General features: G+C 68.7%; 73 protein-coding genes, 1 tRNA gene, 2 pseudogenes and 1 riboswitch (1 of these 77 running past the window's edge). Of the genes and pseudogenes, 23 read left to right on the top strand and 53 right to left on the bottom strand.

All coding sequences use genetic code 11. The features are described from left to right. Positions 1-510, top strand: the 3' portion of a protein-coding gene (locus tag NA8_RS06285; RefSeq protein ID WP_245663686.1) for an LLM class flavin-dependent oxidoreductase. 297 nt of this gene lie to the left of the window's left edge; the window shows 510 of its 807 coding nt (coding positions 298-807); the start codon falls outside the window, past its left edge; it ends in the stop codon at positions 508-510. A gap of 75 nt (positions 511-585) precedes the next feature. On the opposite strand, the gene NA8_RS06290 is transcribed toward NA8_RS06285, so the two are convergent. The 19 genes and pseudogenes from NA8_RS06290 to ftsH all read right to left on the bottom strand — a co-directional run bounded on the left by NA8_RS06290 (position 586) and on the right by ftsH (position 19,421). Then, entirely contained in the window at positions 586-3,141 is a 2,556-nt protein-coding gene (locus tag NA8_RS06290) for an ATP-dependent Clp protease ATP-binding subunit (protein ID WP_063049392.1), read from the bottom strand. Positions 3,142-3,430: 289 nt separating this feature from the next. After that, complete coding sequence (locus NA8_RS06295) at positions 3,431-4,348, bottom strand: esterase/lipase family protein (RefSeq protein ID WP_439957367.1); 918 nt, start codon at positions 4,346-4,348, stop codon at positions 3,431-3,433. A 113-nt stretch (positions 4,349-4,461) separates the two neighbouring features. Further along, complete coding sequence (locus NA8_RS06300) at positions 4,462-5,031, bottom strand: anthrone oxygenase family protein (RefSeq protein WP_063049394.1); 570 nt, start codon at positions 5,029-5,031, stop codon at positions 4,462-4,464. 131 nt (positions 5,032-5,162) lie between these two features. Then, on the bottom strand, positions 5,163-5,762 hold the full coding sequence (locus NA8_RS06305; RefSeq protein ID WP_439957368.1) for an FHA domain-containing protein: 600 nt from the start codon (positions 5,760-5,762) through the stop codon (positions 5,163-5,165). A 228-nt stretch (positions 5,763-5,990) separates the two neighbouring features. Then, positions 5,991-6,350 (bottom strand): histone-like nucleoid-structuring protein Lsr2, encoded by a 360-nt coding sequence (locus tag NA8_RS06310; RefSeq protein ID WP_040864538.1) that lies wholly within the window; start codon positions 6,348-6,350, stop codon positions 5,991-5,993. A gap of 115 nt (positions 6,351-6,465) precedes the next feature. Continuing rightward, on the bottom strand, positions 6,466-7,965 hold the full coding sequence (lysS, locus tag NA8_RS06315) for a lysine--tRNA ligase (protein ID WP_063049396.1): 1,500 nt from the start codon (positions 7,963-7,965) through the stop codon (positions 6,466-6,468). 260 nt (positions 7,966-8,225) lie between these two features. Further along, a complete protein-coding gene (locus NA8_RS06320) occupies positions 8,226-8,648 on the bottom strand; it encodes a rhodanese-like domain-containing protein (protein ID WP_063049464.1) in 423 nt (140 codons plus the stop codon). An 8-nt stretch (positions 8,649-8,656) separates the two neighbouring features. Beyond that, positions 8,657-9,253 carry a cysteine dioxygenase gene (locus NA8_RS06325; protein ID WP_084466562.1) on the bottom strand — a complete coding sequence of 199 codons (597 nt, stop codon included), beginning with the start codon at positions 9,251-9,253 and terminating at the stop codon, positions 8,657-8,659. Positions 9,254-9,439: 186 nt separating this feature from the next. Further along, positions 9,440-10,237: a type III pantothenate kinase gene (locus NA8_RS06330; RefSeq protein ID WP_040864536.1), complete on the bottom strand. Its 798-nt coding sequence runs from the start codon at positions 10,235-10,237 to the stop codon at positions 9,440-9,442. A gap of 17 nt (positions 10,238-10,254) precedes the next feature. Beyond that, positions 10,255-10,674 (bottom strand): aspartate 1-decarboxylase, encoded by a 420-nt coding sequence (gene panD, locus NA8_RS06335; RefSeq protein ID WP_040773236.1) that lies wholly within the window; start codon positions 10,672-10,674, stop codon positions 10,255-10,257. A 14-nt stretch (positions 10,675-10,688) separates the two neighbouring features. After that, on the bottom strand, positions 10,689-11,669 hold the full coding sequence (gene panC / locus NA8_RS06340; RefSeq protein ID WP_063049398.1) for a pantoate--beta-alanine ligase: 981 nt from the start codon (positions 11,667-11,669) through the stop codon (positions 10,689-10,691). Beyond that, on the bottom strand, positions 11,669-12,598 hold the full coding sequence (locus NA8_RS06345; RefSeq protein ID WP_063049399.1) for a Rossmann-like and DUF2520 domain-containing protein: 930 nt from the start codon (positions 12,596-12,598) through the stop codon (positions 11,669-11,671). Before NA8_RS06345 ends, panC begins: the two co-directional genes overlap by 1 nt. Positions 12,599-12,753: 155 nt before the next feature. Beyond that, a complete protein-coding gene (locus NA8_RS06350; protein ID WP_084466563.1) occupies positions 12,754-13,701 on the bottom strand; it encodes a DUF6779 domain-containing protein in 948 nt (315 codons plus the stop codon). Between the two features lie 69 nt (positions 13,702-13,770). After that, positions 13,771-14,241 (bottom strand): DUF3180 domain-containing protein, encoded by a 471-nt coding sequence (locus tag NA8_RS06355; RefSeq protein ID WP_063049465.1) that lies wholly within the window; start codon positions 14,239-14,241, stop codon positions 13,771-13,773. Positions 14,242-14,243: 2 nt separating this feature from the next. After that, positions 14,244-14,780, bottom strand: coding sequence for a 2-amino-4-hydroxy-6-hydroxymethyldihydropteridine diphosphokinase (folK, locus tag NA8_RS06360; RefSeq protein WP_063049401.1), 537 nt, complete (start codon positions 14,778-14,780; stop codon positions 14,244-14,246). Between the two features lie 58 nt (positions 14,781-14,838). Beyond that, positions 14,839-15,276, bottom strand: a complete 438-nt coding sequence (gene folB / locus NA8_RS06365; RefSeq protein WP_084466564.1) for a dihydroneopterin aldolase — start codon at positions 15,274-15,276, stop codon at positions 14,839-14,841. Further along, positions 15,273-16,129: pseudogene (gene folP, locus NA8_RS06370) on the bottom strand (dihydropteroate synthase). Before folP ends, folB begins: the two are co-directional and overlap by 4 nt. 143 nt (positions 16,130-16,272) lie before the next feature. Next, positions 16,273-16,884: a GTP cyclohydrolase I FolE gene (folE, locus tag NA8_RS06375; RefSeq protein ID WP_174550052.1), complete on the bottom strand. Its 612-nt coding sequence runs from the start codon at positions 16,882-16,884 to the stop codon at positions 16,273-16,275. Between the two features lie 149 nt (positions 16,885-17,033). Next, positions 17,034-19,421: an ATP-dependent zinc metalloprotease FtsH gene (gene ftsH, locus NA8_RS06380; protein WP_063049403.1), complete on the bottom strand. Its 2,388-nt coding sequence runs from the start codon at positions 19,419-19,421 to the stop codon at positions 17,034-17,036. A 359-nt stretch (positions 19,422-19,780) separates the two neighbouring features. Here ftsH and NA8_RS06385 point away from each other — a divergent pair, with 359 nt between their 5' ends. After that, the gene (locus NA8_RS06385; RefSeq protein WP_063049404.1) at positions 19,781-20,725 is read left to right on the top strand and encodes a hypothetical protein; all 945 of its coding nucleotides are present in this window, start codon (positions 19,781-19,783) and stop codon (positions 20,723-20,725) included. Here the strand turns inward: NA8_RS06385 and NA8_RS06390 are convergent. Further along, positions 20,705-21,541: a DUF1266 domain-containing protein gene (locus NA8_RS06390; protein WP_063049405.1), complete on the bottom strand. Its 837-nt coding sequence runs from the start codon at positions 21,539-21,541 to the stop codon at positions 20,705-20,707. The two genes, NA8_RS06385 and NA8_RS06390, sit on opposite strands and share 21 nt — an antisense overlap. Before the next feature lie 160 nt (positions 21,542-21,701). Here NA8_RS06390 and NA8_RS06395 point away from each other — a divergent pair, with 160 nt between their 5' ends. Then, a complete protein-coding gene (locus tag NA8_RS06395) occupies positions 21,702-21,968 on the top strand; it encodes a DUF2277 domain-containing protein (RefSeq protein ID WP_063049406.1) in 267 nt (88 codons plus the stop codon). 8 nt (positions 21,969-21,976) lie between these two features. Here NA8_RS06395 and NA8_RS06400 read toward each other — a convergent pair whose 3' ends face one another. Beyond that, positions 21,977-23,290 carry a PucR family transcriptional regulator gene (locus tag NA8_RS06400; RefSeq protein WP_063049407.1) on the bottom strand — a complete coding sequence of 438 codons (1,314 nt, stop codon included), beginning with the start codon at positions 23,288-23,290 and terminating at the stop codon, positions 21,977-21,979. A gap of 185 nt (positions 23,291-23,475) precedes the next feature. Here NA8_RS06400 and NA8_RS06405 point away from each other — a divergent pair, with 185 nt between their 5' ends. The 3 genes from NA8_RS06405 to NA8_RS06415 all read left to right on the top strand — a co-directional run bounded on the left by NA8_RS06405 (position 23,476) and on the right by NA8_RS06415 (position 27,223). Beyond that, positions 23,476-25,077: an aldehyde dehydrogenase family protein gene (locus tag NA8_RS06405; RefSeq protein ID WP_063049408.1), complete on the top strand. Its 1,602-nt coding sequence runs from the start codon at positions 23,476-23,478 to the stop codon at positions 25,075-25,077. Continuing rightward, a complete protein-coding gene (locus NA8_RS06410; RefSeq protein WP_063049409.1) occupies positions 25,074-25,907 on the top strand; it encodes an SDR family oxidoreductase in 834 nt (277 codons plus the stop codon). The genes NA8_RS06405 and NA8_RS06410 overlap by 4 nt, the downstream gene beginning before the upstream one ends. A 428-nt stretch (positions 25,908-26,335) precedes the next feature. Then, positions 26,336-27,223, top strand: a complete 888-nt coding sequence (locus NA8_RS06415) for a LysR family transcriptional regulator (RefSeq protein WP_063049410.1) — start codon at positions 26,336-26,338, stop codon at positions 27,221-27,223. Here NA8_RS06415 and NA8_RS06420 read toward each other — a convergent pair. Continuing rightward, a complete protein-coding gene (locus NA8_RS06420; RefSeq protein WP_084466574.1) occupies positions 27,213-28,706 on the bottom strand; it encodes an amidase family protein in 1,494 nt (497 codons plus the stop codon). The two genes, NA8_RS06415 and NA8_RS06420, sit on opposite strands and share 11 nt — an antisense overlap. 177 nt (positions 28,707-28,883) lie before the next feature. Here NA8_RS06420 and NA8_RS06425 point away from each other — a divergent pair, with 177 nt between their 5' ends. The 3 genes from NA8_RS06425 to NA8_RS06435 are packed head-to-tail and all read left to right on the top strand — an operon-like array spanning position 28,884 to position 34,935. Further along, complete coding sequence (locus NA8_RS06425) at positions 28,884-31,433, top strand: serine/threonine-protein kinase (protein WP_084466575.1); 2,550 nt, start codon at positions 28,884-28,886, stop codon at positions 31,431-31,433. Continuing rightward, positions 31,430-34,222: a serine/threonine-protein kinase gene (locus tag NA8_RS06430; protein ID WP_063049411.1), complete on the top strand. Its 2,793-nt coding sequence runs from the start codon at positions 31,430-31,432 to the stop codon at positions 34,220-34,222. The genes NA8_RS06425 and NA8_RS06430 overlap by 4 nt, the downstream gene beginning before the upstream one ends. Further along, a complete protein-coding gene (locus NA8_RS06435; protein WP_084466565.1) occupies positions 34,219-34,935 on the top strand; it encodes a cyclase family protein in 717 nt (238 codons plus the stop codon). The genes NA8_RS06430 and NA8_RS06435 overlap by 4 nt, the downstream gene beginning before the upstream one ends. Positions 34,936-34,938: 3 nt before the next feature. Here the strand turns inward: NA8_RS06435 and hpt are convergent, their stop codons facing one another. Genes hpt through dacB form a run of 4 tightly spaced genes read right to left on the bottom strand, consistent with a single transcriptional unit; the run spans position 34,939 to position 39,239 of the window. Continuing rightward, positions 34,939-35,493 carry a hypoxanthine phosphoribosyltransferase gene (gene hpt / locus NA8_RS06440; RefSeq protein ID WP_063049412.1) on the bottom strand — a complete coding sequence of 185 codons (555 nt, stop codon included), beginning with the start codon at positions 35,491-35,493 and terminating at the stop codon, positions 34,939-34,941. Position 35,494: 1 nt separating this feature from the next. Then, a complete protein-coding gene (gene tilS, locus NA8_RS06445) occupies positions 35,495-36,625 on the bottom strand; it encodes a tRNA lysidine(34) synthetase TilS (protein WP_084466566.1) in 1,131 nt (376 codons plus the stop codon). 48 nt (positions 36,626-36,673) lie between these two features. Beyond that, positions 36,674-37,786 carry a zinc-dependent metalloprotease gene (locus NA8_RS06450; RefSeq protein WP_084466567.1) on the bottom strand — a complete coding sequence of 371 codons (1,113 nt, stop codon included), beginning with the start codon at positions 37,784-37,786 and terminating at the stop codon, positions 36,674-36,676. Positions 37,787-37,799: 13 nt separating this feature from the next. Next, positions 37,800-39,239, bottom strand: a complete 1,440-nt coding sequence (gene dacB / locus NA8_RS06455; RefSeq protein WP_063049470.1) for a D-alanyl-D-alanine carboxypeptidase/D-alanyl-D-alanine endopeptidase — start codon at positions 39,237-39,239, stop codon at positions 37,800-37,802. Positions 39,240-39,456: 217 nt separating this feature from the next. Between dacB and NA8_RS06460 the strand changes: the two genes are divergently transcribed. Beyond that, a complete protein-coding gene (locus tag NA8_RS06460) occupies positions 39,457-39,948 on the top strand; it encodes an inorganic diphosphatase (protein ID WP_040864523.1) in 492 nt (163 codons plus the stop codon). Positions 39,949-40,072: 124 nt separating this feature from the next. Here the strand turns inward: NA8_RS06460 and NA8_RS06465 are convergent, their stop codons facing one another. Then, complete coding sequence (locus tag NA8_RS06465; RefSeq protein WP_063049413.1) at positions 40,073-40,315, bottom strand: hypothetical protein; 243 nt, start codon at positions 40,313-40,315, stop codon at positions 40,073-40,075. Between the two features lie 186 nt (positions 40,316-40,501). After that, entirely contained in the window at positions 40,502-41,323 is an 822-nt protein-coding gene (locus NA8_RS06470; protein ID WP_063049414.1) for a crotonase/enoyl-CoA hydratase family protein, read from the bottom strand. Positions 41,324-41,515: 192 nt separating this feature from the next. On the opposite strand from NA8_RS06470, the gene NA8_RS06475 reads away from it, so the two are divergent. The 3 genes from NA8_RS06475 (at position 41,516) to NA8_RS06485 (ending at position 43,025) form a co-directional block, all read left to right on the top strand. After that, complete coding sequence (locus tag NA8_RS06475) at positions 41,516-41,836, top strand: 2-oxo-4-hydroxy-4-carboxy-5-ureidoimidazoline decarboxylase (RefSeq protein ID WP_063049415.1); 321 nt, start codon at positions 41,516-41,518, stop codon at positions 41,834-41,836. A 54-nt stretch (positions 41,837-41,890) separates the two neighbouring features. Beyond that, a complete protein-coding gene (locus tag NA8_RS06480; RefSeq protein ID WP_063049416.1) occupies positions 41,891-42,367 on the top strand; it encodes a YbaK/EbsC family protein in 477 nt (158 codons plus the stop codon). Positions 42,368-42,473: 106 nt separating this feature from the next. Further along, the gene (locus NA8_RS06485) at positions 42,474-43,025 is read left to right on the top strand and encodes a flavin reductase family protein (protein WP_063049417.1); all 552 of its coding nucleotides are present in this window, start codon (positions 42,474-42,476) and stop codon (positions 43,023-43,025) included. A gap of 89 nt (positions 43,026-43,114) precedes the next feature. On the opposite strand, the gene NA8_RS06490 is transcribed toward NA8_RS06485, so the two are convergent. Continuing rightward, the gene (locus tag NA8_RS06490) at positions 43,115-43,483 is read right to left on the bottom strand and encodes a Uma2 family endonuclease (RefSeq protein ID WP_084466577.1); all 369 of its coding nucleotides are present in this window, start codon (positions 43,481-43,483) and stop codon (positions 43,115-43,117) included. Positions 43,484-43,572: 89 nt separating this feature from the next. Then, positions 43,573-44,892 (bottom strand): aminotransferase class V-fold PLP-dependent enzyme, encoded by a 1,320-nt coding sequence (locus NA8_RS06495; RefSeq protein ID WP_063049418.1) that lies wholly within the window; start codon positions 44,890-44,892, stop codon positions 43,573-43,575. A 47-nt stretch (positions 44,893-44,939) separates the two neighbouring features. Then, a riboswitch (SAM riboswitch) is annotated at positions 44,940-45,053 on the bottom strand. 675 nt (positions 45,054-45,728) lie between these two features. Here NA8_RS06495 and NA8_RS06500 point away from each other — a divergent pair. Further along, positions 45,729-49,640 carry a Pls/PosA family non-ribosomal peptide synthetase gene (locus NA8_RS06500; RefSeq protein ID WP_063049419.1) on the top strand — a complete coding sequence of 1,304 codons (3,912 nt, stop codon included), beginning with the start codon at positions 45,729-45,731 and terminating at the stop codon, positions 49,638-49,640. Then, the gene (locus NA8_RS06505) at positions 49,640-50,986 is read left to right on the top strand and encodes a M1 family metallopeptidase (RefSeq protein ID WP_063049471.1); all 1,347 of its coding nucleotides are present in this window, start codon (positions 49,640-49,642) and stop codon (positions 50,984-50,986) included. The genes NA8_RS06500 and NA8_RS06505 overlap by 1 nt, the downstream gene beginning before the upstream one ends. Here the strand turns inward: NA8_RS06505 and NA8_RS06510 are convergent, their stop codons facing one another. Then, positions 50,987-51,172: a hypothetical protein gene (locus tag NA8_RS06510; RefSeq protein ID WP_063049420.1), complete on the bottom strand. Its 186-nt coding sequence runs from the start codon at positions 51,170-51,172 to the stop codon at positions 50,987-50,989. 27 nt (positions 51,173-51,199) lie between these two features. Further along, positions 51,200-51,658: a DUF2752 domain-containing protein gene (locus NA8_RS06515; protein ID WP_063049421.1), complete on the bottom strand. Its 459-nt coding sequence runs from the start codon at positions 51,656-51,658 to the stop codon at positions 51,200-51,202. Positions 51,659-52,028: 370 nt separating this feature from the next. Between NA8_RS06515 and NA8_RS06520 the strand changes: the two genes are divergently transcribed. The 3 genes from NA8_RS06520 to NA8_RS06530 all read left to right on the top strand — a co-directional run bounded on the left by NA8_RS06520 (position 52,029) and on the right by NA8_RS06530 (position 54,385). Then, on the top strand, positions 52,029-53,081 hold the full coding sequence (locus NA8_RS06520) for an alpha/beta fold hydrolase (protein ID WP_063049472.1): 1,053 nt from the start codon (positions 52,029-52,031) through the stop codon (positions 53,079-53,081). Between the two features lie 292 nt (positions 53,082-53,373). Continuing rightward, on the top strand, positions 53,374-53,829 hold the full coding sequence (locus tag NA8_RS06525) for a hypothetical protein (RefSeq protein WP_063049422.1): 456 nt from the start codon (positions 53,374-53,376) through the stop codon (positions 53,827-53,829). A gap of 133 nt (positions 53,830-53,962) precedes the next feature. Beyond that, positions 53,963-54,385, top strand: coding sequence for a PPOX class F420-dependent oxidoreductase (locus NA8_RS06530; RefSeq protein WP_063049423.1), 423 nt, complete (start codon positions 53,963-53,965; stop codon positions 54,383-54,385). Positions 54,386-54,423: 38 nt separating this feature from the next. Here NA8_RS06530 and NA8_RS06535 read toward each other — a convergent pair whose 3' ends face one another. The 5 genes from NA8_RS06535 to NA8_RS06555 form a co-directional block, all read right to left on the bottom strand. Continuing rightward, on the bottom strand, positions 54,424-54,981 hold the full coding sequence (locus NA8_RS06535; protein ID WP_157106557.1) for a hypothetical protein: 558 nt from the start codon (positions 54,979-54,981) through the stop codon (positions 54,424-54,426). A 181-nt stretch (positions 54,982-55,162) separates the two neighbouring features. Next, on the bottom strand, positions 55,163-56,779 hold the full coding sequence (locus NA8_RS06540) for an MFS transporter (RefSeq protein ID WP_245663688.1): 1,617 nt from the start codon (positions 56,777-56,779) through the stop codon (positions 55,163-55,165). 359 nt (positions 56,780-57,138) lie between these two features. After that, positions 57,139-58,407: a PP2C family protein-serine/threonine phosphatase gene (locus NA8_RS06545; protein WP_063049425.1), complete on the bottom strand. Its 1,269-nt coding sequence runs from the start codon at positions 58,405-58,407 to the stop codon at positions 57,139-57,141. Continuing rightward, positions 58,404-59,213, bottom strand: a complete 810-nt coding sequence (locus tag NA8_RS06550) for an alpha/beta fold hydrolase (RefSeq protein WP_063049473.1) — start codon at positions 59,211-59,213, stop codon at positions 58,404-58,406. Before NA8_RS06550 ends, NA8_RS06545 begins: the two co-directional genes overlap by 4 nt. Positions 59,214-59,433: 220 nt before the next feature. Next, positions 59,434-59,937, bottom strand: coding sequence for an SPW repeat protein (locus NA8_RS06555; RefSeq protein ID WP_084466570.1), 504 nt, complete (start codon positions 59,935-59,937; stop codon positions 59,434-59,436). A gap of 145 nt (positions 59,938-60,082) precedes the next feature. On the opposite strand from NA8_RS06555, the gene NA8_RS06560 reads away from it, so the two are divergent. Further along, on the top strand, positions 60,083-60,529 hold the full coding sequence (locus NA8_RS06560) for a MarR family winged helix-turn-helix transcriptional regulator (RefSeq protein ID WP_063049474.1): 447 nt from the start codon (positions 60,083-60,085) through the stop codon (positions 60,527-60,529). An 84-nt stretch (positions 60,530-60,613) separates the two neighbouring features. On the opposite strand, the gene NA8_RS35875 is transcribed toward NA8_RS06560, so the two are convergent. From NA8_RS35875 to NA8_RS06575, 3 genes and pseudogenes are all read right to left on the bottom strand, one after another. Then, positions 60,614-60,838, bottom strand: coding sequence for a hypothetical protein (locus NA8_RS35875; protein WP_063049426.1), 225 nt, complete (start codon positions 60,836-60,838; stop codon positions 60,614-60,616). A gap of 8 nt (positions 60,839-60,846) precedes the next feature. Beyond that, positions 60,847-61,191: pseudogene (locus NA8_RS35880) on the bottom strand (sigma factor); the annotation flags it as partial. A gap of 122 nt (positions 61,192-61,313) precedes the next feature. After that, positions 61,314-62,504: an NAD(P)/FAD-dependent oxidoreductase gene (locus NA8_RS06575; RefSeq protein WP_063049428.1), complete on the bottom strand. Its 1,191-nt coding sequence runs from the start codon at positions 62,502-62,504 to the stop codon at positions 61,314-61,316. A gap of 253 nt (positions 62,505-62,757) precedes the next feature. Here NA8_RS06575 and NA8_RS06580 point away from each other — a divergent pair, with 253 nt between their 5' ends. Then, on the top strand, positions 62,758-63,150 hold the full coding sequence (locus NA8_RS06580) for an Rv0313 family protein (protein ID WP_063049475.1): 393 nt from the start codon (positions 62,758-62,760) through the stop codon (positions 63,148-63,150). A gap of 227 nt (positions 63,151-63,377) precedes the next feature. Here the strand turns inward: NA8_RS06580 and NA8_RS06585 are convergent. From NA8_RS06585 to NA8_RS06605, 5 genes are all read right to left on the bottom strand, one after another. Further along, positions 63,378-63,450, bottom strand: a tRNA-Thr gene (locus NA8_RS06585). 62 nt (positions 63,451-63,512) lie between these two features. Then, a complete protein-coding gene (locus NA8_RS06590; RefSeq protein WP_063049476.1) occupies positions 63,513-64,718 on the bottom strand; it encodes a DNA polymerase III subunit delta' in 1,206 nt (401 codons plus the stop codon). A gap of 473 nt (positions 64,719-65,191) precedes the next feature. Next, on the bottom strand, positions 65,192-65,698 hold the full coding sequence (locus NA8_RS06595) for a mycothiol transferase (RefSeq protein ID WP_063049429.1): 507 nt from the start codon (positions 65,696-65,698) through the stop codon (positions 65,192-65,194). Between the two features lie 37 nt (positions 65,699-65,735). Then, a complete protein-coding gene (gene topA / locus NA8_RS06600) occupies positions 65,736-68,582 on the bottom strand; it encodes a type I DNA topoisomerase (protein ID WP_439957371.1) in 2,847 nt (948 codons plus the stop codon). A gap of 374 nt (positions 68,583-68,956) precedes the next feature. Continuing rightward, positions 68,957-69,163, bottom strand: a complete 207-nt coding sequence (locus NA8_RS06605; RefSeq protein ID WP_011206895.1) for a cold-shock protein — start codon at positions 69,161-69,163, stop codon at positions 68,957-68,959. Between the two features lie 436 nt (positions 69,164-69,599). Here NA8_RS06605 and NA8_RS06610 point away from each other — a divergent pair, with 436 nt between their 5' ends. Further along, positions 69,600-71,984, top strand: a complete 2,385-nt coding sequence (locus tag NA8_RS06610) for a DEAD/DEAH box helicase (protein WP_063049430.1) — start codon at positions 69,600-69,602, stop codon at positions 71,982-71,984. Positions 71,985-72,272: 288 nt separating this feature from the next. Here NA8_RS06610 and NA8_RS06615 read toward each other — a convergent pair whose 3' ends face one another. The 7 genes from NA8_RS06615 to ssd all read right to left on the bottom strand — a co-directional run bounded on the left by NA8_RS06615 (position 72,273) and on the right by ssd (position 78,106). After that, the gene (locus NA8_RS06615; RefSeq protein WP_439957369.1) at positions 72,273-72,704 is read right to left on the bottom strand and encodes an Rv3654c family TadE-like protein; all 432 of its coding nucleotides are present in this window, start codon (positions 72,702-72,704) and stop codon (positions 72,273-72,275) included. Between the two features lie 375 nt (positions 72,705-73,079). Further along, a complete protein-coding gene (locus NA8_RS06620; protein ID WP_063049431.1) occupies positions 73,080-73,394 on the bottom strand; it encodes a TadE family type IV pilus minor pilin in 315 nt (104 codons plus the stop codon). A gap of 59 nt (positions 73,395-73,453) precedes the next feature. Continuing rightward, on the bottom strand, positions 73,454-73,639 hold the full coding sequence (locus NA8_RS06625) for a DUF4244 domain-containing protein (RefSeq protein ID WP_174550048.1): 186 nt from the start codon (positions 73,637-73,639) through the stop codon (positions 73,454-73,456). A gap of 456 nt (positions 73,640-74,095) precedes the next feature. Beyond that, entirely contained in the window at positions 74,096-74,719 is a 624-nt protein-coding gene (locus tag NA8_RS06630; RefSeq protein ID WP_063049433.1) for a type II secretion system F family protein, read from the bottom strand. A 291-nt stretch (positions 74,720-75,010) separates the two neighbouring features. Further along, positions 75,011-75,805, bottom strand: a complete 795-nt coding sequence (locus NA8_RS06635) for a type II secretion system F family protein (RefSeq protein ID WP_063049434.1) — start codon at positions 75,803-75,805, stop codon at positions 75,011-75,013. Then, positions 75,802-76,986 (bottom strand): TadA family conjugal transfer-associated ATPase, encoded by a 1,185-nt coding sequence (locus NA8_RS06640; RefSeq protein WP_063049479.1) that lies wholly within the window; start codon positions 76,984-76,986, stop codon positions 75,802-75,804. The genes NA8_RS06635 and NA8_RS06640 overlap by 4 nt, the downstream gene beginning before the upstream one ends. Positions 76,987-76,996: 10 nt before the next feature. Next, positions 76,997-78,106, bottom strand: coding sequence for a septum site-determining protein Ssd (ssd, locus tag NA8_RS06645; RefSeq protein ID WP_063049435.1), 1,110 nt, complete (start codon positions 78,104-78,106; stop codon positions 76,997-76,999). 476 nt (positions 78,107-78,582) lie between these two features. Between ssd and NA8_RS33515 the strand changes: the two genes are divergently transcribed. Beyond that, positions 78,583-78,756 carry a hypothetical protein gene (locus NA8_RS33515; protein ID WP_157106558.1) on the top strand — a complete coding sequence of 58 codons (174 nt, stop codon included), beginning with the start codon at positions 78,583-78,585 and terminating at the stop codon, positions 78,754-78,756. Positions 78,757-78,857: 101 nt separating this feature from the next. Next, on the top strand, positions 78,858-79,667 hold the full coding sequence (locus NA8_RS06650) for an HAD family hydrolase (RefSeq protein ID WP_063049436.1): 810 nt from the start codon (positions 78,858-78,860) through the stop codon (positions 79,665-79,667). A gap of 489 nt (positions 79,668-80,156) precedes the next feature. On the opposite strand, the gene NA8_RS06655 is transcribed toward NA8_RS06650, so the two are convergent. Continuing rightward, positions 80,157-80,788: Fic family protein (locus NA8_RS06655; protein ID WP_063049437.1), on the bottom strand; the 632-nt coding region annotated here is incomplete at its 5' end.

Consider the following 80,788-nt stretch of genomic DNA (forward strand, 5'->3'; position numbering starts at 1 on the left):
GCCGCCGCCGAGGCCCAGTGGCTGGGGGCGTCCTGGGGATCGGCCGCGCAACGCCGCGCCCACCTGGTCGCCACCATCGCCGCCGTACGCGCCGAGGTGGCCCCGGCCCCGCCGGTCGTGATCGCCGCCAATGGCCCCCGGATGCTGGCGACCGCGGCGAAATTCGCCGACCGCATTCTGCTCGCGGCGGGGCCCGCCGCCACGGAGGCGGAACTGGCCGACTTGGTCCACACGGCGCGGGAAGGCACCGACCGCATCCTGCGCTTCACTCATCAGCTGGTCGGCATCGGTCAGCGGCTGCCGATCTGGACCTCGAAGAAGCTCGGCATGACCGCGGAGGCGCTCGCGGACGCGGGTGCGGCGGGCGTGATCCCGGCGGACTCGTCGGCCGCCGCCGAGATGCTCGAGCGCCGCAGGGAGAAGTACGGCATCGATGAGGTGATCGTGCCCGGCGAACTCGCCGACGACTTCGCACCTGTCCTCGCCCGTTTCGGCGACCAGCGTTCCTGACCCGGCGTCACCACCGAAATACGAAAAAGCCCGTGCCCACCGCCATAAGGTGGGCACGGGCTTTTCGGTTACGACTTACTCGCCCGAGGCAGCCTCGGTGGAGCCCTCGGTCGCGCCGGTCAGCACGACTTCCGGCTTCTCTTCGGTCTGCGCCTTGGTCAGCTTCGCCTTACCGGAGAAGGTGAACTTGGCGTCCTCGCCGGAGCCCTCGCCGTTCCAGCCCTCGACGTCGACCGAGATGGTCTGGCCGGGGCCGATCTCGCCGAAGAGGATCTTCTCCGACAGCTGGTCCTCGATCTCGCGCTGAATGGTGCGGCGCAGCGGCCGGGCACCGAGCACGGGGTCGAAGCCACGCTTGGCCAGCAGGTTCTTGGCGTTCTCGGTGAGCTCGATCGCCATGTCCTTGTTCTTCAACTGCGTGGCGACACGGTTGATCATCAGGTCCACCATCTCGACGATCTGCTCGGTGGTGAGCTGGTGGAAGACGATCACGTCGTCGATGCGGTTGAGGAACTCGGGCCGGAAGTGCTTCTTCAGCTCGTCGTTGACCTTGAGCTTCATCCGCTCGTAGTTCGAGCCCTCGGCGTTGGACTGCGTGAAGCCCAGGCCGACCGCCTTCGAGATGTCGGACGTGCCGAGGTTCGAGGTGAAGATCAGCACCGTGTTCTTGAAGTCCACGGTCCGGCCTTGACCGTCGGTGAGGCGACCGTCTTCCAGGACCTGCAACAGGGTGTTGTAGATCTCCTGGTGGGCCTTCTCGATCTCGTCGAACAATACGACCGAGAACGGCTTGCGACGCACCTTCTCGGTGAGCTGGCCGCCCTCCTCGTAGCCGACGTATCCCGGAGGGGCGCCGAACAGCCGCGAAGCGGTGAAGCGGTCGTGGAACTCGCCCATGTCGATCTGGATGAGCGCGTCGTCGTCGCCGAACAGGAAGTTCGCCAGCGCCTTGGACAGCTCGGTCTTACCGACACCGGACGGGCCGGCGAAGATGAACGAACCGGACGGACGCTTCGGGTCCTTCAGGCCGGCCCGGGTGCGGCGGATGGCCTTGGAGACCGCCTTGACCGCGTCCTCCTGGCCGATGATCCGCTTGTGCAGCTCGTCCTCCATGCGGAGCAGACGGGTGGTCTCCTCCTCGGTGAGCTTGAACACCGGGATACCGGTCCAGTTCGCCAGCACCTCGGCGATCTGCTCGTCGTCGACCTCGGCCACGACGTCCAGATCACCCGAGCGCCACTGCTTCTCCCGCTCGGCCCGCTTGGCGACGAGCTGCTTCTCCTTGTCGCGCAGCCGCGCGGCCTTCTCGAAGTCCTGCGCGTCGATCGCGGACTCCTTCTCCCGGCGCGCCTCGGCGATCTTGTCGTCGAATTCGCGCAGGTCCGGCGGAGCGGTCATGCGACGGATGCGCATCCGCGCGCCCGCCTCGTCGATCAGGTCGATCGCCTTGTCCGGCAGGAACCGGTCGTTGATGTAGCGGTCGGCCAGGGTGGCCGCGGCCACCAGCGCGCCATCGGTGATGGAGACGCGGTGGTGCGCCTCGTAGCGGTCGCGCAGACCCTTGAGGATGTTGATGGTGTGCTCGACCGTCGGCTCGCCCACCTGCACCGGCTGGAACCGGCGCTCCAGGGCGGCGTCCTTCTCGATGTACTTGCGGTACTCGTCGAGAGTGGTCGCGCCGATGGTCTGCAGCTCGCCGCGAGCCAGCTTCGGCTTCAGGATCGAGGCCGCGTCGATGGCGCCCTCGGCGGCGCCCGCACCGACCAGCGTGTGCAGCTCGTCGATGAACAGGATGATGTCGCCGCGGGTGTTGATCTCCTTGAGCACCTTCTTCAGGCGCTCTTCGAAGTCACCGCGGTAGCGGCTGCCCGCGACCAAGGAGCCCAGGTCGAGGGTGTAGAGCTGCTTGTCCTTGAGCGTCTCGGGGACCTCGCCGTTGACGATGGCCTGCGCGAGCCCCTCGACGACGGCGGTCTTGCCGACGCCGGGCTCGCCGATCAGCACCGGGTTGTTCTTGGTGCGGCGGCTGAGCACCTGCATGACGCGCTCGATCTCCTTCGAGCGGCCGATGACCGGGTCGAGCTTGCCTTCGAGCGCGGCCTGGGTCAGGTTGCGACCGAACTGGTCGAGCACCAGCGAGGTGGACGGGGTGCCCGCCTCACCGCGCGAACCGGACTCCACCGGCTCCTTGCCCTGATACCCGGACAGCAACTGGATGACCTGCTGGCGCACACGATTGAGATCGGCGCCCAGCTTCACCAGCACCTGGGCCGCCACGCCCTCGCCCTCACGAATGAGGCCGAGCAGGATGTGCTCGGTGCCGATGTAGTTGTGACCGAGCTGCAGCGCTTCCCGAAGGCTCAGCTCCAGCACCTTCTTGGCGCGCGGGGTGAACGGGATGTGACCGGACGGGGCCTGCTGGCCCTGGCCGATGATCTCCTCCACCTGGCTGCGCACGCCTTCCAGCGAAATGCCGAGCGACTCCAGCGACTTGGCCGCGACGCCCTCACCCTCGTGAATCAGCCCCAGCAGGATGTGCTCGGTGCCGATGTAGTTGTGGTTGAGCATCCGGGCCTCTTCCTGGGCCAGGACAACGACACGCCTCGCGCGGTCGGTGAACCTCTCGAACATCGCTCCCTCACTCTCCTGCTCCGACATTCTGGCAACAGACGCCGCAGTGTGCTGTGTACAACAACCGTGGGCGTCAGCCTGCCATGAAGCCCGGGGGTTGCGGCCCCCGCCTCCACTCTAGTTGGCGGGGGATGCCACCGCCGCCGGTCCACCCTATTGCCGACCGGCGACAGCACGGTCATTCACTCACAACGTGGGCGCCGCGGGATTCGTTCCGGCCAGGTTTTGCCCTCAGCGAACAAACCGCCCGCCGACCGGATCTCCGCCGCACACGTCGGACCTCGGCTGCCTACCCCGTGTACGGGTCGACGACACCGCAGGGCACTGGGCGTTGATGCGCGGGATCGAGCGCGTTGAGCACGTAGGTCGCGGCCCTCCTGCTGCCCGCTATGCCCGTATGACCAGAGTAGTCCGTCGAGCACCCGTCCTGAACCACTATGTTCGTCACCCGGGGCCCGGTCACCAATCCGGAGGTGTACGGCACCACCAGCTCGTCCAGCACGGTCGCGATATTCGTGTAGGCCACGTCGGGGTGGTAGACGCCGTCCGCGTTGAGCGTGCGCACGAACTCCGACCCTTGCAGCACCTGGCGGCAGGCCATGCACGGCGAGCCCGCCACGGCGTCGAAGAGCGGGCCGAGGCCCAGCCGGGTGCCGAACTCGTTCAGGTCCGCCATGCCGCCCGCGTTGGAGCCGAGCCAGGGCGGGGCGAGCCCGACCATCTTGTCCACCTTGCCCGCGCCGCCGAGCCGCTTGACGTAGTAATTGCCGATGAAGTTGCCCTGGGAATGGCCGATCAGGTCGACCTTGCTCGCGCCGGTCGCGGTCCGTACCCGGTCCACGAAAGCGGCGAGCTGGGCCGAGCTCTGCTCGATCGGAAGCATGCCGCCGATGGCCGACGCGGGCCACGGCAGGTCGTAGGCGCCGAAAGTGGACGAGTACACGCAGTAACCCTCGTTGGCCAGCAACGGCGCATACACGCCCCAGTTCGTCTGTGCGCCACCACCCGTGCCGTGCACGAGAACCACGGGGTTCGGGTGCTCGGAGCCGGGCCGGCAGGACCAGTCGTTGGTGCCGGGCAGCGAACCGCCCGGGTGGGACAGCTCGGCGGGGATGCCCGCGAAGAAGTTGTAGTCGACCGGATATCGCTCCTGCGCGTGCGCCGCGCCCGCGGTGGCGCACACCGCTGTGAGCAGAACGAAGAGCAACGAAAAGCCTGGGACACGCCGCACGATAGCCTCCCGGTCCGGTCTCGTCTTCCGGGGAAGCTACCGCACGAAGTGGCCCAGACGGAGCAGATTCCGGCGGGTCGTTGCGGAATCTAACTCTGACCGAAGGCAGGCGCGACGTACTGGTCCGCGGCCACCCGACCCGGCGTCGCCGCCGCGGCCTTGCCCTGCTGAATGCCCGCGGCGAACAGCGCACCGCACAGCGCCAGGAAGGCCAGCGTGTGGAAGACGCCGCGCGCGATGTTCCACCGCACCCAGGCCGCTTCGAAATCGGCGCGCACCGCGGTGAGGTCGGCGATCGAGCCCGGGTCGCCCGCGGCGGCCAGCTGGTCGTTGAGCGGGACGTTCAACCCGGAGGTCACCCCGAAGGCGATCACGTTGAGCACCAGCGCGAGCACGATCCAGATCAGCGCGCTCCGGTGCTCCCGGCCCAGGTGCAGCGCCGCCGCCAGGACGGTGAATCCCACCGTGCCGAGGAACGCGATCATGAACCACGGATTGATGATCACCACGTTGATCTTCTGCATCACGTCGATCATGGCGCGATCGTCGGTGCGGGCCAGCGCGGGCATCACCGAATTGGCGTACGCGTAGAAAAGGCCCGCGATCAGGCCTGTCGCCAGCGTGGCGAGCACCAGTGCGGCGAGACGTGTGGCGGTCATGAGTTCCTCCTGCTCGGAAACCGGCCGGAGTGGTCGCTCCGGCCCGGGTACCTCCGAGTCAAGCCGCTACCGCCCGGACTCTCCATGGCCGAGAAGCTCGATGCGCTAAGCGAGCGTCTACGGTGAAGGTCTCACAGGTCCCGATCGGAAATGAGCCCACTCTGCATGGCCAGTCCCGCCAATCGCACCCGCTTCTGGTTCTGCGGCAGATCCTCCACCCCGAACTTGGCGAACAGCGCACGCAGGTGCGTCTTGATCGCGTCGACGCTGAGGAACAACTCCTCGGCGATCTGCTGATTGGAGGCGGGCGTGGCGAAACCCGCGCCGTGCTTGTACGGCCTGCACAGTGCGATCAGTACCGAGCGCTGCGTCTCGGTGAGCGACCGCGCCGTGGGTATCGAGCCGGTGGAGGTACGGGTGATGTCGTCGGAGACGCCGCCGAAGTCGTGAAACGACACCCGCGAGGTGCCGACCCGGATGACGTCCCCTGCCATCAGCCTGCGGCGGCCGACGAGCCGGTCCCCGTTGACGAAGGTGCCGTTGCGAGAGAGGCCGTCGTCCACGATGGTCCAGTGCGCACCCAGGTATTCGACCGCCGCGTGCAGCCGGGAGACCTCGGCGTCCCAGCTCAGGGCGAGATCGGCATGCGAGGACCGGCCGATGGTGACACGTCCGCGATCGGGCGTCAACGTGAACTCCTGCTGCCGACCGGCATCATCGGTGAACCGCAAGAATGATCCGACGAATCCTGTCACTGCGCCGATACCTCACCTCTCCATACCGCCAGTGACCGTCGCACGCTTCCATGGTGCCGCGTCCCGGTACCACGAGCAAGATCGATTCATCCGCCGGGACAGGCCACCGTGTGATCCGGTCTCGTTCCCATATCGAAGCCCTATCACAAACAAGACCGCCGCCCCGACGTCGCACGATTCGCCGGGACGGCGGCCGAAAAATAACTATCCCTTCGCGGCCTTGTTGTACGCGTCGGTGATGTCGGCGGAGATGCGGCCCCGTGCGGACACCTTGTGTCCATTCCGACGCGCCCACTCCCGAATTGCGGCGCTTTGTTCCCGATCGATGGACACCCGGCTCTTCGGAGTGCCCGCGGCGGCCGCGGCGGCCTTGACCCGGCGCCGGCCGCTCACCCGGCGCGCATTCGAAACCCACTCCTCCAAACCGTCGCGCAGCTTCGCCGCATTTGCCGACGACAGGTCGATCTCGTACGACACACCGTCGATCGCAAACTCGATGGTCTCGTCCGCGATGGACTCACCGTCGACATCGTCGATCAGGCTAACGGTGACCTTCTTTGCCATGAGATGAACGTCCTCTCGAAATCGTGCGACCCGCATACTAGGCCGATTACCCGAGGCAAGAATACCCCGAATTCCGGAAATTCCAACACGGAGTCGCTGCTTTGCAATCCAGTGGTCACCGGGTGACCGGACGCACAATTGGGAACAGTATCGTTTCTCGGATTCCCAATCCCGTGAGCGCCATCAACAACCGATCGATTCCCATACCCGTTCCGGTCGTCGGCGGCATGCCGTGCTCCATCGCCGCGAGGAAGTCCTCGTCCAGCACCATCGCCTCGTCGTCACCCTGCGCGGCGAGCCGCGCCTGATCGACGAACCGCTCGCGCTGGATCACCGGGTCGACCAACTCCGAATAGCCCGTGGCCAACTCGAAGCCGCGCACATAGAGATCCCACTTCTCCGTGACCCCTGCCCTACTACGATGCTGCCTGGTCAACGGGGATGTCTCCACCGGGAAGTCGCGCACGAAAGTCGGCGCGTACAGCTTGTCGCCATACTGGTGTTCCCAGAGTTCCTCGACGAGTTTCCCGTGGCCGTAGCCCTTGCCCTCCGGAATTTCCAGACCGACCCGATCCGCGAGTGCGCGCAATTCGGCGACCGACGTTTCCGGAGTCACCGGCACACCCAGCGCATCCGACAGCGAAGGGTACATCTCGACGACGGCCCACTCGCCGCGGAGATCGTATTCGGTGCCGTCGGCCAGGGTCACCACCTGCGTGCCGAACGCCTCCTGCGCCACTTCCTGCACCAATTCCCGGATCATCACCGCCGAGTCGTCATAGGTGCCGTATGCCTGGTATGTCTCCAGCATCGCGAACTCGGGGGAATGCGTGGAGTCCGCGCCCTCGTTCCGGAAGTTCCGGTTGACCTCGAAGACCCGCTCCAAACCGCCGACCACGCAGCGCTTCAGGAACAACTCGGGCGCGATGCGCAGGAACAGGTCCATGTCGAGGGCGTTGGAATGGGTGACGAACGGCCGGGCCGTGGCGCCGCCGTGCAGCGTCTGCAGCATCGGCGTCTCCACCTCCAGGAAGCCCCTGCGCTCCAGCGCGTTGCGCAGCGCGCGCACCACGGCGATGCGGGTACGGGCCATTTCCCTGGCCTCCGGACGCACGATCAGGTCGACATAACGCTGCCGGACCCGCGATTCCTCGTTCATCTCCTTGTGCGCCACCGGCAGCGGCCGCAGGGCCTTCGCCGCCATGAACCAGGAATCGGCCATGACGCTCAGTTCCCCGGTCCGCGACGAGATGACCTCACCGTGCACGAAAACGAAGTCACCGAGATCGACGTCGGTCTTCCAGGCGGCGAGGGCGTCCGCGCCGACCCCGTTCAGGCTGATCATCGCCTGCAGCTTGGTACCGTCGCCCTCCTGCAGTGTCGCGAAACACAACTTGCCGGTATTACGCAGGAATATGACGCGCCCGGCGACGCCCACCTGAAGCCCGGTGGCCGTGTCCGCGGCGAGGTCCGGATATGCGGCCCGAATTTCGGCCAGGGTATGCGTACGCGGCACGACGACGGGATAGGCCTCGCCACCGGCCGCGAGCAGCCGCTCCCGCTTCTCCCGGCGAATCCGTATCTGCTCCGGTGCATCGTCGGCGGCCGGTGACACGGCAGGCCGCGAATCCGATGTCGATGCGCTGGAAGATGCAGAGTTCGGGGTGCTCACATCGAACAACCCTAGCGTGCATCGGAAATCGTTATGCGGGCCGCCCGGACTCCGGCCCGGAGTAACGAAACGGTATCGATGCGACGCCCCGTCCGGGACGTCCGCACCGGCGTCGTACGGACGCGAAATAGCCGGTGCGCATCATGTGGTATGCGAAACTACCTGAGCGCCCGGCTATTTCGAGATGGAAGTGTCGGGGGGAATTATAGCGAGGCGAGCGCTTCGGCCTCGCGCGCGAAGTGCGGCGCCCCGACGGCGACGTGCAACAGACCGGCCGCCTTCAAGGCCTGATAGCCGCCCACCAGATCGGTCGCCCGGTGCAGCCCGAGTTGCTGCAGCGCGGCGGCGGCCAGGCTGGAGGTATATCCCTCGGAGCAGACGACGATCCATTCCACGTCGTGATCGGCGGCCAGCGCCAGCCGGGCGGAACTGGTGGGATCGAGCCGCCATTCCAGGACATTGCGCTCGATCACCAGCGCGCCGGGCAAGGTGCCCTCGCGTCCGCGTTGCGCCTGGGGCCGGATATCCACCAGAATGGCGCCGCGCTCGATGGCTTCCGGCAATTCGAAGGCGTAGATCCGGTCGAGGCCGGCCCGTGCGTTCTCGAGCATCTGATCGATGGTCAAACGGGTCATCACATATCACCTTCGGGCTGGTCGGTGAGGACGGTTCGGGTGCGCCGCAGGGTGCCGTGCCCGGTCACCTCGTAATACGACATCGCGCTGAGCGGCGGGGAATAGGCGTGCACGCTCAGCGTGGGATCGAGCGGACCGGCGGAATCGACGGCGGCCGGCGCCCGCATGACGTCGTGCACCCAGCCGATCGGGAACGCGGCCTGATCACCCGCCGCGAGCGTGCGGCGACGCAGTTCCGTTCCGTTCCAGCGATATTCGGTGAGCGCGCCGCTGAGCACGGTGAGCGCGCCGAGCGACCCGGCGTGATCGTGCAGCTCGGTCGACTTGCCCGGCGTCCAGCTGATCAGCCAGACGTCGACCTCGTCGTCAGTGAGCAGCCTGGTGGCCCAGCGCTCGTTTTCCGGCCATTTCCCCCCGGCAGGAAGCAAATGGTCGTATCGCCCGGCCAGCACGTCTTCGGCGCCCTCGTCGGTCAGCCGCAGCAGATCGGCCGGGCGCAGCCGGGTGGGCAGGGCGGGTGCCACCGAACGTTCCACCGGCGGGGTAGCCGACAGCGCGGTACGCGCGGAAGAAAGGGAAAGGACAGAAGAACGCATGAGCGAATCTCCAGGAGGAAGGTAACGGTCGAGGGCGGGAACTGAACTCAGCCTCGATCGGTCGAGGCACGTCAGCCTCGACAACACTCCTGGGTGCTCGCGTAGAAGGTCACGAGAGGGAGTTTAACAGCAGACGACGCGGTGTCGACAAGTGCCCGGCCTGCGACAAATCCGACACCGCGCACATCAGACACTCCCCTTGCGCCGCTGATTGCGTTCGTATACGAGCCGCAGACCGGTCAGCGTGAGGTGCGGATCGTGGTCGTCGATCGTTTCGGATTCCGGGACGATCAGCGGTGCGGTCGCCCCGGTCGCCACCACCGCGACGTCATCACCCGCGAACGCGTCGAACTCGTCGCGAATGCGATCGATCAGGCCGTCCACCAGCCCGGCGAAACCGAATACCGCGCCGGACTGCATGCATTCCATGCTGTTCTTCCCCAGCACCGAACGTGGCCTGGTCAACTCCGCCCGCCGCAGCGCACTGCGTTCCACCAGGGCCTCGGTGGAGATCTCCACACCGGGCGCGATGATCCCGCCCAGGAACTCGCCCTTCTTCGACACCAGGTCAACACAGATCGCCGTGCCGAAATCTACGACGATCGCGGGCGCGGAATAGCGCTGGTAAGCGGCCAGGCAATTGACGATGCGATCCGCGCCGACTTCTTTCGGATTGTCCACCAGCAGCGGAATCCCCGTGCGCACACCGGGTTCCACCAACACGTGCGGAACGTGGCCCCAGTATTGGCCGAGCATGCCGCGCAGTTCGCGCAGCACGGGCGGCACCGTGGAAAGCGCTGAGACGCCGATCACCTCGTCCAGTTGCGCGCCGACCAGCCCGCGCACCTGCATGGCGAATTCGTCGGCGGTCAGCAACGGATTGGTGTGCATTCGCCAGTGCCGCACCAGTTTCGAATGCTCTCCGGAACCGGAGAACAGGCCGAGTTCGATACTCGTGTTGCGGACATCGATGGTCAGCAGCATGTCCTGGTCGCCGCTCCTCAGACGAACGACAGCGAGCGGGGCGAGGTCAGGCCCGAGCCCTCCGGCGCGTGCGCCGGGTCCGAGCCGAGTTCGACCGGGCGGTTGCGCTCGTCGACGAACACGACCTTGGGGTCGTACTCGGCGATCTCCTGCTCGTTCAGCTGGCCGTAGGCGATCAGGATGACGAGGTCGCCCGGGTGCACCAGGTGAGCCGCGGCGCCGTTGATCCCGATCACCCCGGAACCCCGCTCACCGGCGATGACGTAGGTCTCCAGGCGGGCGCCGTTGTCGATGTCCACGATGCAGACCTGTTCGCCTTCCAGCAGGTCGGCGGCGTCGAGCAGGTCCTGGTCCACGGTCACCGAGCCGACGTAGTGCAAATCGGCGTGCGTCACGGTGGCACGGTGGATCTTCGACTTCATCATGGTGCGCAGCATTGCGTCGAACCTTTCTAGTTCGCGGGAGGAAGGACGGCGGGGTCTGACACCGCCGCGACAGGCTGGGAGGAGTTCGCGGCGGGCCGCGAACCGGCGACGGTGGGGTGGCCGTCGATCGGAGCGCCGAGCGTGACGGCGATGTTGTCGATCAGGCGGGTCGCGCCGACCCGGGCCGCGATCAGCAGCCTGGCGTTGCCGGTGGCCGGGGCGGGCCCCAGGGTGGCCGAACGCAGCTCCAGGTAGTCGACGTCCACCCCGGTCGCGGCGTCGAGCACCTGGTGGGCGGCCGCCAGAACCGCGTCGCCGCCCAGGCCGCCCGCGTGTTTACCCGCCGACAGAGCGGCCGACAGGGCCAGTGCGGCTTCGCGTTGCACGGGGTCGAGATAGCGGTTGCGCGAGGACAGAGCCAGTCCGTCGGGCTCACGGACGGTGACCACCGGGGTGATCTTCACGTCGAAATTCAGGTCGCGGACCAGCTGCCGGATCAGGGTGAGCTGCTGATAATCCTTCTCACCGAAGAACGCCTCGGTCGGCCGCGCGATCTGCAGCAGTTTGGCGACCACGGTGAGCATGCCCGCGAAGTGGGTCGGGCGGCTGGCCCCCTCCAGCTCCGCGCCGAGCGGACCGGGGTGCACCGTGGTGCGTGGGCCGTCCGGGTACATGTCGGACACGCTCGGCGCGAACACCAGCTCGACGCCCTCGGCGCGCAACAGCTCGACGTCGGCGTCCAGCGTGCGAGGGTATTTGTCCAGGTCCTCGTTCGCCCCGAACTGCAGGGGATTGACGAAGATCGACACGATGACGACCTGGTTGGCCCGCTTGGCCAGCCGAACGATCTCCAGGTGCCCCTCGTGCAGCGCGCCCATGGTCGGCACCAGCGCGACGGTGCGGCCGACGCCGCGCAGGGCCGCGGACACCGCCCCGAGTACCACGGGATCGTGGTGCACGGTCAGTACGCCGGGCCGGTAGGCACCGCGCAGTTTCGAGTCGAACATCAGCGTCCTTCCAGCAGCTGGATTACGGCGGGGGCGGTGCCCGCCCGCTCAGCGGTGCGCAACGACAGCGCGCGATAAGCCTCGGCCAGCCGGGAATCGACCGATGCCAGCGCGTCCAGGTGCGCGGCTACCGCGTCGGCGTCACCGCGGGCGACCGGGCCGGTCAGCGCGGACTGGCCGCGGCGCAACGCGTTGTCCAGCGCAGCCGACGCCAGCGGGGCGAGCAGACGCTCGGCCAGGCCGTTGGGCTGCTCGTCGACCAGTTGCTGCCCCATCAGGCCGGGGCCGGCCAGTGCGGCGCGCAACGCGGCCACCGCGTCCACGATCAGCGTGACCAGGTGATTGCTGCCGTGCGCGAGCGCGGCGTGGTACAGCGGCCGGTGCTGCTCCGGTACGCGAACCGGCTCGCCGCCCATCTCGATCACCAGCGACTGCGCGATGGCATAGCCGACCTCGTCGGCCGCGGTGATACCGAAGCACGCGTTGCCCAGCCGGGCCACGTCCTCGTCGTGGCCGGTGAAGGTCATCGCCGGGTGGATGGCCAGCGGAAGGGCGCCGATCTCGGCCAAGGGGGCGAGCACGCCGACGCCGTTCGCGCCGGAGGTGTGCGCCACGATGGTGCCCGGCCGGACGACCCCGGCGCCGGCCAGCCCACGGATCAGGCCGGGAAGCTCGGTGTCGGGCACGGCGAGCAGCAGCAGCTCACTGCGCGCGGCCACCTGCTCGATCGGCAGGATCTCCGAATCGGGCAGCCGGGTCCTGGCACGGCGCACCGAGGCGTCGGAGATCGCGCAGACGCCGAACACGACGTGTCCGGCCCGCTCGAGTGCGGCGCCCAATGCCGAGCCCACGCGTCCCGCCGAGACGATTCCCACCGTCAGGCGTGCGGGCGCGGGGTCGTAGCCCGAAGCAGCGTTGTCGGAATTCACGCTTCTCGAGGTCAACGTTGTCCTCTCGATGTCGTTCCAGTCCCGCCATGCGGGTACCGGACGGTACGCCAAGAGAATATCGGCAGGCGGTTCGCCGCCGCCACAAGGTGCCCGCGTGATCTAGGCCGCAGTGCGGGGACGCGGCCCGGCGCGGGTCACCGGCGTTCGCGCTCCTCGGACTGCAGGTTGGCCATGATCTCCGCGACCGACAGACGGCGCGACGGCGTCTCGTCGTCACTCTCGGCCCTGCGCCGCCTGCGCGCGCTCGGCGTTCCCATGGTGGGCGCGGACGCGGGCCGTGCGGGTGGTTCCTGGGTCGGCTGCGGGCGGATAGCGGGCCGGGTGGGCGGCTCGTCGCGCTGCTCGTCCGCGGTCTCGGTGAAGGCATCCGCCCAGCCGCGCGGCTCGGCGTGGCGTGCCTGCTCCGCGTCGGCCTGCTCGGCGTCGTCGTCGACGGAGACGACCGCGGTCTCGGCGGTGACCGGATCGTCGAAGGGGCTGGCGAAGACCGGCGGCTCGGGATGGTCGGGCTCGAAGATCGGCGTCATGCTGCTACGCGGTTGCTGGTCGGCGAACACCGACCACATCCCGGCATTCGCGGAGCTATTGTTCCCAGATTCGCTCCCAGAGCTGGTCAGCTCCTGGATCCGGGTCGCGTCGGCGCGCAATGCCGGGCGATCCGTCGGCAGATCGCCGTCGAACAGCCGCTGCAGGCTCTGCCGCAGCACGGTGAGCTCCGCCCGTAAGGCCGCGAGTTCGGCCGCGTCGGCGCCCACTTCCTCGCGTACCCGCGCCTCGACGCCGAGTTCGTACTCGCGCCGCGCGGTGACCTCCCGCTCCAGCTGCAACTCGTAGACGGTCTGCAGATCGCGGACCTTCGCCTTGTCGATCGTCGCCTCTTTGCGGTACTTCGTCGCAGCCAGAGCGCCGATTGCCGCGGCCCACAGCGCCGCGACCAGACCTACCCGTACGAACTCGACACTGTTACTGAAGATCAGGAAAACGCTGGCAACCAGACCGAGCAAGATCAAGACGCCGACGAATAATTTTCCCGCGTCGTCCCGCTGTCGACGGGAAGTGCTGCTACGGGAGGGTGAAACCATGCCAGCCAGGGTAGCCAATAGGTCGTGCCGAGCCCAGATTCCGTTTTGTGATTCGGTTCGGGACACTAGCTATGTAGTTGCCGCATCGTCGGTGGGATCCTCCGGCGCCCGGCAGCAGTACTCCAGCCAGAGGGCCGCAGCAACCAAAGCGACGCCCGCCAGCATCCCGACGATCGCACCGGGGCTGTCGGCGGCGGCCGCGCGCAGCGTGCCGCGCTGCGGGAGTACCCAGCACAAGAAGCCCAGCCAGATGCCCGCGGCGATCGAACCCACCTGCGCCGACGCCTTGGCCAACGCGACGGCGCGGGCCGCGGTGATCGGATGCAACTGGTGGCGGCCGTCGCCGATCTGGTGGTCGTTGACCCGCGCCCGGATGACGAAAGCGAGCACCGCTTCGATCGCGGCCACCGGGTACAGGGAGGCGCCCGCGAAAATGGAGATCGGCGGGAAGCTGTCATAGGCCACGCGGGTGGCGATCCACGCGACGAGCGCGGCGATCAGCACATTCGCCACGATGTCGAGGATTCGGGTCGGTTTCAGTTTCACGACGCCTCGCCCGTCAGCGAGAACTCCGTGCGGCGTACCCCGGCGCGTTCGGCCGGATCGAGCCGCGCCAGCAGGTCCGCCACCGCGTGCGGCGCGCCGTCGACCTCCAGCACCGCGTCCGGCGCCACGTCCAGCCACGGCACGAGCACGAAAGCGCGCCGGTGCGCCTGCGGGTGCGGCAGCAGCAGATCCGGGTCGGCGCTGCGGCACGCGACCGGCTGTCCGTCGCGCAGTTCGGCGCACCACACCACATCCACGTCGAGTGTGCGCGCGCCCCAGCGCACTTCGCGGGTTCGCCCCGCGGCCTGCTCCAGCTCCTGACCGCGACGCAGCCAGTCCGCGCAGCCGAAGGCCGGATCCTCCACCAGCACAGCGGCATTGAGGTAGTCCCCTTGCGGGACGCCACCCCAGGGCGCGGTGGCGTACACGGCCGAGGCGGCCAGCACACGGTGACCGAATCCGTCGAGGACGCTGCGCAGATGCGCGAGCCGGTCACCCAGATTCGAACCGATGGACAGCACGGCACGGGTCATCGGCGTGCCTCCGCGGCACCCGGCACGGTGAGAGTGGCCGCGCCGCAAGGTAGCTCGCTCATTCGGCGGGCTCCCCCCGGTGCCGGGAGGTGACCACCCGCACATCGGCGAAGGTGTGCGGGATCGGCGCGGACGGCTTGTGCACCACCACCTCGACCGACCTGATCCGCGGATCGGTCATCACGTCATCGGCGATCTCCGACACCACCGTTTCGATGAGATCGCGCGGCTCGCCCTGGACGATGCGCACCGCACGCTCGGCCAGCGCGCCGTAGTCCACGGTGGCGGCCAGATCGTCGGACGCGGCGGCCACCGCGAAATCCACCCACACCGTCAGGTCGACCACGAATTCCTGACCGTCGCGGCGCTCGTGCTCGAACACGCCGTGATGCCCGTAAGCGCGCAGGCCGCGCAATTCGATGCGGTCGGCGCCGCGCCGGATCACCGGATCACTCGGCGGCGCCTCGTGTTCGGCGTGGACGGGGGACCGGCTCATCGTCGAGCTCCTTGCGCACTGGGTCGGGCGGTGTCGTGCTGTGCGGCGCGCTGCCGTGCGGCATTCTGCCACGCGTCGGTGACCGTGATGGCGTCCAGCGAGGCGCGCACGTCGTGCACCCGCACGCCCCACGCGCCGTGCAGCGCGGCCAGCGCCGAGATGGTCGCGGTGGCCGTCTCCCGGCCGTCCGGCGGGCGCGGACCCGCCTCGTCGGCGAGCAGCGAACCGAGAAAACGCTTGCGCGACGCGCCGATCAGGACCGGCAGCCCGTGCGCGACCAATTCGGGCAGCGCGCCGAGCAGCGCCCAGTTGTGCTCGGAGTTCTTCGCGAAGCCAAGACCGGGGTCGAGGATCAACCGGGACGGGTCGACGCCCGCGGCCACGGCAAGGTCCGCCTGCGCGGTCAGTTCGGCGCGTACCTCCGCGACCACGTCGTCGTAGCGGTCCGCCGGTCCGGTGTGCCGGTAGTCGGCGCCCGCCCGCCAGTGCATGAGAATCCACGGGACCCGCGCGGACGCGACCACCCGCACCATGTCGGCGTCGGCACGGCCGCCGGAGACGTCGTTCACCACCGACACCCCGGCCTCGAGCGCCGCGGCGGCCACAGCGGCGCGCATGGTGTCCACGCTGGTCGGCACGCCCGCCGCGACCAGACCGCGGATGACCGCGCCACCCGCGCGGCCTCGGTCGCCGCGTCGATGCGGACCGCGCCCGGCCTGGTCGACTCGCCGCCGACGTCGATGATGTCCGCGCCCGCGGCGTGCAGCCGCACACCGTGGGCGATGGCCAATTCGGGATCGAGGTATCGGCCGCCGTCGGAGAACGAATCGCTGGTGACATTCACCACGCCCATCACGACGCAGGAGCGCCCGTCGCGGGCGAACCCGCGCAGCGGCGCGGGGCAACCCGCTTCGGTCCGGGCGGTGGCGGTGCCCTCTCTGGTCGTACCAGTCGCCGCGCGCCCTGCGCCGCTCGGTTCGGACACCGCGGGACCGCTCACTTCCGGAGGATCAGATCGAGCGCCTCGGCGCGCGAGGCGGCGTTGGACTGCAGCAGTCCGCGCACGGCGGAGGTGGTCGTACTCGCGCCCGGCTTGCGGATGCCGCGCATCGCCATGCACAAGTGCTCGGCCTCGATCACCACGATCGCACCGCGCGGGTCCAGTTTGCGCATCAGCGCGTCGGCGATCTGGCTGGTCAGCCGCTCCTGCACCTGCGGGCGCTTGGCGTACAGGTCGACCAGGCGGGCGAGTTTGGACAAGCCGGTCACCCGGCCGTGCGGGCCGGGGATGTAGCCGACGTGGGCGACACCGTGGAAGGACACGAGGTGGTGCTCGCAGGTGGAGTACATCGGGATGTCCCTGACCAGCACGAGTTCCTGATGACCCTCGTCGAACGTGGTGTTGAGCACCGAATCCGGTTCCACGTAGAGCCCGGCGAAGGTTTCCCGGTAGGCGCGCGCCACCCGGGCGGGCGTCTCGAGCAGGCCGGGCCGATCCGGGTCCTCGCCGACGGCGAGCAGCAATTCCCGTACCGCCGCTTCGGCCCGCGCCTGATCGAATGATCTGCCCGTTTCCAGTGCGACGGGGCCGGTCTCCGTCACGCCGATGTCGACACCGTTGTGTTCAGCACTGTCCGGTTCGGCGAGGATGTAACCACCGCCATGCTCGTTCGCCGACAATCGAGGACACCTCCAAACTCCCGGGGCGCCGGCAATTTCTCGGCACCCCCACGATGGACGAGCCTAATCGTCACTGCTCAGTGACGACCGTTCGGTCCATCCCAATCGCCGTTGTCGCCCTCACCGTTCGGATTGGTCCGGCGCGGCTCGTCATAGCCGCCGCGATCGCCGTACCCGTCCCGGTCGTAGCCACCTTCGGGGGCGCCCTGCGGACCCCATTGCTGGTAGCCGTGCCGCGGCTGCTGCGGCTCGCCCCAGCCCGGCTGACCCGGCTGCGGCTCGTCCCGCGGCGGCCAGCCGGGAGCCGACCATCCCGCCGGAGCGCCGTAGTCCGGCCGCGAACCGTGCGTACCCTGACGCGGATACGCCGGAGCGGGCGCCTGGGGCAGCGGGTAACCCGACGCGGGCGGGCGACCGTATTGCGGCGGAGCGCCGTAACCGCTCTCGTGCGGCGGGTAACCGTTGGCGGGCTGCGGCTCACGCTGCGCGGACGCGGCCACCGGCTCCGCGACCGGCTCCGGCGGCCACGACTCGCCGCGCTCGGCGGCCAGCTCACCCGGGGTCTTCACCGGGGGCTTGTCCGACGGGACGCGGTCGCCGAAATCATTGAACGCGGTGATGCGCGGGCGCTTCTGCACCGACGCGAGGATCTGCTCGAGATCCTTGCGGTGCAGGGTCTCCCGTTCCAGCAGCGCGATGGCCAGGTCGTCGAGCACATCGCGGTACTCGTTCAGGATCGCCCACGCCTCGGTGTGCGCGGCCTCGATCAGGTTGCGCACCTCCTCGTCGATCGCGCCCGCCACCTCGTGCGAGTAGTCCGAACCCATGCCCATCGAGCGGCCGAGGAAGGGATCGCCCTGCTCCTGGCCGTAACGGACGGCGCCGAGCCGGGAACTCATGCCGTACTCGGTGACCATCGCGCGGGCGATCTTGGTGGCCTGGTCGATATCGGAGGACGCGCCGGTGGTCGGCTCGTGGAACACCAGTTCCTCGGCCGCGCGGCCGCCCATCGCCATCACCAGGCGGGCGATCATCTCCGAGCGGGTCATCAGGCCCTTGTCGTCCTCGGGCACCGTCATGGCGTGGCCGCCGGTGCGGCCGCGGGCCAGGATGGTGACCTTGTAGACCGGCTCGATGTCCGGCATCGCCCAGGCGGCCAGGGTGTGGCCGCCCTCGTGGTAGGCGGTGATCTTCTTCTCGTGCTCGCTGATGATCCGGCTCTTGCGCCTGGGACCGCCGATCACGCGATCGACCGACTCCTCCAGCGATTCGCCGGTGATCACCGCGCCGTTCTCGCGGGCGGTGAGCAGGGCGGCCTCGTTGATCACATTGGCCAGGTCGGCGCCGGACATGCCGACGGTGCGCTTGGCCAGGCCGTCCAGGTCGGCGTCCGGGGAGATCGGCTTGCCCTGCGAGTGCACCCGCAGGATCGCGCGGCGGCCGGCGAGGTCGGGGTTGCCCACCGGGATCTGCCGGTCGAACCGGCCGGGACGCAGCAGCGCCGGGTCGAGGATGTCGGGGCGGTTGGTCGCGGCGATCAGGATGATGCCGGTGCGGTCGCCGAAGCCGTCCATCTCGACCAGCAGCTGGTTGAGGGTCTGCTCGCGTTCGTCGTGGCCGCCGCCGAGGCCCGCGCCGCGCTGGCGGCCGACCGCGTCGATCTCGTCGACGAAGATGATGCAGGGGCTGTTCTGCTTGGCCTGCTCGAACAGGTCGCGCACCCGGGAGGCGCCGACGCCGACGAACATCTCCACGAAGTCCGAACCGGAAATGGTGAAGAACGGCACACCGGCTTCGCCGGCGACGGCGCGGGCCAGCAGCGTCTTACCGGTGCCGGGCGGGCCGTAGAGCAGGACGCCCTTGGGGATCTTGGCGCCGAGCGCCTGGTAGCGGACGGGATTCTGCAGGAAGTCCTTGATCTCGTAGAGTTCCTCGACCGCCTCGTCGGCCCCGGCCACGTCGGCGAACGTGGTCTTGGGCATGTCCTTGGACAGCTGTTTGGCCTTCGACTTGCCGAAGCCCATCATGCCGCCGCGCCCGCCGCCCTGCATGCGGGCCATCACGAAGATGAACAGGCCGAGCAGGATGACCATCGGCAGCACGAACAGCAGGATCTGGGTGAACCAGCTCTCCTGCTTGACCACCGTGTTGTACGGGGCGCCGGAGTTCTTCACGGCAGAGAAGACCTGGGCGGAGGTCTCGCTGCCGCCCGGATACTTCGCGATGATCTTGTTCTGCCCGCCGGTGGCGTCGTTGCCGTCCTTCAGCTCGATGCGCAACTGCTGCTCGCGGTCATCGATCTGAATGTTCTGGACGTTGCTCTTGTTCTCGAGCTGGCTGAGGGCAACCGAGGTATCGACGCTCTTCCAGCCCCGCGTGTCGTTGCCGAAATAGCTGAACGCATAGATCACGAGCAGAATGCCCGAGACTATGGCCAGGGTGCGAAACACTGTCTTGCGGTTCATAGAGCGTCGGCCGGGGCGGCCAGTCCTTTCCGGTGTCTCCGGTTCTTGCCTAGCGATGAGTCTGGCGCGTCCGGTTCCGCGGGGGTTCGGATGCGGACAAGCCACGTTACCGCGTACGGTCTACTCGATACATCGCACAGTTCGGCTGCAGGTGCAGTTAACGAGGTAAACGCCCGGGGAACGACGGTGGTTCCCGATGTCTCCGGTCCGGCTTCCTCCAAGTGGCAACAATCATGGCATGTTCGGCCTATCGTGAGCGACGACACAACATCGCGGCGCGAGCGACGGGCACGTAGGCGGTAGCTCGCACACCACGAAGGCCCCGGGAGCGCCGCAGACCAGACACGAGCGCAGGGGGTATGGACATAGTCGAGTTACGGACACCCACAGCGATACTGCGTCACGGCCGCGGCAGGCTGATCGTCCTGCGACCCGGGTCCGACGGCGAGCGCGTGCTCGATGTCCCGGTCTCCGACCTGCTGAAGGTCCGGCTGAACCGGCGCGCGGACGACGCGGTCGTCATCGAGATCTATCTGCGTTACCCGACGCCCGTGCTCACCGGCGTGCCCGCGGACCGCACCCCGCTGCCGGTCCTGATCGCCGAGCACGACGTTCCGGCGGCCACCGAGATCGTCGACCGGATCAATACGCAGATCATGGCCACCCAGCGCATCGATGTCGCGGCGCCGGATCTGTGCCCGCCCGCGCCCACCTGGGGCCGCGGCGGTCCCCTCCGCGCGGACGTGGAGCGGGCGACGCGCAGGATGTCCCCGCGCCGCGAGGCGAAGCAGGCGATAGCGGCTCTGCATCGTTACGTGACGCCGGACGAGTACGTCCTGGAGACCGCGATCGCGGTCGCGCACCCGCCCGCGGGCAGCGGTTCCGGCCTGCTAGCCGCGACCACGGCGCGGCTGCTGTTCATCGCCATCGGCGACGGCCGTTACGCGCACGAACTCCCGATTCCCGTGGTGGTGTGGGCCAGGGTCACCGACACCCCCGCCGCGGGCCGCGGCGAGATCGGCCCCGGACGCGGCGCGACCGGTATCGAGGTGCACGACGGCAGCCGCACGCTGCATTTCTCGGGCGCCGATCGCGCCGACACCGAGCGGGTCACCTGCGCGGTGAACTTCGCGGTGCGCCGGGAATCCGCCGACGGCGCCGCGGGCTCCGCCGATCCCGGTGTGGCCCAGTTGTACTCGGAGTGGGAGCTGCTGGTCGAGCGGCACTCCCTCGGCATGGTCGACGACGCTCAGTTCCAGCGCTACGGCCGCGGGATCCTGCGCTCACTCCCCGACGGGAGCTGAGTTCAGCGCGATCCGCCGCCACGGGCTGGTCGGGCGCAGCCACAGCCGCAGCAACTCCTTGCGGCGGTCGACGCCGCCGTTCTTCAGCTCTGCCAGGTCCTCGCAGGCCTGCCAATAGGTCCAGCCGGTGAGATAGGCGTCGCCGAACTGGCGCCAGTTGCGGTACTTGCTCTGCGCCAGCGGCAGAGCGCGCGCCAGATAGCTCCAGGCCACGTCGGCATCGAGGTACCCCGCCGTGTAGGCCATCCTGGCCACCGCGACCACCCGGGCCAGATCCCAGGCGTGGATGTCGCTGGGCAGCGGCCGCGCCAGATGGTCGGTGAATCCGATCTTGATCGCCTGCGACCAGATGTCGTAGTCGCGCACCAGCGCCTCCGGATTGTCCATCCCCCGAAACGCGCCGACCTGCCGCAGGAACGCCCGGTGCCGGTCGGCGCGCTCACCGAACCGATCGCGCTCGCTGGCGTTGATCGAAGCCGTCACCAGCGGGTGCACCAGCGCGTAGAGCGGGGCGTGCATACCCTCGAGCAACTGCTCCATCGACGCCTGTGCCTCGGTGCCGTCGGTGATGCCCCACGCACCGGTGAGCGTATCGATGGCCAGCTCGCGCCGGTCGCCGAGCGGATGCGCCCGTTCCGGGCCGAGCAGCAGCGCGTCGTGGAACGCGTCCCAGCGCGCCGAATAGAAGGCGCCGAGGGCCAACGCCCGCAATTCGTCGTCGGATACCGCGGCGCCGGACCAATGGTCTTCCTCCCGCTCGTCCAGCTCCGCGTACGGAAAGGTCGTCAAGGTGGTGGGTACACCGCGCGAAGACATGCCCCGATTGTTCCCCATCCCGCGCGGCCGACGCGCGGTATTCGCGGATGGCGCGGATGTCGCCGCCGCGGACCCAGGGGGCGTCCAGCGGGCGAGCCGATTTCGGCCTCGGTGACTTCTTGCCCTGACGCATGTCGTGATCTGGGGCTAGTGTGCTCGCATGTGTAGAAACATCACCGTCCTGCGTGGTCTGGAACCTGCCGCAACCGAGCAGGAAATCTATGCCGCCGCACTGCAGTACGTGCGCAAGGTCGGTGGCGTGTCCGGCCTGAGCTCGACCACCAAAGCGGCCGTCGACAAGGCCGTCGCGGCCATCGCAGAGGCGACCACCACCTTGCTCGCCGAGTTACCCGACCGGAGGGTGGCGCCGACCACCGAGCCACCGCTGCGCCGCATCGCCGCCCGCGAAGTCGTAGGCGGCGACTAGCCTGCGGTTCACGGCAGGGCGTCCGCGCCGAAGACGGCGACGCACACCAGCGCGATCTCCAGCGGCAAGCCCCGCTCTTCGATTGGATATCCCAGTAGTTGTTCGATCCGCTGCACGCGGTAGCGGACCGTGTTCTTGTGCACACCGAGTACTTTCGCGGTGGCCTCCGGGCTGCGTTGGCTGCGCAGATAGGCGTGCAGCGTCTCGCGCAGCCGCGCGGCGTGCGCGTCCCGCCCGGCCAGTGCGCCCAGTTCCCGCTCGACCAGCCCGCGCATGGCCGCTTCGTCCGCGCCGGCCAGATAGGCGATCTCGACCGTTCGATAGCCCGTGACCCGAGGGCCGCCCGCGGGCGCGCGCTCGGCGACCTGCCGCGCGGCGACCGCCTCACGATGACTGCGGCGGAAGCCCGCGATCCCCCCGGCGGGCACGCCGAACGCCACCCGCACCGGCGCCTCGACCTGCACCGCGGCCAGCCGCTCCACTTCGCCCGGCGCAGCGAGTTCGGCGCCGTGCTCTCCGTCGCCCGTACCCGCCCACGCCCACATCGCGCTGGCGCCGGACGCAACGGTGAGCACCCGCGCGCTGCCCAGCGCCGCGGCCAGCCGCGCCGCGACCCGATCCAGCAGACCGGTCGCCTCCGCGTCCGCACCGGTGGGCTCACCGGTCGGTTCGTCGGTCCAGAGCACGAAGGCCAGGTGCCGCTGGGACAGGCGGTAGCCCAGCCGCACCGACGCCTGCTCGACGTCCACGTCGTCGCCATCCAGCAGGGCGCGCACGGTCTCGGCGCGCCGGTTCAGCGCGGCGCGCAAGACCTGCTCGCGCTCCTCCATGTAGGTATCGGTGAGCAACTCGACCGAGGTACTGATCCACTTGGTGGCCCGCTCGAACAACCGGAGCAGCACCACGCGCTCGAGTTCCGGTGTGGCATGCCGCTGCTCGACGACCTCGGTCATGTAGTCCAGCACCGCCTCCATGCCCACGTGGTAGACCCGCAGCAGCAGCCGCAACTCGAAGCCGCGCCGGGCCACGCTGCGCGCGAACGCGTGCGCCTCCTCCGGCAACGAGAACTCGAAGGGGTCGCTGGCCAGGCGGCTGAGCACGATCCTGGCGTGCGCCCGGGTGCTGGCCGCGAGGTCGCGGCGCATATCGCGATCGGCGAGTTCGGGGATGCGCGCGATGATCACGTCGTCGAGCCGGGTGACGATCCGCTCCAGCACTTCCGCGCGCGTCGTCTCGTAGACGTACTCGGCGAGCCAATCACGCACTTCGTCGGGAGCCGGGCTCGGCCGGACCGCGCCGGACCGCGCCGGACCACCGGTCATCGCGCCCTCCTTCGGCTCGGCGAATACTTCGCCATTCTTTGTACCAAGAACACAAAATTGCCCATATTCCTTGACAATCCGGGCCAAGAAACTTGGTTCGAATTGTGTCACGATCATAGTTCAGTGGCCTGCCTCACAGCAGTCAGCAGACCGCGGTTCAACACAACATCAGTGGGAGAACAGCAGTGACCAACACCGAACCAGCGCCCGCGACCGAGGCGCAGGCACGCGAAACGACCGCGAAGAAGGACGGCCCCGCCGTCATCGAGGTGCGCAATCCCGGCACGGGCGAGGTCGTCGGCACGGTGCCGGACGAGACCGCGGACGCGGTCGCGGCCAAGGTCCGCGAACTACGGCTGTATCAGCCGGAATGGGAGGCGATCGGCCCCGAAGGACGCAAGGTCTGGCTGCTGAAGTTCCAGGACTGGCTGATCGACAACACCGACCGCCTGGCCACCGTATTGCAGTCGGAAACCGCGAAGCCCCGGGTGGACGCCCTGATCGACCCCGGTTTCGCGACCGATCTGATCGGCTACTACGCCCGCCGCGCGGCGAAGTTCCTGGCCGACGATCACCCCTCGCCGCACAGCCCGTTGGCCCGCGTCAAGCGGTTGACCACGGTCTACCGGCCCTATCCGGTGGTCGGTGTCATCACGCCGTGGAATTTCCCGCTGGCCATGCCGGTGATGGACGTCTTCCCCGCGCTCGCCGCCGGGGCGGCCGTCATCCTCAAGCCCTCCGAGGTGACTCCGCTCTCGGCGCTCGAACTGGCCGAGGGCTGGGCCGAGATCGGCGCGCCGCCGGTCTTCGCGGTGGTCACCGGCGCGGGCGCGACCGGTGCGGCCGTGGTCGGCAACGCCGACTACATCCAGTTCACCGGCTCCACCGCGACCGGCCGCAAGATCGCCGCCGCCTGCGTGGAACGGATGGTTCCCTACAGCCTGGAACTCGGCGGCAAGGACCCGGCCATCGTCCTGGCCGACGCCGACCTCGAACGCGCCGCGCACGGCATCGCCTTCGGCGGCATGTTCAACTCCGGCCAGGTCTGCATCTCGGTGGAACGGGTGTACGTCGAGGCGCCGGTGTACGACGAGTTCGTCGCCGAGCTCACCGCCAACGTCAAGGCGCTGCGCCAGGGCCTGGACGGACGCGATTCGAAATACGACGTGGGAGCGCTGGCCAACGAGAACCAGGTGGCGATCGTGCAACGCCACGTCGATGAGGCCGTCGCGGCGGGCGCCAAGGTCCTCACCGGCGGCAAGCGGGCCGGATTCGGCACCGCCTTCGAGCCGACCGTGCTGGTGGATGTCGATCACACCATGTCCTGCGTCACCGAGGAGACCTTCGGCCCGACGCTGCCGGTGATGAAGGTGGCCGACGAGTCCGAGGCGATACGGCTGGCCAACGACTCCGTCTACGGCCTCTCGGCGTCGGTGTGGACCGGCGACAAGAAGCGGGGCGAGCGGATCGCCCGGCAGCTCAACGCCGGTGCCGTCAACATCAACGACGTCTTCGCCAACCTGTTCAGCTACGCCCTGCCAATGGGCGGCTGGGGGCAGTCCGGTGTCGGCGCCCGCTGGGGCGGGGCGAACGGCGTGCGCAAGTACTGCCGTCAGCAGGCGATCACCACGCCGATCCTGCCGACCCAGCAGAAGGAACTGTTCTGGTACCCGTACTCGATGCCGAAGCTGCTGTTCGCACTCGGCGCGATGCGCGCGGCGGGCGCGCGCGGCCTGCGCCGCCTCGACATTCCGGCCCTGCTGAAGCTGAAGGGAGACGACAAGTGACCGAAACGAAGAAGATTCGCGGCAAGGTCGTCGTCATCACCGGTGGCGCCCGCGGCATCGGGCTCGCTACCGCGACCGCGCTGCAGGCCCTCGGCGCGCAGATCGCGATCGGCGACATCGACGAGACCACGGTCAAGGAGTCGGGCACGACACGCGGTTTCGAGCTCTACGGCAGGCTCGACGTGACCGATCAGGATTCGTTCGACGGGTTTCTGGACGAGGTGGAGCGCACCCTCGGCCCGATCGATGTGCTGATCAACAACGCGGGCATCATGCCGACCGGCAGGCTGGTGGACGAGCCGGATCCACTGACCAGGCGAATCCTGGACATCAACGTCTACGGCGTGATCCTGGGCTCCAAACTGGCGCTGCGCCGGATGCTGCCGCGCGGCAGCGGGCACATCATCAACATCGCCTCGCTGGCCGGCGAGGCCCACATCCCGGGTCTGGCCACCTACAACGCCAGCAAGCACGCGGTGCTGGGATTCACCGACACGCTGCGGGAGGAGTACCGCGGCACGGGGGTGCGCTTCTCCTCGGTGCTGCCCACGTTGACCAACACCGAACTGGGCTCCGGCGTCACCGCGCCGAAGCTGATGCGCGCCGCCGAACCGGAGGAAATCGCCGACGCCGTCGCGAAACTGATCGTCGCGCCGAAGTCGAAGGTCAGAGTGACCGCGGTGGCCGGATTCATCTCCCAGTTCGTCGGGCTGCTGCCGGAGGCGCTCGGGGACGGCATCGGCCGGGCGCTCGGGTCCGGCCGCGCCTTCCTCGACGACGTCGACGCCGACAAGCGCAAGGCGTATGAGGAGCGCGCCCGCGGGGTGTGAAACACAGCGCGGAGCCGAGGCGCCGCGGCCGGGATTCGTCTCGGTCGCGGCGCCTCGTTTCGGATGGCGCACACAGCGAAGCGCCGTGGACCGACGCTTGTGTGAGGAACATCACGCGAGGTCTCGATTACATCGCCCGGCCGGTCAGCGGCAAATTCTCAGCGGGTGATCGACCACCGCAAGCGTGTCCACAATCCGCCATTGAATCTCCCGGAGAGACCTCATTCATGCTGGTCACATGCCCAACTATGTCGGCCCGAAGGTAGAAGCTGCGCGCATGCCGAGAATTCGCCAACCGATTGATGCGCAGCACCATCGCAGGCAATATGCTGTCCCTAACAAACCTGCCGACTGTTTCGGCACCCGTATCCGAACTTTTCGGCCTGATAAGGCTGGAAATTCCGGACTGATTCTGATAGCAAGGGGCTATGGACCCGCATTTGCGCGACCTGCGGTATTTCGTCGCCGTCGCTGAGGAACTGCACTTCACCAACGCCGCTCAGCGGCTGCACATCGCACAACCCACCCTGTCGCGTCAGATCCGCCAGCTGGAACGTCAGCTCGACGTGGTCCTGTTCGACCGCAACCAGCGCAGTGTCGCGCTGACCGTCGCGGGCAAGGAGTTGCTCGAAGGCGCCCGCAAGATCCTGGAGCTGTGGGAGGTCACCAACGCCTCGCTGCAGGAGGCGGGCGAGGTGCTGCGCGTAGGCATCCAATCCGCGCTGGGTCGCGGTCTGCTCAGCGATCTGGAGAGCGCGAGCGGGCATCGCCTCGCACTGCACGCCGCTTCATGGACCGATCCCTCCAGCGGGCTCGCGGGACGCCAAGCCGACCTCGCGCTGGTCTGGCTCCCGCTGCCGGACCAGAGCCGCTATCGATGGCAGGTGCTGCGCACCGAACCGCGGTGGGTGCTGCTTCCGGAGAACCACCCGCTGGCCGTCTCGGAGACCATCGAATTCGCCGATCTGCTCGACGAACCGTTCGTCGCGCTGCCCACCGAAGCCGGTGCGGTGCGCGATTTCTGGCTCGGCAACGACGGACGCGCGGGTCGTCCGCCGAAGATCGGCGCCGAGGCCGCGACCGCCGAGGACAAGCTGGAAGCCGTGAGTCTCGGCCTCGGCGTGTGCCTGCTCGCCGAGAACAACGTGCCGATGTACCGCTGGCCGGGGCTCACCGCGCGTCCCGTGTCGGGGCTCGCCCCGTGTGAGCTGGCCGTGGCATGGCGGGCCGACGACAACCGGCCGACCATCCTCGAGTTCGCGGGCCGGGCCGTCGAGGGCGGATTCGCCGCGCAGCAGTCGCCGGTCAGCGTCTGAACCGGCCCCGCGTCGTTTCGGGCGCCGTGCGCTGCCACGGGTAGTTGGCCTCCATTTGCGCGGCCAGCCGCAGCAGGGTGGATTCGCTGCCTGGTGGCCCCGCGAGCTGGGCCGCCACCGGCGTGCCCGACCGGGGATGCTCACCCATGGGGACGGATGCGGCCGGCCAGCCGACCAGATTCCACAGCGGAGTGAAGGGGGCGAACCGCGCGCCTGCGAGCAGCGTGGCAGGCCGATTGCGGAAGTGCCAGGCCCGCACCGGGGGCGGCGGGGCGGCGAGCGTGGGAGTGATCACCACGTCGTAATGCTCGAAGAACTCCAGTAGTCGCGCCTCGACCCGGTCGATCTGGGCGGGCCGCGCGAGCCGTAACCGATGCACCGTCCGGCCCAGGGCCAGTCGATGCCGGGCTCTCCGGGATAGCTGGTCGAGCTCGGGCAGCGCGGGAGCATCGCGCGCACCGAGGGCCAGCCAGCGTAGGGATGCCGCGAACAGCGCGTTTCCGTACGGTAGGGCGGTCGGTTCGACGAGGTGGCCGGCCGCCGCGGCCAGCGAGGCCGCTCTGCGGGCCGCGGCCGTCCAGTGCCGGTCGACGCGCGTCAGCCGAGAAGGTGGATCCACGGCCAGTCCGATCCGTAGTCGGGCGGGTGGATCCACCTCGGCTAGGTCCGGCCGCGCCGCCAGCACCGAAAGTGCCAGCGCGGCGTCGTCCACGCTCGTCGCGAGGACACCGCTTTCGACCAGTCCGGACCAGGCGCCCGCAGCGGGGACGGTGTACTGCCCGGGCTTGATCCCGAAGACGCCGCAGCACGCGGCGGCGACCCGTACCGCGCCCAGGCCGTCGCAGCCGTGCGCCACCGGGACGAGCCCGGCCGCGACGGCGGCGCCGGCCGCGCTTCCCGCGTTGCGTGCGGGATTCCACGGATTGCGGATGACCGGTTCCGTGCCCGCGCTCGTCACCCACCGGCTCAGCTCGGGCGCCGTCACGAGGCCCATGACCACCGCGCCCGCGGCACGCAACCTGGCCACCACCGGATGATCCGCGGCGGCTGCCGGCCCCCACGGCACCGGCTCGCCCGCGATCGGGACGCCGTGTTCGACCGCGACCGGGACACCTGCCAGCGGTAGTACGTCGAGATCGTCGCGCTCCATCAGGCCGACCGACTCGGCCATCGCCTGTTCGGCGCGGACAACGCTGAACGCGGTGCGTTCGCGGTCCGCCGCCGAGATCCGCGTCCCAGCATCCGCGGCCACCTGGCCAGGGTGCAGCAGGCCGTCTCGCACGCACGCCGCGATCGTCGCGGCGGGACCGCGTTCGAGACCGGCCTCGGCTTCCCGAGCGCTCTGCGGCCGCGCGCCTGCAGCGGCCCCGATCGGTCGGATAAGGACCGATTCGCTGGTCTTCGCATTCGGAATGGTTGTTCGCGGCGCGGCGCGTCCCGCCGATATCGAGCCGTCCGCCACGATTGCGGCCTCGTCAGACATGTGCTGGTCATCCCCCGTCGCGTCGTTGTCGAAATCGGGTGATCCACTGTCGTGCCGCAAGTTATCATTTCGAATACGGCACGGGGGATGATGGTGTGGGGTGTGGCGGAAATTTCCGGCCATCCGACAACGACCGATGCGGATTCCGCGGCGTCCGCCGAGCCACAAGGTCCGAGCATGAGTGCGAACTCTGGAAGAAGTTCCGATCCCGACACAGGGATTTCCACCCGTCCGAGGGGTGGCGAGTTGTCGCATGCCGAATCCGACGCGGTAGCGGCGTTCTCGGCGGCATGGAAATCGACCCGGCGCCCGCCGACGATCGCCGATTACCTACCCGACGCCACCACGTTGCGCCGCGAGGCATTGCTCGAGCTGATCCGCGTCGACTTGCGCCATCGCTGGTTGCGTCGCCCGGGGGCGGCCGCGAGCACCGTGCCGGAACCGGCCGCGCGGCTGCGTTTGGCCGATTACTGCGCCGAATTTCCCGAACTCGCGTCCGATGATATTCCGGCCGGTCTGGTGTACGAGGAGTTCGTCATCCGCCGCCAGAGCGGCGAGCGCGTGGATCCGCGCGAATGCCTGCGCGAATATCCACGGCAGGCGGAGCAACTGAGCGAGTTGTTGAACGCCGACGACATCGATCAGAGCACCCGCCGCGCGACTTCGGAGGAATCTTCCCGGACCGTGCTGGCGTATACCGGGTCGGTACTCGCCGATACCGTATTGAACCGAACCGCGGAGTCTGCTCGTGATTCCGAGGTGACCAGAACAACCGCCGCCGATCTGACAGGCACGGCCACCGCCGCGCCCACGACGATCGGGACCGGGCCGGGCCGCGCCGACCCGCTCGACCGCATCGAGGTCGGCCAGCGCATCGACGACTTCGATCTGCTGACCGGCCTGGGCAGCGGCGCGTTCGCCCGGGTCTTCCTGGCCCGGCAGCGCTCGCTGCAACGGCTGGTCGCGGTCAAGATCTCCTTGGACCACGGCACCGAGCCGCAGACGCTGGCCCAGCTCGACCACGACTACATCGTGCGGGTCTTCGACCAGCGGCTGCTCGACGACGCCGAGGCCGCCGCACGCCGACTGCGGCTGCTCTACATGCAGTTCCTCCCGGGTGGCACGCTGCTGGGCGTGTTGCGCTGGGTGCGCGCCACCCCGCCCGCCGAGCGCAGCGGGCGGCTCCTGCTGGACGCCGTGGACGCTGCCATGGAGGAGAAGGGCGAGATCCGGCCGACCGATTCCAGTGTGCGCGCCGAGATCGCGAAGCTCAGCTGGCCGGAGACGGTGGCCTGGCTGGGTCGCAGGCTGGCCGAGGCGCTGGACTACGCCTCCTCGCACGGCGTGCTGCACCGCGACGTGAAACCGGCCAACGTCCTGCTCACCGCCGAGGGCGTGCCGAAGCTGGCCGACTTCAACATCAGCTTCAGCCGCAACGTGGAGGGCACCAGCCCGGTGGCCTACTTCGGCGGTTCACTGGCCTACATGTCGCCGGAACAGCTGGAGGCCTGCCACCCGAGCTTCGGCCGCAGCGCCGCCGACCTGGACACCCGTGCCGACATCTATTCGCTGGGCGTGGTGCTGTGGGAGTTGCTCACCGGCGCGAAGCCGTTCGACGACCGGACGGCGGGCGCGGGCAACCAAGGCGACGACACCGCACTGGAGGCCATGCTGGAGCGGCGTAGCGCCGGCGTGAACGAGGCCGCGCTGGAGCGGGTCCCGGCCGACTGCCCGGCCGCCTTGTGCCGCGTACTGCGTACCTGTCTGGCGCCGGACCGGGACGACCGCTGGTCCAGCGGCACCATCCTGGCCAGGCAGCTGGAGATGTGCCAGGACGCGCGCGCCCGCGAGCTGGTCGACCCAGCGCCGAACAGCTGGCGGCGGCGGCTGCGCCCGCACATCGTCCCGGTGGCGCTGGCGGCGATGGCGCTGCCGAACGTGCTCGCCTCGCTGTACAACATCCAGCACAATCAACACCTGATCATCAGCCGGATGACCGAGGAAGCCCAGCAGAGCTTCCTCATCATCACCGGCGCGGTGAACGCCATCTTCTTCCCGACCGGCATCGCGCTCGTGCTGTACATGGCGAGATACGTGCTGACGGTGCCGCGCGGCCTGCGCAAAGGGCGACGATACGACCCGGAGACCCTGCGGCGCGCCAGACGCGACGCGCTGCTGATGGGCGACCGGGCCGTGGCTGTGGCCTTCTCGCTGTGGGTGCTGGCCGGACCGATCTTCCTGATCGCGCTGCAGGTGTCGACCGGAGGGATACCGACGCGCTCTGTGGTGCACTTCTTCTCGTCACTGGTGGTGTGCGGTGCGATGGCGGTCGCGTATCCGTTCTTCCTGCTGACCTTCTACATGGTGCGGTGTGTCTACCCGCTGTTCCTCCGGCACGGGGACATCAGCCCCGAGGACGCGGTGTGGCTGCGCGGCCTGGACCGGCGCTGCAACGGCTACCTCGCGGTGGCCGCCTCGGTGCCGCTGCTCGCGGTCGCCGGGGTGACCTTCCTGCCCCCCTCCGACATCCCGTCGGTCATCTTCGCGGTCCGGCTGCTGTGCGTGGGCGGCATAATCGCGTTCGTGGGGACCTACCTGATCTTCCGTGCGCTGGAAGCGGATCTGCGAGCGCTGGAGCGGGTGGTCGATCCCGAATCCGTCGAAACGGGGGCCGCCGAGGGCAGGACCGCCCGAGCGAACACGACCGCCGCGGAGACCACCACGTGAGCTTGCCCCGCACCCATGCCGTCGCCCGGTTCTCCGCCGACTGGCAGCACAGCATCCATGGCGACCGGTTGCCACCGCAGATTCGCGACTACGTACCCGACGGCACGCAGGTTCGCTTGGCGGTGCTCGTCGACCTGATCCGGGTGGATCTGCGGCGGCGCTGGGAACACGAGGGGCTCGGCAAACGGATCGCACAGTACCGGGAGGAGTTCCCCGAAATGGCGGACAGCCCGGAACTGGTCGATCTGCTGTGCGAAGAATTCCTGACGCGCCGTGAACTCGGATCGCTACCGCTGGAGGACTTCATCGCCGAATATCCCGATTTCGCCGGCACGATCGGCGAACGTCTCGCCGATTTCGCCGACGACGCGGGGACGGACGCCGAGTCGAGCGAAGCCGTCGCCGCGCTGGCCGACCTCGCGCCCGGTCTGCGAATCGACGACTTCGACCTGATCACCGATCTGGGCGCCGGGCTGCTGGGCCGCGTCTTCCTGGCCAGACAGCGTTCCATGCAACGGCTGGTCGCCGTCCGATTCTCGGCGGGCCGGGCGGGCGCCCCGCGCACGATGGCCCAGCTCGATCATGCCCACATCGTGCGCGTCTTCGACCAGCGGGTGCTCAGCGCCGACGCCGCACGCACGCTGACGGTCGCCGGTGCGCCCGCGAACGGCGGCCACGCCATCGCGAGCGCAGCCGACGAAGATGCGACCCTCGCCGCGCCAAGGCCCGCCCGCCACCTCGCGCTCGCGGATTCGGACGTCACGGTCGCAGCGCCGCCGAGCCAGCCCGACGACGCGACGCTCGCGCAGCCCAGCGCTCCTCGCGCCCGCCCAGCCGACGCGACTCACAGCCGACAGCCCACCCCAGACGACGCGACAATCGCCCAGCCCCACACCCAATCAACCGACGCGGCTCACAGCGGACGATCCGGCACGGATGACGCGACGATCGCCGCGGCAGCCGGCGTGTTCGACGCGCATGAAGACATTGACGACGACGCCACCGTCACCGGCACGCGCCGTCCTCGCCGCGACGGTGCGCCGATCTCCGAGCACGCTGCCGGGCGAGCCCCCGAATCCGGTGAGGGCACCGCGGTTCTCCCCGCTCCGGACGCTACAGTGGTCGACCGATCGATCGATCCGGACGCGACCATCGCGAGCCCGCCGGCCCACGCCGGCTCCGCGCTCGGCCGACCGCCGTTCGCACCGGACTCCCCCGCGCCCGTCCCCCCGCGCCTGGTCTACATGCAGTACCTCCCGGGCGGCACCGCGATCGGTCTCCTCGAGCAACGCCGTCGCGGCCCGGTGACCGACGGCGGCGCGCTGCTGCTGCGGGCGCTGGACACCGCCATGGAGGCCAAGGGCGAGATCCGGCCGTCGGATTCCAGCGTTCGTGCCGAGATCGCCCGCTTGACCTGGCCGGAAACCGTGGCGTGGGTGGGCAGGCGGTTGGCCGATGCCCTGGACTACGCCGAGCACCACGGCGTGCTGCACCACGACATCAAACCGGCGAACGTGCTGTTCACCGCGGAGGGCATCCCGAAGCTGGCCGACTTCGCTCTCGGCGAGGCGGCCCGCGTGTCGGCGCCGCACGGTCCCGGCGCGACCGGCGCCCTGGCCTACCGCTCCCCGGAACAGCTGGCCGCTTACCTCGATCCCGACGCGCCCGCCCCCGGCAACGGCAGCGACGTGTACTCCCTCGGCGTGCTGCTGTGGGAGATGCTCACGGGCGCGATTCCGTTCGATGATCCGCCGCTCACCGAGGACGGCCCGGCCACCGAGACGTACGCGGCGATGCTCGCGGTGCGCCGCCGCGGCGTCTCGGCGGAGGCGCTCGCGCGCCTGCCGGAAGACACCCCCGCCGCGCTGCGCCGTGTGCTGCTGGATTGCCTGCACGCCGATCCGGAACGCCGCTGGCGCGGCGGCGCGGAGCTCGCGGGCCAACTCGACCTGTGCCTGGACGCTCGCGCTCGCGACCTGGTCGACCCGCCGCCCGACAGCCTCGCCTACCGAGCCCGCGCATGGGTGCTCCCGGTCGCGGCGCTGTGCGTCGGCGTGCCGAACGTGCTGGCCAGCTTCTACAACATCCGGCTGAACCAGAGCCTGATCATCGACCGGATGTCGGCCGCCGACCAGGAGAAGTTCGCGGCGGTCGGATTGATCAACAATCTCGTCGCGTTTCCGGTCGCCGCGCTGCTGCTGCTGTTCATGACCCGGCGGCCGCTCACCATCGCATACCGCCTCGGCCGTGGCTCCGGGTACTCCGCGCGCACGCTCGCGCAAGCGCGCCGCGACACCTTGCTGATGGGCGACTGGGCGGTGTGGATACCCTTCGGCTTCTGGCTGGTCGCGGGCATCATCTGGCCGCTGGCACTGGCCTCCTCCGGCGTCGCGCTGCCGCGCGGTACCTTCCTGCATTTCTTCACGGCGCAAGTGGTGTGCGCGGCGATCGCGCTGGCCTATCCGTTCTTTCCGATCATGGTCTACGCGGTGCGCTCGATCTATCCACAACTTCTGGTGCGCGGCGGAATCGGCCGCGACGACGAACGTCAGCTACGCGCGCTGGCCAGGCGCGGCAGTCTCTATCTCGGTGTGGCGGCGTCGGTTCCGCTGCTGGGCGTGGCGAGCGCGACCTTCGTCGAGGCCACCGACCTGGAACTGGTGATCGTTCCGGTGCGCTTGCTGAGCGTGGGTGGCATCCTGGCATTCGTGCTGACCTATCGACTCTTCCGGCTCCTCGAAGCGGATCTGCTCGCGCTGGCCAGGGCGATCCCCCAGCGTCCGCGATGACCACACCGCGCCCGCTGGGGCGGCTGGTGAGCCTGTCGCACGTCCACGATCCGGTCACCACCCCGCTGTACCCGGGCGATCCGGAATTCCGCGCCGACGCCGTGGCCACGATCGCGAACGACGGCTACCACCTGCGCTATATCCAGCAGGGCGAACACACCGGAACCCATTGGGGCGCACCGATTCATTTCCGTGCCGACGGGCTGGCCGCGCACGAACTGGAGCTGGACGATCTGCTGTTGCCCGCGGTGCGGATCGATGTCCGGCAACGCTGCGTGAACGATCGCGACTACGCCATCACGGTCGACGATCTGACGCGGTGGGAGGCCGAACACGGCCGGATTCCCGACGGCGCGGCTGTGATCGCCTGGACCGGCTGGGACGCCAAGTGGGGTACGCCGGAATTCGTCGGCACGGGTGTATCCGCCGGTCGGCAACCAGGTTTCGCGGTGAAGACGGTGGAATGGCTGCTGCGCTGCGGCAGGCTCGGCCGCCGAGGCGCGCTCGGCATCGACACGTTCGGCCCCGACGTGGGCGCCGACGAGACGTACGCGGTGTCCAAGCTGCTCTACGGCGAGCACCGGATCAGCCTGGAATGCCTGGCGAACCTGGCCGCGCTGCCCGCGACCGGGGCGTGGGTGCTGGTGGGCGGACCGCTTTACCGCGGCGGCTCCGGTTCCCCGGCAACGATTTTCGGCATCCTGCCCGGCTGATTCTCAGCCGCCGTAGACCTTCGGGTCCAGGGTGCCGATGTAGGGCAGGTCGCGGTAGCGCTCCGCGTAGTCGAGGCCGTAGCCCACGACGAATTCGTTCGGGATGTCGAAGCCGACGTGCGCGACCTCCACGGGCGTGCGTAGCGCGTCGGGCTTGCGTAGCAGGGTGACCACCTCGAGCGACGCCGGATTGCGGGTGGACAGGTTGCGCTTGAGCCAGGACAGCGTGAGCCCGGAGTCGATGATGTCCTCGACGATCAGAACGTTGCGGCCCGCGATGTCCTTATCCAGGTCCTTCATGATGCGCACCACGCCGGAGGACGAGGTCGACGACCCGTAGGACGAGACGGCCATGAACTCCATCTGGGTCGGGATCGACAGGGCCTTGGCCAGGTCGGTCATGAAGAAGATGGCGCCCTTGAGCACGCCCACCAGCAGCAGATCCCCCTCGGGAGCATCCGGCGGATACCGCTTGGCGATGAGTTCGGCCAGCTCCTGGGTTTTGGCGGCGATCTGTTCCTCGGTGATCAGCACCGACGCGATGTCGTCCCCGTACACGTCAGCCGGATTCCCTTCCGTGGTGGTGAGCCCGTTGGGCCGGTTGGGTTTGGTTCATCGGTCCGATGCCATCCTCGCCCAGCCGCAGTGTCAGCCTGCCATGTTCGCGCCCGGCGACCAACCTGCGATCCGGACGTCCTCCGCCGACCGCCACGCCGCCCTGCCCGCGCCAAGCCGTAACCAGTTCGTCGACTGCCTGTAAATGCTTGGTGGTCAGGGCTTTCGCTCCGTTGTCGAGCAGCCATGCCCGAATTGCCCGTTTACGGAGGGCCGCGGGCGCAGTGGCGAGGGTCTCGATCACCAGCGCCCGCCCATCACTCGCGGTGTGCCGCAGCTCGGCGGCGAGCGCATCCAGGACGGCGCCGTCCTCCCGCAACTGCTCGGCCGTGCGCGCCAGCGCCGGGGCCACCCCGCCGCCGAGAATCCGCTCCAGCAGCGGCAACGCCTCGGTGCGCAGCCGGACCCTGGTGAACTCCGGCGCCGCGTTGTGCGGATCGTCGTGCGGCGTCACGCCCAGGTCGGCGCACATCTGCCGGGTGGTTTCCCGGCGCACGCCGAGCAACGGCCGCCCCCACGGCTCGGCGCAGGCGGCCATTCCTTGGATCGAGCGGCCACCAGAGCCTCGCGCGAGCCCGAGCAGCACCGTTTCGGCTTGGTCGTCGAGGGTGTGCCCGAGCAGCACCGGCAGGTCCGCGCGCGCCGAGTCCAGCGCGGCATAGCGGGCGCGGCGCGCGGCGGCTTCCACACCGCCCTCGGTGCCGACCTCGACCGTGAGCACGCGGGCGGACCGGCAGCCCATGGCCAGGGCTTGTGCCGCCGCCGCGGCGGCGACGGCCCCGGAACCGGGTTGCAAGCGATGATCGACCACCAGAGCGTCGACCGCGTTCGTCTCGACCACCGCCGCCGCGGTGAGTGCCAGCGAATCCGCGCCACCGGACAAGGCGACCGCGACTGCCTGTTCTTCGGTCTCGCGGGGCCCGTAGCCGCTCAGCCAGTCGCGGACCGCCCTGCGGACGGCGAGCACGGACGCGGTCTCGGGCAGCCGCCGTGCGGTGGCCGCAGCGGGCGCGGGACCGGATGACCCGGTCTCCGCCCCGAAGCGCCCGGGTGTCGTTCCTGGCGCACGCCCCATGGGCGCAGCTTACCGGCCGACCGGCGATCCATCGCAGGCCCTGCTCGCTCAGGCGAGCACGCGCTCGATCCAGCGCTGCGGATGCTCGATCTCGTCGGTGCGCGGCAGCGTGTCGGCATCGGTCCACACCGTGTTGAACCGCGTCATCCCGACGGTGCCGACCACCTCGTCGACGAACTTCTTGCCGCGCACGTATTGGGCGACCTTCGCGTCCACGCCGAGCAGGGCGCGCAGGAGGCGTTGCACAGGGTTGGTCGGACGCCTGCGCCGCTGGTCGAACGCGGTGCGGATCTGCTCGACCGACGGGACCACCGCCGGGCCGACCGCGTCCATGACGTGGTCGGCGTGCCCTTCCAACAGGGTGCCGAGCATGAGCAGCCGGTCCAGCGCCGCGCGCTGCGGCGGTGCCTGGGTGGCACGCAGCAGGCCGACCACACCGCGCGTGGCCGGGTCGTCGGAGGCGGCCCCGCGACGACGGTCGCGCACCTCGTCGACCAGCCGGGACAGCATCTCGCTCACCGGCTCGTCGGCGACCTCGCCGAGAATCTCGACGTTGGCGCGCATGTAGTCCCCGAGCCAGGGCGCGGAGGAGAACTGCACCCGGTGGGTCACCTCGTGCAGGCAGACCCAGAGCCGGAAGTCGCTCGGCGACACCCCGAGGGCCCGTTCGACGGCCACGATGTTCGGCGCGACCAGCAGCAAGGTGCCGTCCGATCCCGTGAACGGGTCGTATTGACCGAGAATCGCGGTGGACAGGAAAGCGAGCATCGCGCCCGCCTGCACACCGGCGGGTTTGCCCGCGAGGAGTTTGCGGTCCGGCCATGCCGCCGCACCGGTCCCGGTGAGCTGGGCCATCGAGTCGGCGGCCGCCGTGATCCACCCCGGCCGGTCCACGATCCTGGCCGCCGGGACCGGCCGGCCGTCCAGCAGCCCGCTGACCTCACGTACCGGCCCCTCCGCCCGCACGGAGGAATCGGCGAGTTCGGCGACCACCTGTTCGGCGGAGTAGCGCGACGTGCGCGGACCCGCCGGAACCAGAGCTGAGCCGGTTTTCGCGGCCAATCGCCAATCGACCACGCCGGACAGACCCGAGCGGAGCTTTCGCCGCTCGACCGCACCGGCGGAGCCGAATTCAGCTGCCTCGGAACCTTGCTGGGTCATGATCAACCACCCGTCAGGAGCATCCACAATTTCGCAGCGTGCCTGCGATCGCGTCCAACGCGGGCCTGCTCACCTCCGGCGGTCGATCGTTCGACATCAAAGCGAAGGTCAGCACCCGCCCATCGGCGTCCAGCACATACCCGACCAACGCGCTGGACACCGACAGAGTTCCGGTCTTGGCCCGCACCCAGCCCGCGCCCTGGCGGTCCCGTGCGACGTAACGGCTGGTCAGTGAGCCCGTGGCGCCCGCAACCGGCAGATCGTCGAGCATCGGCGCCAAGGTGGCCGCGACCCGGTCGTTCTCCGGCTTCGCCTTGGTACCGGCCGGTTGCACCGCCGTGGCGCCGGTGGGCTCGGCCGCGCTCGCCACGACTCGGTCGAGCAACCGCGCGGGAATCCGGTCGTCCACCGAAAGCCCACTGCTGTCGTGCATATCCAGGCCGGACAGATCGAAACCGGCCTTGCTCAGCGCCGCGCGCACCGCGGTGACCCCGCCGGTGAACGACGCCTCGCCGCCGGTGGCCGTGGAGATCTCCCGCCCGATCGCTTCGGCAAGCACGTTGTCGGAGTAGACCATCATGTCGCGCAACCGGTCGCGCAGCGGCGCCGAGCGCACGGAGGCGATCTCGGCCGCACCGGCGGGAGCGGCGCCCGCCCGTACCTTGGCCGGGTCCAACCCCAGATCGGCGGCCAAGCGCCGCCCCGCGTCGAGAGCGGGCGTCGCGGTGCGCGGCGAGTACTCGACGAGCGGTTGCAAGCGGCCGCCGTCGATCATCACCGGCTCGATCGGGGCGATGGAGCCCTCGGGGATGTCCACCGGGTCCCAGCCCTGCGCCATGGTGGGGCCGGTGTAGGCGGAGGTGTCGACGACGATCGTGTCCACCGCGCGCCCGGCCGACTTGATCTGGGAGACCAGATCGGACAGACGCGGCCCGTTCGGGTAGTACCCCTTGCCGTCCGGTTGCGCGGTGAGCGTCGGGTCGCCGCCGCCGACCAGCACCAGTTCGTTCGGCGCCGCACCCGCGACCACTTTGGTGATCACCCGGTGCTCGGCGGGCAGTGTGAGCAGGGCCGCCGCGCTGGTGAGGATCTTCGCGGTGGACGACGGGATCATCGGCCGGTTCGCGTCGCCGCTCCACAGCACCATTCCGCTGTCGGCGTCGGTCACCTGGCCTGCGAACGCGCCGAGGTCCGGATTGGCGATCACCGGGGCGAGCGCGGCGGCGATCCCCGCGGGGCTCGGCGCCGAATCGGTGGACCGGGCCGGACCGACCTGCGGAGACGGCTCGACCGGAGCGGGAGGAGCGGCGACGGTGAGGCCACCGTGCCGGAACTCGTCGGTCCACGGCCGCACCGCGAGCAGTGCCACGGCAGCGGCGACAATCAGGACGACCACCGTGCTCGAGATCCAGATCCACCTGTTGCGGCGCCGCCGGGCGGCCAGCCCACCGATGTTCTCGTTGCCACCAAACACGTCGCCGCCGCTCTCCTGACCGATTCCCGCAGCAGCCGCCTGCCGCACCCATATCCCCGACGCCCACACTATCCTCGTTGCGCAACCGTTCCCCTGAACAACCTGGCGAGTCGGCGCACTCCGCAGCGGCCGAGTCGGCAGTCGCCGAAAAGCAGCCGAGTCGCCGAGCTCGGCACCGATGCACGAAGGAGATGGCGTGGAGTTCGACGTCACCATCGAGATCCCCAAGGGTTCCCGGAACAAGTACGAGGTCGATCACGAGACCGGCCGGGTCCGGCTGGACCGGTTCCTGTACACGTCCATGGTCTATCCCGCCGACTACGGCTACATCGAGAACACCCTCGGCGAGGACGGTGACCCGCTGGACGCGCTGGTCCTGCTGCCCGATTCGGTGTTCCCCGGCGTGATCGTGGAAGCCCGTCCGGTCGCGATGTACAAGATGACCGACGAGGCGGGCGGCGACGACAAGATCCTGTGCGTGCCCGCGGGCGACCCGCGCTGGGACCACATCCAGGATCTGAAGGATGTCCCGGAGTTCGAGCTGGCCGCGATCAAGCACTTCTTCGAGCGCTACAAGGACCTCGAGCCCGGCAAGTTCGTCAAGGGCTCGGAGTGGGTCGGGCGGGCCGAGGCCGAGGCCGAGGTGGAGGCGTCCATCCAGCGCCTGAAGGACCAGGGCGGGCACTGAAAGCCCTCGGGCACAACGAAAGCGGGGAGTCCGGTAGACATGGACTCCCCGCTCCGCTTGTCCGGGCGCGAAAGATGAAAAGGGGCACCCGGAATCCGGATGCCCCTTCTCGGCGTCAGGTGGCTCAGTAGTAGATGTACAGGTCCCAGCCGTCCCAGGACTCGATGCACTCCCAGTAGTAGCCGCCGGTGCTGGGCGACTCGCCGTCGGCCCGGCAGGCGTTCAGCGTGGCGTAGGTACCGACGTAGGTGCCGCCGTAGGCGACCTCCTGGTAAACCGGCGCGGCCGAGGCCGAAGCAGCCGTCGACACCCCGGCGACGGCGGCGGTGGCCAGCAGACCAGCGGCGAGGAAGGACTTGATACGCATTGTTCTTGCTCCTGAATGCGAGGCGAAATTTCCGACGTCCCAAACGATATGGACGATCGGCGCCTCGCACAGCCACCCCTAGGGTGAGGGCAAGGCAACCCTGAGGCGAATCACCTTGCCCACCCTCGATACCCACCCTTGGGGGCTCGGCACGGCGCACTCGCGGGGACGGGCGCGCCGCGGGTGTCACTGGCCGCGGAATTCGGGCGCGCGTTTTTCGAAGACGGCTTTGATCGCCTCGGTGAGGTCTTCCGACGGCAGGAACGCGGCGTTCCACGCGGAGACGTAGCGCAGGCCCGCCGCGATCTCGTCCTTGCGCCGCTGATCCAGCACGTCCTTGACGCCCTGCACCACCAGCGGCGGGTTCGCGGCGATCTCGCGCGCGGTGGCATGCGCCGCGTCCAGCACCGCCTCTTGATCCGCGAAGACGTCGTTGACCAGGCCGATCTTCTCCGCGCGTGCGGCATCGATGTCCTTGGCCGTGTAGGCGAGCTCCCGCAGGTGCCCCTCGCCGATGATGCCGGGCAGCCGGTGCAGCGAGCCGATGTCGGCGACGATCGCGACCTTCGCCTCACGCAAGCTGAACTTGGCGTCGGCGCTGGCATAGCGGATGTCGACGGCCGCGATCAGGTCCAGCCCGCCGCCGATGCACCAGCCGGACACCGCGGCGATCACCGGCTTGCGGCAGTCCGCCACCGCCGTGACCGAGGCCTGCATCTTGCGCAGCTCGGTGAGGAAGTCGGTGCGCGGCGCGGCCAGGGCGCGATCGGCCATGAGCGGACCGAACGTGCCGCTCATCGCGGGCAGGTCCAGACCGTAGGAGAAGTGCTTGCCCGAGCCGGTCAGCACGATCGCGCGCACCTCGGGGTCGGCGTCGAGCGCCTGGAAGACCTCCGGCAACTCGCGCCAGAAGTCGGGACCCATCGCGTTGCCCTTGCCGGGCCCGATCAACGTCACCTGCGCGACGTGATCCTTGGTTTCGACGGTGAAAGCCTGCCAATCTGTCATTTGTACAGCGTATCGAGACCACGCCGACCAGCTGTACCGGCCCGCGCGACCTCGGTGTGCGAGGATTCGCCGCGAAACCTCACGACGTGTAAATCCTGTGCAAATTGGGCGACGGCGCACTGGTTCCCGGGTCGGGACAGAGCGGATCATGGTCGAGTCAGCAAACCTCATTCACCGGGTTCGGAGGACGCCATGCTGATGCATCGGGGAATCGGCCTGGACCGGTTCAACGAGTTGCCGCGCGGCCGCGCGATCCATGCCCTCTACGAGTGCTGCTGCAACGTGACCTGGGCCGCGACGCTGGCCGGCGCTCGCCCCTATCCGGATCGGGACGCGCTGCTGAGCAAGGCCGATGTCGAACTGCTCGCGCTGTCCCAGCGGGACGTCGACCGCGCCTTCGAAGGTATTGCGCACGAACCGGTTTCGTCGCACGACCTGACCGAACTCGCGCGGATCACCCGCGAACGAATCTGCGGGATGCTCGGCCCGGCCGAGGGCTACCCGGAATACTGAGCCGTCGACGCCACTTGCCCCGCGTACCGACGGCAATCGCTCTACCCTGATGGGATGCGCAGGTCGTCATTGCCACCGGTCGCCTGCCGGGTCGCGGACACCCTCATCTCCCGGGGCCATCACGGTCTCATCGTCGCCCAGCCGGAGCCGACCCACACCGCCGCGGACGCCGCGCGGGCACTCGGCGTCGATGTGGGGGCGATCACCAAATCACTGGTGTTTCTGCTCGACGACGAGCCAGTGCTGCTGCTGGTCTCGGGAGCGCACCAGGTGGATGTGGCCAAGACCGGTGCGCGCCTGGAGGGCACGCTGACCCGTGCCCCCGCCGAGATGGTGCGCGAAGTGACCGGCCAGCCCATCGGCGGCATCGCACCGGTCGGCCACCCGACCAACCTGCCTACTTGGGTGGACAACGCGTTAGGGCGCCATCGGGAGCTCTGGGCCGCGGGCGGGCATCCCAGCACCATCTTCCGCACGTCGTTCCCGGAATTGCTGCGGATCACCGCGGGTCTTCCGATCGACGTGGACTGACCCGAAGTCGTCGCGGCCAGCCCGGTTGCGGTCCGGCGTTCGGCCGGCGGCCCCATGCGGCCTACGCCATCCCCACCGGCCGGCAGGCCGAGCGTAGTTTCGTGATGTGACCGACGCACCACGGCCCGAGACGGAACTACAGGTCCCCGATGATCTGAGCGGCATCACCGCGGAGCAGTACCGCGCGTCCATGCGCCACTATCCGGCGGGCGTCACCGTCGTCACGCTGACTTCGCCGCAGGGGCCGGTCGGCTTCACCGCGACCTCCTTCGCCTCGCTGTCGCTGGACCCGCCGCTGGTGTCGTTCAATATCGCGCATACCTCCTCCAGCCTGTCCGCCATGCTGGACGCCGAGTCCCTCGTCATCCACTTCCTCGGCGAACACCAGCAGCACCTGGCCCACCGGTTCTCCCGCACCACCGAGGAGCGCTTCACCGACCGCGCCCTGTGGACCACCCTGGACACCGGCGAACCGATCTTGCACGGCACCCCTATCTGGCTGCGCGCCACCGTGCACCAGCAGATCCCCATCGGCGACCACACCTTCGTCGTCGGCTTGGTCACCCGGGTCCACGACAACACCGACGAGAAGCCCGCCGCCGCACCATTGCTGTACTACAACGGGCGCTATTACCGACCCACCGCCCTCAGCGACTGACCCAGCGCTCGATTACGCCACCCGCGGCCGCACCCGCACGACCGACTCCGCGTCGAGCGCGAGACGGCCACTCCAGCTCGAGAAAGCAGTCAGGCACCGTCCAGCACGGCGAAGTCCACGTCGACCGGGAACGGATCACTCAGCCGGAGCACATCTTGATGGGTTTCCGCCAGCCGGTAACTGCGGCTCGCCCAGTCCAGACGGTATTCCTGGATGATCTTCACCTTGCGATCCGCGGCCAGATGCACGATCAGGTAGATCGAGATTCCTTCGTTCGCGTATTCCGCGCATTTGTCCACGGTGTCGGTGTATTCGGATCCCGGTGAGACCACCTCGACCACCCGCAGCACGTCCGCCGTCGTCAATTTCCGATCGCCGTCGACGCACCGATGCAACGCTACGTCCGGACGACGAAACGAAAATCCTGGACTCGCCGGACGACTTCGCACGTAATGCATCTCGAAGCCGGTCACCACGCCGGTGCACGGCTCGTCCGGGTTCTCTTGTTCCAACGCGTTGGCCGCACGCCATCGGGACCGGCGCGGCTTCAGCCGACGAGGCAGGGCGCCGCGCCGGTGGGGGCGGTGGAGCTGAAGGGGCGTGTTTCGGGGATGGGGTTCCACACGCCGTTCTCGGCGGTGTAGTTCCAGGTGGGACCGGTTCGTACCAGGGTGGCGATCGCCTCGATCAGGCGGTCCACGTCGGCGGAGGTGGTGCCGAGACCGATGCTCGCGCGCAGTGCGCCGTCCAAACCGAGGCGGGCGAGCAGCGGGTGGGCGCAGAAACGTCCGTCGCGCACGCCGATGCCGTGTTCGGCGGAGAGATAGGCGGCCACGTGGCCGGGGACGAAATCGTCCAGGGTGAACGCGACGATGCCGACGGAGTCGGGGCTGTCGATCCAGATGCGCAACAGCCGGACACCGGGAATCGCGGACAAGCCGTCGCGCAGGCGGTCGGCGAGCCGGTATTCGTGCGCTACAAGGGTTTCGTCGTCGATGGCGCTCAGCGAGTCACAGGCGGCGGCCAGCGCGGCGGCGCCGAGCACGTTCGGTGACCCGGCTTCGTGCCGCTGCGGCGCGGGCGCCCACTCGGTCGCGTCCCTGCTCACCTCACGCACCGCACCGCCGCCCGCCAGGTAGGGCTGCGCCGCGTCGAGCCAATCCCGCTTGCCCACCAGCACACCCGCGCCGAACGGGGCGTAGAGCTTGTGCCCGGACAGCGCAAGATAGTCGATTCCGGTGTCTTGCAAGCTTATCCGCCGATGCGGTGCCAACTGGGCCGCGTCCACCAGGATCCGCGCGCCGCACTGATGCGCGATGGTGGCCAGCCGCTCCAGCGGAAGCACCTCGCCGGTCACGTTCGACGCGCCGGTCACCGCGAGCAACGCGGCGGGCCTGCTGCACAGTTCGGCGACCAGCTTGCCGATGGTCTCCTCGACCGTGTCGGCGGCCTGCACGACGCGCCTGCCCCGCCTGGTCCACGGCAGGAAGTTGGCGTGGTGCTCGATGTCGAGCACCACGGTGTCGCCGGGAACGCAGGAGGCGAGCAGGTTCAGCGAGTCGGTGGTGTTGCGGGTGAAGACCACCACCTGGTCATCGGCGGCGTCGAGGAACTTCGAGACCGATCCGCGAGCGGCTTCGTAGCACTCGGTGGAGATCCGCGAGGCGTAGCCCGCGCCGCGGTGCACGCTCGCGTAGTACGGCAGCAACTGCTGCACCCGATCGGTGACCTGGGCCAATGCGGGCGCACTCGCGGCGTAGTCGAAGTTGGCGTAGGTCGCCGATCCGCCGTGCACCAGCGGCACGCGCAGTTCGTCGCCGGACACCCGGGCGAGTGCGGCACAGGGGTTGTCGACAGCAGTAGTCATCACGTGAATCCCGTCGGCTCAGGGACTCGCGAGCGAATGATTCGGCGAGTCCGCGCTTGCCGCGCCCGGTTGGGCGTCGGCCGGGTCGTCACCCGGAGCACCCCACCGCGGAGGAGGGTTGCCGGCCAGCAAGCCGGGGCTTTGCGCTGGCACTCATGACCAAACCCGAGAGTGGCAGAAGCGCCCCGGCACTGTCAACCACATTCCACCCGAGTCCCCATGAGCACCGCGTGGACATAACCACCACGCGTCGACCATTACAAGCACCCCCACGACGACGCGCGAGCCGCGGCCGACCCGGGATTTCGCGCAGGTCGGCGCCGGCCCCCGTCCACGGGCGAACGCGCCTCGGTTCGCTCGGCGGTTACCACCGAGCCGATCCGCTGCCGATGCGACTCGGCGCTCCGGCTCGTTTCCGGCAACGCCGCAGCATCGCGAGCGCATCCGGATTTCGAACGCGCTGAACCTGATCGCGTCGGCCCGCTGGGACCGCCTCGCTAACCGGCCGGAACACACGCCCGCCCCGGCCCCGCCGAGGAGCAGATCCGGACCGCTTGATGAGCCGAATCACACCTCCGGATCAGCGATCTCCCGGCGAACGCGGCAGGCGAGCCGCCGACCAGCGTCTTGCCCTGCCGGAACGGCGAATACCGAGCCCACCTGCAACAACGCGCATCGCGCCCGCCGATCCGGCATCCGGTTCGGTGAACAACAAGCGACGACAACCCCGGGTACCGTGGACAGCTGGCCACAGCGCTGTTTGCCCTTTGGTAACCCAGCTATGACACAACAACGGGAAAGTGTGAGGCAAGTCGATGGGAGGTGCGCAGAGCACCATGCTCGAGACAGACGTCGACGCGCCGGCGGGCCCGTTGTCACGCGGCGATCGCGCGCCGGAGGCCAGGACGCTCGTCGACATCCTGACCGCGACGGCACTCGCCCATCCCGACGCCCCCGCCATCGACGACGGCCACGTGGTGCTGTCCTATCTGGAGTTGGTCGTCGAGATCGAGAACACCATGGCCCGTCTGGCCACCGCGGGCGTGCGGCCCGGCGATCGGGTCGGCGTGCGCATGCCATCGGGCACCCGCGGGCTCTATGTGACCATCCTCGCCATCCTCTACTCCGGCGCCGCTTACGTGCCGGTCGACGCCGACGACCCGGACGAGCGCGCCCAGCTGGTCTTCGGGGAAGCACAGGTCACCGCGATCGTGACCGCCGAAGGCATCGAGACCACGGCCGCGGGCATTCGCGCAGCGGAGCGGCAGCGCGAGCAGACCTGGTCGACGCTGCCCACTCCCGGCGACGACGCCTGGATCATCTTCACCTCCGGGTCCACCGGCACTCCGAAAGGCGTTGCCGTCACCCATCGCAACGCCGCCGCCTTCGTCGATGCCGAGGCCGACCTGTTCCTGCGCGACGCCCCGATCGGTCCGGGCGACCGGGTTCTCGCGGGTCTGTCGGTCGCGTTCGACGCGTCCTGCGAGGAGATGTGGCTGGCCTGGCGCAACGGCGCCTGCCTGGTGCCCGCTCCGCGTGAGCTGGTGCGCACCGGCGCCGATCTCGGCCCGTGGCTGGTGCGGCGGGAGATCAGTGTGGTCTCGACCGTCCCGACCCTGGCGGCGACCTGGCCGGTGGAGGCGTTGGAGGCGGTGCGCCTGCTCATCTTCGGCGGCGAGGCCGTCCCGCCGGAACTCGCCGAGCGCCTCGCCGGGAACGGTGATTCGGCTCGCGAAGTGTGGAACACCTACGGCCCCACCGAAGCCACGGTCGTCGCCTGCGCCGCGCGTTTGGACGGCCGGTGGCCGGTCCGAATCGGCTTGCCGCTCAACGGCTGGGACTTGGTCGTCGTGGACCGGGCGGGTAACCCGGTGGCCGAGGGGGAATCCGGCGAACTGGTGATCGGCGGCGTCGGACTGGCTCGCTATCTCGACCCGGTCAAGGACGCCGAGAAGTACGCGCCGCTGCCTTCCGTCGGCTGGGAGCGCGCTTACCGCAGTGGCGACCTGGTCCGCAACGACAGCGCCGGACTGGTCTTCCTCGGCCGCGCCGATGATCAGATCAAACTGGGCGGGCGGCGCATCGAACTCGGCGAGATCGATAACGCTCTGCAACACCTGCCGGGCGTCACCGGCGCCGCGGCGGCCATCCGGACTACCAAGGCGGGCAACAAACTTCTGGTCGGCTATCTGACCGGTCCCGGCCCGGACTTCGACGCCAAGGCCGCGCGCGCCGTCCTCGGTGGCCAACTTCCGGCGCCGCTGGTGCCCAGGCTCGCGGTGGTCGACGAGCTGCCCACTCGCACCTCCGGCAAGGTGGACCGCGACGCGCTGCCCTGGCCGCTGCCCAATGCCGCCGAAGACGACGACGACAACGACCTGACCGGCACCGCCCAATGGGTCGCCGGGCTGTGGGATGCCATTCTCGGCGCGGAAGCCGGCGATCTCGACGCGGACTTCTTCGACCTGGGCGGCGGCTCGCTCGCGGCGGCACAGCTGGTCACCGCCCTGCGCGAACGGTATCCGCAGATCGCCGTCGCCGACGTCTACGACCATCCCCGCCTCGGCGCGCTGGCCGACCTGCTGGAACAGACCACGCCCGCGGTGGCCGTCGCCGAGCGGACGGTGCGGCCGACGCCGCTGCCCGCGCAGGCGGCGCAGGTGCTGGCCACCATCCCGCTCACCACCCTCACCGGGTTGCAGTGGCTCACCTGGCTGGCGATCGTCGGCAATATCGCGGCCTGGTCCGGCTCACTGCCATGGCTCCCCCAGCTGTCCTGGTGGTGGACGCTGGCCGCGTTCCTGCTGTTCATCTCGCCGCCCGGCCGCATGGCGATCTGCGTGGCAGGCGCGCGGCTGCTGCTGCGCGGCATCCGGCGGGGCAGCTATCCGCGCGGCGGCTCGGTACATCTGCGGCTGTGGGCGGCCGTCCGTCTCTCCGAGGCCAGCGGCGCGGAGAACCTCTCCGGAGCGCCGTGGATGGTGCCGTTCGCCCGCGCGCTCGGCGCGAAGATCGGCAAGGGCGTCGACCTGCACAGCCTCCCACCGGTGACGGGCATGCTCGAACTAGGTGACGGGTGCAGCGTGGAGCCGGAGGTCGACCTGTCCGGCTACTGGATCGACGGTGACGTGGTGCATCTGGGCCCGATCAGCATCGGACCCGGCGCGGTGGTCGGCTCACGCTCGATCTTGTTGCCGGGCACCAAGATCGGCAAGAACGCCGAGGTGGCCCCCGGCTCCGCGGTATCGGGCAAGGTGAAGGCGGACCAGGACTGGGCCGGTTCGCCCGCGGTGAAGGTCGGAAAGGCCCAGCACCGCTGGCCCGCGCACACGCCCGATCGTGCCCGGCACTGGGTCGGCATCTTCGGGATCACGTCGATGGCATTGGCCGCCATGCCGATTCTCGGTATCGGGGCCGGTGGCGCGTTCCTGGCCTGGTTCGTTCGCGACACCCGCACGCTCGCCGTCGGCGCCGCGCGCGCGTTCGCCGTGCTTCCCCTCGCGACCCTGCTCAGCCTGGGCGTCTACGCCGCGGCGACGATCGTCGCGGTCCGGCTGCTGAGCATCGGCCTCACCGAGGGCTACCACCCGGTGCGCAGCCGGGTCGGCTGGCAGGCGTGGGCCACCGAGCGGTTGCTGGATTCCGCGCGCACCTTCCTGTTCCCGCTGTACGCCAGCCTGCTCACCCCGCTGTGGCTGCGCTTGCTCGGCGCGAAGGTAGGTAAGAACGTCGAGGCGTCGACCGTGCTGCTGCTGCCGAAGTTCACCACCGTCGCCGACGGGGCGTTCCTGGCCGACGACACCATGATCGCCGGTTACGAACTCGGCGGCGGCTGGCTGCGCATCGGGGAGGCGAAGGTCGGCAAGCGCGCTTTCCTCGGCAATTCGGGGATGACCGCGCCCGGCCGCCGTGTCCCGAAGAACGGGCTGGTCGCGGTGCTGTCGGCGGCGCCGTCCAAGGCGAAGCCCGGCTCGTCCTGGCTGGGCAGCCCGCCGGTCCGGCTGCGCCGCGCCGCGGAGAACGCCGATACCGCGCGCACCTTCGACCCACCCGCGCGCTTGCGGGTAGCCCGGGGCATCGTCGAGACCTGCCGCTTGGTCCCGGTGCTGGTGACCTTCGCGATCGGGCTCGGCGTGCTTTTCAGCCTCGCCTGGCTCGCGCAAACGTTCGGCCATCTGGCCGCGGGGCTGCTCAGCGGGTTGGTGCTGCTGGCAGCAGGCGCTGTCGCGGGGGCGAGTGCGGTGGCCGCCAAATGGTTGCTGGTGGGGCGGATACGCACCAGGGAGCATCCGCTGTGGAGTTCGTTCGTCTGGCGCAACGAAGTCTCCGACACCTTCGTGGAAACGGTTGCCGCGCCGTGGTTCGCGCGTGCGGCGACCGGGACGCCCGTACTGAACCTCTGGCTTCGCGGTCTCGGCGCGCACATCGGGCGCGGGGTATGGTGCGAGTCCTACTGGCTACCGGAGGCGGACCTGGTGACTCTCGGCGACGGCGCGACCGTGGAACGCGGCTGTGTGGTACAGACCCATCTGTTCCACGACCGGATCATGGCCATGGACGCCGTCACTCTCGGTGCCGGCGCCACCCTCGGTCCGCACTGCGTGGCGCTGCCCGCCTCGGCGCTCGGCGACGGCGCGACCATCGGACCGGCTTCGCTGGTCATGCGCGGTGACACGGTGCCCGCCTCGACGCGCTGGTGGGGCAACCCGATCGCGCCCTGGTTCACGGGCGACCCCGGAGCACGCTGATGACGGGCAAGTTCTACGAAGCCCCCATCGACGAGTACCTCCCGCAGAACGGCAATCGGGGGTATCGGGTCACCCGGTACGAACTGGAGCTGGCATACCGGGTGGCCGCCAACCGCCTCACCGGGCGCGCCGCGATCACCGCGGTGACCACCGAGGCGCGCACCCGGTTCGCACTCGATCTCGCCCAGGCGCTGAGCGTGTCGAAGGTGTCCGTCAACGGGATCAAGGCCGCGAAATTCGCCCACCAGCACGGCAAGTTGATCGTCACGCCGCAGCAGCGGATTCCGGCGGGCGGCGTACTGGCGCTGGTGGTGCAGTACGGCGGCACTCCGAAACCGGTGCGCGGGCCGTGGGGTGAGGTCGGCTGGGAGGAACTCACCGAGGGCGCGCTCGTGGCCAGCCAGCCCAACGGCGCGGCGTCCTGGTTCCCCTGTGACGACCATCCGAGTTCCAAAGCGAGCTACCGGATCTCGATTACCACCGATTCGCCGTACTACGCGGTAGCGAACGGAACCCTGCTGCGCAAGCAGACCAAGGCCAGTCAGACCACGTGGGTATACGAGCAGCCCGAACCGATGTCGAGCTACCTGGCGACCATCCAGATCGGCCACTATCGCAAGCACCGCATCGGTCCCCCGCACTCCGCGGTTCCCATGCAGGCCGTCCTACCGCCGCGGTTGCGCGCGAACTTCGACCACGACTTCGCTCGCCAACCGCGGATGCTCGAGGTCTTCAGCGAGAAGTTCGGCCCTTATCCGTTCGAGGCCTACACCGTGGTCGTCACCGACGACGAGCTGGAGATCCCGATCGAGGCGCAGGGCATCTCGATCTTCGGCGCCAACCATTGCGACGGCCGGCGCGGCGCCGAGCGGCTGGTCGCGCACGAGCTGGCCCATCAATGGTTCGGCAACAGCCTGACCATCCGGCAGTGGCGCGACATCTGGCTGCACGAAGGCTTCGCCTGCTACGCGGAATGGATCTGGTCGGAGGCCGCGGGCGGACCGACCGCCGACCAGCTGGCCCGCGCCGCGCGGCACAACCTCTCCCGCGAGCCCCAGGACATCGTCATCGGCGATCCGGGACCGCAGCGCATGTTCGACGATCGCGTCTACAAAAGGGGTGCGCTCACCCTGCACGCGCTGCGCCTGGAACTCGGCGATTCGGGGTTCTTCGACCTGCTGCGGGAGTGGACCATCCGCTACCGCCACTCGTCGGTGACCACCGAGGAATTCACCGACCTGGCGGGGCACTACAGCCTGGTGTCGCTGCGCCCGCTGTGGGACAGCTGGCTGCTCGCCGAGCGGCTACCGCAGCTGCCGCCCTACGGCGGCGCGTCGACGGCCTGATCAGAACACCAGATAGCGCGCGGCGAGTTCCTCGACGAGCGGATCATCCTCCGGGACGTTCGCCAGCGCGTCCAGATCGGTTTCCACGGCGATCTGCCTGGGGTCGTCCTGCTCGGTATCGCGCGGATCCTCGATGAGCTGGCGCAGCAACTTCTCCCGCACCCGGGTCTTCAGCGAATCGTTCATACCTGAGGGTGCCCCCACATCGGCGTGTTACACGGGTGTGAACAGGGTTCCCCACGGCGTATTGCGCACTACGGTGTAGATCGCCAGCAAGGCGAAGAATGTCCACATGGTGCTCCGGCTGATCGACGGCAGCCGCATCTTCTGCCCGCGCCAGGACTGGACGGTCCAGTCCGTCACCCACACCACGAACGCGACGACCAGCGGGATCGCGAGCAAGTTACTGTGCAGGGCATCGAGCACGTGCCCGTCGGTGAGATTGTGCACGGCGCGCATCCCGCCGCAGCCGGGGCAGTACCAACCGGTCAGCGCGTAGACCGGGCAGGTGCCGTAGGAGCCTTCGACGTGCGGATCGCGCAAGTGCAGCAGCACCCCGACGCCCACTCCGACGCCCGCGACGAGCAGGGGAAGTCCGACGCCACGCCATCCGGTCCTCGGCTCGGGTCCCAGCTCCGTAGCGGGGCCGGAGGAAGGTTGCGCGATGTCCACGAAGTCAACCGTAACCGGGTGGCGATCGAGGACGCCACAGTAGCGCCGCCTATTTCGGCTGTGCGAACCGGAGCACGTTGCCGGAGGGGTCGGCCAGTTCGAACCCCGGCCCACCCGGACCGTCTTCCGGGCGACCCGGATCGGCATGGCGGTAGCTCTTGGCGCTCAGCTCGGCATGCCGGGCGAAGACGTTGCCATCAGGCCGCGATACGTCCGATACCTCACAACCCGGTTCATTCCGAAATGATCTTTTGCGGTAGCGATTCCGGGGGTACTCCCCGATATACACCAGGAATGCCGTCGTGCAGCGCTAGCACTAGCAAGCACCTTGCTTGCACTGTACGGTGACGGTGGACACAAAGGAGTGCTCATGCTGGCGAAGTCGATGAGGACGCTGGCGGACGCGCACAACGGTGCGCTGACCGCCGATTACCGTGCCGGACTGCGGTCCCGCACCTTCCGGACCGCGTCATTGAACGCGCCCACCGCCCGTCACGCGGTCATCCCCGTCACCACCAAGGACGGCGCTCGCCTGCGAGTACACGCGTACGGTCCCGCCGAGGGCGATGTCATCGTCCTGATCCACGGCTGGAGCTGCAGCATCGAGTACTGGAACCCGCAGATCAACGCCTTCGCCGACCGGTATCGCGTGGTCTGCTACGACCAGCGCGGCCACGGCGCCAGCGAACTCGGCAAGTCGCTCCCCACCAAAGAGTCGCTGGCCGACGACCTTTCGGTAGTCCTGAACGCGACGCTGCGCCCCGGGCAACGGGCTGTTCTGGCCGGCCACAGCATGGGCGGGATCACGGTGCAGGCGTGGGCCGCTCGCTATCCGGAGCAGGTGCGCAAGCAGGCCGCCGCCGCCGTCCTGCTGAACAGTTCCTCGGGCAATATCCGCTACGACACGGATCTGCTTCCGCTGCTGAACAAGCCGCTGACGCTGGCGGACCGGCCGATCACGGTGCTCGGCGCCACCGTTCGGATGCCGATGATCGTCGCGGAGACGCTGCTCACCGCGCCGGTCCCGCTGCCGGGAGGCTGGCCGGCCAGCGCGCTGCTCAAGGCGCGCGTGATGACTCCGCACGCCACCGCCGACCAAGTGGAATTCGCGCTCGGCATCGTGCGCTCATGCCGGCCGCTGACTCGCGGCAGGCACGCCGCCGCCCTGGCCGACATGGATCTCGCGGAAGCCGCCGCGTCCCTCACGGTACCCACGACGGTGATCGCGGGCGCTCACGACCGCTTGCTGCCCGAACGCATGTCGCGACGCATCGCCGACGCCCTCGCCGAGACGGGCCATCTGGCCGCGTACCACGTGTGGCCCACCGGCCACCTGGGCAATATCGAAGCCGCCGACCGCTTCAACGCGGAGCTGGCCGCTATCGCCGAGACAGCCCACCTGCGCTCCGCAGCCGCGGGCTGACCGAGACCGTTCCCTTGGCCGGTCGATGACGCCCGGTCCAGGGGCGAAGTTCTCAGGAAGGTGGAGCCGACCGCCGACACGCCCCGGCCCCTCATCGCACTCCCGTTGGTTTGCCAACCAGATACTGCTAGACAACTCTTCGGACGACATCGGCCGCTCACCACGAAAATCCGGCGTTTCTACGCCGGATTTCCTTTGTTCGACTCGACCTCCACACGCTCTCGTTAACATTCGGCGAACTCAAGTCGACTCAGAGGACAGACAGGTTCGGGTTCCGACGAAGGGAGCAGCGGTGAATCTCCGGCGCGGCGTGGCGGTCCTGGTTCTGGCAATCGGCGCACTCGGTGTGACCACCCCGGCGGCCCCCGCGCTTCCCCTGGGCGTCCCCCCTGCGCGAACGCTCTGCGGCGGCGACGGTGCCGGCATCGGCATGATCGCCGCCTTCTACGACCCCGACCGCAACTACTCCGATGTTCCGACGCTCTGGATCCACCCGGAGTTCGTCTTCGCATCCGATCGGCCCGGCGGCTCCTGTGGCGTGACGGTCACCGTTTCGTGGCGGAACTCCGACACCGGCGTCTTCGGGACCCTTCCCCCCATACGACTCGACGACAGGACCCCGGCCGAGGAGAACGTCGCCGGCTCGTGGATACCGGTCGGCATTCCCTCCGGCCTCGGCCGAGTGGAAGTCCTGATCGCGACCGACTCCCCCCACGTCCCGGGCAAGGGAGTCTTCGTAGTCACGTAGTCCGGGCCCGCCGCCCCGGCGCGACCGGCGCGGACTCCCGATCAGTGGCGGATCCATCCGATCCGCTTGCTCCGATGGCGATCTCGACGAGCACCGGGGGAATGAAAACGTCGGCCGAGCGGTAGAACAACACATGACACTCGACGACGACGCCCGCGCACTCATCGGACCCGGTGCCGACGCGACGCTGGTCACGATCAACCCGGACGGCAGCCCACAGGTCTCGGTCGTCTGGGTGGCTCTGCAATCGACACCGGACGGCGACGAACTCGTCACCGCGCACCTCGGCGTCTACCAGAAGATCCGGAACGTCCGCCGCGACCCACGCGTGGCGGTGACCATCTTGTCCCCGGAACGGGGTGAGGTGATGCGCCCGTATCTCTCGATCACCGGCACCGCACGCGTGGTGGAGGGCGGCGCACCGGAGCTGCTGCGAGAACTCGCCAAGACTCTGGCCAGTCCGAATGCCGAGTTTCCTCCTGCGGACGCCCCGCCCGGTTACCTCACCCGGATCCGCATCGAGAAGGTCGGCGGCATCGGCCCTTGGGCCTCCTGACACCGATGCAAGTCCCGCGCTCCGGCCGAGCCCGGAACTCAGCCGGAGTGACGGCGTGACTTCATTCTCCGCACCCATTGAGCGATAGCCACCACGGCCGAGAACATCGCCGTCGCGCCGGCCAGCAACGCGGTACCGGTGAGTTTCGCGGTGGAGAACTCCACCTTTCGTAGTCCCGGTAGGGGGTATTGCCCATTGCCCGAGGCCCATCGGACCACGTAGCCGACCTGAGTCCCGAGGTCGGTGGGCGGGCCGGACCCGATCATCGAGCGCAGCTCCGGTCCCTTTCCGTTCAGATAGACCAGCGTGAAGGCGACGAAGAGCGCCACCGCCACCGCGGAAACGGTCGTCAAGCGAGCGAGCGCTTCGGTGCGGGCCCAGAGATTGATCACCGCGGCGATGACGGTGAGGAAGATCGCGATGGTGGCGAGAATGGCCCACTTACCGCTGAGGTTGGAGTGGGCCGGCGGACTCTTCGACCACAGGCCGACAAGCGTGGTGGTGATGTGGGTCTGACCGAACGCATTGCTCCAGATCGTGCCATCGGGCCCGCCGGTGGTGAGCCACGGCTTGAACAACAGTGTGAAGGTGATCAAGCTCCCCACCGCGGCACACAGAAAGCCCGCGTTGTCCCGGAGCGAGATCGCGAGCGGCCGGACCCGCGCCCGTAGTTTCCCGACGTCGACTCGGCGCTTTCGGGCATTGCCCGCTGACCGGCGCGGTGCGGCTGCCTGTCGATCCTTGCTCGTCCGCCACGGAGTCGGCTGCACCATCTCGCTAATCCCCGTTCGTTGCATCGATGCCCGACGCGCCGTCAGGCACCGGCTCGCTACTTATCGCGACCGGAGCTCGTCCGGCCGAAGCGGGATCCTGTTCGACATCGGCTTCCAGGGCGCTTCCCCAGCCGCCCACAACCGCGCCGGGAGTCGTCTCCGAGGGTTTCGCCACCGACAGCGGATCCGCGATGTCCTCCAGGGACTGCCCTTCGGCGTTCACTCCGAAGAACCAGGCGACCAAACCGCCGACGATCATGAACCCGGCGCCGATGAGGTACCCCACCGTGAGCGGGAACCGGTCGGGGCTCGGGTTGTCGGCGCCGCCTACCAAGTGCCCGAACAGGAACGGTGCGACAACCCCACCGGCGCCCTGCGCGATGGCGAAGAAGAACGAGATGGCTTGACCACGCAGTTCCAGCGGAAAGATCTCGCTGACCGTGAGATAGGCAGAGGAAGCGCCCGCCGAAGCGAAGAAGAAGATGACGCACCAGAAAATCGTCTGCGTGGTGGCGTCGAGCATGCCCGCGTTGAATGCCCAGGCGGAGAGGAAAAGCAGGAAACCGGATATCGAGTACGTCGCGCAGATCATCTTCCGCCGACCGATGCTGTCGAAAAGCGGACCGAGCACCAGCGGGCCGATCAGGTTGCCGATCGCAAAGGGGAAGAAATAATAGCCCGTGTGATGCGCGGGCACGTCGTAGAAATTGATCAGAACCAAACCGACGGTGAAGAATATCGCGTTGTACAGAAATGCCTGGGTAGCCATCATCGTGAATCCGAGGAAGGAACGGGAAGGATACCGTCCGAAGAAAATCCGACCCATCTGCAGATAGGAGAGCCGCTCCGTGTCCACGATATCCAAGGCTTTGCTCTCGTCGACCGGAGGGAGTTCGACTCCCCTACTCCGAACCTGCGCTTCGATCTCGTCGACGGTCCGCTCGGCTTCCTCGGCCCGCCCATGCGTGAGCAGCCAGCGCGGGCTCTCCGGGATGTGCCTGCGCAGGAAGATGATGACGAGCCCGAGGACGGGTCCGATGAAGAATCCGAGTCGCCATCCCCAGTCGGTCGGAATGAAACGTTCGTTGAACAGGACCAGGCTGGCTGCCGCCCCCAAAGCCGCACCGCCCCAATAGGTGCCGTTGATCGCGATGTCGACCCGGCCCCGATACTTCGACGGCATGATCTCGTCGATCGCCGAATTGATCGCCGTGTACTCTCCACCGATTCCGGTGCCCGCGATGAAGCGGAAGAAATACAGCGACCACGCATTCCAGGAGAAACCGGCCAATCCGCTGCCGATCAGATAAATCGCCAGGGTCAGGATGAAAAGTTTCTTGCGACCCAGCCGGTCGGTGAGCCGGCCGAAGACGAGTGCGCCGACCACTTGGCCGGCCAGGTACCACGAAGCCATCGCGCCGACCTGACCGGACGTGAGATGCAGTGCGTCGGCGTCCTGCAGCGGTCCGCCCATGCTGCTGACGATCTGGATCTCGATTCCGTCCAAGATCCAGGAGACGCCCAGCCCCACGACGATGAGCCAATGGAACCCGGTCCACGGAAGCCGGTCCATCCGGGCGGGAACCAGACTTCGGATTACCTTGGTTTGGTTTTCCAACACTTGATGATCACCTCGATTGCAGAAGAAGCCGGTTCGCCCACGGGGCCGCGTGGAGTCGGCGGGATCGGACCGCGTCGATGCCGGGCGACGATGGGTCTCAGAAGGGCGTAAGCCTCGATCTGGTCTCGGCATCTGCACCGGCATCGCTCCTCATCGCCCCGAGCGGAACCTGGTTACGCCAGGGTTACATGAATATTGGTTCGTTGTGAATTGTGCCACTATTCGACGGCTCATTAAAGTTACGAGATATCCCCGGCACAGCGAAGCGGCGTTTCAGCAGGTAACGGTTCGAGGGCGGGGTCGAACAGCTCAGTTCCCGGTGGAGCACAGCTCTGGAGCGCGGTGTTCCCCCGCCGGGATCAGGGCGTCGCGCCCTGCGATGGAGGTAGCGCGTGGATGGCGAGGACGGCGGTATCGTCCTCCACTCCGGACCCGAAGGAGGCGAGCAGTTCCCGGATGGCCTCGACGCCGCCGGAAGCCGTGACCGGCGCCATCGCGCGGGCGAATTCGATGAGCGCGCGGTCGCCGTAGCGACCACCGTTCGCCGTCGTGCGGGCTTCGGTGAGCCCGTCGGTGTAGAGGATCAGGGTGTCGCCGACCTCGAGCCGAACCTCCCTGGTGACGATATGGGCGTTTCGGATCGCCCCGATGAGCTGACCGCCCCAGGTATGCATTTCCTCCACGTACCCGTCGGAGCGCAAGAGCAGGGCCGGCGGGTGCCCCCCACCGGCCAAGGTGATGTCGCAACCGCCACGCTGGGGGGTGGGTTCGATCAGGCCGAAGATGATCGTGCAGAACCGCGGGTTGTGGCCGTGGGACCGCTCGGTGAGGGTGGTGTTGAGCATGTCGAGCACGGCAGCCGGATCGCGGGTATAGGCGGTGGTGGTGCGCAGTGTGTAGCGGGCCAGGGAAGTGAGGGCCGCGGCAGGAGCGCCTTTGCCGCAGACATCGCCCAGGAACATTCCCCATCTGTCGCCGGTGATCGGGAACAGATCGTAGAAGTCGCCGCCGACCTCGTCGGCGGAGGCGATGTGGTAGTACGCGGCGACCTCCAGGCCGGGAACATCGGGTAGTTCGGGCGGTAGCAGGGTGGTCTGCAGAGTGGCGTTCAGACGCTGGAGGCGTTCGCGCTCCTGCTCGGCCTCGCGGCGTGCCCGTAGCAGCTCGGTCTCATAGGCGCGGCGCTCGCGGGCGTCGAAGACGGTGGTGCGGATCAAGAGCGGTTGTCCCTGGCTGCCGGTCTTGACCTGCGAGCTGACCAGGACGGGTAGTCGGCCGCCGTCGGTGGTCTTCATCTCCAGGGCGATGCCGCGGATCTGCCCCTGCATGCGCAGCAGGGGAGCGAAATGGGTCTCGTGATAGAGGCGGCCACCCACGGTGAGTAGGTCGGAGAAGTGTTTACGGCCGACCAGTTCGTCGCGCCGCAAGCCCAGCCAGTCCAGCAGCGTGGCATTCACCTTGGCGATGCGACCGTCCAGCGAGGTGGAGAGGTATCCGCAGGGCGCGTTCTCGTACAGGTCCTCGGCGCTGTCCTCGAGCAACGCGGCGAACGCCGCGTCGTCATCCGTTCCCGCTCCGAGAGCACTGCGAGCACTGCCACAGTCTCGGTCGCCCGCGGCGCTCGTCATCCGGTCTCGGCGGCGAAGGCGGCTATGGCGTCGGCGGTTTCCGCCGGAGCACTGAGCTGGGGGCAGTGGCCGGTTGCCGTCAGCGTGACCAGTCTGCTCCCCCGGATCCGCTCGTGGACGAAGGCTCCGACCTCGAGTGGGGCGATAGCGTCATCGGAGCACTGCAGGATCAGAGTGGGGACCTCCACCGCCGCGAGATCGGCGCGGTTGTCGGCGAGGAACGTGACGCGGGCGAAGACTCGCGCGATTTCCGGGTCGGTGCGGCAGAAACTGTTGGTGAGTTCCTCGGCCAGCTCCGGCCGATCGGGGTTGCCCATGATGACCGGCGCCATCGCACCCGACCAGCCCAGATAGTTCGCATCGAGCGCCTCCAGTAGTTCATCGATGTCGGCGGCATCGAAGCCGCCCCGATATCCGGTGGCCGGATCATCGATGAAGCACGGCGAAGGAGCCACCAGCACCAGTCCGGCGAACGCCGCGGGCTCGCGGGCGGCGGCGAGCACTCCCATCATCGCACTCACGGAGTGCCCGACGAAGATCACCGGCCCCAGATCGAGTTCGCGAAGCAGCGCGAGCACATCCTCGACGTACCCGTCCATGCTGGAATACCGCTGAGGGCTCCAGGCCGACAGGTCGGAGCGGCCCGCACCCACGTGATCGAACAGTACGACGGTGAAATCCCGCTCCAGAACCGGGACAACCAGCCGCCACATGTGCTGGTCGCAACCGAAGCCGTGGGCGAGCACGACCACCGGCGCGCCGGTCTTGCCGCTGACGGTCACATGGTTCCTGCTCAGCACCTTCACATAGACACCTTCGCAGAAAACTCGCGCGGACGCCCGCCGCCGGTCGTTCTGCCTGGCACGCAACTGCCGGTAGAGGTCAGGTCTGAAGTAGCCAGCGCCCGCGGCCACCCCAGACCCAACACCTCTCAGTGTGCGAAGAACTCATCCTCGGACGGCTTCGATTTGCAGGGGTTTGCGGGTCGGAAAAACCGTGCCGGTACAGCCGGATCGGACTATGTGCTCACCGCGCGGAAGTTTCCGGCGGAAGCCCGGACGGTCGTTGCGTCCGAGTCGCGTTCGCGGCAGGCGCCTCTCCGGTGAGGCGGCCGGTCCGCCTCATCCCGAGGAACATCGAGCCCAGGCCGAGCAGCACAGCGATCGCGCCGACGACCACGTTGTTCCAGATCGTCGACGTGGTGTCGACGTCGCCGCTGACCACCCAGGGAGCCAGGATCGTCCAGAGGCCGAGCAGTGGCGCGGCCCAGACGATGCCATGGGTCCGGCCGTAAACCGAGGCGAATCCGAAGGCCAGCATCGCCAGGGCGATGCCGACGACGAGGTTGTTGACGGTCAACGTCGAGAACCCGTTGAACCCTACGACCCACGGGGAGATCGCGATGTAGAGCCCGGTCAGGAACATCAGGCCGGTGACCGCTTGGGCGTCGGGCGCCTCCGAGGCGCGCTCGTACTTCTCCCGCAATTCCACGATGTCGGGATGCCGACTCATCATGGTTTCACTACTCATACTCTCCACCACCCTTCAGACGTAGTGGCGAATCGAAGCTCTCCCGAGCCGGGCGGCCGCGATCGATCCAGGAACGCGGCCCGTCCTGATCGCCGCTCAATCATATATCATTCTGTGATAATATCACTCCATGATGGATGGGTCGATGCCATCGCCGGTCCTGCCTGAGTCTCAGCACCTCAGTGATCAGGAATACTCGCGGCTGCTGGCGTTCCGGGCCGGGCTTCGCCGGCTCCTGCGGTGGAGTGAGCGCCGGGCGGCCGAAGTGGGGCTCACCGATACGCAGCACCAACTGCTGCTGGCGATCCGGGGGCATTCCGCCCCGGGCGGGCCGACCATCGGAGAGATCGCAGGCTACTTGTCCACCCGCCACCACAGCGTGGTGCAACTGATCGATCGCACCGAGCAGCTCGGCCTCGTCGCCCGCAAGCGAGGGCAGGGCAACGACCGCCGCGTCGTCCACCTCACCCTCACCGAGGCGGGCAAGGAAACCCTGGCCCTGCTCAGCGCCACACATCTGGAAGAACTCCAGCGACTGACCCCACTCCTCGGCACCCTCGACGACCTGCCCGCCGTGCCGCAGGCAGGATGAGCCTGCCGGACCCACCGCAACCGAGACGCGGTAGGCGAGACGGTCACCACCTCAGTCGGTGCGCGAACGGGCCGTAACCGGTGTTCAGCGCAGAGTGAGTGGGATCTCGGAATCGACGCGGGTCAGTTTCTGCGGGTTGCGGACGTAATAGAGGCCGGCGATACGGGGGTCCTCGACGCGCATCGCGATGACGCCGTCGAGTGCTCCGTCCACGAACAGAGCCAATCCGGGACTGCCGTTGACCGTGGTTGCCTCGACAGTGAGCGCGACGTCGTTCCTGGTGGGCCCGCCGACGATGAATCGGCCCACCTTCCCCGCACCGATGACGTGGTGAGCAGTGGCTCGGGCAACCAGGAACCCACGTAAGCCTCCCTGCGGCGTTTCATCGACCGCAGCCGGTTGAGCGCCTGACGGGTGGTGATCCGAACCAGATAGGCACGGGCGTCGTCGACGTGCGCCGCGTCGACCGCCACCCAACGCAGCCACGTCTCCTGGAGTACGTCGTCGGCATCGGCCGCCGATCCGAGCATCTCGTAGGCGACGGTGAACAGCAGGTTGCGGTGGGCGACGAACGTTTCCGTCGCCTCGACCGTGGAGCGGTCGCGACCCGCTCCCGCATCGTCGGCCCGCCGCGACTCGCCGGGTTCATTTGCCGTGTCCATCTCGTCCTCTTCTTCCGTCCGTCGGGGGCCGTGCGACGCCGGTTGTCGCTGCCGCGTGCGGCAGCGCCCGCGATCAGGGGTGCTGCCGCACATCGTGCAGTCGAAGTCACCGGCGGGTTCGGCTAGGCGACCGGTGACGCGGTGACGCTACGCCGGGCCTCCAGCAGAGCCGGCCTGTGCTTGCCGTCCTTGAACCAGGAGTGCGAACCGGGCTTACGCGCCTCGTTCACCAGGTGTTCGACGCTGGAGGAGCAGGAGAACTCCTTGAGCTTCTTGCCCACCGGGCCGCTGAAGTAGAGCCGCAGCGCGGTGTCGTCCTTGTGGGCGAGCTGGAAGATCCCGGCGCCGCGGCCGAAGCTGATGCACATTGCGGGGAACGACAGGTCGATCGGCGCCGGCCGGTCACCCGCGATGCGGTGCAGCACGGTGTCCGCGGCATGGGCGCCGAGGCAACCCGCGGCGTAGGCGCTCATCCGGAACGGCAGATCCGACGGTGCCGCCGAATCGCCCGCCGCGACGATGCGCTCGTCGTCGACGCTGGTGAGGGTCTCGTCGGTGAGCAAACGCCCGGCGCTATCGGTGCTCAGCCCGCTGCGGGCGGCCAGATCCGGAACACCGAAGCCCGCGGTCCAGATGGTGACCCGGCTCGCCAACGTGCGGCCGTCGGCGAGTTCCACGGCCTCCCGCGTCACCGCGGCGACTGCCGAGTCCGGGCCTTCCAGCACGCTGACCCCCAGCTTGGCGAGATACTTACGGGCTGTGCGCCGAGCCTTCGGATGCAGATACGGGCCGAGGATCCCGCCGCTGACCAACGTGACGCCGCGCCCCCGCTCTGCCAGCTCGGCGGCGGTCTCGATGCCGGTCGGACCGCCCCCCACGACCGTCACCGCCGCCGCCATGGGCGTGTCGAAGAGCACCGACCGCAACCGCTGCGCCGCCTCCAGAGTCGCGACCGGGTAGGCGAACTCGGCCGCGCCCGGCACCCGTGGGCCCGCGCTGCCGCTGCCCACCGCGTAGATCAGGTAGTCGTAGCGGATCTCGTCGCCCTCCGCCATAGTCACCCGGCGCCCGGCCGCGTCGATTCCGGTCACACTGTCGACGACCAGCCGCACGCCCTCGGCGAGGACTTCGGCATAGTCGACGACCGCATCATGGGTTCCGCCCACCAGTTGGTGCAGACGCAGCCGCGGGACGAAAAGCGGCCGGGGATTGATCACGGTCACCGCAATGTCGTCACGCTGCGTGAGACGGTTCGCCGCCATCACGCCGGCATATCCGCCGCCGATCACGACCACATGGACGTTCTTGCTCATGGTGTCTCCTTCGCTCCGAGAGGCTCGGGAACAAGACACCGCCGTGGCGCACGTCCTGACACACTGTGATTCAGGTCACTTGATAAATCGGTCGGGGACCCCGAGATTCGGGCAAGCCGCTCCGGAACCAAGCATGGCAACGCTGTCGTCACCGCCGCTCAGCTGTCGAGGACAGATGCGGTCGGCGTGGCGAAGTCGGCGTTTCGCGAGGACACTGAGGGCGTAGCGCCCACCTCGTCCCCAGGAGCACATGATGCCAACCAACGGACCTTTCGGCATCGATCCGGAAGATTTCGAACGCGCACTGCGCGGGGCGGGAACCGAACTCCGCGACCTGCTCGGGAAAGCCGGCGTATACCTAGACCGCGTAGACCACGCGAGCCTCGGTTCGCTGGCGTCGCTGTTCGGTCAGTTCGTCCAGCCGGAACGGCCACGTCCACCGGAACCCGAGGGCGAGATCACCGGTGAGACGGGCAGCGGGGTATGGGCGATCTACAGCATCGACGACACCGGCGAGGCCAGGATCGACCAGGTATTCCCGAACGAGCTCGAGGCCTTACGCGCACATCGCGACAACACCGATGATCGCCGTCGAGTGCGGTTTCTCCCCTATGGGGTTCCAGCAAGCGTGTTGGACGCACCCTGACGCGCGGACTCGCTGCACGAGTTGGACCCGGCCGGTATCGCTTCCAGTTCCACAGTGTCGTGCAAAACCTGGGACTTGCGGTATGAGCAGTTCGAGACTCGCATGCGTCACCACCGCCGCTACAGGGCCGCCCGGGGCGCGGCGTGGAGGCATGGATGGCGCCTCGAGATACAGCTGACGACACCCAGTAGTCAGCGCGGAAACAACCGCTGACCTGGCTATATTTGAGCCGCCTGGGGGAATCGAACCCCCGACCTTTTCATTACGAGTGAAGCGCTCTACCGACTGAGCTAAGGCGGCGTGCCTTTCGGCCAAGCGAGTCTATCCTCTCGCGGCCCGATCGCGAAAACAGGTGGTCACGGTCACTGTGCGCGGGCCGCGATGAGCGCGGCGGCCATGGCGGCGAGGGCGAAACGGGGTTTGACGTTCAGGTCGAGCGCGGTACGGCAGGCGAGCACGGCCTCGATGGACTTCAGCAGGCCTTCGGGGCGCACGCGCTCGGCCAAGTCGTGGATCTCGTCGGACAGGTCCGGGTGGGTGAGCGCGATGCCGGAGCCGAGCCGGGTGGCGCCGAATCGGACGGCCAGCGCGTCCCGGTAGACGCCCGCCACGTCGATCAGGGCGCGATCGAGTGCGTCGCGGCCGGTGCGGGTCGCGCGGGACTTCTGCCGCCGCTCCAGATCCTTCAGCACGCCGGCGGAGCCGCGGGTCGCGCTCGCCGCGCCCTTGCCCGTGCCGCCCGCGCCCATCGCGGTCGCGAGTTCCTCCCGCTCGCGTTCGTCGCGGGTCGCGCTCATCTGTTTGGCCTCGTCGTCGGCCGCGCGGACCAGCTCGTCCGCGGCGGCATAGGCCGCGCCGGGCTTCCCGGCCGCGGTGACCAAGGCCAGAGCCCGCCTGCGGCGGGCTCGCGCCTCCTCGTCGGTGGCGAGCCTGCGGGCACGGCCGACATGCCCGCCGCTGATGGAGGCAGCCCAGTTCGCGGTCTTCTCGTCGAGGTTGTCGCGTTCCCGCAGCACCCGCGCGATGGCGGGCACCGATGGCGTCACCAGGTGCACATGCCGGCAGCGGGAGCGCAGCGTGATCGAGATGTCCTCGGGGTCGACCGAGGGGGCACACAGCAGGAACACCGTCCGCTCCGGCGGCTCCTCGACGACCTTGAGCAGCACGTTTCCGGCCGCCTCGGTCAATCGGTCGGCATCCTCGATGACCACCACCTGCCAGCGCCCGGTACTCGGCCTGCGCGAGGCCACCTGCACGATCTCGCGCATCTCCTTGGTGCTGATGCTCAGTCCTTCGGGCACCACCCGGCGCACATCGCCGTGCGTACCCGCCATGGTCGTGGTGCAGGCGTGACACCTGCCGCACCCGGGCGTCCCCGCGTCGGTGCACTGCAACGCCGCCGCGAAGCACAGCGCCGCGACGGATCTGCCCGAGCCGGGCGGGCCGGTGAACAACCACGAATGCGTCATCGCGCCGTCGACAGTCCCCCCGCGCGCCGCGACGGCGGCGGCAGTCAACTCGGACTCGACCGCCTCCTGGCCCACCAACCGATCGAAGACACCCGCCACGCCGTACACCCTAGCCGCCCCTCCCGACAAACCCCGGCCGGTCTCGAACACCATGCTCGCCACCGTCGACGCCCACATGCACGGCCTGTCACACGCTGCCTGGTTCAGCCGCACCCCGGCCCGACCACACATCCCACTGGATCAGCCACCCGGCCACACACCGTCCGGCTCGACCGCGCACCTCTCACCAGGCCGCGCACGACCCGGCTCGGCCGCGCACCGCCCGCCAGGCCACACCCCGCTCCACCACGCACCGCCCGCCAGGCCGGGCACCGCTCTCGGCTCCACCACGCACCGCACACCGGACCCCACCACACACCGCACACCGTCCCGCCCAACCGCCCGCGCGGCCCGCTCGCCCGGCCACACACCGCCACAGCCCCGATTCACCGAACATCCGGCTCGGGCCGACCAGCGACGCCGGACCACCGCGGTCCCGGCAGCTCCGCGGCGCCGCTCGGCCCCGTTCACGACTAGGAGGCGCGCTGCTGCGTGCTGTTCGCGCCGTCCAGCTCCTCGCGGATGATGTCGGCGTGACCGGAATGATGCGCGATCTCCCGCAGGATGTGCAGCACCGTGTAGCGCACGGACCACCAGATGCGCTCCGGCGTCCAGGGCGTCGTCGGAGTGGGGATCGAGGTGTCGAGGCTGTCCACCGAGCGGATCAGCTCGGCTGTCGCCGCGGCCACCTCCTCCCAGGTGGCCAGCAGACCTGCCACGGTCTCCTCGGCGGCCATCACGTACTCGGCGCCGAACTGCGAGACATCCAGTTCCGCGTTCTCGTCCCGGCGCACGATTACCGACGTCCAGTGCCGTTCGCAGCTGACCAGATGGTGCAGCAGCCCACCGAGGGTCAGCTCGCTCACTGTGGTTCGCTGCCGCGCCTGCTCGTCATCGATGCCACGCAGGGTGATGCGGAAGAGCTCGCGCTGGTCGGCGAGCATCGCGATCAGATCCTCGCGCTCCTGTTCGGTACTCATGGCGCTCAGGCTACGGCTGTCGCCGCGCGCCGAGAACTCACGACTTCCCGACGCCGGTCTTCTTCGCCGCCGTTTTCTGCGCCGCGGTCTTCTTGGCCACCGTCTTCGTGGTGGTCGCCTTCTTGGCGGCGGTCTTCTTGGCCGCGGTCTTCTTGGCGGGGGCCTTCTTCGCCGCGGCCTTCTTGGTGGTCTTCTTCACCGGCCCGCGAGCCCGCCGGTCGGCGAGCAATTCCATGGCCCGCTCCGGGGTGATCGACTCGATCTCGTCGCCCTTGCGCAGCGTCGCGTTGGTCTCGCCGTCGGTGACGTACGGGCCGAAGCGGCCGTCCTTGATCACCATCGGCTTGCCGCTGGCCGAGTCGTTGCCGAGTTCACGCAGCGGGGCGGCGCTGGAGGCCTGCCGCCCACGGCGTTTCGGCTCCGCGTAGATCTTCAGCGCCTCCTCCAACGTGACGGTGAAGATCTGATCCTCGGTGTTCAGCGAACGCGAGTCGGTGCCCTTCTTCAGGTACGGCCCGTAGCGCCCGTTCTGCGCGGTGATCTCCTCACCGCTTGCCGGGTCGGTGCCGACCACACGCGGCAGCGACAGCAGCTTCAGCGCGTCGTCGAGCGTGATGGTGGCCAGGTCCATGGATTTGAAGAGCGAGCCCGTGCGCGGCTTCGGCGCAGCGGCCTTCTTCGCGGTCTTCTTGGCGGGTTCCTGCCCCTGCTCGACCTGCGGTTCGGGCAGGACCTCGGTGACGTACGGGCCGAAACGTCCTTCCTTGGCGACGATTTCGTGCCCCGACTCGGGATCGACGCCGAGCGAGCGACCCTCCTGCGGCGTCGAGAACAGCTTCTCGGCGACTTCGGGGGTCAGCTCGTCCGGAGGAAGATCGTCCGGCAGGTTGGCCCGCTGCGACACCGGATTACCTTCGGGGTCATCGGGATCGGCGACCATGCGCTCCAGGTACGGCCCGTACTTGCCGACCCGGACCACGACATCGCGGCCGTCGGCATCGCTGAACAGCTTGATGGAGTTGATCTCGCGCGCGTCGATGTCGTCGAGCCGCTCCCCCACCATCTTCTTCAGACCGCCGGACCGCGCGACCGACCCTTCCACGCCGTGATCGCCGCCGAAGTAGAAGCTGGACAACCAGTTTCCGCGCTGCTCGCGTCCACCGGCGATGGCGTCGAGATCGTCCTCCATGGCGGCGGTGAAGTCGAAATCGACCAGTCGGCCGAAATGCTCCTCCAGCAAGCCGATCACGGCGAAAGCCACCCACGACGGCACCAGCGCACTACCGCGCTTGTAGACGTAGCCGCGGTCGAGAATCGTCTTGATGATCGACGAATACGTAGACGGACGGCCGATGCCCAGCTCTTCGAGGGTCTTGATCAGCGACGCCTCGGTGTAGCGCGCGGGCGGGTTGGTGCTGTGCCCATCGGGATTCAGCTCGACCGCGGTGACCGCCTGGCCTTCATCCAACGCGGGAAGCCTGGACTCGGCGTCGTCGGACTGGCCGCCCGCCTCTTCGTCGACGCTCTCCACATAGGCCTTCAGGAAGCCGGGGAAGGTGATGGTGCGGCCGGAAGCGGAGAACACGCACTCTTCGCCGGTGCCCGCGACGCCGGTGATGCGCAGCGTCAGCGTGGTGCCCCTGGCGTCGGCCATCTGGGAGGCGACCGTGCGCTGCCAGATGAGTTCGTAGAGCCGGAACTCGTCGTTGTCCAACCGCGCGTGCAATTGACCGGGCGTGGCGAACGTGTCGCCCGCCGGACGGATCGCCTCGTGCGCCTCCTGCGCGTTCTTCACCTTGCGGGTGTACTGCCGTGCGGTCGGGTGCACGAACTCCGAGCCGTAGAGCTGGGTGGCCTGCGCACGGGCCGCGGCGATGGCCGACTCCGACAGCGTCGTGGAGTCGGTACGCATGTAGGTGATGTAGCCGTTCTCGTACAGACGCTGCGCCACCCGCATGGTCCGCTCGGAGGTGAAACGGAGTTTGCGTCCCGCCTCCTGCTGCAGCGTCGAGGTCATGAACGGCGGATAGGGCTTGCGCGTGTACGGCTTGGCCTCCGCCGAGGAAACCACCAGGTCGGCGCCGTCCAGCGCCTCGGCCAGCCGCCGCGCGTAGCCCTCGTCCAGGACCACGACGCCGCTTGCGGTCTTGAGCTGCCCGTCCGATCCGAAATCGCGCCCGGTGGCGACCCGTGCGCCGTCGACGGTGACCAGGCGGGCGCCGAAGGTCCTCGGATTGGTGGCGTCGCCCTCCTCGCCGTTGCCCGCGTCCAGCTTGGCGGCGATATCCCAGTACTCGGCCGAACGGAACGACATCCGCTCGCGTTCGCGCTGCACGATCACCCGGGTGGCCACCGACTGCACGCGGCCCGCCGACAGCCGCGGCATGACCTTCTTCCACAGCACGGGGCTGACCTCGTAGCCGTAGAGCCGGTCCAGGATGCGGCGGGTCTCCTGGGCGTCCACCAGGTCGTTGTCGAGGTCACGGGTGTCCGCGGCGGCGGCCTGGATGGCGGGTTCGGTGATCTCGTGGAACACCATCCGCCGGACCGGCACCTTGGGTTTGAGCGTTTCCAGCAGGTGCCAGGCGATCGCCTCGCCCTCGCGGTCGGGGTCGGTGGCCAGATAGAGCTCGTCCGCGTCCTTCAGGAGGCTTTTGAGCTCGGTGACCTTGGCCTTCTTATCCGGGCTGACGACGTAGATGGGTTCGAAGTCGTTGTCCACATCCACGCCCAGGCGCGCCCAGGACTGGCCCTTGTACTTGGCCGGGACATCCGCCGCGCCACGCGGCAGATCCCGGATATGACCGACCGACGCCTCGACCGTGTAGTTACGACCCAGGTACGGCGCGATCTTGCGGGCCTTGGTCGGGGACTCGACGATCACGAGACGACGCAGGGCACGGCCCTGGTCGGCTGCACCGCGGTCTCGTGTTGCCACCGGCGAATACACCTTTCCTGATCGACCCGCGCTGCGTAGTTTCCGCTGTGCGCGGCTTGGGGTGAGCGGCTGCGACGGCTGAATGTCGCACCAGACACGTTTATACCGTGACGCCGCGTGTGGTCGAGTGCTTGCGACTCGAACCACTGAGCGTACGCCCGTCAGTTCGAATCAGTATGCCTTGCCGTTTCGCCACACCTGCGCCGCGGCATGCTCGGCGGACCGTTCCGCCGGCGCACACGGGCCGTGACTACCCCAGATATAGCTCGTCCCTCACCCCGTTGCCGGTGGTGAGGGACGAGCTGTGGATCCTCGTGCGCTCAGCTGAGCGCACGCACTCCGGTGGCCTGCGGGCCCTTGGTGCCCTGGCCGACCTCGAACTCGACCTTCTGGTTCTCCTCGAGGGTGCGGAAACCCGAACCCTGGATCTCGGAGTAGTGGACGAAGACGTCAGCGGAGCCGTCCTCCGGCGCGATGAAGCCGAACCCCTTCTCCGCGTTGAACCACTTCACAGTTCCCTGTGCCATTCTGTTCCTTCTCTTTTCTTACCGGAACGGCGGACAACTGGGTTCGTCCACCGGGTCCGTTCCGACCGCTGTACTGTTGGTTCCCCCTGCAGGAAAGCACCAAGCACACCGTTCGCAACATCGATCCTGCTGACGGTTTGGACTTTGGATCCGTCCCTCGAACACAGAAGCTTGCGACCAGGAACCAGTGAACCATGTCTTCGGGCAATTCAACAGTCGAGTTACCGACAATTTGCAAAAAAGTTGATCTTGCGAATGCGCAGGTGAGGGACACAATGGTGGAATCCGGACTTGGGGTTCGTTTGCTTGGTGATAACCGAGTCGACGTTCAGCAAAGAAGCTGTGACCCAGGTCGCTATTGGGTATCGAAATGGCAGGTAGGGGTTGCCGGACGTACACGTTTCACACTTCCGCAGCGTGTTGCGGGGTTCGCCTCGTGAATCAGCCGGACTCAGCGCTCCGCGGGCGGCCTCCCGCAGGACCCACCTACGGGGCATCGTTGCTGAATCGTGTCCTAACGGGGGTGCCGGACAACGACCCTCGGCTGACTCACGTGGTCGAGCTGCCCGCGCGCGCCGCAGCACACTCCGCGTGGCCCGAGTGGGCATCACCGGATGTGGTTGCGGCATTACGCGACACGGGCATCGACGCGCCGTGGCGCCATCAGGTGGAGACGGCCGATACGGCGTTCCACGGCCGGCACGTGGTGGTGAGTACCGGGACCTCCTCGGGCAAATCGCTCGGTTACCAGCTTCCGGTGCTCACGGCGCTGCAAGCCGATCCCAAGGCCACCGCGCTGTATCTGTCGCCGACGAAAGCGCTCGGCGCCGATCAACTGCGCGCGATCGGCGCGCTCACGCACGAAGGTCCGCTGCGTGATATCCATCCGGCCACCTACGACGGCGATACGCCTGCCGAGATACGCCAGTGGGTACGCGCCAACGCGCGGTGGATCTTCACCAATCCCGACATGCTCCACCTGGGCATACTGCGATCCCACCAGCGCTGGGCGCGCGTACTGCGCAGGCTGCGTTATGTGGTGGTCGACGAATGCCACGCCTATCGAGGTGTTTTCGGCTCGCATGTCGCGCTGGTGCTGCGCAGGCTGCGGCGGATCGCCGCACGATACGGCGCGGACCCTGTGTTCGTGCTCTGCTCGGCGACCTCGGCCGAACCGGCGGCGGCCGCCTCGCGCCTGATCGGCGCGCCGTGCACCGCGGTCACCGCGGACGGATCGCCACAGGGGCCACGGACCGTCGCGCTCTGGGAACCGCCCTTACTCACCGCGGTCACCGGCGAGAACGGTGCGCCGGTGCGCAGGCCCGCCACCGCGGAAGCGGCGCGGATCATGGCTGATCTGGTGGCCGAAGGCGCTCGGACCTTGACCTTCGTCCGCTCGCGCCGAGCCGCGGAGCTCACTGCGATGGAGGCCAGAAGACTGCTGGCCGAGATCGATCCGGACTTGGCCGCGCGGGTGGCGTCCTACCGCGCGGGGTATCTCGCGGAGGACCGGCGTGATCTGGAAGCGGCTTTGTCGGACGGATCGCTCCTTGCCGCGGCGACGACCAACGCATTGGAACTCGGCGTCGATATCGCTGGGCTCGATGCCGTGGTCATCTCCGGTTTTCCCGGAACGGTCGCGTCGTTCTGGCAGCAGGCGGGACGGGCAGGACGACGCGCTCAGGGATCGCTCGTGCTGCTCGTGGCGCGGGACGACCCGTTGGACACCTACCTGGTCCACCACCCGGAAGCACTGTTGAACAAGCCGGTCGAGGCCACCATCACCGATCCGCGCAATCCCTACGTGCTGGGACCACAACTTTTGTGCGCCGCGCAGGAGCTGCCGCTCACCGACGCCGAGGTGGATGAACTCGGCGCAGCCGAGGTACTTGCCGAGCTGGCGACGAAAGGGCTGATCAGGCGGCGCGGAACGGACGATCGCGCACGCTGGTACGTGACCGCGGAGACGCAACCGCACGACGCGGTGGACGTCCGGGGCGGTATCGGCGCTCCGGTAGCCATCGTGGACGGCGAAACCGGCAGGCTGCTCGGCACCGCCGATGCGGGGCGGGCCCGGGCCACGCTGCATCGCGGCGCCGTTCATCTGCACCAGGGCGAGACCTATGTGGTGGACGAGCTGGATCTCGACGACGGCGTGGCCTTCGTGCACGCCGCCGAGCCCGGCTGGACCACCAGCGCGCGCCAGGTGACCTCGATCGCCATCGATGCGGTAACCGACCGCCGCTCCCACGGTCACGTGACGGCCGGCCTGGCGCGGGTGCGGGTCACCAGTCAAGTGGTCGGCTACCTGCGCACGCTGGTCACCGGCGAAGTGCTCGACCTGGTCGAACTCGATCTACCGCCGCAGACACTGCCCACCAGGGCAGTCATGTACACGGTGACACCGGAGCTGCTGACGCTGGCCCGAATCGAACCCCAGGACGTGCCCGGAGCGCTGCACGCGGCCGAGCACGCGGCGATCGGGCTGTTGCCCTTGGTGGCGACCTGCGACCGGTGGGACATCGGCGGCGTCTCCACCGCCGAGCATCCGAACACCGGGCTGCCCACCGTCTTCGTCTACGACGGTCAGGCCGGTGGGGCCGGGTTCGCCGAGCGCGGCTTCGCCCAGCTGCGGCAATGGCTTTCGGCCACCCTGTCGGCCATCGAGTCGTGCAGCTGCGCGGCCGGCTGTCCGTCCTGCGTCCAATCACCCAAGTGCGGCAACGGGAACCACCCGCTGGACAAGGCGGCAGCGGCACGTCTGCTCACCGCCGTGCTGACCGAACTGTCCGCCGGCGCGGAGGTGTCGCTGGATTCGTGACAGCGCAGAGTCGGACGCGTGACCAATTGTCGACCTTGCCAGTGCGCATGCTGGGAAGATTGGGATCCCTCCTAGTGGAATGACGCTGCTTCACCCCTCATGAATAAAAAGGATTAGATTCATGTTAACTACAGTATTGCCACTGGGTCCATTGCCGACATGCGCATTCATCGGTATTCGATATCCGGACCTGCGCGGAGAATTCCAGGGGCCCACTTTTAACCGGCCAGTAGAATTACCGATTTCCGCTACTGGACGCGACGCAAGGGCGACCGTGTATCGAACTCGTCAGCCTTCAACGGGCCCCGCCCGCGCACTCGCCCGAACGACGCGATCGCCATACAGACCTATTGGTACATTCCTTTCCACAGCCACCGTGACGTCCCACTCCGCGGCGACACAGACGCGCATTCGTGTCCCCATCCGCCGCGCCACATCGTCCGCCTCCGCGCATGCGGCTTCGACGCCGGCCACCAACGCGCCCGCCGCGGCGAGCGCCGCCGAATCGGCGGCTGCTTGCGCCCGATGCCGCGCCACCACCACGACGCCCACCTGCGCGATCAAAAGCGTCACACCTATCAGCCCTACGAGCGCCAGGCAGGTGAAGACTGTCGCCAACCCGTCCTCCCTGGATGCGCGGAGCCATGCCGGAGAGCCCATACGGTGTGCGAGCCGGTCGCCGGTCTGGACGTGCTCTTCGGGGCCGCTCAGGTCGGTCATGTCACACTCTCGGTCGAAGTCGGAGGGCCGCCGCACCTGTCCTCTGATTGCCGCAGCGTGACCGGCCGCGCAGGCGGTCGGTCGGCCGCGGGGAGGCGCGCCGAACGCGTCGCACACGCGTCCTGAGTACGGCCACCTGCCTCGGGCGCATTCGGCGGCATCGAACGCGCAGCACTCGACCTGCGGTCGGCCCTTCGAACCACGACGACATGGACCGGCGTGCCCACGTCGAGCCGGGGCCCGCCTGACACCGCCGAGCCGCAGGGGAGACCTTCCACGGTCGGCGCGCTCGCTCGGACGCCCGCCGACCAGGCGGGCCGCACCCCTCGTGATATGCGGCGTTGCCCACGCGGGAGCAGCCCGTGGGTACCCCTTTCACTTCTCGGCCCCGGGTTCGAGCGTCGCGACCGCTTCCGCGCGAAGAGTGAGCAGCGGTAACAGTGGAGTTCGTGCGGAGACCACGGCTATGGCACGAGTGCCCTCGGTGCGGAGGGCGATGTCTGCCGAGGGCGGGGCAATGCGCTCGGCCGCCGGGCGAGCATTCGCATGATCGCCTCGCGCGGCGAGGCGGGCCGCCTCGCGGGCGGCGTCGACACAGCGGACCTGCGTCGACGCCGCCAGTAGAGCGCCGAGACAGAGCACGACGGCCGCCATGAGCGCAGTCAATGCGACCGCGGCCTCGACCGTCACCGCTCCCCGATCGTCGCTCGGTCCCGGCGTGGCACGGCATCGTCGTGCCGCGGCGACGACTACACCGACGTGTTGAGCGCCCGGTCGATGATCTTCGTCAGCGCGTTCACGATGCTGTCGCCGGTCACCACGCCGTAGAGCACGGCGCCGAATGCCGCCGCCGCGATCGTGCCGATCGCGTACTCCGCAGTGCTCATGCCGTCCTCCGCGACCACCGCCTGTAGCGCTCGGACACGCAAGCCCATATATACAGCCCTCATCCTCCGGCCCACGGATCTCGCGACCCCCTGGATACGCACCCGATTCCTCCTTTCCAGCCCGTGCGGCCGCTCCGCACGAGCACGCTTGTTCCGAAGCAGTCCGCGGCGCGTGCAACCGTCTCGAAACCACCTCGCCGCCGCCGATCCGCGTACCCGGATCAGGCGAACGCTCGCCTCGCGAACTCCGGGGCGTCACCTCGCCCCTCCGCCCCGCCGGCCACGCCCACGCCCACGCATCGCCGCGCCGTGATCCGCCGAACCCGTCACGAGCCGACACTGTCGGGTCGCGAAGCCACGGCACGTCGCGGTAGGACAGCAGTCCGCTCCCGCCCCGCCGACCACACTCACGCACCGCCGCGCCCTGAACCACCGAACCTGTCAGCGAGCACCGCGTGCTTCGAGCCGGTGCCGTGGAGGGCGAAGCCGCGGCATGCCGCAGGATTACAACAGTCCGCCGTCCAGTACTCGCCCTGCCAAGCCGATGACCACCGGCACTATGCCGAGGCAAACGAAGGCCGGGAGGAAGCACAGACCCAACGGGCCGCCGATCAGGACACCCGCGCGCTCCGCCTTCGCGGCTGCCGTGTCTTCGACCGCGGACCTCTGCTGCTCGGCCAGCTCCATCACCGCGGCCGCCAGAGATGACCCGGAGCGTGCCGAGCGGCGTGCCATCCGGGCCAGTGACTCGATCTCCTCGGCTCCGGGGCGCCCATTCGCATCGCGCGCCACCCGGCCCCAGGCCGTGGCCGCATCGGCCCCTAAGGCGAGCAGGTCCGCAGCGCGTCGCAATGCTTCGCCGAGCGCTTCCGGCGCCTCCGGCGCCACGGCCCGTGCCGCGCTTGCCATGGGCAGCCCGGCCCGCAGGCACGCGGCCAGCAGATCGAGAACCGAGGCGACGGCCAGCGGATCGATCCCCTTGTTCACTCGGCGCGACGACTCGGTCGGCCCATGATGGGCTCGGCCGACAGCAGATAGCCGCCGGCTCACCGCGACCCGTCCCGGGAGCAGTGCGAATGCCACCGCTACCAGCGATAACGGCAGCGCCGCATCCGGGGTGAACGCCATCGTCAGCCTCCTGCACCAGCGCTGTTGTGTGAGAACCACGGACCCGTCCGACACACACGCCGGTGGGATCGGCCAGCGGTCGAGGCAACGGGCGGGCGCTGCGGACCCAGCGGTGACTTCGTGCGGCCGTACCGCTTCCGGCTAAGGCAGAAACCACGGCTGCAATCGGCCCGCCTATGAACCTCCATGTCTCGCCGACGGATTTCCGAGCCTTGCCGATCGACGCCGACATCGAAAGCGGAAGGTAAGCGTGGGTATTCGGCCGCTCACAGCCGACCGTCGGAAGGGTCTTCATATCAGCACCTTTCGTGTGATCACATCGGTCCACAGCAGGCCCGCGCAGGCCAGGCCTGCGCCGAGTGGCAGCAGTACCGTCCCCGCGGACGAGGCGAACAGGACGTGCAGCGGCGCTGCGCCCATCATTTGGCCGAGTGCGATACCGAGAAACGGCAGGCAGGCGAGGACCGCGGCGGTGGCGCGCGCACCGGCCAGCGCGGCTGTGGTGCGGCCGTGGAATCGAAGGCGGCCCGTGAGATCCGTTCGGGCTGCCGACAGCAGCTCGGCCAGTGCCAGGCCATGCCGCTCTGCCACGTGCCAAGCGCCCGCGACCCGGGAAAGTTCCTCGGCGATCGGGGAATCCGGTCTGCGCAGACCCTCCGCCGCCGAGCCACCGAGCCGGCTGCGTGCGGCGCCGACGGCGAACGCGCGTGCCGATTCGCCCCGCACCTCACGCGCGGCGGTCTCGGCGGCGGCGCTCGGGTGCGCCCCTACCCGCAATTCGGCGATCACGGCCTCCAAAGCGTCGAGCAGGTGCCCTTGCTCGACACTCCTGCGCCGGTCGCGCGCCGCCCGTCGCGCCCGCAACCCGACCGTTCCGGTGACCAAGCCGGCGGCGAGGAAGGGACCAGGGCCGAAGGATACGAGCACAATCACCGCGCCTGCGATCGCAGCCACGCGAAACAACGTCTCGCGCCGCGGCATCGGATAGTCGGCTCGCGCGGTCGACAACCGCCCTAGCCGGCGGCGCGACCGCGGCGCCGGGACCACGATCAGCGCCAGCGCGAGACACAACATCGCGCCGCTCATCGGTCGAGCCGTTCGGCGAGCAGGCTGCACAGGTCCGCGGCGGCCGGAGCCGCACCTGTGTCGTGCCAGGCGGGCGTGATACGCACGCGTCCCTCGCCGGCACGGTGCACGAGGCCGATCTCGCGTAAACCGCGCGAGCCGTCGGATCGACGGTGTACGTGCAGGACGACCTGCACCGCGGCGGCGAGTTGACTGTGCAAGGCCGCTCGATCCATTCCGCCCAAGGCGGCGAGGGCTTCCAAGCGGGCCGGGACTTCTCGCGGCGAGTTGGCGTGCACGGTGCCCGCTCCTCCGTCGTGCCCGGTGTTCAACGCGGTCAGCAGGTCGACCACCTCGGCTCCCCTGACCTCGCCGACCACGATCCGGTCCGGCCGCATGCGCAGCGCTTGGCGGACCAGGTCGCGCACGGTGATCTCGCCGACGCCCTCCACGTTCGCGGTCCTGGCGACCAGCCGGACCACGTGCGGATGCGGTGGCGCGAGTTCCGCCGCGTCCTCGACGCAGACGATCCGCTCGGACCGGTCGACCGTCGCGAGCAGCCCGGACAGCAGCGTCGTCTTCCCTGCGCCGGTGCCACCGACCACGAGGAATGCCAGCCTCGCCCGGACGATTCGTTCCAGCAGGAGCTTCGCGTCGGTGGGCATCGCGCCAGCCGACGCGAGCGCGTCGAGTCCCTGAGTAGCCGGACGAAGTACGCGCAGCGACAGACAGGTGCCTCCCTGTGCGACCGGCGCGAGGACCGCGTGCAAGCGGACACCGAAGGAATCCCCCAGCGCCGCGCCGGTTCCCGTCAGCCGGCCGTCCACCCATGGTTGTGCGTCGTCGAGGCGCCGCCCGGCTGACAGTGCCAGGCGCTGCGCCAGCCGCCGTACCGCGGCCTCGTCGGAGAACGTGATCGAAGTCCGCTCCAAACCGTGCCCACGATCGATCCACACCGCCTCGGGGCCTGTCACCAAGACGTCCGCGACGTGCGGATCGTGCAGCAGCGGTTCGAGTACGCCCGCGCCGGTCAACTCCGTCTGCAACAACCGCAGGGCGCGCAGCAGATCGGTGTCTCCCAGCACCCCACCCGCCTCGGCGCGGATCGCGGCGGCGACTTGCGCCGGATCCGGATCGCCGGTCTCGGTGGCCAGTCGCTCCCGCACCCGATCCAGCAGCTCGGTGGTCAGTATCGCGCTCATCTTCCCCGCCTCACCGCCGCCGCCCGGGTGGTGCGCTGAGTACGCCGAGCACGGCGTCGGCGGCATCGCGCAACGGTCCGCGACTGCGGACCGAGATCCCGCCGCGCTCCAGCCGGTGGGCCAGACCGCTCTGGGCTCGGACGGCGGCGAGCAGCGGAAGATCGAGCACTTCGGCGACCTCGGGCGCGCGCAGGCCCCCGGGCGCCGGGCCTCGAACGATCAGGCCCTGGTTCGGGTTTCGGCGCGCGATGTGCGCGGACACCGCTTCGGCGGCGGCGACCGCCCGCAGTCGCGCCGGGACGACCAGCACCACGAGATCCGCCGAGTCGAGCATCTGGTCGGCATGCGGTCCGCGCTCACCGGAAATGTCGCAAACTACGAAATCGCCTGCGACACGGCCCGCTTCGATCACAGCGCGGACTCCGGCCGCACCGAGCTCGCGTGGCAATCGTCCCGCACCGCAGCGCCCACACGACAGTACCGCCAGTCCGGGCGCCGCGATGGGCAGGGCGCCGTGCAACGCGGTCGCGGAGACCCGCCCGTCCTCGATCACCAGATCGGGCCAGCGCAGCCCTGCCGTGTTCTCTATACCGAGCAGCAGGTCGAGGCCACCTGCAAAGGGCGCGCCGTCGACCAGCAAGGCCTCGCGCCGGAACCCTTCCGCGGCGGCGCGCAGCGCGACCGCGACGGCCAAGGTGGATGCCCCGGCCCCACCGCCCGCCCCCGCGACGGCGACCACCACGCCATCGCCCGCACGTTGTTCGCCGTACTCGGCAAACATCTCGATAAGCCCCACCGCCGCGCCGGGCAGGGCGATAGCCCGCTCCGCGCCGACCGAGGCGGCGGCCTGCCAGTCGAGCAAGCCTGGCTCACCATCGGTTACCAACACCACGCCGGTCCGGCGCAGGTATCCCGCCGCGGCTGCCTCTCGCGCCGCATCGGTGTCCAGGATCACCAGCGGAGCGCCCGTCCAGGCGTGCCTGCCGACGGGTTGGGTCCGCTCGTCGAGAGACCGTTCAGCGGCCGCCGCGATGCGCCGGACCTCGTCGCGCAGGCGGTCGTCATCGATGAGCACGAGGGCGGGCGGTGGCCCGGTCGGCTCCGATGCTTCGAGGTTCATGCTGGTCAGCGTCGCTGAACGCGGACGGGCAGAGAAGGGCCGATCTGCCGAATGTGGATAACTTCCGGGCTGTGGACAACTTCCGAGCCGGGCGTCCTATCGCACTGTCCCTGAAATAGAGGACGGCCCCAGCCGGGGGGGGAGGAGGCTGGGGCCGTCGGGGTTCAGCCCCGGGGGGTCGGGCTGAACGCGCCTGGACCATGTCCAGGTGCCAGCAATACTACACCCAAGCCCCGCCCACAACGCAAGTCTGCCGACGGACATCTTTGCGGCCCTCGCGGCTTCGGCGTCTACGGGGCAAACTCCACCGACGCGCCGTCCGCATGCCCGCCACCGTTCGGAACACGCGTGCCGAACGGGTATGACCGTAGTCCGTCTGCCGCCCACCTGCGGCGGATCGAAGGCAAGGAAGCCACACGACAGGCGCGGCAGACCTGATCCGCCGGTCTGCCGCGCCACCGCACCTGGCTGCCGAGATGATGCGGCCACGCACGCGGCGCGCCGTCCAGGGCGGCGCGGACGCCTCCGAGTGGAAGAGCCGAGCGCGAGGCCGCAGCCAGGAGGAAGCGGCCGCACGCCAGCGCGCCAGGGCCGAGGAAGCCGCACACGACTACGAACCGCAGCGCGAGACCGAGCTGATCGCGCGATGACACCGCCCCGGAAAACCGGGAGGGTCCCGATAGCCCGCAGGGAGCCGCCGCAGCTCAGCGCCCCTCCGGAGGGAGGCGGCGCCGCCGCCTATCCTGGTCAGGTGGACAACTCAGCCCCTACGGGTGGACGCGTCGCGGCCTTCTTCGATCTGGACAAGACCGTGATCGCGAAGTCGAGCACGTTCGTGTTCAGCAAGCCCTTCTACGCGCAGGGGCTGTTGAACCGCCGCGCCGTCCTCGAGAGTAGTTACGCCCATTTCCTGTTCCTGCTGTCCGGCGCCGACCACGACCAGATGGAACGCATGCGCGCCCACCTGACCAGCATGTGCGCGGGCTGGGACGTCGAACAGGTGAAATCCATTGTGGCCGAGACGCTGCACGAGCTGGTCGATCCGCTCATCTACGCCGAGGCGGCCGACTTGATCGCCGACCACAAGATCCGGGGCCACGACGTGGTGATCGTCTCGGCTTCCGGGGAGGAGATCGTGGGCCCGATCGCCGAAGCGCTCGGCGCTTCACACACCGCGGCCACCCGGATGGTCGTGGCGGACGGGAAGTACACCGGCGAGGTCGAGTTCTACTGCTACGGCGAGGGCAAGGTCGCCGCTGTCGAAAAACTCGCCGCCGGCGAGGGTTACGACCTGTCGCGCTGCTACGCGTACTCCGATTCGATCACCGATCTGCCCCTGCTCGGCGCGGTGGGGCACCCCACCGCGGTCAACCCGGACCGCAATCTGCGCCGCGAGGCCACCGCACGCGGCTGGCCGATCCTGACCTTCTCCAACCCGGTGTCGCTGTGGGCGCGCTTCCAGGCGCCGTCCTCGACGACGGTCGCGGCCACGGCGGCGGTCGGCTTGAGCGCGGTGCTGGCGGGCGCGATCAGTTACCGGATGCTGCGCCGCCGACACTGATATCGGAGCGCTCGACCATCTCGTGATACCGGATCGCCAGATACTTGCCCGGGCATTTGCCGACTTAGCACACGCTGCGGCGGGCCAGGCATTTAACCACGAAACACCGAGAAACACGCCGTTTATTCAATGTCTTATGATCCCTTGATGTGAGTGCAGTCACAGTGTAGAAAGGTAACTACGGAAGGGCGGAAGGCCAAGGCAGTACCGGAAGAGAAGGCACTGTCTCCCGACCATCCTTCCCAGCACGGACACCAGGCACCCACGCGGAGCGCGCCGCGACAAGGGCAGAAGCGTTGTGGGCCTGCGAAATACGGATAGTCGACGGCGAAGGCCTCGCACAGGTTGCGGGGATGAACCGCTGATGTCCGGATTGTCGCCGAGGCCGCAGAACACAACCCACCTAGCACGCTTGGTAACCGGGTAGTCCGTGCTAGCGGGCGGTGAGGTCGACAGACAACGCCGCCCGCTTTGATGTGTCCAGGGGGATTATCCCGCCGCCGAGTCGGCGATCGATGTGGCTTCGCGCGCACCGTCCTCGAACGCCGCGCAGCAGAAGATCACCCATCCGCCCACGGCCTCCGCATCCCCGGATTCGAACCCATCGGCCGCGTCCAGATACGCCTGACGCCTGCGCAACAAGAACACCTCCGGCACGCCGAGACTGTGCGGGTCCAGCCCACTGGACACCGCGACCAACCGGGACGCCGCCCGCGCGACCACACCGTCGGCCGTGCCGAACGGCTTCAGCGCCAGTAGCTCACCGTGTACTACGGCGGCGAGCACCGGTGCGGGCGCCCGGGAGCCGACCACCGTCTGCGCGAGCAGGTCCAGCCGCCGCGCTACACCGGAGTCGTAGCGCGGCCTGCCGAGCGACTCCTCCTGCGGTACCAGGTCGGCCGCGGCGAGCAGATGCAGCCGCGCCAACGCCTGCAGCGGAGCGCGCTGCCAGGTGCGCACCAGATTCCGCAGCGCGTCTCCGTCCAGCGCCTGACCGACGCGCAGGGACCCGGCCAGTATCGGGTCCGCCACCCGCCCGTCGGCGGGGATGTCCGTGCTGCCGCCGTCGATGGCCGCCGAGGACCGCGCCGCGCGCACCGCGGCCTCGGCCGCCGTGGTCG

Origin of the sequence: Nocardia arthritidis NBRC 100137 (assembly GCF_001612765.1) — a bacterium.
Taxonomy (GTDB): Bacteria; Actinomycetota; Actinomycetes; order Mycobacteriales; family Mycobacteriaceae; genus Nocardia; species Nocardia arthritidis.

What these genes read in the sequence shown, in the direction of transcription:
- NA8_RS06330 (WP_040864536.1), bottom strand. Translation starts at nt 10,237, where the DNA reads ATGCTGCTGACCATCGATGTCCGCAACACGAGTATCGAACTCGGCCTG.
- NA8_RS06420 (WP_084466574.1), bottom strand. Translation starts at nt 28,706, where the DNA reads ATGTCTGACGAGGCCGCAATCGTGGCGGACGGCTCGATATCGGCGGGA.
- NA8_RS06505 (WP_063049471.1), top strand. Translation starts at nt 49,640, where the DNA reads ATGACGGGCAAGTTCTACGAAGCCCCCATCGACGAGTACCTCCCGCAG.
- NA8_RS06595 (WP_063049429.1), bottom strand. Translation starts at nt 65,698, where the DNA reads ATGAGTACCGAACAGGAGCGCGAGGATCTGATCGCGATGCTCGCCGAC.
- NA8_RS06425 (WP_084466575.1), top strand. Translation starts at nt 28,884, where the DNA reads ATGAGTGCGAACTCTGGAAGAAGTTCCGATCCCGACACAGGGATTTCC.
- NA8_RS33515 (WP_157106558.1), top strand. Translation starts at nt 78,583, where the DNA reads ATGATGCGGCCACGCACGCGGCGCGCCGTCCAGGGCGGCGCGGACGCC.
- NA8_RS06290 (WP_063049392.1), bottom strand. Translation starts at nt 3,141, where the DNA reads ATGTTCGAGAGGTTCACCGACCGCGCGAGGCGTGTCGTTGTCCTGGCC.
- ftsH (WP_063049403.1), bottom strand. Translation starts at nt 19,421, where the DNA reads ATGAACCGCAAGACAGTGTTTCGCACCCTGGCCATAGTCTCGGGCATT.
- NA8_RS06415 (WP_063049410.1), top strand. Translation starts at nt 26,336, where the DNA reads ATGGACCCGCATTTGCGCGACCTGCGGTATTTCGTCGCCGTCGCTGAG.
- NA8_RS06490 (WP_084466577.1), bottom strand. Translation starts at nt 43,483, where the DNA reads ATGCATTACGTGCGAAGTCGTCCGGCGAGTCCAGGATTTTCGTTTCGT.
- NA8_RS06605 (WP_011206895.1), bottom strand. Translation starts at nt 69,163, where the DNA reads ATGGCACAGGGAACTGTGAAGTGGTTCAACGCGGAGAAGGGGTTCGGC.
- NA8_RS06470 (WP_063049414.1), bottom strand. Translation starts at nt 41,323, where the DNA reads ATGACAGATTGGCAGGCTTTCACCGTCGAAACCAAGGATCACGTCGCG.
- NA8_RS06400 (WP_063049407.1), bottom strand. Translation starts at nt 23,290, where the DNA reads ATGACCGGTGGTCCGGCGCGGTCCGGCGCGGTCCGGCCGAGCCCGGCT.
- NA8_RS06310 (WP_040864538.1), bottom strand. Translation starts at nt 6,350, where the DNA reads ATGGCAAAGAAGGTCACCGTTAGCCTGATCGACGATGTCGACGGTGAG.
- NA8_RS06385 (WP_063049404.1), top strand. Translation starts at nt 19,781, where the DNA reads ATGGACATAGTCGAGTTACGGACACCCACAGCGATACTGCGTCACGGC.
- panD (WP_040773236.1), bottom strand. Translation starts at nt 10,674, where the DNA reads ATGCTGCGCACCATGATGAAGTCGAAGATCCACCGTGCCACCGTGACG.
- NA8_RS06560 (WP_063049474.1), top strand. Translation starts at nt 60,083, where the DNA reads ATGCCATCGCCGGTCCTGCCTGAGTCTCAGCACCTCAGTGATCAGGAA.
- NA8_RS06325 (WP_084466562.1), bottom strand. Translation starts at nt 9,253, where the DNA reads ATGCGTTCTTCTGTCCTTTCCCTTTCTTCCGCGCGTACCGCGCTGTCG.
- NA8_RS06615 (WP_439957369.1), bottom strand. Translation starts at nt 72,704, where the DNA reads ATGACCGACCTGAGCGGCCCCGAAGAGCACGTCCAGACCGGCGACCGG.
- NA8_RS06635 (WP_063049434.1), bottom strand. Translation starts at nt 75,805, where the DNA reads ATGAGCGGCGCGATGTTGTGTCTCGCGCTGGCGCTGATCGTGGTCCCG.
- NA8_RS06545 (WP_063049425.1), bottom strand. Translation starts at nt 58,407, where the DNA reads ATGACGAGCGCCGCGGGCGACCGAGACTGTGGCAGTGCTCGCAGTGCT.
- NA8_RS06630 (WP_063049433.1), bottom strand. Translation starts at nt 74,719, where the DNA reads ATGGCGTTCACCCCGGATGCGGCGCTGCCGTTATCGCTGGTAGCGGTG.
- NA8_RS06575 (WP_063049428.1), bottom strand. Translation starts at nt 62,504, where the DNA reads ATGAGCAAGAACGTCCATGTGGTCGTGATCGGCGGCGGATATGCCGGC.
- NA8_RS06520 (WP_063049472.1), top strand. Translation starts at nt 52,029, where the DNA reads ATGCTGGCGAAGTCGATGAGGACGCTGGCGGACGCGCACAACGGTGCG.
- tilS (WP_084466566.1), bottom strand. Translation starts at nt 36,625, where the DNA reads ATGGGGCGTGCGCCAGGAACGACACCCGGGCGCTTCGGGGCGGAGACC.
- NA8_RS06480 (WP_063049416.1), top strand. Translation starts at nt 41,891, where the DNA reads ATGCGCAGGTCGTCATTGCCACCGGTCGCCTGCCGGGTCGCGGACACC.
- ssd (WP_063049435.1), bottom strand. Translation starts at nt 78,106, where the DNA reads ATGAACCTCGAAGCATCGGAGCCGACCGGGCCACCGCCCGCCCTCGTG.
- NA8_RS06395 (WP_063049406.1), top strand. Translation starts at nt 21,702, where the DNA reads ATGTGTAGAAACATCACCGTCCTGCGTGGTCTGGAACCTGCCGCAACC.
- NA8_RS06510 (WP_063049420.1), bottom strand. Translation starts at nt 51,172, where the DNA reads ATGAACGATTCGCTGAAGACCCGGGTGCGGGAGAAGTTGCTGCGCCAG.
- NA8_RS06350 (WP_084466563.1), bottom strand. Translation starts at nt 13,701, where the DNA reads ATGGTTTCACCCTCCCGTAGCAGCACTTCCCGTCGACAGCGGGACGAC.
- NA8_RS06500 (WP_063049419.1), top strand. Translation starts at nt 45,729, where the DNA reads ATGCTCGAGACAGACGTCGACGCGCCGGCGGGCCCGTTGTCACGCGGC.
- NA8_RS06390 (WP_063049405.1), bottom strand. Translation starts at nt 21,541, where the DNA reads ATGTCTTCGCGCGGTGTACCCACCACCTTGACGACCTTTCCGTACGCG.
- NA8_RS06300 (WP_063049394.1), bottom strand. Translation starts at nt 5,031, where the DNA reads ATGACCGCCACACGTCTCGCCGCACTGGTGCTCGCCACGCTGGCGACA.
- NA8_RS06555 (WP_084466570.1), bottom strand. Translation starts at nt 59,937, where the DNA reads ATGAGTAGTGAAACCATGATGAGTCGGCATCCCGACATCGTGGAATTG.
- folK (WP_063049401.1), bottom strand. Translation starts at nt 14,780, where the DNA reads ATGACCCGTGCCGTGCTGTCCATCGGTTCGAATCTGGGTGACCGGCTC.
- folB (WP_084466564.1), bottom strand. Translation starts at nt 15,276, where the DNA reads ATGAGCCGGTCCCCCGTCCACGCCGAACACGAGGCGCCGCCGAGTGAT.
- NA8_RS06495 (WP_063049418.1), bottom strand. Translation starts at nt 44,892, where the DNA reads ATGACTACTGCTGTCGACAACCCCTGTGCCGCACTCGCCCGGGTGTCC.
- NA8_RS06640 (WP_063049479.1), bottom strand. Translation starts at nt 76,986, where the DNA reads ATGAGCGCGATACTGACCACCGAGCTGCTGGATCGGGTGCGGGAGCGA.
- NA8_RS06580 (WP_063049475.1), top strand. Translation starts at nt 62,758, where the DNA reads ATGCCAACCAACGGACCTTTCGGCATCGATCCGGAAGATTTCGAACGC.
- panC (WP_063049398.1), bottom strand. Translation starts at nt 11,669, where the DNA reads ATGTTCGACTCGAAACTGCGCGGTGCCTACCGGCCCGGCGTACTGACC.
- NA8_RS06435 (WP_084466565.1), top strand. Translation starts at nt 34,219, where the DNA reads ATGACCACACCGCGCCCGCTGGGGCGGCTGGTGAGCCTGTCGCACGTC.
- NA8_RS06465 (WP_063049413.1), bottom strand. Translation starts at nt 40,315, where the DNA reads ATGCGTATCAAGTCCTTCCTCGCCGCTGGTCTGCTGGCCACCGCCGCC.
- NA8_RS06530 (WP_063049423.1), top strand. Translation starts at nt 53,963, where the DNA reads ATGACACTCGACGACGACGCCCGCGCACTCATCGGACCCGGTGCCGAC.
- NA8_RS06475 (WP_063049415.1), top strand. Translation starts at nt 41,516, where the DNA reads ATGCTGATGCATCGGGGAATCGGCCTGGACCGGTTCAACGAGTTGCCG.
- NA8_RS06450 (WP_084466567.1), bottom strand. Translation starts at nt 37,786, where the DNA reads ATGACCCAGCAAGGTTCCGAGGCAGCTGAATTCGGCTCCGCCGGTGCG.
- NA8_RS06625 (WP_174550048.1), bottom strand. Translation starts at nt 73,639, where the DNA reads ATGGGCTTGCGTGTCCGAGCGCTACAGGCGGTGGTCGCGGAGGACGGC.